Below are 115343 nucleotides of genomic sequence, written 5' to 3' on the forward strand. Positions count from 1 at the left end.
TACTTTCTTCCGCCGAGTAGCGCACAAGCTCTTGAAGCTGAGAGATCCGTTCTTGCCCTTCCTGATTGGCACCGGATGTAAGAATTCGCTTCACATTTGGGTATTGAGCGAGGGTTTTATACCCTTCTTTTTGAGAAGAGAGTTCTTCGAACGCTCGATGAAAGGTGATGTCGATATCCGGCTGCTGCTGAATGATCGTTTCAAGTAACTCTTCGTCAATGGTATGATCCTTCGTAATTCCTCCGATAACAATCCTCTTGCCTCCGAGTTCACTTAAGATGCGGATATCTTCAAGAATAACCTCTTTCTCCTCATCGCTGTAGCAGTGGCTATATCCGTTTGGACGAATCATTACCTGAACGGGAATCGTAACACTGTTTAATACCGATTTTATCGTTCCATAACTCGGCGTTAAACCTCCAGCTTCAATCCCTGTTACAAGTTCTACTCGACCTGCTCCAAAGGCTTCTGCCTCGATTGCTTCTTCTCTGTTTTGTACGATTACTTCGATCATTTCTCCATCTCCTATCTGATTCACTCGATGTTTTTGTATCGTTCTCACTGAAATTAAATGTTCCACTATCATCATAGCTTTTTCCATTTAAGGATGCACGGGGTTTTGGCGAATTCGCGCAAGTTCGCGAGTAGTGCGCTAGTGCCTGTCACCACCCGATTCATGTCATTACTTGTCGATTAAGCTTCATGTATAGTTTCGCTCCTATTAGACACTCTAACAACCAGGGGTGATTCAAATGAAACTTAACAAGAAGCAATACGCTAATCAACCTTTTGCTAGTAAGAAATCGTATACGAATGAAGCCGATCTGGCTCCTTCTCAAGATGACCAAGCTGGTCGTCCTGCAGAAACCAAATCAAAGCGGAAATCATAAAGAAACTCAGGCGTACGCCTGAGTTTCTTTATGTAGCTTCTATCCACACCTCTTGGAATGGTCGCCGCTCCCTTTGCTCAGTGCCGAAAAGGCGGAACATGATTTGACGCTTGATCCTTCCTAGAAATAACTAACTCATGCTTCGCATTAACTCCGGCGTAAAATAACGAAGATGCAGCAGGCTCCCCTCTTTTTTCAAGCTGATCCATTAACCACGCTTCCGTATGACCTAAGCGCTGCAAGATATCCTTCTGTACTCGCCCATCCAAAATAACAGGAATCTCAAAATCATTCATCTGCTTCTCGATCGCCATATCTTCACGAACAACACTCTCTTTACTTGGGTATAACTTCACACTAAGTCTTCCATTTGCCTCTACAATGGCAAGCTCAACATCTTCTGTATGGAAAACGTCCTTTTCTCGAAGCATCTGAAGGACATTATCAATCGAATATTGAATCTGCTTCATGTTATCTTTAAGGAATTTTCCATTGTACATCACAACGGTAGGCTCGAACGTAAGAAGTTTTCCTATCTTCTGATGCTTTATCTTTATCCTTGAAATCAACTTCTGTAGCAACCCGATCGCAATCATCGCGATCACCGTGTGAATATGTTCTATCTCTGGGTCAGCGATATCCGCACCTACCACAGCCCCAAACACTAGAACGACGAGAAAATCAAATACAGGAAGCTCTCCAATAGACCGCTTCCCCATATAGAGTCCGATGGCGAGCATGAACGGAAGAATCGTTACTATCCGGAAGATAACCTTCAAGGCATCCATCAATATATCCATAAGACCCACCTCTTTCTCACTAATAGGATCATTATAACCAGAAGGTAAAGAGCGCAATACGTCACTAGTGGATTAATAAGGTAAGACTAATGGAACAAGAGACAATATAGTGTTGTCTCTTGTTCCAAAGTAGACCATCGCGGTTTTCGCAGGTGCCTGTCACCAGTCAATCAGTCCAAAGAAATTTCCCAAAAAGCGATCTGGAACAATCCTGATTATTGGACTTAAAATATTCTTTGCTTAGCGGACTAGTACTAGCATGATGAATAATTAAAACAAACTACTCCTTTCATTAATAATGAACTCTTTATCCAATATGTTTATGAGCTTGATTCAAAAAAAAAGAGCTTCAAGGAGAAGCCCTTTAAAAAAATAAAGCAGGTAATTATCCTTCTATTTGACTTCTGACTTTTCTTCCTTCTCGACAGTGTCACACCCTTTAGGTTCTTCATTCGATTTCACTTCCTCGAATTCAACACTGCAACAGTCTTTTTTAGGTTTAGAGAATAGTTTTTTTAGTCCTCTCTTTTTTTCACCCACTTGATCACCTCCTTTATAGTACGGTTTGAACGATCAATCCTGTAGTAGTAGCTACAACTAATATGGAAAAGACGAACGCAATAACGAGCTTTGGTTTGAACAGTTTGTTCAATAGCACAACTTCTGGAATACTTGCACCAGCTCCACCTATTAAGAGGGCAATAACGGCACCAATTCCCATTCCTTTGCTTACGAGCGCATCTCCAATCGGAAGAATCGCCTCTGCTCGAATATACATGGGAACTCCTAATATAGAAGCAACCGGAATCGTCCAAAGCTGATCTCCACCTGCATACCTAGCGATAACATCCTGAGGAACAAAGTCATAGATGAAAGCCCCTATGAAGACGCCTATTACTAAAAACGGAAGAACTGGATAGAAAAACGCCCATGCATCTTGAAGAGCAATCTTCCACTTCGGCACAGCTTCCTGCTTCTGGTCGCTCTGGTGCTTACGGACCTTCACATTTTTAACAGAGTTATGAAGTCCAAGGGCTTCCCATACTACGCCAATTAAAATCGAAAAAAGACCTACGATCACAATATAATAAAGCGTTAGTTCCCACCCGAGTAACGTCCACAATAAAATAACGATAACAGGATTAAGTAATGGAGATGCAATGAGAAAAGACATCGACGGGCCAAACGGGGCTTTCGAAGATAGTAATCCCGCTAAAATAGGAATCGTAGAGCAGGAACAAAAAGGTGTTAATGCGCCTAATCCAGTGCCATAGAAATAACCACTCCACTTATTAGGGCGCTCAAGAACTCTCTTAATCTTATCTTCTGTCACTTTTTGTTGAAGCAAGCTAACTAGAAAACTAATAACAACAAACAAAGCTGTTAATTCAACAAACAAAGTTAAGAACGTTTTAAGAAAACCTAACAAATCAATCACCTGAATCTCCTTCTTTCAATGAATTATAAGTTCGTGTACATTAAATCAATTTTTTTTGATGTATACTTCAAAAATTTTACCCTTAGCATTAGCTTCTAGGGTAAAAAATACAGCATAGCTCATCAGACAAAATGGCCTTCACACCTGAATCATGCAATTGATAATAATTCCAAGTACCAATCTTCTCTCTGGTGATGAATCCAGCATCAAGTAAAATCTTAAGATGATAAGACAATTTGGATTGTGAAAGTCCTACAACCTCAGTTAAATCGCATACGCAAAGCTGTCCTTTTTGATTTAATTCATACATGATTTTTAATCGCAGTTGGTCGGCTAAAGCTTTGAATTTCTGTTCATAATCTTCAAAGCTTACTTCTTCTTGATGAGTCGATTCCGCGTTAAATGTTTCCATATCCTTCTCCTTATATCAATTTTTCTTGATGTATAATATTCTACTATTTCAACAAGGTATCGTCAATTAATATATCAATTTTTTTTGATTTACGATTCATCACTATCACATTCATTGTTTGAACACTTCCTATAATTCATCCGAAAATTATTCAAGTATACGTGAACACATTCCCCGCTACTCGAAACCCAACTCATTACCATGACAACCATCTCAAGAATCAATCTACTTGTCTAAAAGCTCAATTCATCAGTGAATTGTTGCGGGTGCCTGTCACCCGCACAATTATGGGGAAGGCAGTACTTTCAAAACAAATGAGAAAAGGACTTACCCGCTTCTACGGATAAGTCCTTTTCTCATTTTTATCCAATAATTTCCTTTACTCAAACAGCTCAGGCAACCGTTGCCTTTTCGTACATATCCATATTCTCGCTTAATGAGAAGTAGGCATCTTAGCAGCACTCTTCGAACTAACCCGCTCCAGCATATATTCAAGCAGAAACAGATAATCCTTCTCATTACCCGTCTTTTTAGCAAGTACGGATAAAGGCTCTAAAATGTGAAGACAATCATTTTCGTACAGGCTGTAGTTATCAAACCCTAAAATCGTCTGGCGGGCAAATTCCCATAGATCTTTGTGTGCTTCCTCATCCATTGTTTTACTTAGCTGTGCTATCATCGTTAAAAGCGCCGTTATAATTGTTGTGTTCTGGTTGGCATATTCACGAATGGAAGCAAATCCTTTGTGAAGGTAGTAACTAAAATCTTTTTGATTTAAGATAATCCGAAGCTTCTTTTCCTGATCAAAAAGGTAGGGTGAGAAATTCTTAGATTTGCCAATACTATTCAGCAAATCAGCAATCTGATGAATGGTATTCGTCACCGTAAGCGGATCATTGTGACCCAAAGCCTTAATAGCTAATTCGGCAAGCTTAATAAGACCATATTCCAGATCTTGAATCTCTGTTTGTTTGACCCCGATTTCAATGGATTTCAAGTAGCGGTCTGGATTCATCACTTGTCCATGTTCCCAATAAGTAAGCAGTGGTGTGCCTGCTATGACGAATTCTCCAATCCTAACATCGAACCTGAGGAGAACGTCGTCTCTATTCGCTAGTTTAATCAACCTAGAAAAGTCAGCGACTTGAAGATAACCAGATTGGTTGGTTTTGATAACTTTTCCATCAGGATCTGAAGGAATGTCTTCCTTCTCTACTTCCTTCTCAAGGTGATAAGGCTTTAATTCTTCTTCAAGAGAAGCCTGAACTAATTTTGACTTAGCATTCATATTGAAACTGATATTATGAACTTGCATCCACGTAGCAGTATGGTTGATAAAATAAATAAAAGTTATGGCGGCTGTAATAGCTGTCAGAATGGATAAAACAGGCGTCGCAACTACATACTCCTCTTCTCCGTGCGTCACGTATAAGAAGTTTAAGAGCACGTAAATAAAACTTCCGTTAAAAATACCAAGTACGTGCTGGGTCGCACGGTCACTAACGAAGTTGACAAGCATTTTGGAAGAGAACTGCCCACTAAACGTCGTCAGGGCAACAAGCAAGGAGTTAAGTGTAAAGGCACTTAAGGTCAGCACCCCTCCTACAAGTGCACTCAATAGAACCTGTAGCGTCTGACCACTAAAGCCAATTCCAACTGGCAGATACAAGCTAACATCCACAACATAGTCGAGATAATAGGTAAAAATAGATAAACCTACAGCTCCAACAATATACCAAAATGGCATAAACCAAATGGTTGAATTCAATTCACTTTTCCGCTGACGTCTCGACATCTTTAAATATTTCTTTATATAGTAAAAGAATCCCATTTAATCACCATTCTATTCTTCAGAGTTTTGAACACTTCTACTAACTACCCCGCAAATAAGTAAACTAACCTGGATTTTATTGTTTCCATCATGAAGAGTATAAAAACATTAAAGAAACTCCAGCAGTCCATACAAGCTGACCTTACTTTGAACGATACTCTTATCGATGAACGCTTTTCCTTATTTCCTAAAGAGGAGAACTATATGAAGTCAATTCAAAATCTCTCCCATAACGAAAAGAAGTGCTAATCGACCGAACGAGTAGCACTCCTTTTACTTCTCTCTAAATGACGCATCATAGAAAACAATCTTACAACTCCAAACTCATAAACACACTATTCGAATCTTCCCTATACCCTGCAAACGGCTGACACTCGTGAAATCCAAAGCTTGCATACAAGCGCCTGGCTGGCTGAAAGACATCCATTGAACCCGTTTCAAGACTCAACCGTTCGTATCCACGCGCTCTCGCTTCATCAATAATATGTTGAAGAAGTCTTTTCGCGACACCCTTTCTTAGATGAGCAGATGCTGTTTTCATGGACTTAATCTCGGCGTGGAGACTATTCAATCTTTGAAGCGCCACGCATCCGACTAAGTCACCCGCTTCCCACGCACTCCAAAACGTAATCTCAGGCTTCCGTAACCCCTCTAGATCCAGCGCATGCTTACTTTCCGGTGGAGAATACTTTTGCATACTTTGGATATGGTCATTCAATAATTCAGCCACTTCAGGTCCGTTTAAATCATCTACTTTAATCTCCACTGAATTCACTCCTTTACCGGTACATTGCTCGCTTTTCATGATAAACAAATCACTCAATCGTAATATCATATTCCATTTGTTTCGCTGTCTTTAATGCGACTTCCTTACCATGTAGCCGAGCGATCATATGGAACGACAAATTGATTCCTGCAGAAATGCCCCCTGATGTTAAAATCGAACCTTCATCAACGAATTTGACATGCCGTTGAACGGAGACCTCTGGAAATTCCTCATCTAATCGATCAAGATCCATCCAATGAGTTGTCGCTTTTCTTCCATCAAGCACACCTGCTTTCGCCAGCAGCAAAGCTCCTGTACAAACCGATGTCATCAACTCCACTTTTGACTTCTGATCTTGAATCCATGCAATTATCCGAGGATTGTTGATTTCAATCTGTTCAGCGCCATACCCACCAGGAATAATAACGATATCAAACGAAGGGTGGTCGTCGAAACCATAATCGGGTTGCACGTTTAATCCATTACGCGCCGTAACCATTTCCCCATTTTCTGAGATCGTTTTAACCACAAAAGGCTTTACGTTCGACTCTAATGTAGTTGTAATCGAAAAGACTTCAAAGGGACCCGCAAAATCCAAGACTTCTACTTCATTAAACAGTAAAATACCAACAAGACGCTGTCGCATTTGTTTGACCTCCATGATCAATCGATTTCCTTTTCGATAGATTAACTTTACTATATTATGAGGTGGCATTTCTGATAAAATAACCGGATACGGAAAAAATAGTTCCGATTTAGAGGAGTTGTTTCATTCTGAGTGAATACCTTTTATCAAAAAAATTCATACCTACTTACTTTATCGCTGCAATCTTCGTCATTCTCTTATACCGTACAATCGGAAATTCATGGTTCGAGGCGTTACTCGTCAGTTTTCCTTGTTTTCTTGTAGGCATTATTTCGCTTGCCCAAAATTTCGGTAAGAAAACAAAATAAGAATAAAAAGCTACGTTACACTACACCTTGTAGAATAACGTAGCTTCTCTTCTATTCAGGATCCATCCAAAACAGCTCATCAAGCGATTTATTTAACGCCCAACAAATGGACAAGCACAACTGCAGCGTCGGGTTATATTTTCCGAGCTCAATGAGCCCAATCGTCTGTCTCGACACGCCAACCTTTTTGGCAAGCTCTTGCTGGGAGAGATCGTGCTCCACTCTTGCCATTTTTAGTCTCACATTCTTCACAATTGATCACCGCACATCTTCATCATCCATCTCTTCTAGTTCCTGCTCATTTATCTTATCACTTTTATACTTCGCTACCGCATAGGGTACCACCATTATGACAAATAAAACAGGAATATAAATGATTAAGCAGAAAAATAAGATGCTTAAGAAAAAATAAACCGTTTCCTGAGTACCCTCTCCATACATCAGAGAGTTCCTGATCGCAAGGAACAGAGAAAAACCTACTCCCAAGAAAAGACTGATCAAGAAATTTCGTTTATTAAAACTCAACTTACTCGATCGATCGTGCATCTCTACTTCATCTGAAAAGATTCCAAGCATCGCTGATCGTATAAGATAATATCCAGAACTGACACTAAAAATAATAATCTCCGTCCATACATGCTGTATTCCGCCCTCAACCAGAAACTGTTTATACAAAACTGATAGAGCACAAATCACCACAATAAGAATATACATTTCCCGGTAAATCTTATTTTGAAGAGTCGTCAATCGTTCGTCTTTCTGCTTCCCCTTAAATCCAAGCCCCATTATTACACTTCCTCTCCTATTTAGTAATCGATCATTTATGCTTTATTCTTTTGATAAATACGATTCCATTTCATGAGATTGAATAATTTTATCCAACTAGTGACCCCCTTTAATTTTATAATTCTCTTCCTCATCCTTCTTTTACCATTATATATTATTAACGTCTTTTTGCAATATATATTGTTCATTTAGACGTTTTTATTTTTCTTTATGTAACAAAAAAACAGTAGTTGTACGTTTAAAAAAAGAATGCTTGAGCTAAGCATTTTTGAGAGAGAATGAATGAGGTCGTTCAAAAAATAGAGGCTAGGAATAAAAGATTCCTAATCCCCCGAATATCGTGAAATTTAAAATTCTTTTAGGTATCTCTCATTCGTTCATCTCCTGTTCACCTATACGTTGTAAAATACGTATGAAGTATTTCGTTCGTATAGAAAGGGTGAAAGTAATGATTTCCATTTTAATGATTGATGACGATCCCCACATTTTAAACCTTGTAGAAGTTACTTTACGAGATGTTGGATTTCATACATACAAATCAAAGAATGGTATAGAAGCTTTGGCTCTATTAGAAGAAGTGACAATGAGTGAGTGATGGGCAGATTGGGAACACACAGGAATCGACGGAACGATTGTGCTAATACCATCTGATAGTAAGCTTGCTCTCTGAATGGAAGATGAGCACTCCTTTTTCGTTTTTCTCAAATGAATAGTTAGTAAGAAGGTTCCTTCTGCATAGTTACCGCCTCTTGTGTGATATACACCACAGTTTAGTACAGGGAAATGGTTTACATTAAACGTGTACTTAAGAATAGTTAATCATTCAGGAGGTTATAACGATGGAAAAGATGTTTAATGGGGCTACCAAAACCGGGGAGATCGTGACACAATTTCCGAGAGCAAGCCAGATCCTAAAGGAATATCGCCTTGATTTTTGTTGTGGAGGTAACCGTCCTATACATGAAGCCATTGCTGAGAAGAATCTTAATGAAGAGGAAATCCTCTCCAGATTGAATACACTTTATGTAGAAATGAAAGATATGAAGGAACGTGAAGTGAACTGGGAGCTAGAACGGTATTCACGTTTAATCGACCATATTCTCGATACACACCACGCGTATCTTGATCATGTCCTTACTGAACTCAACGGCTTTGTAACAAAAGTCTACCGAGTTCACGGGAGTACACATCCAGAATTAAGTCAGGTTCATCGTTTGTTTCATCGCCTCAAACTTGAATTAGAAGAACACTTGATTCAGGAAGAAGAGAAAGTCTTTCCTAAGATCAAGGCGTACGAAGCAGAGCCTTCACAAGAGTCTTTAACGAAAGTTCTTGAAACCATTGCTGCCCTTGAAGAAGAACATGAAGAAGCCGGTCATTTATTAAAAGAACTTCGGTCTGTTACGAGGGACTACACTCTTCCAGAAGGTGCCTGCACAACTTACACTTTAATGTATCTTAAATTAGAAGAACTCGAATCCGATCTATTTCAGCATATCCATCTCGAGAATAATATCCTTTTCCCCCGACTCGAACGCGAACGAGCGAATGTTCATCAGTAATCGCCACCTCCTTTATCACAGACAAAAAAGCACAATATGTGCCTTTTTTCATTGCAAATGCTTGAGCCGGTTCAGATCATAAATAAATAAACCATGGCGATCGCTTTTTAATATCTGATCCTTTTTTAATTGATTCAGTAGCCGATTGATTGATTCCCGAGACGTGCCGACTATATTCGCTAGATCCTGGTTCGTAATCGGGAAATCAATCGCAATTCCCCCATCACGCTGGTTTCCATTTTCGTAAGCTAATCTGATCATGGTTTGAACGAAACGGTGCTGAACGTCTTGTGAAATGAGCGACTGTACTCGTTCTTGTAACTCAAGAATCTTCTTCCCCATCATCTCCATCACTTTAATCGCCAGGTGAGGTTTCACCATCATTAGTTGATTGAAATCTTCAATTCGAATCATGAGAAGGACCGCACCTTGTAGCACCATAGCATTCGCCGGATACGGAGATTGATCGAAAAAACCGACGTGTGGAAACATATCACCTGATTGCAGTAAAGAAAACACTTGTTCATTTCCGTCCTCATCGATTTTATGAGTCTTAACGACACCGGATTCAATGAAAAACACCGCCTCACGTTCATCACCTTCCATAAACACGAAACTTCGATTACTAAAGTGTTTTCTTCTTGTGATTTTTTCAATTTCTTCGATTTCTTCATCATCTAATCCAAGAAAAATAGAAGTTCTTTTCAATATGTTCTTCATGTTCCCCACTACAAAACCTCCCTTCATTCATCAAATTTCATTTCCATTACTATAAGGGATTCTCACCTTCTAATATGGAATGTCTAAAATCACTTTCGTTCCTTTTCCTGGAGCGCTATGTATATGTAACTCGCCACCTACTGACTTTGACCGCTCTTCCATACTAAACAACCCGACCCCACTCGCAAGCTGATCTTGGACAAATCCAATTCCATTATCTTCTACCATCACTCTAACTCCTTCGCTTAACTCACGAATTGTGACAGAAGCTTGCTTGACCCCTGCATATTTCCGCACGTTGGTTAACGCTTCTTGGATGATGCGGTAGATTGTAGTTTCGGACTGGTTTCCAAGACGATTTTCAAGAACACATTCAAAGAAAACATCAATCTTATAGTTTTCTGAGTATCTGTTTAGGAAGGAGCGAATCGCCGGGATCAAGCCAAGATCATCTAACACAGATGGACGTAGTTCCCAAGAAATCTCTCGAACTTCTTCTATTATAGCGGTGGCCTCATTACGCATTTGATCAATAAGAGGATGATCCAATTCTGCATCGATACGGCTGATGGTAATAAGATGACTATATAAATTCTGACCAATTCCGTCATGTAAGTTTCGAGAGAGTCTTTTGCGTTCCTCTTCCTGAACATCAATCATGCGTGTTGCCATTTGTTTTAATTCTTCTTCAACCTTTTTTCGTTTAGTAACCTCAGAACGAATCGCTAAGTATTGATAAGGCTTTCCTTCTTTATTTAGAAAGGGAACAATAGTAGTATCCACCCAATAGGAAGTCCCATCCTTCGCTTTATTTTTAATCTCGCCTTTCCAAACTTCCCCTGAAGCAATCGTTCGCCAGAGGTCTCGAAAGAATTCCTTCGAATGATAGCCAGAATTGATAATAGAATGATCTCTTCCGATCAGTTCTTCCTGCGAGTACTTTGAGATCTGACAGAATTGATCATTCACATACACAATTTTTCCTGAATGATCCGTGATCGCAACAATCGTCGATTCATCTAGTGCAAATTTAATATCAAGGAGTTCATTTACTACTTTTTGGGGCTCTAAACCAGCAATCGATCGATCATTCTTTTTATGGATGACAAGAAGGATATAAGATTCCCCTTTAAGTGTGAATGAACTTTTCCGCAAAAACACCGGAAAATACTTCCCTTCTTTCCCCACACCAAAGCGTTGGACCACGACCCCTTGATCCAACAGAGAATAATTAAGATTTGGTATAAGCTGTCGGACGGTTGTTACATCATCATCTCGAACAAGTCCAAACAGATCAATCGCTTCTTCGTTAAGAGAATAAATGTTGCCTTTCTCGTCAGTAACAATTGTGGCTTCTTCTGTTGTTTCAACTGAAGGCTGACTCTTATTTCTTTCAATCAAAAGCGATCCCTCCTATACGTAGCATAATGAGTGGATAAGCTTGACTGCACACCACGTGCTACTTCCATCACTCGGCTTTTCTCTTCTTCGGTAAAAACATGGACGTCACGATAACCAATTAACAAGGCACCTTTCGGAGAGTCATCACATAATAGTGGCACAGCATAAGCTGAAATTAGCTGTTCAGCTAGCATGATCGGATAATCGATTGATTTGCCTAGGATTCCATTTGGAAAAGAGGTTATTTCCATCTGACGACCGCTAGAAATAACTTTCCCTGCGATCCCTTTTCCATAGCGAACGGTGATATATTTGTACTTTTCATTCCGATGTCCTATGACGCATGGCCACGTAATATCGAGTCCAGCTCTGTTTTGTAGCGCTAATGCAACGACATCACAAGAAAGATCTCGCTTTAAGCGTTGGCCCTCAGGTGAGATCCACTTATCAAATGGTTCCATCAGCTTTCCTCCTTATTGAATGCCATACCCAAGCAACCCTTTCTTTAAGGCAAAGGATACGAGCTCTGGCCTTGTTTTAATCTTGAGTTTCCCCATGACATTGCCTTTATGCGTTTCAACCGTCTTCACACTAATGACGAGTTTTTCGGCGATCTCTTTATTAGAATATCCCTTCGCCACAAGCGTCAGCACTTCTTTCTCCCGATCGGATAACAGTTGATAAGTATCCATTTCATCCTGCTTTAAATTACCTATGTATTCCTCCATCAACCTCTTTGTTGCTGAAGGATGAAGGTATGCATTACCACTGCAGACTGATCGGATTGCTTGTACAAGTTCATCATGTGGCGCACTCTTCAAAACGCAACCAGATGCTCCAGCCTGGATCGCTCGAAATAAATACTCTTCATCATCGTGCATCGTAAGAATGAGGATAGCCGTATGGGGTAATTGCTTTTTCAGCTCAGATGTCGCTGATAACCCGTCCTTTCCGTGAGGCATACTTAAATCCATCAAAACCACATCAGGGTTCGTTTCCATTGCTTTCTCAATTCCTTCATTGCCTTCAGACGCTTCCCCTACAACTTCCATATCCTTAAGCGAGTTTAATAGCATTTTTAAACCCATTCTCACAACTGCATGATCATCTACTAAAAGAACTTTTATCACTAGAATTCCCCCTCTCTCTAAATAGGTAGACTGATCGAAACCGTCGTTCCGATTGCAGGCTCAGATGTGACCTGACACGCACCACCTACAAGAACCATCCTTTCCTTCATCGCAGCCATTCCGGTAAAATAGTTTCGCTTCATAACATCCGTAACATCGAAACCCTTTCCATAATCTTCTATTTGTATTTTCACTGATTTATCTTCCCATGTAAACCGAACCTTAGCATTTGTTGCATCCGCATACTTGGCGATATTGATTAGGGCTTCCTGACAAACACGGAAGACCGCCATGCTTTTCCGCTCAGAAATCACTTTCTCCTCACCAGTTGATTCAAAGTTAACTCGAATACCAAACGTTGATGTATAAAGCTTCGAATAACTTTTAAGAGCTGAGATGAGTCCTAACGTTGTGAGTGTATTCGGATAGAGCTCGACAGATAGTAATCTCACTTCTTGAATCGTACGCTCCATTAGCGTGGCCATTTCTTTCGCATAGCTTTTCATATGTGGATCTTCTATGCCTGTCTGAAGAAACCCCAAACCTGTATAGAGACTATACAGGTTCTGGCTGATCCCTTCATGAAGCTCGAGTGCAATGCGTTTAATTTCTTCTTCTTGTGATTGAATAATATAAGTACTCGCCTCGTTTCCATCTTTTAGCGCCATCTCGAACCCCCATTACTCATTCGTCAATTTCAGCTTATCTTCGGTAATATCGCTGAACACACCGGCATACTGAATGACCTCTCCCGAATCATCTTTAATCGCGTTAATCGTTAGCCATTCTAGGAAGTGATTCCCGTCTTTTCGTTTATTCCATATTTGTCCTTGCCAGGATCCTTTCTGTTTCAGAGTTTCCCACATCTGATGATAGAAAGCAGCGGATTGTTTTCCCGACTTCAACATATTCGGATTTTCTCCAATTGATTCTTTTGCACTGAATCCTGTTAGTTCCGTGAAAGCAGGATTGACCGCAATGATCTTCCCCTGTTTATCCGTAACCATCATCCCGAGCGGCGTCGTAACCATCACTTGATGAGACAAGATAAGTTTATCCTGATAATACATCCAGATGACAAGAACAAGACTGACGAGCGCTAACTGAGATAACGCCATAAATCCAATTGCATAATGTCCTGTTAACTGATAAAGCGATGCAAGAATAAGAGGCGGGAAGAAACCGCCAAGTCCACCCATTGCTGCAATGATACCATTGGCAATACCTGCTTGCTTCTGAAAATACATTGGCACAAGTTTGAACACAACACCATTTCCGATTCCGGCTGCCATCGCAATTGTAATGCATCCAACCGTGTACAACTGAATGGAAGGAGCGAATGATAGAATAAGTGCCGCAACTGTGAACAGACCAAATACGTACATGAGCAGAATGAGGGAATGGAACTTGTCAGCAAGAAAGCCCCCAACAGGACGTAGGAAAGTTGCCACTACAATAAAACCTGCCGTTCTTACCCCAGCGTCTACTTTTTCAAGTCCGAAATTAGCCACTAAGAAGTTGGGTAAATACACTGTAAAAGCTACAAAAGATCCAAACGTAATAAAATAGAATAAACAGAATAACCATAGCTTCTCATTCTTATAAATCCCTTTGATTTGTTTCACTAAAGGTACCTGAACCCTTGGTTCGTGTTTATCTCCTAAGAAAAAGTTAGCGATGATAAAGATGCCTAATAACACCATATATAACTTCACAGTAAATGACCAGCCGTAATTCGCCGCAACAACCGGAGCAGCGAACGCTGTAATAGCTGTACCAATGTTCCCCGCTCCGTATATCCCATTAACAAATCCGTGGCGTTCTTTTGCATAATATTTAGGGAGAGAGGTGACACCAACAGAAAAAATGGCTCCACCAATTCCGAGGAATAAGCCTCCAACTAGAAGATCAGCGAAGGAATCAGCTGCACTTAAAAAGTAAACGGGGAAAAGCAATAAAATGAAGCTAATCATAAATAATAGTCTTGCACCAAATTGATTCGCAAGGTAACCGATCGGTATACGCAATAATGATCCCAAAATGACAGGTACTGCTGTAACCCATGCAATTTGTTCTGGTGCGATAGCGATATCTTCAGTTATAAACGGGAGTAAAGATGAGATCAATACCCAGACCATGAAACCTGTGACAAGATTCATCGTCTGTAATGGAAGTTGCCATTTCTTATACATGTTCATTCTCCTCGTTTCTCATGACATAATATAGTCCAACCTGTTTATCATAAGCCCTCCATTCGCTTTCCGTTAGACGAACATCGCTCGTAAGTGGAACAGCAAAGAAGTAATGATCATCGAAGAAGATGCGAAGATGAGTGCGATCAGGACACCATTCTAGCTTTCTCACACGTTTATTCACCCAAGGGGCCATCTCTTCTCCTCGTTCCCCGTGAATACAAACGCGAACGGGTTGACCGATATATGATTCTAAACTTTGCATACTAACGTGTGCCACAGGAGCTGCACCCCCTATTGGCAGGATAGACAAAAAATTGATAGCCTTGTAAGGTTTCCCAGAATTTCGTATCCGCGCATCTTTCTAAATGCTGAATGACCTCATCTTCAGACATCCACTCGCTCATCCCTTTTACTTCAGCCACCACAATCTCTACTTCATTTTCGACTTTCTTATCTAGATACCAGTTAAGATACTGTTCCTTAAAAACTTGTTTCAGCATCTGATCCACTTCATCAGCTAGAGAACCGGTGACTTGCTGGATAAAACAGAAATCTAAGTAAGTTTCATTGTTCATGCCCATGAGTGCCTCCTTTATGCTTTTCTTTTCGATAAATGAGGAGCGCAATTGGAAATAATAGAATGTTCAACCCGCCGTATACTAGCGTAGTAGCGTAATGTTCATAGTAAAACTGGTGAACCATTAACTGCGTGAAAACAATGTTCAAGAGTAGGATAGTACAGAGTAATAGAACGCCAACATAACTACGCTTCATATCGCTTCACCTTGACGGCATATACTCCGCCGTTACTCACTTCTACTTGAATGCCAGGTAGAGGCCGTCTCGGTGGCCCTGCGGTTGGAGCCCCCGTTCCTGCATCGAACTTACCGTGATGACAAGGGCAAACCATTTCTTTTTCTTCCTTCACCCAATAGACCGGGCATCTCAAGTGAGTACAAGCATTCTGATAAGCAACATAGCGTTTATCGCTCAAGCGAATTAAGATCGCACTGTCATGCTCACTTGGAAAATTGAAATCCACCGAATCACCAATCGCGATGTCTTTAACGTTCACGATTTTCTGATGAGGGTACTCTTTTTCCCCTAGCCCTAATAACTCCTTAGCCGCAACCGCTCCCCACGGAAGCGAGGAGATGGCGAACACCCCAGCAGCACCTGCAAGTGTCTTCATAAACCCTCTTCGATCGAGCATCCGTTCATTGTTCCGATTAATATTATGTGTGTAATTATCTTCATCGAATGGCACACGATTGTTTCGATCTGACATACTACATCCTCTCCCTAAAAGAGTTTCTCTGTTCCTTGTAAAATACCAGGCAGGTTCACTTTCACATTCGTTGCACCTTCTAAATAAGGCATGCTTGTCACCCATTTACCGTTATCGAGATTGTGCTGCTCCTGTTTTTTCTCAATCTCACCTTCCGTTAACCACTGAAGTGTGTTGGAAGGACAGACGCTCGCACACATTGGAGGAATGCCATCTTTCGTTCGATCGATACAAAGATCACACTTATACATAAGATTTTGTTCTTCATCAAACTTCGGAATTCCATACGGACAGGCAATTGTACAATTCTGACATCCGATGCATTTCTCAACTAATGCCGAAAGAACAGCACCTGATTCATGAATTTGTATCGCTTGAGCCGGACAGCTTCTAGCACAAGCTGGATTTTCACAGTGTAAGCACATGAGAGGCATTGTTTGCCTATTCACATGCGGATTGACATCATACACATAGTTCCGATTTCGCTGCTCATGCCCACCGCATTGCGTGCAAGCAGCTAGGCAAGAGCGGCAACCAATACAGTTTTCTAATTCGATGTACAGTCGCTTCTTCATTTACAACACCTTCTTACTAGGTAATTTCTGCATTTGAGCAGCACATGCTTTGAATTCAGGCATTCTTGATATTGGATCAAGGGCTGCGATTGTCAGCAGGTTAATCGATTCATCATGACCAAAGTGATAAGGAACGAATACCGTGTCTGTTCGAATAGCTTCTGTCACTTTCACCTTATAAACGGCTTTTCCTCGTCTTGTATATAGAACAATCTTTTCATCATGTTCTAGATCGTACTCATGGGCCGTTTCTGGATGCACTTCTACATATGGCTCTGGACACATGTCATTAAGGAACTGAATGCGGCGCGTTTGATTTCCAGATAAGTAATGATAGACGACACGGCCCGTTGTTAAGCGAAGCGGATACTTTTCACAAGGCTCTTCTGCAGGCGGGCGATAAGGCAGCGCACAAATCTTCGCTTTTCCATCTGGATGATAGAATTTCTGGTCAAGGAACATGTGCGGGGTTCCTTTGTCCTGTTCATCCTTACATGGCCAGAACACCCCATCCTGTTGATCGATCTTATCCCAGGTCGCACCGTAGTAATCAGCGTTTCCACCCTTTGTAGCTAATCTGAACTCATCCGCCACATCTCGAGCCGTTTTCAAATGAGAGAAATACTTGCCTTTCCCAAGATGTTCAGCAAGTTCCACTTGCATTAACCAATCTGGCTTTGATTCACCAATTGGTTCCTGCGCCTGGTTAATTTTAATAATGCGCCCTTCAATGTTCGTAACCGTCCCTTCATCTTCTGACCAAGTCACGGACGGAAGAATCACATCAGCGAACTCGGCCGACTCTGACAAGTAGAAGTCACCGCAAACCATAAAATCAAGATTCTTCATCGCTTTTCGAACAAAATTTAAATTCGGTGCCGAAACAGCCGGATTCGAACAAAGAAGATATAGTCCTCGAATCGTTTTTTGCTCCATTAATTCAAACATTTCATAAGCTGATACTCCCGGCTTTGGCATTTCTTCAGGATTAATTCCCCACACTTTCGAAACGGCTTTAACATGTTCAGGATTCGTAATTTTACGATAGCCAGGTAATAGATCCGATTTCTGACCGTGCTCTCGTCCGCCCTGACCGTTTCCTTGTCCTGTGAACGTCGCAACACCGGCCTTTGGTCGACCAATTTTACCAGTTACAAGGGCCATGTTTGTGTAGGCAGAAACGTTATCGACCCCTTTATGCTGTTGCTCGATACCACGCGCAAACATAACAATGGCATTTGGTGCCTTTCCATAAATTTCTGCTGCTTTCATGATTTTTTCTGGCGAGACACCTGTCAAAATGCTTGTATATTCAGGCGTGAACTCTTTCACAACTTCCTTTGTTTCCTCAAATCCGTTCGTATGATCGTTCACAAACGCTTCATCTGCATAGCCGTTTTCAATAAGAAGGTGCAAGATGCCATTCGCCAGTGCAAGGTCGGTTCCTGGTTTTAGATCAAGGTGCACATCCGCTCTTCTAGCGAGAGGTGTTTCTCTAGGATCAACGACGATAATGTAACCCCCACGCTCCTGCACATTCCATACGCGGAACATCGAAGTGGGGTGACATTCAGCTGTATTACTTCCAGCAATGAATAAGCAATCTGTTTCATGAATATCTGTCCACGGTAATGTCGAGCCACGATCTACTCCGAATGAGCGTAAGAAACCACCAGCGGCACTCGACATACAGAACCGACCATTGTAATCAATGTAGCGGGTTCCAAGCGCAACCCTTGCAAACTTTCCAGTTAAATAGCACTTTTCATTTGTCATGGAGACACCACTGAAAACGGATAAACTGTCTTTGCCATATTCTGATTGCAGCTCACCGAATTTCTTAGCAATAAGCTGATACGCTTCCTCCCAGCTCGCTTCTCTGAATCCTTCCTTCGTTCCTTTTAATGAGGCATCATCGCGGATGAGCGGTCGAAGGATTCGGTCCGGATGATTCGTTTGTTGATAAGCGGTTACTCCTTTCGGACACATCTTCCCAACCGTAACCGGCCAATCATAACGAGGTTCGACACCGATAATTTTGTTACTACTCGTGTTCACCCTTAAGTTCATGCCACACTGCATACCGCAATAGCTACAGTGGGTTTTAACTAATTTTTCATTCGGGTGCGTGACATTTTCGATATCTCGAAAAAATTTATCCCTTTGCATTCTGATTAGCCTCCTTCGTTTTCACTTCATGCGTTGCAAATCCTGAAAATCGTGCGATGCGATATTTTCTTCGACATGGAAGGCATAATTCAGCAAGATTAAAGCCCTCCTCCATATCGAACGTAATGTCATTCGTATTCAGCACATCCATAACATCTTTTGATTGTTCAGTAGAAACAAAACTTTCCCCACATACCTTGCATGCTTTCTTCGACTGCTCAGCATAATGTTCACGATAATTGCGCGCAAACACACTAAGCGGACGAAATGGAATATGGGCGAGCTTCCCAAACGGTAAGTAAATGAGCGTAATGATAACAGAATACTGATGGATGAGTGACATAACGTAATGCCCCTGCCCATGTAAAAAGACGTTCATAAATGTTAAAAGAAGACCTGTTACACTAATAAACAGCAAGAGATAGAGTGGTAGAAAGTCATACATAAAATTCTGTTCCGCTCTAGCCTGCATATTTTTTAAGCGACGATAAAGCGCCATACATACACCGGCGATCACCATAATCGCTGTGAAGTTCAACGCATTGTAAAAGAAGAAAGCAAGAATCCCATCGGCATTAACTGTCATTATGTTGATGCCCATGCCTACAACAGTGTAATAACCGCCTTCCTCCATCGTGAAGTACATCCATCCAAACACGAGTGGAAATGTGACAAAGCAGGACAATATGACGCCCCAGCCAAGCAGAAGATGTTGTGTCCATCGGTAAATTCCCCTATTCCAGATAAACTGATATGTACCAAGATGTTCAACAGATGTTTTTGGCGTTGATTTGCGCCCGAGCAGCTTAATTCCCTTTTTAATAATGATTTTGGTTGGAGGCCTTTCCCCCCAAGCAATGAAACGATAGAAGAAACCACCAATGAATACGAACGTCCCCACCATGTAGCCATAAAGGTTTAAATCGACGTGTGTGAACATTCTCGTTGCAATAAACGATAGGATAACTAAGCCACTTATTGTAAAAAACATAGATTTCGCAAAATTTGAAGCAAATGCATGATGGAATGACCGTATGGATTTGGATGATTTTCGAAGTACAGATTCTGCCATATAAATTCCCCCTCGCAGGTTACTTGTTACTTTTATTATAGAAAGGTGAGCAAATTTAGGTAATCAGGGAACTTCCCTATCATCTGAGGGGAACTCCCCTATCTTTTATAAATGGCTCAGAATGGCCGATCCGGTTCAATGGATTCCATCTTATGAAGAAAAGGAGTGCGATCGATAGAATAGCACTCGTCCCAGACGCCATCCTAATGACCGCTCGTACCGATTTCTTCCACTCCTTACCTAGTAACATTACCCAACCACTTCACATAATTTGTTGAAGAAGGTGTTTCATGAAGTAATTACTCATGACAAAGCAGTTCCATTTAGCTCATTAGAAAAGAATAATGATGGAGGTGACATAAATGAATCAATTTCAAAATGATCTTCAACACTTAGATGTTGGAGAATACCATGCCCAAAATTTAGTGCCATGTGAGCAAGCCAACTATCATACACATGTTGATCCAAATGATTCTCGCTTAATCGGGTTTGTTTGCTATGGCTGCTTCCGATGCGCAGGTTGTGTAGGCTGCGCTGGATGCGCGGGTTGTGCTGGATGTGCGGGGTGTGCCGGATGCGGCGGCGGCTGCGCGCGTTGTGCTCGATGCGCTGGATGCGGCGGTTGTGCCGCAAGATGTGGAGGTGGCGGTCGTTGCGGTGGAGGCGGTGGTCGTTGTGGCGGACGCTGATCGGATCAATTCCTAACATAAAATGAAATTTGGATTGATTTTATTCACGCTTTTGATAAACGAATTACTTCATAAGCTAAAACCCCACAGAAAAGAGCTTAGAAGCACAATGCTTCCAAGCTCTTTTTCATTTCATTAAAGCTGCATGACCGTTGTACAGAACTAATGATATAGTGAACAACCTAAAAGTCTCTATACAATATAGATAAATCCTAGCCTCGGAAGTTCATAAATTTAAAAAGAGGCCGGTTTACCCAGCCTCTTTCTCCTTATTTCAATTTAATGTGCACTGGCTTACTTTCCTGTGTATGGATGGTTTTCTTACGGTTCTTCTGCAGTGCCGTTCTTTTTATTGAGCTTGTTACATCGTGTATCATATCGCCCACATCATGAGCGGACTCGATTAAGGGGTCAACGGCTTCCATTTTCCCTTTTACATCAACCGAAATTTCATTGGCTTTATGAATCAGTTCCTCTGCTTCATCTGAAATGCCGTTTACAGAATTCCGAACGCCCGACAGCGTCTCCTTCGTTTCTGCCAATGTTGTCATAACTTTTCGTAATGTCAAAACCAAATAGACGACAAGAACAACAAACGCGATGGCTACAAGGGTAACACTCCACTCAATTATTGAGACCACCTCCCTTCTTTTCTCTAAGTCTATGAAGGTGGGGATTAGGACATTCCTTTATAGGAAACAGATGAAATATATAAATGTAAGATTGTTCAAAATGACCTGATTCTAGAGGGTACCAGTCGCCATAGCTGGAGAGTTCTAAAGGATTAGCAATCTCTTAAATGCAGTGCCTACCGTTCAAACTGTAGAACACGATATTTCCTAATAAAAATGAGCGATCTAGACTAAAATGTAAGCAACTTTCCTCAAGAAGACGCATTTTTGAAAGTACGTTTTTCTAATTGAACTATTAACTTTACGTATTTTCTCCATCGCTATACTTGTTGTCCCGGAGAGAATCTTTAAACTTAACTCCCGAGAATAACAAGGCTATTTCTCATAAGGCCCCTTTAAGATCCATATAATTCCACCAACTCTTCAAACCTATCTATAACCTCATCATATTCACTTACCTCTCCAAACCCATACTTTGCATAAACAAAAGGTATCCCAGCATATCTTGATGCCTTTAAATCACCTTCTGTATCGCCTATATATATAGGATTAGTTAGGTTGTTCCTTTCGATAATCAAGTTAATATTTTCCCCTTTAGATAGCCCGGTTCTCCCTGGATTCTCAAAGTCCGAAAAATACTCGCCTAAGTTATGAAACTCATAAAACGATTCGATGTATCCATCCTGGCAGTTGCTAACGATATAGAGTTTGTATTTCTTTGAAAGTACACTAAGAACATCCTCTACCTTATGGAAAAGTCGGCCCCCTTGTTTCTTTAAGTAATGCTCCTCGGTATTTAAACACTCTTGCATCACCTGGTCACGTACTTCCTCTGCCAAATGTGGAAACAATTTTTCACTAATGTCGTGCACTTGTAGCCCCATAGTTCCTTCAAAATCAGTTCGAGTTAGTTCTCTGTTAATTTGACTATGCTTCTTGATGCAACCATTCCACGCATCAAGTACAGTATCAATCGGATCCCAAATCGTTCCATCTAAATCAAAAATAATACTATCCATATTTAGATCCACCTCTCGAAAAATAAAAATTTCTATATCACTGGAATGAACTCCTTACATATTCGATATGCCGTTAATGAAGATGCTAAATAATAAGCTGATTGCTGTAAAACCAGCCACGGGAATTGAAAAAACTTTGTTGTTTTTAAACTCATAGATCGCTATTATCAAACCTGCGACGCAAAGCACTACCCATACAGGCATAAATAGGGCATCTGCTATATTCACAGGTAATAATGCGTAACCATTCCATAAGAAAAAACCCCAGTGTAAAACCAACAAACCTACGATAACATAAGAGATTTTTCGAGGTGGTTTTCCTTTTTCATTTTTTCTAGCAGCTCTAATTGGAGTAACGATAAACGTCAAAATGGCAATCGTTCCTAAAACCATTGAAAACACTAGTGAAAACCCGATAATGATCAATTCCTTTTTGATGATTTATTTAACTAGTCTGCCATCCCCCTATTCCCACCCTTATTACTTACAGTTACGGCATTGCACTTGTCACTAAATAAATGCCTACAGTAATTAAACTCAAAAAGGCCATAAAGAAACTAGATAATAACAATAGCTGCTTCATTAATAGATGTTCTTTCATTCGTTTCTGAACGATAAACCCTGCCACCACAGCAACAAGCCAAATAACGACCCCAAGCACTGAAAATAGATATCCAGAATTTATCACCCACAGTATTAAGATAGCTAGATGAATGAGCAATAAGCTCCATGCGAATGTCTTCAAATTCCCCTCTCCTTGCGTTTAAAAAAGGCTAGTCTAAATTTTTCATTTAGTTACCGCTTCTTTAATACCAATTATTTCAAACCATAACCATTTACTCAATCTCTATTTTCATATAAAGAAACCCTTATTCAAATTGTTATTATCTTTAATAGCTTCTGAAGCCAACTCGATCCGAATTAAAACCTAAGAGAAAAGTCTTTTTAAATAAACCAATAAGCTATATCATGGAACTCGTGATTAATAAGAAACGAGTGATTTTATGAAAGCAAACATAAAGAGAAGAGAAATTCATCCGGCATCGGGCGCGATACTAATGGCACTTGGGATTTTCCTCTATGCAGACGTCGAGGCTTTCCCTCTCATTGCACGGAATTTTGGTGGGATGTTACTCATTGGCGTTTGGCTAATTAGTGTGAGCTTATTATCTTCATTAGTGCTACAGTTTTCTCGTAGAGAATGGAGGGAAACAGTCCTCCACCATCCCGTTCGTTTTTTTATGATGGGAACGTGGGTTGCGGGGATATTTGTTCTTTGTCAGGTAACGTTAAAGTATTTTCCTGAATCATTTTACGTCATTCAAATACTTGTCATTCTAAATACATTTCTAAGCTTCCTGTTCTTAGGCGGTAGCCTTATTCATTTTTATTCTCTCTTGAAAGAACAATCCACCGCTTCTATACATGGAATTATTTTGCTATCAACTGTGACAACTCAAGCTCTGGTCGTTACATGGGCGAAGATGTTTGCCTTACCTCTTGAGGTTCTAATGTTCGGTGTGGTTTTAGGTGGACTGTTCTATCTTTGTGGAATTTGGTGTCTAAGCTTACGTTATTTGCGAGGAAGAAACTGGTCGTTGAAGAACGATTGGAAGAATACAAACTGCATTCTTCATGGAGCATTATCGATCACTGGATTGGCACTGGTGTCCACTCAGGCTTTGTCGGCAACGGTCTCTTTCTTTTTGTGGATAGCGATTCTTCTTATCTTGCTTAGCGTTGAAACGATCGAAATCATAAGAGCAGTCAAGAGAGTCCAGGCATACGGTTGGAGAAAGGGGTTATTTACGTATGATGTGAGTCAGTGGTCGAGGAACTTTACGTTTGGAATGTTTTACGCTTTTTCAATTGCATTGCCCGAGCGACAAAATTCGATCGCTTTAATCGATCAGTTTCAACACCACTTTATATTCTTATGGAGTTGGGTTGTTATCCTTCTTCTTTGTCTAGAGGTCATCTTATGGATAGGCTCCCTTTCACTGAGAGAAAAGGAGCCTACTACCTTACAGGAGTAACCTTTATTCATATAAATTTGGATACACAACGGTGCCATCCTTTTCAATTATTGGCATGGCCCCCCACTTTCCAAGCTCATGCTTAACGAGCTTTATTGTTTTTTTAGAATCGTCGATGATGTGGAGAACTTCCCAATTGTTTGCCTGTAACCAATTACTGATGAGCAAACGGTGGCATCTGGCGGGATGACGTTCAGAACACATGTAGGCCACGTTCATTTTCTTCGCCTGCGTCTTTAGTTTCTTTACTCCTTCAATAAATTCGTTCGTCAACGTAAAATCAGCATAATTGTGAAATGAAGGGTTTTCCCAGCCTTCATTCAACTCAGCCCCAACAGAGCTAGACTGACGTCGTCTCCCACCGAGAAGAGGAAAGTGTGCGTATTCTATCTTTGCTTCCCGAAGCCATTCCTTCATATTTTCGCTCTTATATTGCGGGTGCTTCCGGCTTCCGGGGAAAGCTCGGATGTCCGCCACGTAGGTAATGTCAGCTTCTCGCAACATGTCCAGAAAATATTCCTTGGAATGATTGGAATGTCCAATCGTATAGATTTTCATGAACTGTCCTCCTTTCTCCACCTTCATGTTAAAAACTCTTTCTCTTCACCATTATTCAAATAGATAAATAGTGCCTGTCACCCATAGGGAGTCAGGCACTATTTATCTATTTATATCGAGAATAACTATCGTATCTACGTTCGGAGTAATAGCTTATTTTTCTTTTTGCACCATCTTTTTTAATTCTTCTTGTGCTTTTTGTACCGATGCTACATCTCTTTCTAACGTTTCCAATTTTGTAGTAATCGGTTTTAAAGCTTCTTCAAGCACCGTTTGCAAACGGAGGACTTTTTCATTTTCTTTCGTTTCCATAAATACCTCTCCCTTCAACGTATCTATGTGCCCCATTAGATCGGCTTATCTATCCCCTTTAATAGGGAGCTATTCTTCCTCAATTGTACTAACAGGACTGAACAACTCATAGTGACGTCTCTCTGCTGGTACTCCCCATTCTTTAAGCGATTCATTTATAGATTTCAAGAAGGGAAGGGGACCACAAAAGTAAAAGTCTTTTTGATGATCAGATAAGACTGATTGAAGCCAATCTAAATCAATCAACCCTTCTTTATCAAAGCGAAGCTCAGCGCGATCCTGTTCAGTAGGATCGGAATAACACACATAATAAGAAACGTTTGAATTTTCGTTCGCTAACTTCTCTACGTGCTCCCCTATTGCATGTACATTGCTATTTTGAGCAGCATGAATGAACGTGATTTCACGACTCGAACCGTTCTCAACAAGGCTATTCAGCATGCTCAACATCGGTGTAATTCCTACTCCTCCACTAATCAACACAATAGGTTGGTCGTCAGTTGTGTAGGTGAAATCCCCTGCTGGTGCTGCAATAGATAGTGTGTCACCTTCTGAAATATCATGATGAAGATAGTTTGATACTATTCCGGCTGGTGCATCGTCTACGGCATCCTCACGTTTAACGCTAATTCGGTAATAATCTTTATTAGGAGCATCTGACAAACTATAATGCCTCATATGAGAATATTGTTCACCCTCTATATTGGCTTCTAACGTGAGATACTGGCCAGGTTTATAAGACGCAATAGGACCACCGTCCTCTGGTTTTAAATAAAATGAAGTAATAACATCGCTTTCTTTCACCTTACGATCGACATAGAAAGAACGATTTCCGATCCATCCACCCTGTTTCTGATCTGTTTGTTCGTAGAGCTTAGCTTCTGTTTTAATGAAAATATCTGCAATAGCTGTGTAAGCTTCTCCCCAGGCATCGATAATCTCGTCTGTTGCCGTATCGCCCAGAACATCTTTAACTGCTTCAAGTAACGTTTCCCCTACAATTGGGTATTGTTCAGGCTGAACACCTAGAGCCCGGTGTTTTTCAGTCACTCTCTCTACCATTGACTCGATTTCTTCTAGATTATCAATATTGGCTCCAGCTAAATAAACGCCGTACGCAAGTGCTCCTTGTTGAGTACCTAATTTTTGATTCGTTTGGTTAAACATATTATATAGATCTGGAACGCGCGAGAATAACAATTCATAGAATCTTTCCCCGATCTCCTGGCTATGCTCCTGCAATACCGGAGCAGTTGATTTGACGACCTTAATTGTATTTTCGTTTAACATGTCATAACCCCTTTCTGATCTAATGTTGGCAATGTTTCTAGTCCTTATACACCTCTCTTGCTTTTTCAATCAATCGATCACTTAATGAATCGTGATAGTAGATTCCGGATAAAGGAACAGGTGTATGAACCGGTTTTTAAAGAAGTATTTTCAATACATCTTTATAGTAATAGACATCTATATTAAAATCAATGCGCATAGAAAGGTTTTAAGTAAATGGACACATTTCAGAAGAGGGAAAACTTATATTTCTATTGGGGTCTGTAGATAGCTCATCAAGCATCCTGTTCGCTAGTTTATAGACCAAAGAATGTTTCGAACTCTCCCTCTTCTCAACCTTTACCTTCATAAACAAAGCACTTCTCCATCTCGGAGAAATGCTTTGTTAGAGAGGAATGTCTCTAAGTTCTTTATTGTTCAAACTCAATATGAGTACTAAGATCAACATTTCCTTCGTTGTTCAAAAAGGTGGTTAAATCGGTTACCGCTCCTTCCTCCAATCGGTAAGTGAAACGATCTTCCAACAAAAGACTTTGAATGAATCCTTCTCCGGTTTCAGTCATCCATAAATGAAATGTTTGGTAAGTGTTTTCATCCGTAATAAGATCGTAAGTCAAGACTGGAGGTGTTTTAATCACTTTTTGATCATCAAGTTCCACTGCACGATTAGTCGCGTTCACGAACAACTTACTAATATTCTTATCTGAAAACGATGCTTCTTCTGGTTGTTTTTCATCACCAATCCAATAGCTTATTTTTACGCTTTCTACCTTTTCTAATTCGTTCGTTGAACAAGCATTTAGCGATAGTGAGAGTATGATTATCAACACTAATAGTGTTTTTCTCATGATTTGTCCCCCTGGTTTGGATCGAATCGGATCTGCCCTTTCCTATAAGGTAGCAACTGATCCTTCATAGACGGCATACAACACTCGAAAACCTTCATTAACTTAGTAAACTCCCAGATAGGCAAACACTACTTTGAAAAATTACTAAATGAATAGGTAGAACAAAAGTGAATAAGTTTCACGTCATCCCTTGCCGCTTACGGTTTCTAGATAAAACCCATACTCCTGATAAGAAGGCAGCTAATGACATAACGAATAGGACAAGGTCCGGTATCAAGCCAAAATAAGGTAAGTTAAATCAGCGATGGGTATGGTTGCGACCATAACCAAATCCAGTCTTTTCGTATTCAACTAGATCTTTCTGATCGCAATTTGCTTCTGCTATAAAACTAATAGAATGCGTTACATTAATCCAAAAAAATTGCTAGAAAACATTGACACCATTAATATGATAAAAAAGAGTAATTGACTAATCGTTAATAGATAATCCTTTCGATTTGTTGCGTATTTCCATTCCATCAATGCTGTAGATGATTCAGTAGTAACGACCATGAGACACATTAAGAACCACGGTTCCAAATACCATACCCATTCGGTAGACGGTCTAGTGACATTATAAACATAACCAATCATCAGCAAGCCGATCACGATGACTCTAATACTCCGATCCACTTTCTTATGCGTTTCATTGAGATGGTGGTTGGAAAAGAATTTCTTCTTTTCAACCTTTAGCAACCTTCTCATAATTGCATGAAAAGAAAAGATTAATAGCCCTAAGATTGTAATTAAGATCAATAACTTCAGCCAAAATCCCTGATCAATCCCATACAATAAAAACCCGTCCTTTCTGCCAAAAACCTTACTACCAATTATTTCAAACTAATACACATTTCTCAATCTTTTATTTAACATTAGAAAAAGCCTATTCATATACGAATAAGCTCCGAGATGACTGAAGACTCGATCTCAATTTTTAATTAACGCATTTAATAGGTTAAATATCTAATTCACCTCTTCCACTTCAAACTTTAATCGATCTAAATCCCAGACATCTTCTTCATAATTTTTGATCACTTTCACCTCTACTCTTTGCCCCTCATCATATTTTTCAGGATTGGAAACTCGTATAGTAGGTGAATCTGGTTTGTCTTCAAATTGATATGACTCTGTCGAGGATTCTGCATCGCTAACTGTTGTCCAAGCTTGGATATCAATTTCCATATCCCCACTTTCTTTGTTGATTTCTGTTATTTCCCCATTAATAAACGTCCCTTCTTCAACCTGAAAACAACCTATCAAAGTAAGAGTTAGAGCAGTCATAATGAAGAACATCTTGCATTTCAACACCTGGTCATTCCCCCCCCCCCTAAAGATACATCAATAACAGTTGCTGAACCTCCACATCACTTCAATGTTGTATAAGAGATATCTTTCCTCGTAAACAAGATAGTTTACCTCTTCTTACTTACAACCTACATTCTTCTATATGCTAGAATGCCAATAACGATCGATGTATAATGTTTAAACGAAAAATTTCCCTAGGTGAAAATTTCGCTAATAAGAGGTCTTTTTACTTTTATGAACCACCATCTCTATTAAGCCCAATAGTAATAACCCTAGAATAAATAAAACAACCCTGTCCCAGATTAATAGAAAAGCTAAAACAAATACTAAGAGTAAACTTCTTACCCACTGCCTGTGCAAAATTCTCATATAGAACCCCTATTTCCTATCAATATTTCCATCATTCTTTACGTGGATGATTAATATGTTTGTACTCCACTTGTACTTAAATAGTTATAGATACGCCCCGATTCAGTTTAGATGTGTACTGACGGCTTTAGGTCCCCTTTGGAAATAAGTAAGAAACCAATAGAAAAATAATTCCTACCGCAAATCCTGTCCAAGTTATCGCATTCATTGTGCTGTATTCTAAATCCTGTGCTATTCCCGATAGTATTAACGTTATTCTAATAACGAGAGTGAGCATAACAATCCCAAATGCAGTCCACTGAATGTTATTCCGTTTACTGCTCTGTTCGCTTTTCATAAGAAGCCTCCTTTTCATAGTCTTGACCATCTCTTTAACCCTGTCTTTTCATATCGAAAGCTTCACGGACTCTTTCACCTCATATTCGTATAATCTTACCCGTGGTTCTATTTCTGATCTCCCGTCCTAGTAATTTTCTTTCGCTTATAAACCACGTAAATCACATTAGCGGCGACCATTATTAAAGAACCGGTTAAATACCCAAATATAGGAGGTAGATAGGGCACATCAGGCAGAAAGACGAGTTGACTTCCAAAGCTCCCTCCGATGAAAACCGCCAAAGCCAGCACACTCCATCTCCATTCGGAATGGATGAGTTTCTTCTTTTTCTTCATTATTAAAGACTCCCTTCATTCTTCGGTTTCATTTTCGGTTATCGCATTATTGAAGGAGTTGTTTTGAATGCCATTGCCTATAGGAGACAGAATCCCCTCAAATAGTCCATGCGTATGGCCTCTCATTCTTCATAAGATAGGCATGAACATTCGTTTCAAATTGTCTATTATCTCTTAGCAAATTGTTGAAAATTGCTGTCCTTTTCAGAAACAACTTTTTCACTTTCCATCTCAACTTTAACATAAATATCCAACCCCTTATCCTACTTAAACTATCCTTACTTTGTATCAGTAAACTCATTTGAAATTCGTTAGCCGTGGTGTCGCGATTTTGTCCACACATATGAGACAAAGCAACGAACATAGACTCCTAGTATGAAGTCAGATCAGTGAATCAGGAGGTGTCTGATGATGAATGTTCATCCTTCTATGCGTTTAAAGCTAAAGAAGGGCACTTTCTTCATGCCGGAGCCGAGCGGGAGCGTTTATTTTAGGAACAATTCAGGTTCATTTCGTATGGAAGGGACCACGATTCATCAATGGATAGAAAAGCTGATTCCGATGTATAACGGGGAATATTCGCTAGCTAGCTTAACAGATGGATTACCAGAGCCCTATCGCAATCGGGTTTACGAGATTACCGATTCTCTCTTTACGAATGGATTTCTTCGTGACGTTAGTAAAGACCGCTCCCATCAGTTGAAACCACATGTGGTGGAGAAATTCGCTGCACAGATTGAATACATCGAAAGTTTCTGTGATTCAGGAGCTTACCGGTTTCAACAATACCGAGAGCAAAACGTTTTAGCTATCGGAGAAGGATCCATGTTAATTGGATTAGTGTCATCTTTACTTACATCCGGCTTGCCCCGGTTCCATACGTTACTAACAAACACGAACACCAGTCAACAAAGAATAAGGGAATTAGAGGCGGCTGCGAGACAAACAGACCCTGAAGTTTCTATTGAACTCACGTTAAAAATGGATAGTGACCCGATCTCCTGGGATACGCTCGTCGAGCCATTCGATGCGATTTTATATGTATCACAAGAAGGAAACGTCAAAGAACTACGAACCATCCTTCATGCCTGCCAAGAAAAAAGAAAACTGTTTATCCCAGCACTCTGTCCTGGAAAAATGGGTGTGGCCGGCCCACTTGTAAGCCCCGATGCTGGCTGCTGGGAGTCTGCATGGCGAAGCATGAACCGGAACGAACAAACGAGCTCACTCTCTTCCCCAGCAGGTGCAATGCTAGCGAATGTGATCGTATTTGAATTATTTAAAAAGAGCACGGGCATCCCTGTGCTGTCGCACAACCAAATGTATCTCCTTAACCTCGAGACACTTGAAGGCAAATGGCATCCGTATCAACCTCATCCGCTCGTATCAGCAAAGCTCGACGTTATAAGGGTAGAAAACGTATTAGAAAAGATAAGGACAAATGATGGAAAAAAAGCTCAAAACGAACTTCTCTACTATTTCAGTCAGTTAACCTCAAGCGAGTTAGGTATTTTCCATAAGTGGGAAGAAGGCGAGCTGAATCAATTACCTTTAGCTCAATGTGAAATTCAAACGGTTAACATACAACCAGATGACCTTTCTTCACGACATCCGAGTATCCTAATCGCCGCTTTAACACACGAAGAAGCGAGGCGAGAAGCTGGTTTGACCGGAATTGAGCAGTACGTACTTCCTTTAAAGGGGAAGATCATCTCATCACTCCCCTTTCAATTAGAGCGTTGTCCGTATACGCAAACCGAGCTTCATATTGGAGCTGGAGAAACGTTCATTGAAGGGGTTAGCCGGGCTCTGCAAAAAACACTTGAAGAGGAGTGGAATGAGAAAGCGGATCAGTGCACTACAAACATATCCAAACTTTCCTTCGATCAAGTTGAAGACAATCTCTGTAACTACTATTTGAAAGTTTTATCGACCATGAAGAAAGTGCCGGAGCTAGGCTTAGGAAAAGATGTGTACGGACTTCCTGTCGTATGGAGGAAAGCGGAAGATAACCGCTGGTACGGAACTGTCGGATTTACTCTCACGCTGGCTTTGCGCGTTTCGCTTCTTCAGGCAGTTAAAGAGGCACAAAACAAATCAACTTCATTAGCCCCCTCCTTTTCAACGATCCAGTTTGAAGAAAAAGCAGTCCAATCCATTGATATTCCTGCCTATGACACGAACGACCAGGCTAACATTCTTCGTTCCGTGGTGGACCTTTTCGAACAACAAAACAAGGAGCTTTCCATTGTAAAAATAAATCTCGAAACCTTTGAAAAAGATGGATATCTAGATGTCTACGGTGTGTTGTTAGGAAGGGGGAGAAGACGTGAGCGCTAATATTACACTAGTAGGAAATGGCATGTTACAACAACGCGTAGCAAAAGAACTGGCTCCCTTCCATCACCTCACTCTCCTTCCAGACTTAGAGAAGGCGATACTTAAGAATACGACATTGTTGCTCGTCATCCATGACTATTGGAATCCATCGATACATAAACTTGCGGAGGAAGTGGCGCGGGAGCACGGTATCGATTGGCTACGGGGCTTCTTATCATTTGGTGAAGGTGTCGTTGGTCCGCTCGTTCGCCCCGGTCGTGAAGGCTGTTCACAATGTGCGGATACAAGAAAGATGATGGCAGCGAACGACCGGGAAGATCTATGGAAAATTCAACAGGTTTTAAGCAAGGCCGATGGCAATATTCGTGATGAATGGCTCTCTCAAACGGGACTTCTTCAAATGGCTCAACTAATCAAAAATGAAGTGCACAATGTGGTACATCTTAAGTCTCCTCAATTAGAAAGGGCGGTTCATTTCACCAATTTAGGTTCCCTTGAGAGCTCTCGCCATCGTATCTTACCAGACGCCTATTGTTCCGTTTGCAGTCATTTGCCCGAAGACTCGGAAACGGATGCGGTGATTACGCTTAAACCAAGTTTGAAAATTAGTGAAGATCGCTATCGATGTCGTTCGATGGACGACTTAAGCAACGTACTTTCAAGAGATTATCTCGATCCACGAACAGGTCTATTAAATCGTCTTATGATCGATTTTGAAACACCGTATGCTGATGCGATCGTTAACCTTCCTCTGTTTAATGGAAATGAAGGCTCTGCAGGAAGAACAAATTCGTACGCGATGAGTGAAATGACAGCGATATTGGAAGGGTTGGAGCGGTCTTGTGGCATTGATGCAAAAGGGAAAAGAACCGTTGTTCACGATTCCTATCGCAATCTGGATCGAGCCTTGAACCCTCTTAAGCTCGGCGTTCATGATGATGAACAGTATGCAGAGCAAGGCTATCCATTCGCTCCATTTCATCCTGATCGAAAAATGAACTGGGTGTGGGGCTACTCTCTTATTGAAAAAAAGCCGATTCTCGTGCCAGAGCGGCTCGCTTATTACAGCATGGGCTGCGGCGACGGGTTTGTGTTTGAAACGTCTAATGGCTGTGCGATCGGAGGAAGTCTTGAAGAAGCGATTTTCTACGGCATGATGGAAGTGCTTGAACGCGACTCTTTTCTATTAACATGGTATGCAAAGCTCTCTCTTCCTCGGATTGATCCAGTCTCATCAAATGATGAAGAACTACATTTGATGATCGACCGCATGCGAGAAGTATTAGGATATGATCTTTATTTATACAATGCAACGATGGAACACGACATCCCCTGCATCTTAACGATCACGAAGAACCGCACTTCTCATACCGATCGCTTAAACCTGATGTGTGCGGCTGGCGCGCATCTCGATCCTGTGAGAGCTGTAAAAAGTGCAATCTTTGAAAGTGTTGGACTGATCCCACCATTAAATAAAGATTTCAAAAACAAGAAAGATGAATTTCTAGCCATGTATCATGACTCCTCTCTTGTTAAGAAAATGGAAGATCACGGCATGGTGTACGGACTTCCTGAAGCAGAAGAACGCCTTCACTTTTTACTAAATCAGAATCGACCTATGCAAACATTCCAAGAAGCTTTTCAACCGTCAAAACGTCATGCCGACCTCACGGATGATCTAAATACGATGTTACAAACCTTTCGCCGTTTAAACTTGGATGTGATCGTTGTCGATCAAACTACACCTGAAATTCATCGGAACGGACTTCACTGCGCAAAGGTCATCATTCCAGGGATGCTGCCGATGACATTTGGCCATCACTTAAGGCGCGTTACCGGCTTAAGCCGAGTATTGAAAGTTCCAAAAGAACTCGGATATGTTGATCGCGAACTAACAGTTGAGGAGCTCAACCCTTATCCGCACCCGTTCCCTTAACGTGGCGAGGAGGTTAGTGATGGATCTTGATTTGTTCTTACATCAACTGCATTTCCAAAATGACCTTGTGACGCCACCGAACTGGGAAGTGAATTGGGACGATGCTCCCCTTCCATTTAAGATTTATCGTCATTTGCCGGAGTACGCTCTTGCTCATGATGTTCCATTCGTTATTCAAGAATCATCGTTTCACCCAACGCCCGATCTGAAAACAATCGGTTCTTTTCTCTGGTATGTTTATGGGCTGTCTCAGATTAGTCAGACAGCTTTTCCATCTGATAAGGGTGGCGAATCAACGGAAACGATGCAATCATTCCGCCGCTTCCCCCCATCAGGAGGCGGCTTATATCCAAGTGAACTGTATCTATATCTTAAACTAGATGAACTACCGAACGGGATTTACCATTATGATGTTGCTCATCATCGTCTTCTTTTGTTACGTAAAGGTTATTTTGATTCTTACTTAAACAGCGCACTAGGAAGTAACTCTAACCTTTCGAGCTGTTTTGGGGCCGTCATCATCACGACGATGTTTTGGAAGAACTTTTTTAAATACAACAACTTTTCCTATCGTCTTCAAGGATTGGATGCGGGGGCACTTATTGGTCAGCTATTGGAGGTTAGTAAATGTTTTCGCTTTTACCCGAAGGTTCAATTTCGATTTCTAGATTCAGCGATCAATCACTTACTGGGGCTTGAAGAACTGGAGGAAAGTACCTACGCGGTCATTCCGCTATCAAAGCATAATATTGTGCATGAAGAGGCGCCTGGAGAATGTTCAGCAGCAGAATTGGTGAAAGAAATTCCTAAAATCAAAACAACGCATTACCAACGTTCTCAAAACGTCTTACCGTTTCCTGAAATCGCACAGGTTCATCACGCCACGCTTCTTGAATCTACCAGGTTGATACGGGGGCTTAAAAAAAGCGAAGAGAACTTCGAAAACAAGTCAAAGATTGCTTTGCCTAAAGCAAGAGAGATAACCAAAGATTTAGCTCACGTTTGTCAGAATCGCTATTCACCAGAAATGGATTTTAACGGACAAAGAATCGATCAGATTCAGCTCGCTTCCCTTCTGAAGGAAAGCACTGATTCCTACACGTACGCTAACGATTTAGATAAGGGAGAAAATCAATTGTCACGCGTCTCTCTTTACGGGTGCTTTTATCAAGTAGATGGCATTCCAAATGGGGCTTATCGGTATGACCCTACTTCTCATTCCCTTTTACCCATTAAAGAGGGTGACTTTCGTTTAGACCTCCAAGCTGGAATGTCCCTTCATAACGTTAATCTGCATCAAGTTCCAATCTGCCTGCATTTAGTCGGAGATCGCACGTATCACAAAGCAGAACTTGGCTACAGAGGCTATCGCATTCAACATATGGAAGCTGGGATGCTTCTTCAGCAACTATTATTAACGGCCAGCGCACTTGGCATGAACGGTCATCCCCTGCTTGGTTTTGATATCAATGGTTGTGATGACATTTATGAACTGGAAGCTGCACAGAAAACGACGATTATTCAAATTCCTGTGGGGTTTCATCGTGCTAAAAGTTGGTTAGTTGGGGGGATGCATGGTTGAGATGGAGGGGTCAGGTACGTGTCTGACCCCTTCTTTCCTCTACTGTTGATGCATCTCATAACGGAAGAGAGGGCTACTGATTGAATCAGTAGCCCTCTCTTTTACTTTTCAAAAATCCTTTCACAGTGATGAGCGCTTACTCCAAGATCTATAAAAATGACCCCATTCTAAACTAACCCAGAATCAGGTCTTCATGGACATCAGCGACCGAGACATGGAACCTGCTCCTTCGTGCTTGAAGCTTTTCTTCCCTAGCTTTGGAATATACAGTGATAAAAACAATGACCTACCGAAACTGAAAAGAATGAAGCTTAACCAAATCCCCGAGTTTCCTAGGATGGGAACAGTCAGCCAGATTGCTGGCAGGAACAGAAGCAAGGCCAGAAGGATCGAATCTCGTATTGGTGCTGCTTGAGTGGCGCCTGAGAATATCCCTTCCAGCTGCAGTCCCCAAAATCCGAGAATAGGAAAGAGGACCATCCAGATGAGTTGATCTTGGGCAGCTGCCCGCACTGCTTCTATCGTTGTAAAGAGAGAAACGGTTGCCTGACCCCATAACACCATAACGAGGGAGAGAAAAGCGGCAGATCCCAATCCCCATTGTGCTGATAAGTGAAAAGCGCGTGTGTACAGCAGTCGGTTTCCACTTCCAATCGACCTTCCGACTAGGATGCTGGACGCATTTGCGAAACCTCCGAACAAGTAAGCCATCATATAATGAATTTGCAAGAGGATCGCATTGCCAGCTAAGATAACTTCGCCCATACTTGCTCCTTTTGAAGTGAATAAGATCGTCATCGCCAAGAGGCAGATTGTACGCAAGAACAAGTCTCGGTTCACTTTGAACATTTTTTGAAGTGGTTCAAGTTCGGTCAACATCCTCAACCGAATTTCCTTAAGGCCTGGCTTGATTGATCGATAGATAACTACGGCGCCGAACAATACCGCTGTGACTTCAGAGATCAATGTTGCGTAAGCCACCCCTGTGACGCCCATTTCAAGTCCAAGCACAAAGATGAAATCCAAAAAAATATTCAGGACATTCATCACCACTTGTGTGGCGAGTGCAAGCCGGACTTTTCCCATTCCTATGAGCCAACCAATCATCACATAGCTTAATAGAATGAAAGGTGCTCCCCAGATTCTGATGGTAAAGTAGGAGGCGGCCATTCCTGAAAGGTCTTCACTTCCACCGATCAGCATTAAGGAGATATGCAAGATTGGCTCCTGCAAAAAGAGAAAAAGCAAACCGAACAGGATAGCGATGATCGTGGGTCTGAAAAAGGTTAATAGGATCTCCCTTTCATCCTTAAGCCCTTCTGCCTGCGACGTAAACCCGCTGGTGCTAACTCTCAAAAATCCAAGGAGCCAGTACATCGTATTAAAGATAACGGCCCCGATTGCGACTCCCCCAATGGAAATCGGATCAGGCATTCGGCCGACAACAGCCGTGTCCACCGCCCCAAGAAGCGGAGTCGAGATCCCTGATATGACGAGGGGGATTGCTAAACGCAGATACTCTTTATGGCTGCATGCTTTCTTGATTTCTAAAGATGTTGCTTCTGGATACATACTATTCTCCTTCTATAACTTCCTAGTAAAAAGGGGGATCTTTCGATTCTCGACGGAAGGCGCATCCTCACCCCGATTAAAAGGAATGAGTACATCTTCCACACAAACCGCATCATAGTGAAAAATACAACATCAATCCAGGGAAGCTGCGGCAATCAGTGCCTTTGTATAAGGATCTCTTTCTCGCTCATACATATCCTCTAATATGAACTGATCCACCATGCCCCCTTCTTTTAGGACGATGATTCTTTCGCATAGGAAGGTTACCGCTCTTATATCGTGCGAGATGAATAAGATCGTGATGTTCAATTGCTTTTGCAACGCTTTTAGGAGAGTAAGTATTTGCACTTGCATCGTTACATCCAGGCTGGCAGTTGGTTCATCGCAGATGAGGAGCGAAGGTTGGAGACTGATCGCCCTTGCGATACTCACCCTTTGCTTCTGACCTCCGCTTAGCTCATCGGGATATCGTTCAGCCAGGCTACTGTCCAAACCCACCAACCCCAAAAGTTCCCCTGCGATTTCTTTATCTGAAAGGCCATCTCCTTGTATAAAAGACGGCGTGAATTCTTTATAATTCTTCAGAGGTTCCAGTAGGCTTTTCCAGATTGGAAGTTTTGGATTTAAAGCACTGGCAGCGTCCTGGAAGATCATCTGGACATTCTTGCGGTACGCTCGTAAAGGAGCACGTTTCTTAGGTACGATCGGACTTCCTTGAAACGTAATCATCCCCTCCTTAAAGGTTTCCAGGCCGACTAAAATTCTGGCTAATGTACTTTTCCCACTTCCGCTCTCTCCAACGATCCCAAAAGACTCCCCTTGATCCACAGAAAAAGAAAGCTGGTTCAGTGCTTGCAGGTTTTTAGAATAATGTTTTGATAGATTTTCTACTCGCAAAGTATTCATAGGGAATTCGCCCTTTCGCTGGTCGATGGCTGTCGTTCACTAGGGAGTGACAATAAGCAAGAGCAGAGTTTTTTCGTGTACGGATGTTGATGGTGGCAACGGATTCGTTCTGACGATCCCTCTTCTACAATAACTCCCTCGTACATGACATGAATCCTGTCTGACCACTTATAGGCTTTTGCGAGATCATGGGTAATCATCAGAACGGCACAGTCCGTTTCTCTGCGTACTTTATCGATATAACTTAGTACTTTTTCTCCATTCATTAAATCCAATGCGGTCGTGATTTCATCACAAATGAGAAGGCTCGGCTTAATGGCTAGTGTCATCGAGATGGCTGCACGCTGCACTTGTCCCCCGCTCAATTGAAATGGATAGCTTTTAAACACCCGTTCACTGTCCAGGCCGGTTTCTTCCAAAACAAGGAGAGCTGCTTCTTTCGCTGCTTTTTTGGAAATGCGTTGATGAGTGCGGATCGTTTCGATCATTTGTTTTCCGATTTTGATATAGGGAGTAAAGCTTCCACGATAGTCTTGAAAGATCAGACTGATGTCTCTTCCAAGCAATTGGCGACGTTCTTTTTCCTTCATCTGCAACAAGTCCCGTCCCTTATATAAAATCTGTCCTGTCACTTTCATCTCCTCAGGTAAAAGACCTAATATAGCTTTAGCGGTCAAACTTTTTCCACTGCCGCTTTCGCCGATTAGTGCAGCAATTTGTCCTTGATCTACTTCCATATCGATGCCTTTGATTAAAGGATTTCCTCTGCTTTCAACGGTCAAGTTTTTAATAACGATTAGACTTTCACTCAATTTCTGCCCCTCCCTCTACGAATATCAAAATGATTCTTCAGCCCATCACCTAAGAGGTTGAAACAAAGAACTGTTAGCATGATCGCTAAACCTGGATAGACCATCAACAAAGGATTGACCTGGAAATAGGCTCTGCCGTCATTAAGCATGGCTCCCCATTCTGGAATCGGTGGCTGTGCGCCCAATCCGATATAGGAAAAGGAGGAAACGAGTAGAATCACCTTTCCAACATCAATGGCTGCCATGACAATGATATCTGGAATGACCTGAGGCAAGATGTGCATACGAATCGTTTTTAAGGCACTTGAGTTCGATGTTTGCGAAACAAGAACGTATTCCTTCTCTTTTTCCGTTAAGACAAGCCCACGAACAACGCGCGCATACACAATCCACCTAACAAGAACGATCGCAATGAGGAGGTTTGTAAGATTTGGTCCAAGAATGCCGGCAATGGCAATGGCCAAGATGAAATCAGGAAACGATAAGATACCATCTACTATTCTCATGAGAATGGCATCCACTTTCCCTCCAACATACCCAGAAAGAAGACCAACCGGCACGCCTATCACAATAGCCGCGACGATTGCTACAGTGCCTAATCCAATCGTTAATTTGGCACCATATACAATTCTGGCAAGAATATCCCTGCCAAGCTGATCTGTACCGAGCCAATGCGCAGATGAGGAACTTTGGAGCCTATTCCCCATATCGACAAGAAAAGGATCATGTGGCACAAGCCATCCACCAATCAGCATCACACCTACGATGAATAAGGCGAGCAGAAGGCCAAGGACGAGATTGATCTTCCGTACATTCAGCGGTGCTTGAATAGCGGCAGTTTTCATGACACCGACTCCTCCCCATTGTTAATTTGAGGGTTGATCATCATGTACATAAAATCCACCACCAGGTTTGATAGGACAACAAGAAAGCCAATGATCAGAATATACCCTTGAATAACAGGGTAATCCCGCTGCAAAACCGCGCTCACGATTAATTCACCCATCCCTGGCCAGGAGAAGAGAATCTCAATAACTGTCACACCTCCGAGGAGGCTGCCAATACTTAACCCAAACATGGTAACGAGTGGGATTAGGCTTCCCCTTAAAGCATGTGAAAAAATGATTCTTTTTTTTCGTAAACCCCGTGCTTTTGCAGCCTCGATATAAGGGCTTTGCAGTGTAGCGATTAAACGCTCACGTAAAAGCCTAATATACATGGGAGCCATCGCAACCCCAAGCGTGACAGAAGGCAGAATAAAGTGTGCGAGCGTCCCCTTTCCCATGACAGGTAGAAGATTCCATTGCAAGGAGAAAACATAAATCAACATTAATCCAAGCCAAAAGCTAGGGATAGAAGCTCCCGTCAAAGCGGTCCACCTGCTCAGATAATCTGGCCATCGCCCTTCATACACAGCTCCCAGCATCCCCATCGGCACAGCTATGATAAAGAGCACCACCAAACCGCCAATGGATAAAGAAAGAGTTGCGGGTAGCTTATCCAGGATCATGTCCAGAACGGGCCTTTTGGAAATTAACGATTCCCCAAGGTCTAGTTGAAGAACCCCCAAGACCCATTTTCCATATTGCTCAAGAATCGGCCGATCAAATTCGTATGCTTTCATTAAGTTTTCTTCATCGGTTTTCGTTGCGGCAATATCGTCCACATTCAACATCGTTCTGATCGGGTCTCCTGGGGTAATCTTCATTAATAAAAAGGTTATAAAAGAGAGAAACAGAACCATAATAACCAATTGAAGCATTCTGGATCCGATAATCAACAGTAATTTTTTCACATTGCTCACCTTCTAACTAATGGATGAGCTTTGCCAAGAAAAGTGAAAGCATCAAAAGACTCTTCCACTCTGCTTCTATTCAACATCCATTTCATTTGTAATCAAATAATATTCTTCTGATCCCGGCTTCCAATTTTTCACGCGTTGGTTTACCCCGACGATAATATGGGGATGAAGAATGAAAGATTGCGAAATCTCTTCTTGTATCTTTTCAACTGCTTTTTTCTGCAACTCGATTCGTTTCTCTTGATCTGCTTCCTTGTTAAGCTGCTTCGTGATGTTATTGACTTCAGGGATATTAATTTGACCAGGGTTCAAAGAACCATCAGGCAGATAAGCGACATTGAGAAAGTAACCACCGTCTCCACGAGGCGCTGTTAAGTTGGAATAGGTAACAATGTCCCACTCTTGTTGCTGCTCCCATAGGTAATTGTCAATATTTTCAACTGTCACGACGTTAACCTTAATACCAAGATTTGCTGCCTCGGACTGAAAGTATTGAGCCATCATTGGGAGTTCAGGTCTACCTTCATAAGTAGCTAAAGTCAATTCGAGGGGCTTTCCATCCTTCTCCAGGTTTCCATCCTCATTTTTCTCATAGCCTGCCTCGTTTAATAATTTCTCAGCTTTCGAAGGATCATAAGATGTAGGATCTTTCTCGCTCGCAAATTCGAAGTCTGGGTTAAATGGTCCGTTAGCTGCTGTAGCGTGGCCATTCATGATTTCCTCAACAGCGACCGGACGGTTTACTAACAGATCCAAGGCTTGTCGGACTTTCACATCCTGCAGTTCAGGTTTGGCTGAATTATAGAGAAAGAAATGTACTCTTAAACTAGCAACCGATTCAACACGCAGTTCATTATGACTCTCAATCGGTTCCAATGATTCTGGAGGCAAGTGGTACGAGATATCCGCTTCTCCGGATTGAAGCGCTAGCGCCCGTACATTGGCGTCGGAATTGAACTTGATACTGACGTGATCCACGTTGGCCTCTCCATCCCAATACTTTGGATACTTCTTCAATTTGATTTCTTCTTCTGAGGAAAAGCTCTCCACTTGAAAAGCCCCTGTAGCAATTGGCTTTTCACCGATATTATCCGCATCTGCTTTAATGATCGATGCATTCGTGTGAACGAGTTCCGATAAAAACGCAGGATACTCCTCTGTTGTTTTAAAAGTGATTTGCTGGCCATCCGCTTCCATCTTGTCGATCTTCAAAGCGGAAGCTAAGGCTTCATTCACTTCAATGGCACGTTCAAAGGAGGCTTTAACCGCTTCCCCATCCACTGGTGAACCGTCATGAAACGTTACTCCTTCTTTTAGAGTAAACACCCAGGTCGTTTCGTCCTTCTGCTCCCAGGATTCAGCAAGCCACGGCTTAATCGCAAGATCATCATCAAGTTTTACAAGCGTTTCAGCGATTCCAGCTCGCACTCCCATCCAATCTTGGTGAGGATCAATGGTTTTCGAGGCAAAGCTGAATAACATCGTTAATGATTTATCTTTTGAGGTTGATTGGTTTTTCTCTGTTCCTGCCTCATCTGTGCAGCCTGTGATTATGATTAATAACAGGCTCAGCAGGAGTCCCGCTATGGTTTTCTTATTTTTCATCATTGTTCTCTCCTCTAGTATTAAATTGTTAAAAAGTTTCTTATGTACCAGTCGACACAATTCATTGAACACCCCCACAAAACAAAATCATTACGATTTAAATTCCGAAAAAACTATAATCCATAACACGAGACGTCGTTCCATTAAATCGAAATAATTACTATTTACAATGGATGACTTATACTCATCGGATAACCTCACGTCAATAACTTTTTATCCCTTTAACTACTTTTTCCATACCGGTACGAAAGATATTTTCGACTTTTGGACTGGCTGTTTTTTTCGAGAGAGCAAGATGCATGAAGTAACGATAAGCATCCCTCCAGTTACAGTGAGTAGATCAGGTACCTCTGCCCAAAAAAGAAAACCCCACAGTATGTTAAACACGATCCCTATGTAACGAGCGATTTCAACAACAACAACACTTTCATGTGTAAAAGCCTTCGTTAAGAACACCTGGCCGAGCAGTGATACAACCCCAATTCCGACTAGAATAGACAATTCTGTAGGCGAAGGAAGCACAAAATTGTTCCACATTAGTGGAATGGTAATAAGGGTACCAGTGGCCAAAAAATAAAATACGATTTCAAATGAATGATGCGCTTTGCTTAGAAAACGAATGCTCACAGCAGCAGCTCCTGCAAAAAGAGCACTTGCCACACCAACAAGAGCAAAAAGCGAGTACGCCGAGTACGCTCCTGGCTTCGTTAACAATACAATTCCAACAAGAACGAGAGGCAGTATCAGTATAACTCGCTTAGAAACTCGTTCTTTTAAGAACAGATAGGAAAAGAACACAGCAAAGAAAGGAGAGAGATGTGCGAGAATGCTTGCATCCGCGAGTGGAATTTTTGAAATCGTATAGAAGTATGCTAGTAAATACAGTGCTCCAAAGATGCCGCGCAACATTAGAAATGGAATCCCTTTCCTCGAGAAACGAACCTTGCTTCTCTTCATGAAGAAATAGATGAGTAACGTTCCTATGAAACTTCTAAAAAAGACGATCTCTGAAGTTGGCACGGTGTCACTTACACTTTTGACGAGCACATTCATCATACTGAAAATCAATGAAGATAGAATGGCAAGAATAACTCCATTTCTCATACCTTCACCCTTTGCTCACTTCTCATTCCTGTTATCCGCTCACCTTTCAAATACTGCCATTCGTGAGCTTTCCGTTCGAATAATTGAATCAATCGGACTATTTCCGGCATACTGATACCTTTCTCTACTCCCATGCGGTGCATTTGCTTTAAATTCTTATAGTCTTCGAACGGGATCCTAGGCACGCGCCATTCTCCGGATTCTGTTCTCGAAATTTGCTTATACGGTACCTTAGAGAAGTCGAAGTATGCACCGTTTTTATTAGGTTTTGAAAAGGGGTCGATCAAGATGGAAGCGTAACGAATGTACAGTAAGTACTCCTGCTTAACAGATTCAACTTCACAGAACCTATCTAAATCAGACCGTGACAGCGACTCATCATGCACAGGGTAGTTATCGTCGTTAAGAAATTGAAGTAAATTAATTGGATTTCCACCTAGCTCCACGACGAGAGCTGAAATCTCCTTCCACAGCTTCACCATCATTCTGATTGTTTCTTGCGTGATTGGCCCTTCCGGATAAAGCTTGTATAGGGATTTCAAGGATTTTTTCTCAGAAAAGATTTCGTTTAATGAGAAGGGATTAATAAAGAACGGAGGATGGACGTACGTCGTGATGTTCCGACATTCCACATCAATCGCGTTTTCCTTCACGACTGTCTCAATACCAGCTTCCGCTAATAACTTCTCTATAAGGCGAAGATCACGCCCCGTTTTTTTGTTTGTAGCAAGGTAAATCCGCTTCTTCACCGCCTTCGTGAACGAAACGAGGTTACCGTCAGGGACGAATTTAGTAGCAGCGAAATAAGTAGAAAGACTAATCAACTCAATACTCCTACCTGAGTCGTGAACCAAATTACTAACGTGTTCGTTCGATCCAACTACGGGTGACAATAAAATAATCGTCTTAAGTTGTGTTAATTTTTCTATCCGAAGAGCCTGAAGAACGTCATGATAACTGTAGCTTGGAACGCATAAGATCATCACGTCAAATCGATCCTCAACGGTTGCAAACCCATCATAAAAACGCGTAATCTTGACCTTACCAGAAAGAGAAGGTCGATTTGGTGCAATGGCTGTAATCACATTTTCAGATTTCTCGAGCTGGTTCTTTACTTCCCGCGAATAAGAACTATTATGATTTACTAGTGACATTTCTCCCTCCCAGCTCTTCGAAACAGCAACGGCTGTTTGAATTGCTGCAGGACCTGCACCGACAATCAATGTATGTTGTATACTCATGTCATCACCTTGCTCTTTTTCTCAAGTACGAGTGTTTCGTAAATGCTGTCACTTTTCTCATGAGGGACAGTATGCTGTAGCCAGTTACCTGTGATGATCTCATCGATTGGATAATTAAAAATCGATTTCAAACCGTTTCCAAATCTGACGATCACCTTTGTCCCTTCCCACACCTTCTCCTTAAGAACGTCGATCACTTCAAGTTTATCTTTCACAAGAGAAGCAATAAAGACATGAGTGATAGTCTCAAATTCATGTTGTGCGGTAATATCACCATGAAGAAACGCAATCTGTTTTTCGAGCCCCGATGCACGTGCCACTTCCCTGGACAACTCAATGGCTTCATGATCTATGTCCAAGCAAATCACATTAGCACCAGTTTCTTTCGCAATCGTTAAGGCTGTTGTTGGAAATGCTCCAGATCCAATAAACAGCACGTTTGATTCACTATGTATGCCGAAGTTGTGGTATTCATCCCTAACAGACTGCGCCAAAGACGACACGTATTGTCCAACTGGGAGTCCAACCTGCTGAGCTCGAATGGACTGGTATTTCTCCACGTCACATAGAGCGTTGACCGATGTTTCACGCAGCTGCTGTGAAAGCTCCTGAACCTCCTCTAATTCGCTCCACTGGTTCCATTTCACAATGTTCTCTTTCCGATTGATGAACGCACATAAATCATCCAATTTGCTTTTCAAAAGATCGTAGCATCCATCGAATTCCTGTGCATATCGAGCGAGTTCCGCAATCTCCACTTCGATTACTTTCAACGAACAAAGGAGTTCATATTTTTCTTTCAAGAAAGTCACCTCACTTTTTACTTTATAAATCGAAACGATTTCGATTTATAAAGTAAAGTATAGGCAAAACCTTTCGATGTGTAAATCAGTTTTTACATCATTGCATATAATTGAGCCATTAGTCCTCTTACGGTGTCAAACAATGAATGAACCGCACATACAGAGAGAAGCTTTATTTAACAACAACAGAGAGTTTTTCCAGGAAACCACAAACCTGATAACATGGACTATATACCTAAGGGATCATTGACTAAAGAAAAAAGCATTCAGGAAGGACCTTCTCAACCACAATTTCAATATATAACAAAAGGGAGAGCTAAAAAATCCATCATTAGCTCTCCCTTCTATTTTCCAATACATCATTTCATAACCCTCTCGAGAGGATGATCAAATTTCAACCATCCCTTTCCCCAACACTTAATGCACCAACGGGCTCGGTGTTCCTAGGGACATAGGGGCAGGGCACCATAGCCGTCGCATGTTGCTTGTCCATGGTGCATGGTTGCATGGTGCCTGTCACTTGTCGAATTTTAAGAGCGCTCAAGCACCGATACGAGCAAACGGTGAATGACTTCATGGTCACGCATATCGTGTAAGCGATATTCTTTCCCAGGAAGCGTGTACCACTCCTCTGCTCCTACATACGTGATGCGAAGCGTGAGATCGCCTTTCTCATCACAGGAAGTCACCAGTTCAAGCTCCCCGCTAATCACACCTACTTCTTCGGTCATAACACCGTGAGTTGCAGTGAAAATGGACGACTTTTGTTTCATTTGAGCGCACCTCCTCAGCTTGTCGAAACGATCAAACTATCAACTAACCCGAATTAATAACTACACGTATTCAGCATGCTTTGAAGAGCCGATTTCTCTGAAGACTGAAGGCTTAAATCATAGTCATATTTCGTATTGATCCACCACTTTGCATACCCGCAGTGAGCACTGTAACGCGTTGGCTTCCAAGTAGACGGATCCTGGTCACCCTTGGAGCGGTTGCTGCTTGCCGTTACTGCAATAAGATGCGGACCATCAAGGTCATTCGCGTAATCCTCTCGCTTTTGTGTGCTCCAACTACTTGCTCCTGAACGCCACGCCTCTGCCAACGGCACCATATGGTCGATATCAAGATCAGACGGGTCATACACTTGCACGCCATCAAAGTAGCTGTACCATTTACCAGACGTTACAGGACAGTCACCGCTGTAATAATCAGCATCCCTCTGCAGCACCAATTGACGCGTGTCACAGCCATTCCCCTGTCCAATCCAGTGTGAGAATTTATCACGTGAGTATCCGGACATAGAATCTTCAGACTGTACAGTCAAGGAATCCAATTGAGATTGAGCGGCAGACTTTGACGGTGTTCCAGGAGGAATCGCAAGAGCGGACGGAAGTCCAAATTGATATCCACTAAACAACAGAACCAAAGTAAAAACAACTAAAATTGATTTCTTAAACATAGTAATGCCTCCTACTTTTTTGATTATTTATGTCCTAACACCTTCGTTCAGGCGTAAGAGATATTAATAGTCTTTTAAGTCAAAAAGAGAACTGAGACATAACAAAGCGTAGTAACCTCTTTTATCAAGCAGTATGTTTCTTTTAAGTATCAGCGCGACTTAAATCTAGCATAATTTTCAAACAATGTTCTACCGTTCAAAGACATATAATCAAAGTTGGTTCATATGAGCTAGTGAGCGTTCTCTTATTTTTAAGTAGATGTTCCCAACAATTTTTACAAGCTTCATAAAAAGCGTGACCTTTGGATGATATGAAAAAATCAGTGCGAATCACCCACGATAAAATGACCTAAACTATTAGGACCAAATTAGACCTTTTTTCAATCTCGAATCGTCACCATGTTTCTTTATAAAAAAACTCTACGGAACGTTTGTTGTTACTGAGCTTATTAGCTTATAAGATAGAAGCGTAGTAGGAGGAGAATACGATGAACAATAGTAAAGTGGGAGAACTAATTTATAGTTTGAGGAAGGAAAAACGCCTTACTCAGAAGCAATTAGCCGATCTAATGAACATTTCTGATCGAACCGTTTCAAAGTGGGAGCGAGGTTATGGCTATCCAGATATTTCGCTATTACCACAGTTATCTGAACTGTTAGGAGTTAACATTGAAAGTATCTTAGATGGTGATTTAGCGTCAAATGATTTTGTAGGAGGAAATATGAAAAAATCAAATTACTTTGTATGTGAATTATGTCAAAATATCGCTTTAGCAACTGGAGATATTTCCATATCTTGCTGCGGAAGAAAATTAGATCGATTAGAAGCAAAGAAAGCAACAACTGAAAACCAACTTACCATCATGGATATTGACAATGAATGGTATATTTCTAGCGAACATCCGATGTCTAAAGATCACTATATCTCCTTTATTGCTTTTGCAACTGGAGATCAAGTTCGAATTATGAAGCAATATCCGGAATGGAATTTACAAGCACGTCTTCCTAAAAGCAAGCATGGCAAATTATTGTGGTATGATACGAAATTCGGATTGTATTATCAGCTGATATGAGCTTTTTGTGAACCGGAACTAAAGAGGGGGGGCAGGCACGTACCTGACCCCCGATACATTAAACCACTAAAGACTATTTTCACTACTTGTCCTCACTCCTTTCAAACCATTGCATATTCTATTAATGAGAGTGATCCATTACCTCTTAACTTGAAAATCACAGGAGTGATAACTATGTCTGGATACAATAACAGCTTCGCCCTAATTGTTGTCTTGTTCGTTCTATTGATCATCGTCGGCGTTGCTTTTGTAAACTGATAATACCAATGAAGGAGAATCGCCGGGACGGTTCTGGTGATTCCACCTCATAAATAAAAGAAGCATTCATTATTGGAAAAATGAATGCTTCTTTTAACGTTTTTCGAAATATTGCATTATGAGAACCGTCTCCGCGATGCTTACAGCCTGCGTATAATTGCTTATAATTATGAGATTGTTTCTGTAAAAACTAAGGAGATTAAAGTTTGTGGTTCTTAGAGACAATGAACCTGTGTCATAGTGTGGTAAGTATGAAGATGGAAAATATAAAATTTCCTCAACTAGTAAAGACTATAAGATTATTTTAATTACTATATCTTCTATTTTGAATTAAAACTACTTGATAAAAATAATCAAACGCTTCCTCTTCACTATCTTTTTCTTTAATGACATAGTGGCCTCCCCGCTCTCCTGTTTTAAAAATCTTCCACACCCCTTGATCATATACACAACCTAATACTAGTGGTTCATCTGTAATGCTATCTAGTACCATTATATACTCTGCACCGATAGTTAATTTGTCATCCTTATATCTTTTTAAGAACTCTTGTTTTGTCATAATTAGTCCTCCTTTTAATATTTAGGTATAACTCCTATATCCTCCAAAACCTCACCACTTAGCGGTGTTACTATTTGTTCAGCTCCACCATCCATTAATTTCTCACCTGTAGAGCTAGTTCTCCACGGAGCAGCTGTACCTTTCAATCCATAAGTAGTGTCGACATTCCTAACAGCATTTTTCAAGTTTCCTTGATGATAGTTATAATCTCCCTTTAACGTGTCTAAACCAACCTCTGAGAATGGTTCTTTTCCATTTGCTATGGCAATTCGATTTAGACTTTCTAGATTTCCACTTTTAATTGCATCAATAGCATCAAAATAGGATTCATTATCAAAGTTTCCTACATGCCTTGCTTCAGGATTTTCTAAATAAGGTATGGCACGTTGATTGGGAATTGCGGGGACGGTTCTGTTGATTACATCTCATAAATAAAGAAGCATTAATTATTGAATAATTAATGCTTCTTTATTTCGAAGTATTGCAACATAGGAACCAACTCGGTAATGTTGCAGGGACAAGGAATCTGTCATATGTTCCTCAATAACTCTAAAAGAGATTATTTTTGTGTACTAATATATTCTCTAATTAGTTTCACATCACTTTCTCTCTTTGCATCAGGGGAAATTCCTAACTTTTTATACTTCCATATAATTAATCTCTCATAATGATTATAATTATTTTCTTCCTCTAATAAAGTATAATCAAATTCAACATCGAACTTACCAGTAGAATATAACTCAAATGTTAAATTAGTCCAAGGTTCCTGCTTATTTCTTTTGAATTCTTCCCATAATTCTCTAAAGATACTGCCAAGTAGATTTAATTGATGATCAATCTCATCTTCATCAATCCCTTCCATATCTTCAATATCTAAACTGTATATCAGTTCCTGCTTATTTTTTGGATAGTAAAAAAATACTGTCGAATCACTATATTCATCAACTTCTGAATATACCATCACTTTTTCCCATGGCTCTGGAATAGTATTATTTAACTGCACAGCTACTTTTTGATAAATTTCTTGCAAGTTCTCTGTATTCATTTACTTTCCTCCATATACATTTTTTAATCTAGCATTAAATTTTTCTCCATCAATTCTATATTTTATGTTAAAGCTAACAGGCCTTATAGAATCTCCTTCATATACGGGTTTAATATCAACTATAACTTCCCGCTTATCTCTTAATGCTTTTGCCCAAGCAGATTCCAATTTTTTATAAGCACCTACATTAACATTACCATTCATTGAAACTATATTATCGATAAATGGAGATCCATTAAATTGCGTACCGATTAAATGTCCACCATGATCTCCTTGAGTACTAGGAGCTTTAATTCGGTCTATCCCCCCAGCAGCTAACTGATGTTTTGTATCACGTACACCCATTTCCAACTTTAGTTCTCCTGAAGCTTTCTTAATTCTCCCCAAATCGTCTGTTTGATATTGATATCCATTCGTTTCATATTTAACATTAGGTTTTAATTTAAATTCATTTAAAAAATGACTACCTAATGCATACCCACTATTAACTCTTTTACTATTCTTACCCTTCCCACCATAAACCCGATCAATCTCAGTCTTAATCCGCGAAACCGGATCATTCAACACATTATAAGGAGCGCCACCTCTAGAATCTCCCCCTGCACCTGCTCCAGCTAACGCCGGTTGAGCACCCTTCCCTTCAACCTTAACATTCTTCGCGGCATCCGCAACGTCGTCAATCGTTTTTGCGGTTGTTCCAATTTTGCCGAGACCTTTGTCTCCTATTGCTCCAATTCCTAATGATGTTAGACCGTAAGTAATGAATGCCGTTCGACTTTCGGCATCGCCGTTCACAAAGTCTCGATCCCAGGCTTCTTTAAATCCTTGCCACATGTATTTCGGTACATCTAACACCTTCTGGACATTGCCTTTTGGATCACCAAAGATGTTCTTATAGAAGTTTATCGTTTCTAAGCTTTTAAATAGTAATTCAGGGAGATCTTCTTCATCGCGATATACAGCAAAGTTCGGTCCAAATGCTTTTTCAGCTAATGCGTTAAGCTCCTTAAACCCATCAATCGCATCCTCTACTGCATTCCCGCTTCCAACCTGTACACCCTTCACGACATCACCCAAAAAGCTCCGTGCCGTATTCCGCGCTTCATCAACCTTCTGCCGAGTCTCTCCCCACCAGCGATCCACATAGCTTGAGTACTTGACCACACTATGCGACACATCTCGGCGGACATCGTCTAGATAAGCCGTCGTTTTCGATAAAGGATCAAGCACGACACTTTCATACGTCTGTTTCATCCTACTCTGAATCACCTGTGGGTTTAGGGCATATTGCAGGTCTGGAAACATCTCTCCAAATGCACCACTGTATGAAGCCATCAGTGGATTTTTCCCAAAGAGACGTTCACTCCAGCTTAATGCTTCTCCAGTAACGGGATCATAATCCTGGGACAACCTGTTTAAGCCACTAAATTTTAATGCCATAAGACCGAACTCCGCAGAAAGCGACCGATCTTCTTCTGTCAGTTTTCTCTCGGTTAATTTCACTGCCGCCTGTAGGTCATGGAGCTTGTCCCGGTATTTGCGCATTTCATATTGCAACTCCGCTTGAAGGGCATCAATTTTACCGGTGTTCGCGCCCGTGATGTTCATTAGAAGAGATTGATAGTTCCATTTAAAATCGCTAATCGCTTCATCTGCTTTTCGCTCGGCATCCTGGATGCCGCTTGCAAGCTGATCTAATTGTTCTGGTTTTATCGTTATTCTCGTCACTTCAAGCCCTCCGCTTTCTGAAGAAGTCGGTCGATTTCTTCGTTAATCGCAGAGGTCAGTTCCTCATGAACCACATACACACTTTGAGAGGCTTGTTCGAGTTCTCCGATAAGCATATCTTCGCATCGAGTTTAAGTTAAAAATCCATAACAAAAGGAGCGCTATATAATTGAATAGCACTCCCTTTTCTAAAAACATTTCAACTTATTAATTCAACTTACTCCTTAAATATTCTGCGATTTCTATTTGTCCTCTTTCCACAGCAAAGGCATGGGCATCCATATTTTCCATGTTGTCACCAGAGTATTTTATAGAAATATCGAAATTATTGTTAACCAATAACTTCACAACATCTAAATGACCTCCATATATCGCAGCAAATAAAGGGTTTCTATCCGGCTCGCTAATATCAAACTCTATATTTTTGTTAATAAGATATTCAGCAATCTTTAAATTCCCTTTTGCCGCAGCTCTTTCGAGGGCATTTGTAGAGAAAGTCCCTCCCTGTATATTAATATCCATGCCAACATCTATAAGATATCGAATTATTTCTAAATTTCCATGTGCAGCAGCTATATGCAACCATGAGCCAAAAGGAGTTATCCATGTTAACATTTCTGGTTCTTTCTCAAGCAAATCTTTTACCGAATTTAATTGGTCACGCTTAACAGCAGTCCTTATTTCTTTCGCAGTTTGTGTCTTATCCATATTAATTCCTCCTCCTTTTACTTTCTAGTTGCAGCTTGTTTTCCTAAGTCCTCTAAAATTTCAATAATATCATCTATATCTGCACCAGCCTCATCTACTGCTCTCAATTGGTTTACCACATGTTCTAATGCATCAATATTGTGTTGTCCACTAATCCTATTTGGTGCCCAAGCTAAGTTTTCTTTACCGATTATCGGATCTATTCCATACTTCCTTAATATTAGTTGTCCTTCTTGGACGAGTTTTTGCTGAGAGTCACCCAAACCTTTTTTAAATAATATATGGTGAGCATGTGGATTTACCATATTTACAGGTGGATCACCTATTAGTCCTCTAAGGTACTTACCAAAATCTATTTTTAATAAAGCTTCATCATACTTAGAAGCAATACCTAATCTTGTCATTTCTTCTCTAATCTCCGAAAGTTCCTCTACACTAAAAACATTATTTTGAATACTATTTTTAAGCTTATTCAGTTTAGTAGCATCGACCTTACCAGATACGACTATTTCGTCAAGATAATCATTTACTGTAAGTGCTTTATTTTTACTACCCTTCCCACCATAAACCCGATCAATCTCAGTCTTAATCCGCGAAACCGGATCATTCAACACATTATAAGGTGGGCCACCTTTAGAAGCCGCCCCAGCACTCACTCCTGCTAATGCCGGCTGAGAACCATTTCCTTCAATCTTAACACGTTTGGCTGCATCACTGACTTTATCAATCGTCTTCGCGGCTGTTCCAACTTTACTGAGACCTTTATCTCCTAACAATCCTATACCGATAGTGGTCAGCCCATAGGTGAAAAATTCTGTTCGACTGGACGCATCTCCGTTTACGACATCTCGATCCCAGGCTTTTTTAACACCCTGCCACATGTATTTCGGCACATCGACTACTTTTTGAAAACTGCCTTTTGGATCTTCATAAACGCTTTTAGATAAGCTTATCAGTTTAGGCACATCTTTCGTTACGCTATACACAGGATTTAAACGACGGATTGTTTCAAGGAACCCTTCATGAAAAATCCCTTCAAATGTATCCTTTACTGCATTCCCACTTCCATCCAGCACACCTTCTACAACATCACCCATAAAATCCCACGTTGTATTACTTACTTCATCAACCTTCTGTTGCGTCTCTCCCCACCAGCGATCCACATAGTTTGAGTACCTGACCACACTATGCGACACATCCTGGCGGACATCGTCTAGATAAGTCGTCGTTTTTGATAAAGGATCGAGCACGACACTTTCATACGTTTGCTTCATCCTACTCTGAATCACCTTTGGGTTTAAGGCATATTGCAGGTCTGGAAACATCTCTCCAAATGCACCACCGTATGAAGCATTCAGTGGATTTTTTCCAAAAAGACGTTCACTCCAGCTTAATGCTTCTCCCGTGATAGGATCATAATTCTGAAACAACTTGTTTAAACCACTAAATTTTAATGCCATAAGACCAAACTTTGCCGAAAGCGAGTGATCTTCTTCCGTCATTTTTCTCTCAGTTAATTTCACTGCCGCCTGCAAGTCATGGAGCTTGTCCCGGTATTTGCGCATTTCATACTGTAACTCCGCTTGAAGGGCATCAATTTTACCGGTGTTCGCGCCCGTGATGTTCATTAGAAGAGATTGATAGTTCCATTTAAAATCGCTAATCGCTTCATCTGCTTTTCGCTCGGCATCCTGGATGCCGCTTGCTAGCTGGTCTAATTGTTCTGGTTTAATTGCTATTCTCGTCACTTCAAGCCCTCCGCTTTCTGAAGAAGTCGGTCTATTTCTTCGTTAATCGCAGAGGTCAGTTCCTCATGAACCGCATACACACTTTGAGAGGCTTGTTCGAGTTCTCCAATAAGCGATTCATAAGCTTCACGTGCCTCTCCAACCCAATTCGACGAGTAAGCCGAATGATGGTGATCAAAGACTCGTTTACTATCATCGATATCAAATCTAGCTTCCCTTACCTTTCCTAGATACGCTTCCAACGCCTCGGCTTCTGCCCGATACTTCGTACGCTCTAAATAACGTTTAAATTCTTCTAGTTCGTTTAGCACCGCAACCTCCTTTTCGACCAAACCTCGTTTCACCACAAATGAAGTCTATGTGTACGTCTAGTTAGGTATAGCCGCTGTATTGTCGAGCAGGAAATGATCGCTCTCATATCTTCCATTAATTTCTAAACCTAGAATACCCTCTCTTCCCCCTCCTTTTCTATGTCTTTCGACGCATTCAACGAAAATAGTCCTTTTCTCATGAGAGAAAAGGACTATTTCTGCGAATCTCGTATGCTTTTCACAACTGTATCTATTCATTCCGTTCTCCACTCACATGATTCATACCGCTCCGAATTCCATAATCTAATCAAGGACTCCCAGAGTGATGCAAATTAGAAAGCATGTGATGAAAGCACCTTTGTTTACCTCACCTCGGTAACGTAAAAAACTCCTTACTCTCACTATAGTTCCCCGCAAGCCTGCCAAGGGGTGAAAGCTTTTCGAGATCGACTTTATAGTCACCTAAATACGTATCATCTTGAATATGATAGTGCGTCATTTCCCCAAGAACAAGGGCATTAGATCCAAGCGGAATAATTTGATGGAGCTTGCATTCCATATGAATCGCCGCTTCTTTCACCCGCTTCGGTTGCACCGTCTTACTATCGATCGGTGTTAACCCAGCATGCTCAAATTCATCGACTTCCGCAGGTACGTTCTCTGCACTTTTTTGCATTTCGTTTCCAAGAGAGCTCGACACCACATTGATGACAAACTCTTTTTGAGTCCGGATATTTGCGAGCGTATCCTTCTCCGTACCCTGACGCTCCCCCGTCCCTGGTCCGATAGAGATCGCGAGAATGGTAGGCCGGATGGAAGCAACAGTAAAGAAACTGAATGGTGCTAAGTTATGAACGCCGTCTTCAGACACTGTTGATACCCAGGCAATCGGCCTTGGAACAACGGAGCCGGTTAGTAGTTTGTAGATGTCTTTTGTTTTTAGGTCGGAAGGGGTTAAATCCATTGGTTTCACTCCTCTATGTATTTTTGCAGTTAGCTTACACTTCAAGACTATCAATAACAAATGGAGCTAATTTAAAAATAACTTGAGTCCTTCTCCTTTTTAGCTTCTGTTGCTTTAAACTTTACTCGATTTTTCCAAGGAAATGTAATAGTATAAATTGCAAAAGTTACAGAAAATAGACTAACCAAATTAAATGTTGTTAAATAGGTTTGATTTTCAACCCAACTACCGATAAAAGGTAAAGGTTCAAAATTTAGAACATGAAGATTTTTTAAAAACAAACCGAGAGCAAATGCAGATAATACAATATAAACACTTATTTCAATTAATACAATAGTAAAGTATTTCTTTTGAGTATCCAAGTCTATATACCTAGACAATTCTCGCATAGATGGAGAATAGTCGCTTTTATTAGAGCCTTCGAATGGAAAAACTCGCTTTAACTCCAAAACATATAAACAATTAAAAAAATAGTAAATTAAAGCAACTACTAAAAACAAATATATATATAGTGTTAAAACAAGCATAATATTTACTAGTAGTTGCAATTTAAATACTAAAAAAAATGATGATATTAATATTAAAAAGTAAACAGTAAATGTAGCTACAATATATTGTGAGTATAAATAGGGTTTATCTTTTTCATAAAGTTTTTTTTCTCTTTTTTGTATAATCCAATTGATGAATAATCCAATAAATGACACGCCAAAGAAGATATAAGTATTACCAAATAATAAAAAAAAAGGAAGAATTGCAACAAATATAATTCCAAACAAATCTGCACGCTTTAATTTCCCAACTTCCGAATAATCGTTAATAACTTTCAAACGTTTCCCCATTTTCCATCACCTATTCTATTATTTCGCATTCCTCTTAAAATGCTCATGCAATCGATATTCCCATATCTCTTTCATCCATTTATAAAGAACCTCATTCTCTTCCTGTTCCACTACTAAATCAAACGAAAAAGCCCCATCTTCAAATACAACCAAGCCTGAAATCATCGGGACGGTTCTATCGATCCCATCTCTAAAATAAAAGGAGCATCAATTATACTAATAATTAATGCTCCTCTACCTTTTTTCGAAATATCGCATCATAAGAACCGTCCCGGCGAAGCGATTAGACTCTTATTCACCAACCATACCGTCGTTATCATTATCACGCATATAAGGATATAACCAATGATCACTCATGATCGGCATACTATAACCTGCTGCCTCTGCTTCTTTAATCGTCACTTGTCCATTACCATTTGTATCAATACTAGAAATATCACCCTCTGTGTCTGAAGGCGTTGAATCGTCAGGCTCGCTCTCAGTTAATCCGAGTGATGCGTTGACTTCATCAGGGTTCACATTATCAAATGTATCAACGATCTCATTTCCGTTCAAAGTATACGTGTACTGATAACTTGAAGGTATCTGCTTTTCCGTATCCGAATAGGTGATAATGGCTTCGAAATCCGTAGCTTCACCTGCGCTACGGATCGCGTCTTCCATATAAGCTTGATCACCATGTCGGTTAAGTGTACTCTCTTGTGGGGTAATGTTATAAGCATTCGATACCCCTCCGAGAGAATCAGCAATAATATGTCCTTCGTCTAACACGTCACTTTCGACGCCCGGAACCTTTGCCTCATCAGAATAGTACCTGCCAGACGATAATACAGGTTCGTTACCATCATCTTGTAGAATGATTTCGTCAGCAACGACACGTACGAGTTGTCCGTATTCATTCGTAAATGCCCAATATTCACGGTCACCGTACCCAATATCAACGACGACGTTAGGTTCTCGATGTCCAGACAAATCTCCACCATCAACTTCAATAAGTTCGTATCCTGAGAACTGTTCATCTTCTGTTGGGTCTGGTGTTTCCTCTTCTACTGGCTCATCAACAACCGTAGTGTTCGATTCTTCTTTTTCACTATTTTCATTTGTTTCAACTGTACTTACTTCTTGTGTATTTGTTTCTGCATCTTTATTGGATGCCTTTTCTAAATTGGTACAACCAACTATAAAAATGATCGTTAAAAATAAGATGAAATAGTTCATTTTCGTTTTCATATTAGAACGCTCCTATAATAGGGAAATTTCGTAATGTTAAAAAAATCAAAAGAAAGAGTAAAAATGGAACCATAATTTCTTCTAACACTTTTATTATCCATTACTTTAATAGTTTAATTTTACCACATTAAATAACTTCAAAAGCATTCAGAAAAAATACACTATTCATTTCAAAAATAATTTTACCGCTTATTCTTAAAAGCATCCAAGTCTAATCCCCAAACATCCACGATTTCGAATCATCAAAATGAATTAGCAAAATCCTCTTCCATCAACATTGGCTCACATCACACTCTCAATATAATCCCCATTTCCTCTCACAATTTGAAGCCCCTGCTTCTCTAATTCCAGCCACAAATATCGATCCAGCGCATAAGGGGATTTCTGTTGTAGCGAAAGCAATGCAACCTCCGTAAGCAACAGTTCATAAGAGCGGTTTTCCTTTTTAACAGTGACCTCGTAGTCGATCATCTTCATCACGATCACTTCATACGCTTCATTCCACTCCTTCAGTTGACGTTCCATGACTTCTGCCACGTGTAATAAAAAACTTTCACCATCATAACTTTTCGCCATGACGCTTCGTGCAAATCGATTTACGTTCACAAACTCATCCCCCTTATCCTTATAAACAAGGTATTCAACAAATGAACAAAAAAGGCCCTTCATCGCAAATGAATGCAACAAAGAGCCTCCGCTATCCGTGCGTTATCATTCAAAGCCATGCTTTGCAGGTTGGAGCACCTTACCGCCTGGCAGGTTGCTGTGAAGTCAAAGAGCCCGTACTCTCGTTCACTCGTGATAACCTTATTTAGTTGGTATTAGTTTACTTAATAATGTAATAAGTGTCAAAAAAGACGTTCGAAGATATCTAAAAAAAATCCATACACGCAAGTAGATAAGTTGTCACGATATATTAGATTTAAAATCTATTAATTATTTCCAGCAATCGCTCGTGAATCTTCCTCCACTCCATATTCAAATCGACCGTACAAACCTGAACTCGGTGACCCTGAATTTGATAATTCAAATCCAAGGTATGATTCACCTCTGGATATAAAAGCATACCCATAGTTGGAAGCGAACTTTGCTGATTATTTAAATAAGCATAAAGCTGATAAAGATTACCGCTATGAACTTTTTGAGAACCATAATTAGAAGTCAGCGTATGCTGATAGTATTTCGTATCAATTATGATTTTTATCTCATTATTTTTCAATGTAATATCCGTTTGCATTCGTGGAAGATACTTATCATTATTTCCTTCAGCCTGCCAATAGATTGTTTCACGACTAACTTGATAAAAGGGTAATTCATTTCGATAAAAGTTCCTAACGAAATTCTCAAATAGCATCGACATTTCCCTTGGATCACGATAGAAATCTGCAAATTGACTTGTTTGACCCTCTTCATTTAATAGGCTTGAATCCATAAGAAATTGACAAATATTAAGAACAAATCGATAATGCCGATTGCTTCGATGTAGCTTAATATTCTTAAAAAGATCACGATTCAGCTTAATAGGCGTCACTTCATGAAAATAACTCGTTAATTTGCTAACTTTTTTGCGTAAATCATCGTCCAACTCTTTCAACTTCACTAATTGCAGAAGTGTTGCTTTAATCAATTGATTATGAAGAATATCATGGCTCATTTCTTCATAAAGAATATGCATCTTACCGCGCTTGAACGAAGTTGTTGCGATTGATTCGCTGAATAGTACTTTTCCTCTTAAAGTCGATGCTTCCTCTTCAAGCTCTACATATTCTCTATAAAAACCTCTTTTAATAAGGGAGCGTAACTTACCAATCAGTATTCTAGTAAGAAGGTTAGGTAAATCTTTATCATCTTCTCCAGCAACATTTGTCTCCCCTATTTCACTCAAATGGTCCCAAGAATAGCAGAGCATGTAGTACAAGTTCTTTATTGGGATTTTACTTGATTCGGCCAAGGAGCTCATTCACTTTCTCCTCCTCATCGAACCAATATTCTCTAAGAAGTGGAGCTACTTCCAAACGTATGATACGGTCATACCACTTCTGTTCATCTTCCACTTTTTCACCTGTTGGACAGAAGTAACTATGGCCGATCTCATAGCCTTTCCCGAGGTTTGCTTCGTCTCTTACAATTTCCTCGTTCACATCATTCATAGCTGTTACAATTTTATCCACAAACCCCTGGCTAACCCCCTTTTTTCTCAAGTGATTCTGAAAAGCACCTGTTTCGAACCCCGTCTCTACGTCTACAAATGAAAAGCGTCTTCTTAATGCATAATCCACAAGTGCCAATGAGCGATCAGCTGTATTCATCGTTCCAATAAGATAAATGTTCTTAGGAATATAAAAAGATTCTTCTCCATCACTATACGCAAGCTTTACAGAGAACTTCTTTCCGCGTTTATCTGACTCAATTAACATCATGAGTTCCCCAAAAATCTTAGACAAATTGCCTCGATTGATCTCATCTATCACCATATAGAAGTTTTCTTCAGGAGACTCAATCGCTTTCTGACAAAAAGAATAGAAGATACCATCCTTTAACGTAAAGCGACCTTCTCGATCTGGCTTATAACCACGAATGAATTCTTCATATGAATATGATTGATGGAACTGAAGCATTTCTATTTTACTCTCATCCTTTTTTCCCATATGAAGATAAGCGAGACGCTTTGCCACAAAGGTCTTTCCAACGCCTGGAGGACCTTGAAGTATAATATTTTGTTTATAATCCAGCGTTTCAAGTATATCTTGTACTTTATCTCCATCCATGAAAACTTCCGACAATATATTTTCTGACGTGTAAGCAGCTGCTTCCTTTACCAAAGAACCAGTATCTTTTGCTTCTGGATAGGTCACTCGATTATCCCCTATCACTGTAAGAACTTTTTCAGCACCTTCAAGAGGAAAATCAGTGAGCGTTTTTGTCGGAAATTTTACGTCTTTTAGCTCCCACTCTCCAGTAGAAAGCCATTCCACCTTTCGAATCGAAGCATGCTTCTCTCGACTCTCATCATACTGATAATCGGATAAAATTTTGCCATAGCCGACTAGTTTTGAATTGCCTTTCTTAACGAACACATAGTCCCCAATCTCCATTTCATAAGCGAACTGATAGTTTGCAAGTGCATCGTTGTTAGGATTATGACCGAGACCTTTTACCTCACGAAGCTTTTCTGCAATTTCTCGTTTGCTGCTATATTTCTTTAAATCACCAAGTTCACTCCAACCAATTGAAATTTGCTCATTTCTTAGGAAGTCTTCCCACATAAAACTCTGTTCTCCTGCACCAAGAACCCAGTATTGTGGACCTTCTTCCACATCATTTTCTTCATTACTAGCAAACTGTTCATAGAGGTAGCTGAAAAATTGATCAATTTCATAATAAATAGGTAGATCTGTTTGTTTCCCAACGATCTCCAAGTATTTCTCTTTCACTCGATTATCCTGCAGACTTTTCTGGAACTTCATAAACTTTCCTGCAAAAGTATCCCCACGCGTATATTCTGGTTGTATTTCTAAAATATTTTCAACTGCTACTTTATCCCGTTGATTATAGAAACAGTATTCTTCTGGGAAAAGACTACCAACAAGCTCACTTAGTACACTTTCTCCAAACCCGAAAAGATTGTATGAATCATTAGATAAAAACTGATTCATTCGATATTCAATTGAATCCTGTCCATAGATCAGATAATAAAAGCTAGCTCTGTACTTATCAATCGATGCATTCATATAGCCAAGAGCACGCTTACGAGCTAATGCCATTCGAAAGGCATTCACATGATCCCCAAGTTCCTGAATATCTTTCCATTCTAGAGCATCAATATGGTCCTGCTTTTTAAATGTTTCATAAAAATTATAGCTTTCCCATAAATAGTCATGATCCTGAAACCACTGTTTTGCTTCATTTTTAAACACGTGCAAAAACCGATCAATTTTAGGTAACTCCATGTATGTAGTTAATCGTTCTGGTTCTTTCCATAATTCCAGCAAGCTTTCAAATTCATTATCCTTTAATCGATAGTTTGTATGCTGACGCATGCGAAAGATCTGCATGTTCATAGTTTGAGGTAAATCTCTTAATTGCACACGCGGTAACATCCCTTCTTCTTTATGAAGACGGAATTCTTCTATTTTCACTTCAACCTTAACGTCATCTTCATATTCAAATGGAGTAGATACAATTTCACCGAAAGCAATAATTCCTCCAGATTCCCGCTCTTCACCATCCGAGCGCCAAATGAACACTTTATCAGCAGGCTTTATTTCATCAACAAAATTCTTTTGACGAATACTCCACTCAACGATTTTGTTTGTCCTTATATATGTATCGACATCAAAATGCTTTGGGTTTCCTTGAAAGATCCAATTTGGCATGCTTTTCATCTCCCTATAAGTTTTCAATCCACTTCCATAGTTTCACAAATGCTATTAAGCTATTGGATACTATATACTAAAAAGACGAGATATCATCTCGCCTTCCTCTCAAAATGCTCATGCAATCGATACTCACAAATCTCTTTCATCCAATTATAAAGCAACTCGTTCTCTTCCTTATTATCCAATTCCAAATCAAACGAAAAAGTCCCACCATCAAATACAACCAATCCCTTAGAACTGCCACTCCACTTCGTCATAGGCATTCTCGCAATTAAACTTGCGACTTTGCTCTCATCATATTCCCACATCGCTCGAGACCCTTTATCAGAGAAATCAATTTTCTTTCGATACTCTTTTTCAGTCAAATACTGATGAAAATAGGGAGCGACTTCTTCTGGAGTGACAGATGCTAACCAATTCTCCATTCCCCTACTTAACATGTAATGAAGAACGATCATCTTGTAGCTTTTTGCCATTCCGGTTCGTTCAACTTCCTTAACCCAGTTTTCATAATCTCTATATACTTTTTCCTCAAAAGGAGCTAACTCACCTGCCCACTGCAGAAATCCTGGATAAGAGCCGAATTCCTGTCGATACTCTCGACTATTTTCTCTGCCATACAAATGAAGTTCTAAATAACTTGGACGTCTTCCAAGCTCTAACTTCAAATCTTGATACCCATCAAATAGCTTCTCTTTTCTTGGCTGCCTCTTCTTTTTCAGTTCCTTAAGTAGATCAACCACTTTAAGATCAAGATTCAATTCACAATTTGCGGGCACAACTGGTTCAACTGTTTTCTTCTTACCTGATTGCTCTGGTGAAGTATCAAATAACGAAAGCTTAATATCCGCATTTCGATAGTTTCCGATCAAATCGATGATATTGCAGTATTCTTTTCCATTATGTAGTCTAAGACCTCTCCCAACCTGTTGCGTGAAGATCGTTAATGATTCAGTTGGTCTTGCGAATAAAAGTGTATCAACCGGAGGAATATCTACCCCCTCATTAAATAGGTCGACAGTAAAGATAATATCGACATCACCATTTGTTAATGCATCAATCGCATCTTTTCTCGAGTAGTTCTGTGACTTTGAATTCAAGCTTATCGCTTTGTAGCCTTTGTCATTAAAATACTCAGCCAGAAAATTCGCTTGTACAATAGATGAGCAAAACCCAAGTGAACGTGACTGCTTGTGTTCTACCCATGCACGAAGGATTTTGTCCGCTACTTCATCTTTTAACTGTGCTGCTAGTAGCTCTTCTTGATCGTACTTAATCCCAAGCCAAGTAACCTTTGAATAATCCGTTTCGTCATAAACACCAAAATACCGAAAGGGCGTTAACCAATCGTTCTGAATAGCCTCAATAAAATGCATTTGATACGCCACATTACCGCCGCATATCCCATAAACATCTTTACTATCCATTCGATCAGGTGTAGCAGTAATCCCCAGTAAGAACTCTGGTGTGAAATAATCGATAATTCCTTGATACGAGTTGGCAGCAGCATGGTGAAACTCATCTACCACAATTAAGTCAAATTCATCTGGGCTAAATTGCTTTAGATTCTTTTCCTGACCAATTGTAAAAACAGAAGCAAACAGCATGTCAGCCTTATCTTTCACACGTCCATTGTAAATTCCAGTAGAGCGATCAGGAAGGACATGCTGAAATGAGTTCTTAGCCTGATACAAAATCTCCTCTCGGTGCGCAACAAAAAGGACTCGTTTAAAAGAACGTGCAAAAAATCCAGCCAGATAGGTTTTCCCGATTCCAGTCGGCAGAACAACCATCGCCCTGGTGTAACCTTCTTCCAAGGTTGCTTCGAGAGCTTCCAAAGCTTCAAGTTGAGCTGGTCTTGGCTCAAGAACACTTTCAGATTCAATTCCGTACGGCAATCTACTTTCGTGAATCGTATTAGTTTGATCTGGAGTACCAACCGTCATTTCCACTTCTTCTAACTTGCTCCACTTTTGCAGGAGATCTGGGTACTTTTCATGATACTTCTCATAACGCTCTTTATATAACTGAATGGATTCTATATTCATTGGAATAGTATTGTCGTGATAAAACGTATGTAAAAATAAATCTTCCGCTTCCTGGTATGTTGATGGCGAGCTACTTTCAGGTAAGAACATGTTCCATTCCACACCACTCGTTAGAGCCGACCGTGATAGATTAGAAGAACCAACTAGGAAAGAACCCGTCTCTGACTCATTTCCGAATAAGTAAGCTTTTGGATGAAAGGACCGCCCATTGCTTTGATATAAGCGAAGCTCAATGCCTTCCAGTTCCAACAGTCTTTCAAGGGCCACCGGTTGCGTGACGAATAAATAATCGCCTGCACAGAGCTTTACCGTCTTTCCTCTCCCTAAAGCCGATTCCAAATGCTGATAAAGAAGCTCTACCCCTGACTTCATCACAAATGAAGTCAGGATATAAATCGAATCAGCTGACTCGATTTCAGGTACAAGATGATCAATTAGTCTTTCAGTAACAAGTTGAATCTTACTCATCTTCTACATCAATCAGATAGATCTTTTCTTCAAACCCGCCACGCTTCTCTTTTTTCTCTTTTCGCACCTGTTCAAGTTCTTCATAGGAAGAATGATGTACCGTCGTAAGTGCATGGATCAATTCAAGAATATCTGCTAGTTCCTCAATGGAATGACTATCTCCATCTGCTTCAAAGTACTCCTGAAGCTCTTCTTTTAATTTTGATTGTAATTCTTCCTTATATTCGAAGTCACTTAACGTGGTGGTATTAAAGTCTTTTCCAGTCGCTTTGATGATCTCTGGGATACGGTCTCTAATTAACTTGTTGTAAGTTGGCATGGTCATCCACCTTTCGCAATTTGATATAATTCAATGATAATATAGATAGAGTAATCATGTTAAAGGAGTTGCTAACAAATCATGAAAAAAGTAAAAGTCGTCGGTGCTGTTATCCGAAATGAACAAGATGAATTCCTTTGTGCCCTTCGATCCCCAACCATGTCTCTACCAAACTTATGGGAGTTTCCAGGGGGGAAGATTGAGGAAGGGGAAACACCTGAACAAACGTTAATACGCGAAATTGAGGAAGAACTAGACTGCGAAATTTCGGTTCAAGAAAAAGTAGAAGAAGTTGTTCATGAATACCCTAACGTCATTGTTAATCTACTTACATATGAATCAACTATTATTAACGGTGAACCCAAAGCAAAAGAACACGCTAAGTTGGAGTGGGTTTCAAAGCTTGATTTACGTTCTCTTGAATGGGCTCCCGCTGATATTCCAACAATCGATAAGCTGTTATCGAATTAAATCAATAAATAAATCCTCTGGCACGGGATGATGAAGCCTCCACTTAATACTCATCGGCTTGTCCCCATGACTTGAAACATAGTCGATCTCCCCTAAGTAGGTAAAAGGCAACGTTATCTCGTGCATTTTATTAAACTTCCTTACAAACAAGTGAATGTGAATGCCTTTTTCCTTATGGTTAATATATGCTTGTCCAACAGATGAACTGTGCGACGTTTGGTTCTGGCTTTGCCAATGGAAGTGACGCTGATCGATAAAATAATCCTTATAATGAAGGTGGTCCGATACCGCTTCATCCTTATTTAAGTTAATGAAAAAGAGATAGTGGTTCCCTACTCGACTTACACCCTCACGCCAAGTTCCTTCCTGGACACCTGCTTGAAACAAAAAAATCAAATCATTTCGCGAATAGTTTTGATAACGAATCACACGCTCACCTTCTCCCAGAAAACGATCTGGTTTAAACGTACGACGAAACTCGACAACCCCATATTCTATCCGTTCCATGAATTTTTCACGAACAATCTTAATTGATAAGGCTTCAGATAAGCGTTTATCCACCCTAAAGCCATCATTTTCAATAATCCCAATCCCATGTTTATGCTTTTTATATCCTTGAGTTAGCTTCACCATTGCATCGTATATTAAGCTACGATGTTTTTCTTCATCCGGTAGAATACCGAAACGACGCTGGATAATACGAAAAACATCTGACTGATGAACAACAGGAACCTCATTTGCAGCCTCCAAAATGGCTAACTCATACGGCCACTTTATTGGATACATATTCTCCATTCGCTCAAACAGCTCATTTACCTGTTCATTTTCTAAAATAACTTCATCTACTTTAGAAAGATCCTTCATTTTTTTCTTCGTTTTCACCCAAGACCCTAATCTCTTTACAAAAAAATGCAAGTTCGGGGCATTCTCAGAATAAAGAAAGTCAATTACCTCTGGGGATCTTCCAAGTTCTCGCTTAAACTGCGCATAAAGACTTGTTAGCATCGCAAGCAAATCCATTCGAATACTATCGATCTTTTCTAAAATACGCTTTTGAGAAACTTGGTCAAGGTCAACATATGACGCGCCAGGTAGATCAGCAAACTCATGCTGAACAGCAATTCGAAGTGAATCCTTATCAAACGCACGTGAATTGGTCTCACCAGCAAGCGCCAAAGGAACGATAAACGACTTTTGATAGTTTCCAATAAAGTCGAGTATAGTGACAAACTCTTTCCCTTCGACCTTTCGCAAACCTCTTCCAAGCTGCTGAATAAACACCGTAGAGGATTCAGTTGGTCTTAGAAATAAGATCAGGTTGAGTCGAGGAATATCTATTCCTTCGTTAAAAATATTCACTGAGAAAATCATTTGCAGCGGATCTTCGGTATCTTCAAGCTGCTGAACAACCTGTCTTCTATATTCAGGAGAATCATTTCCTGTGAGCACCTTCGTTACATAGCCTAAACGGTTAAACGATTCGCTCATAAACATCGCATGCTCAATCGTTGCACAAAAGCCTAACCCAATAAGCTGCTCCCCATCAAACCCATAACGCTTGATCATCTCATGGACATAATCGACACGCTCATTTGTCTTTAGCGCTTTTACAAGTTGACGTTTATCTAATAATCCATTTCGCAACCCTATTTCATTGTAGTCCACCGTATCATCCGCTAACCCAAAGTAATGAAAAGGTGCCAGTAATTCCGCTTCAAGAGCATCGCGTAATCGTATTTCATACACTACATTATAATTACAAAGTGCAAGCACATCCCGACCATCCATTCGTTCAGGTGTTGCTGTTAACCCTAGCAAAAAGGTTGGTTCAAAATAGTGAAGGATCTTCAAATAGGTTGGTGCTTCAGCATGATGAAATTCATCAACAATAATGTAATCAAATTCATTCGGATGAAAATGATGTAGCACCTGTTCAGAATGAAGTGACTGAACCGTACTAAATAAAAACGGTTTATGTATGTCTTTTTCTTTTCCAGTTAACTTCCCACATAAATGAGTATTGTTAAACACCTTTTCAAACGTATCCTTCCCGTTGTCGAGTAACTCTTCCCGATGTGCGAGAAAAAGCATACGCTTAGGTTTCAATTCAAATACATCAAATGCAGACAAATAAGTTTTTCCCGTTCCTGTTGCTGCAATCACAACGCCTTTACGATTGCCATTCTCTCGTGTTTGCTTTAGAGCTTGTAACGCCTTCTTCTGCATTTCATTTGGTTCAATGTCAGGATGAGGTGAGTAAGAGACGTTACTTTCTGCCACTTGTGAAATTTGGAACGACGGCCGAATGACAGGCTTCGTTTCCTTTTCATCTAAATGTTGCTCATACCGTTCAAGCAATTCTTCTGTTAATATGTGTGATCTCTCATCATCCCATGCCTTCTGAAACTTTTCCATTGCCTGTTTATAGATTGGTAAATAACTAGAGTCCGGAACCTTCACATTCCATTCATGCCCATTAACCAAGGCAGCATGTGATAAATTGGATGAACCAATGATTGCCGTATGTAATCCAGAAGCACGTTCAAACAGGTAAGCTTTCGTGTGAAATGACTCTCTTCCAGAATCAAATACGCGCACTTCTACGTTTGAAAATTCAAGCAGCTTTCGTAGTGCCTTTGCTTCTGTAACGTTCATATAAAGTGATGTTAGAATTCTCACCTTAATACCACGTTGTTGCAACTCCGTTAACGGTCGAATTAGCAGTTGCAACCCAGACATTCGAATGAAGCTCACCATAAAGGACACCGAATCAGCTGTTAGCATCTCAAACTTCAATGATTTAAATAAGTTCTTCATCTTCTGCTTTTCGTTTGAGATCAGTTCTATTGAAGATAAGTGTTGGTTTTCTAGCTCAGGGATCTCTTGGTTGTCATATCGATAAAGAATGTTTGATAATGGTAGAGTAAAATCACCACTCTCATACCCAACAAGTTGCAATACTTGGTGAGTAAAGGTAATTGCCTCATCTAAGTTTCCCTCTTCTAGTAACCTCTCGAATTTTTGTCCGATTGCGAGTGCACTTTTATGAATTAGGGATTCTGAGTATTCGATTGATAGTAATGGTGAATGTTTTTGGTTTATTGGATATTTCTTGTTGGCAAGTTTGATTTCTTCAAATAACCCTAAATTAATTGTCAAAAGGACCATTCCTTAGCTTTTATTTCCTAAGTTGCATACTTTGGAATATTAATATTATTCGCTCGCTTCAATATCTAAAAAACCCATTACTTTTTTTTTCAATATTTATTTAAAATTATTTTCATATAGGTAATATGTGCGGGACAAAAGTGCAAATTCCTTATCATTAATAAAACTGCAATGTGCAATCTTATTTCTAATTGGATTAAGTTGCATTAAGTCTCTAATATAACTTTCTCCAAATGACTCTTTTAGTATTGGTACCATTTTCAATAAACTTACTAATTCATGAAAATGCATATTTTCTAATGACTTATTTGATAATTTATTCTTATATTGTGAACTAAGGATGATTGATGAATTAGCTCCATATAAATTTTCTAATAAAGTTTTCGCTTGTTCCCTCGTTTTATACTCAATTTCAAATAAGTACCCATAACTAGATTTCATTCTTTCCAAGTCTCCAATGTTCAAATTTATCAACCTTTCATATTGACAATAAGCATTACCATCCACATAATTCATTTAAATTAGATTATTAGTTAATTGGGAGGAAACAAGCATGAATATTCGAGAATTCCAAATATAAAAAAGGAGCTTGGAGGCAAAGTCTTGCGCCAATTAAAGCTCCTTTTGTATGTTTAGTATGTGAAGTCATTACCTAGTGAAACTGAAACGTTATAAGATTTCACGACTTACATTCTATTGTAATTCTTTAGTATTGATAAAGGTTTCTTTAAGTTATTCACACGCTACTCCATCACCATCTCTATCTAAATGAGAACCATAACCAGGATCGCCTGTATATAAAGGCGCAACACCAGCATTTCTAGCAGCAGTACAGTTTTTATAGTAAGCATTATTGCTGCTACTAGAGGAGGTGTTAGATTCAGAGCTTGATGAACTTGAATTACTGGCCACTTCGATATTTTGTAAGTCTTCAATTTTTGCTTGTAGAGATGTTTTATCTTCCTTGAGTTGATTAATTGTGTTTGATTGATCAATGATTTCTGTATTGAGGTTTTCTATTTTCTTATTTAATTCTTCTTTTTCTTCATTGATTTTTTTGTCATTATTTTCTAATTTATTCAATTCGTTTGTTTTACTTTCTAACTCACTTTCTATTTCTTTTTTCTTGCTATTTAATTCTTCAATTTGGCTATTGGTTTCTTTATTGTTAACAGTTAATTCCTCGACTTTACTGTTTAATTTACTATTTTCTTCTTTTAATAAACCGATCTGTTTAGTTAATTCTTCATTATTATCTTGTTCTATTTGAAGTTGACCAGCAGCTGTATCATCTGAAAATCCTATCCCTACTATCATTAAAACAAGTCCTCCAATTAATAATGAATAAAACATTTTTTTTGAAAGTGTTCTTTCTTTGTTTTTTACCTTACTAATTAGATGGAACACAAGATAAATTATGGAAACTATCAATGCTAAAAAACCTAAAAGAAACAAAGCCATCAATCTTATTACCCCCCATACCTAAAATAGTTGTAAGATTATTTTACTATAAATACCTTAATTTAACTATAATATAAGTTTATTTGCCTATCGGTTAACACAACTTTCACCGGTCGGAACTTGAACCCAAAAGGATGTGTGCACATGCCAGGCACAAAAAGCCTCTACATTAATCTGTAGAGACTATAAAGATGTTAATAATACGTAATTTAATTATAATTGATAAGATGATTACAAGATATTTATTACTAGTTACTCAATTACTTAGTTTTAGTCTATGTTAAAAATTTATGGTGATATTACTAACAAAAAGACGTTCTTTTTGTCGAATTTAGCTTATCTAACTAAATGCTTCCGAAAAAGTATTTCAACAGGAAAATAGGTATTTTTCAAAATTATTAAACATTATTAAAACAGAGGACTTATTATGATAATCTACTATCAGAGCTTTTGATATTCTCGTAAAACTAAGATTATACACGAAGTTAAAAGTGGAATTATTGAACACATAAGTCAAACTACAGTTATACCGGATGAAGGTATTTTAATCTTACTAGTCTCCTCCCCCTTCAATTCCACTTATATACAATCAGTTTTTCCTTGAATAACTGATATAATAGGGTAAGTAATAAGTTCAAAGAAGGACTGTGAGCAACAATGAATTCTATACAATTTGGAAATAAGATTATTTACTATACATTAAAAGAAAGCAATAACCGAAAAACCCTTTCAATATCAGTCAATCAGTCTGGGATTAACGTTGTTTCTCCTCCTAATGTTTCAATAGATAAGATAGAAGATATCCTCTTTAAAAAAGGACCTTGGATTATAAAACAACTATCAGACTTTCAAGAAATGCAGGAAACCTCAAAACTAAAATCGTTTGTTTCTGGAGAAAAATTACCTTATTTAGGTCGACACTACCGTTTGAAAATTATGAAGACCAATCAATCGACTCCTACCCTTCATTTTCATAAAGGACGTTTCTATGGAGAAGTACACCATTCATGCAGTGAAGAAGAGTATCGCACTCTTTTAAGACCCCTTTATATTGAATGGGTGAAAAGAAAAGCCGATACGTTTACAAAGGATCGATTAAAACCTTTTACGCTGAAGCTCAAAAAAGAACCAACGAGTGTAATGATCAAGGACCAAGAACAACGTTGGGGCTCTTGCACATCTGAAGGCAGGCTATTACTAAATTGGCGGATCTTCTTAGCTCCTGCTTCCATCGTTGATTATGTCATCGCTCATGAGTTGGCCCATTTAGTACACTTAAACCATTCGAAAGAGTATTGGGACACTGTTCGTATGTTACTCCCGGACTATGAGGACCGGAAAGAATGGCTTCGCTTGAAGGGCTCAACGCTTGATGTATAACGATATGTAGAAAAGAATTATAAAAAGGACGAACTTCATTTAGAGAAATTCGTCCTTTTTTTATCCCGTTAACGCAAAAAGATTTTATATGAAGCCAACAGGCTTCAGGAGGTTTTATTTGTACTGTACCTCAGCAAGCGCGGTAAAATATCCGACAAGCATGGAGGCATCATTGATGCCGATTTTTTTCTTTAACAGGAGAATTTTCAAGTCCGCATTGAGCTTTCGTTTAAAGTCTATTTTGGAGGTCCAATCCGGAATATCCGATACTCGTTCTTCAATGAATTGCTGAACGTCCACGGCTAACCCTTTTAATTCTTTTTCCTCTCGATCTTCAAACGTTTCACTGAACTTATTAAAATACGGTTCCTGTTCAGGCGTAAGACCACTCTTGGTACGGCCTTCAGCTTTTTTCAAAAGCTCTTCACGAACCTCGTACAGCTTTTGAATCAGTTCATGAATATCTTCTTTACGATCCTTGAACCGTTGAAGAAGTTCTTCTACCTTTTTCTTTAAAGAAGTATAGTAGACTTCGTCCTCGTCCATTTTCACGGAGATTTCTCGCTTGATTGCATGCTCGATTTGTGCTGCCTTCGATTCTGGCAGTTCATTACTCTCTACTTCTTCTTTAAACCGCGCATCCAGGATCGGCACGGGATCACGAGCATCTATTTTCTCGGCAAGCAGATACTTATGAACCAGTTGGCGAACTTTTTCTCCACAATCGGAAATATTCATCCCATCGGCGTCCACAGAGAAGCGTGACTTGGCCAACAGCCGTATAGCCCCTAGCTGCTGTAAGTCCCTTACGAATTTTTCTGCCTTCGGACTCGGCATCACTTTATCCATACTTCCCGCAAATCGTTTGTATGCCGCATCAAATTCCGCCCGAGTATCTTCTGCTTTTAAACGAAGAACCCGTTCTTCCTCCTGCTTGTCTGATAATCCATCAAAAAAACGCATCGCCGAGCGATGGCGCTGTTCTAAACGAGGAAGCTCCTCGTCGATCGATTGAAGAGCACCTTTAACATCATTGGAACTGAAAATTTCCAGGGCTTGATCCAAAAATCGGGAAACTCCGAAATAATCAACAATCAGGCCGTAAGATTTATGCTCATCGTATCGACGATTTGTCCTGGCGATTGCCTGAAGAAGACTGTGTTCACGTAACGGCTTATCCAGATACATGACTTGTTCAACCGGTGCATCAAACCCTGTCAATAGCTTGTCACACACAATCAACATCGCCAATCGATCTTCCTCAAAGGGTTTCTTGAATCGTTCGATAAGCTCTTTCTCTTGTTCTTTCGTAATATGATGACTTCTTAACGGTTCCTTGTCATTGTGGCCAGACGAAAAGATGACGGCCGTTTCAAACTGACCTGCCGCATATTCATCAATCAATTCCTTATACTTCACCGCAGCTTCACGAGAAACGGCAACCACCTGCCCCTTATATCCATTCACAAGAATATGAGATTCATAGTGTCGAACAATATCGAGGGCAATCTGATCCATGCGGTCAGGAGCCGTCAGAATAAGGGATTCATTCACGTGCTTTTGTTTGATTTTCTCCCGGTCCTCTTCTTTGTACTCAAAGAACACCCGGTCAAATAATTCATCCAGCGAGTCCCCTTTGACCTGAAGGCTCGGCAAGCGAGATTCATAGTGAATGGGCACCGTGGCACCGTCCTCCACCGCCTGTTCAATAGTGTATTTATCAATATATGAACCGAATTTTCCCGTAGTTGATCGTTTCTTCTTATCAATCGGAGTCCCCGTAAACCCAATGAACGTTGCACTGGGGAGAGCCTTTCGCATGTTAAGAGCGAGCCCCTTGTACTGCGAACGATGGGATTCATCCGTCATGACGATAATGTTTTCTTCTTTTGAAACAATCGGGAAGATCTTATGACCTTCATCATCTTCAGCTCCCTGAAACTTCTGAATCAACGTCATGACCGTTGTTCCTGGGCCTTTTACGAGCTGCGTTTTCAAGTCTTCCACGGACCTTGCTTGTGTAGGATTAGGGAACCCGCAATTCTGAAACGTCTTCATAATCTGGCCGTCCAGATCCTGACGATCCGTAACAATGACCAACATCGGATTATTCAAGGATGCAATCCGGCGTAATTTCATCGCCATGTACACCATCGTCAAAGATTTCCCAGATCCTTGGGTGTGCCAAACTACCCCGCCGCGAAGAGAAGGTTTGTCCTGGGTCATGATACGTTCAATCCCTTTCTGAACGGCACGATACTGTTGATAACGAGCGAGCTTTTTGACCTTTCCATCGAACACGATGAAGTTCCTCATCAAATCCAATACCGTTTTCTTTCGTAACATCCCGGCCGCCAAGATGTCCTGAGGCCGATCACTCCCCACTTCATCCAAGGTCAGAGGATACGGATCCTTCCATAATCCGTAGTGTTGGGGACGCGCCAAGATCGTTCCTGCACGTGCGCGATCACGGCTCGTCACAATCAGCATTTGGTTATACCAAAGCAACTTCTCATGGGTTTCCTGATAACGATCAAACTGACGAACGGCTTCCGGTAGCTGTTTATCCCATTTCAACTTCGGGCTCTTGCATTCAATCACGACAAGAGGCAAACCGTTTATGTACAACACAACATCAGGACGAATCGTTCCACTAGCATTCTCATACGAGACTTGATTGACGACTAGAAATTCGTTGCGTTCCACGTCTTCAAAATCAAATAACTGAACGGTTTGATGCTTCTTTCCACTTCCAAGGTCCTGAAGCACCGATAGCCCTTGGCCAAACAGCCAATCAAACAGTTGATAATTGGCACTCCATAGATCTTCCGCCTGGACTAGGGTCAATTGTTTGATCACTTTTTCCACATTTCCGTCCTCGATCCAAGGATTAAAACGCTTAATCGCTTGGAATAAACGCTTCTCCAACACCACCGAAGATCGCGTCGTACGCTCTTGATCCAATTCGGACCCAGCTATGTATGTATAACCAAACCCTTCAAGCTGCTCAATGAACGGTTTCTCAACCTCCGTCCACTCATACCCTTCCATTCTCTCCCCTCCTACTTTGAGAAGCTTCAGGCGTTCGCTCAGTGGCGACAAGCATAAGACGAAGCGCTATGAAGGTAAATCTTTAACCTTTATGGGGCTTTGACTTATGACCTAGAGCCACTACTAATGCCTGAAGCTAGACATCAAACCCTCGATTTCTTTATGCAGACACTCGAACCTTACCGGTTAACAACTGTTGCATTAAGCCCTTTTTCAGTTCTTGAAGTCTTTCTTTTTCAATCCTATAACTTTTAATCTGGTCATCAACGGATGAAAGAATATCTACAATTCTTTGTTGTTCGTCCTTTGAAGGAATAGGGATTTTAGTTTCTCTTACTTGTTTTAAGCTTATTTGAGGATAAGCAAGCCCAGTTTTTATCTGCTCGTAATAACGTATGATTTTTTCTTGATTAAACCAAAAGTACACGAATAATGGATTTATTCCACTATTAATCACTGTAATTTTAGCTATATGCTGATTAATATTTGCCTCTTCAATTTCCTTAGGGACAACCGCAACCCTACCTATGTTCCCAGTGATTGTAATAAGCAAATCGCCCGCAATAATTTTTGAACGTGCCATATGGGCATGGGCTTCATTGTCTATGAATTTAAAATCACCATATACAAATTCACCCTCTTTAACTACGTCACTTTTGAAAAACTTAACACCTGATTCCTGCCATTTAAATCCGTAAGTGGTTGGTGTACTGCCTTTAGTTATAAAATCAGTAACATTACTTAGAGTTTCAATCTCCCACTCCTCAGGTATCTCACCCAATTCCGTCTTCTTAAACTCTGTATGACCAATCCCCTTCGTCAGCAGCTTCTGCATCAACCCTTTTTTAAGCTCTTTTGTTTTCTCCAACAGTTGATCAGTTGTTTCAATCGTTTCATCAACACTACAAAGGGTTTCGGCTATTTTTTGTTGTTGCAGTAGTGTTGGAAAAGGAATCTTAATAACTTTAAAATCCGAATAGCTAATTTGCTTACCGTCTCTAATTCCTACAACTGATTTTTTCAATCGCTCTATAAACCAAAATGACTTAAAAAAGTATCTAAAAAAATCATTATTAATTTTTTTCTTTGCAGACAACACCGTATATGCCGGACTTGAAATTCCTTTTAGGTTTGAGTACTCGATCCCCCCCTGAAAGGACCTTAAACTAATTACGAATTGCCCTTTATCAATTAATTTATAAGATTTTAATGATTTTTTGTCGTACTTAATATTGATACCTACAGAATCTCTATATACTACACCATTCTCTTGCGTTACAGAGAGTACGGGTAATTCCGGATAGCCTTTATTAGATATATTTTCAAATAAATCACCTGTAGTTAATACCTCCCACTCCACAGGTATCTCACCCAACTCCGTCATCTTATACCCGTCTCGTACGTCCTTCACATCTGTCACCATCACTTCTCACCAATCCCTAACTCATGAAGAAACTCACTCAACTTCGCTTTTTTCTCGGCCTGTTCCTCTTCCAACTGACGAAGATCAGAAAGGACCTCATTCAAGTCAATCAGTTCTTCCTCTTCCGTCTTATCGACATAACGCGTGATATTCAAGTTGTAGTCATTTGTTTTAATCTCTTCCAGCGAAACCACTTTCGCATACTTCTCAATATCTTCATAGGTATCAAAGGACTTCACGATTTTCTCAACATCCGAATCACGAAGGATGTTTTGATTCTTTCCTTCCTGAAAGTCCTCTTCTCCTGCAATAAAGAGCACGTTGCCTTTTCGTTCCTCTGCTTTATTCCGATTAAAGATCAGAACACACGCTGGGATGCCGGTACCATAAAACAGACCGGATGGCAGACCAACCACTGCCTCCAATAAATCAGACTCCAAAAGCCCCTGACGGATCTTGCCTTCGGCTCCACCCCGGAACAGTACGCCATGCGGCATGACAACCCCACAGACACCGTCTGCTTTTAACGATGACACCATATGTTGGATAAACGCATAGTCCCCGGCATTTTTAGGTGGGATGCCATATTGAAAACGTCCATAGACATCGCCCTCTGCTTCCTCACGTCCCCATTCTTTGAGGGAAAACGGTGGATTGGCAATGACACGATCGAATAGCATTAATTCGCCATCTTCTACGAGCTTCGGCTCACGGATGGTATCGCCTTTGACCACTTTGTGGTCCGGTAATCCATGAAGCAACAAGTTCATCTTTGCAATCGCCCAAGTTCCGAGATTTTTCTCTTGACCAAATAAAGACAAGGCTTGTGGGTTTCCTCCACGGGCACGCACAAAATCCACAGATTGAATCAACATCCCCCCAGAGCCACAAGTTGGATCATAGACACGCATACCTTCTTCTGGTTTGATCAATTTGACGATCAATTCCACCACTTTGGAAGGCGTATAGAACTCCCCGCCCTTTTTTCCAGCGTCGTCAGCAAACATCTTGATCAGGTACTCATAAGAGCGTCCCAGCATGTCCGGTTCGTAAAGGTTGCTGTTGGCTAAGTTCAATTGAGAAAAGTGTTGCAATAACCGTTGTAATATACCGTCTGTCAGAACATCTTTTCGATTAAAATCAATCGGTGTTAAGACGTCTTCGAGTGTCTGGTTTTCATTTTCTAACGCTTCAAATGCTACATTGATAGTCGTTCCGATGTCTTCGGAGTTTCTACGGATGGCTTCCCAACGTGCAGCAGGTGGAACATAGAATTGGTATTGCTGTGGATCGTCTGCTATCAGTTCCCCAATTTCTTCTCCATGCTCTTTAATGAGGTTTTGTCTTCGCTCTTCAAAGGCGTCACTCAGGCGTTTGATAAAGAGTAAACCAAATATGTAATTCTTATAGTCACTGGAATCGATTGATCCCCGTAGGATATCGGCCGATTTCCAAAGGTGCGATTCTAATTCTTGTCGTGTTAACTTCGTTGTCATGTGTATTCCTCCATTACTTTATCTTTAACTATTTTACCATTTAAGTGGAAGGGTTTGTGTGAATAAATGAAAAGGCTCCTTATGGGAATTATTTATAAATTTTAGTGCTCATTCACCTTCCCTTTGAAATAATATAAAATGATTCATGCCCCCACACTTCAAAGTGTGGGGGCATGCAGTTTGTACATTCTAATAGGAAAAATAAGTGAGACCTTTTTCTGTATGGATAACTTGATACTGAGATCTGTTGATATTCTCGTAAAATTGATATTATGCACGAAGTTGATTAATAGAAATAGAAAAAAATATTTAAATCTATTTTTTTTAAACACCAATTTCTGTTGAAATTGATGACAAGAATAAGTAAATCTTACATTACAAGAACTTTTTAATATTATGTTGTATAAGCGGACGCTTCCACCATTTAAATCATATTAAAGGAGATTCTTACGTAAAAGAAAAAAGCTGGCATAAAACCAGCTGCGTGAATGATAGTAGAATCGAGCCACTTAAAATATAAAGATCATATCTCATTATTGATAACCATATTATTCTTTATAACATATTTCTCAGACTTCTAAACGTAACTTATTATAAAGATGTTCGATATCTTCTTTAAACAATGTTTGATTATTCGATAATCCCCAATCGTATATTTTTTTAAAAAGTTCAGTGTCTATCCAAAACCTTGCTTCATAAGACATAATCAATGAATCCTCAATCGAATGAATATCATACAAAGACATGTTAGGACTTCTCAAAACTTTCTTTAATAAAAAGAATAAAATATTTGATAAATCATGACCATTCACTAAATGTAACAGATCATATTTATCATCGACGAGTTCCTTGACTTTTTCTTCAACTATTTTTGCATCAATAACTTTATCACTTCTATTTATAGAGTAATTATGAACGGTAGTGATTAATTGTTCATTCCCCTTAAAATCCAAAGTTCTATTATCAATAAAATCTTTGTATTTTAAAGGCTTCCCTTGTGGCTGTCTTGGTTTGAATGCTAAACCAAGCTTATAAATGTGATTGGCTAACTTCAAAAACCCAATTTGTTTAGCAAGATCTAGAATGATACCCCTTAGTTTTCTACCATCGAGAAATTTCTCAATTTTTTCGTTTGTAGTGTAAATATTTAAAGTTGTTTCCAATGCTGGTGACCCAAACATCATTACTTCAATATCATGAAAATCTGTTAAAAAAACATTTTCAGTGTTTACTTCATCACTTAATATTTTTGAGAAATCCGAATCAATTATTCCAATCTTTTCATTGAAATTACGAGCATTTAATAATTCAATTACTTCTCGAACTTTTTCTTTTCCCCCAACTTGTTTGATTTGAACGGTGTTTTCGATGTTAAAAAACTTAGAATAAAACTTGTAATCTTTCGTGCCTTCAACTACCAAATTAGTTCCTTTAAAAGTGGAGTCTTGCATAATTGCATTAGCAGTTCTATCAGCCGTCATATGCTCAAACATTTATTCCACCCCTTTTAATTCCACCCGCAAGTCCCAATTATTCGAAATAATATCTGGCGAGTGTGTAGCAATCAGGATGTCTAATTGGTTTAATTTATGGATTTCCTTTAAATCTGAAATGAATTTATTTTGCCAAGAAATATGCAAGGAAATTTCTGGTTCATCAATTAAAATCAATGAATTTGTAGAAGTATTAAAGATTAACTTATAAAATAGTATTAATTCGTTTTTTTCTCCTGAAGAAAGCTGGTCCAAAGGAATTGTTTCAAAAATACCATCTTTATCTTTTATAACAGTAGATTTAAACTGAAAACCATCATCTTTATTTACATGTAATTTCTTATGTTTAAAACGTGCATTAATAATTTTTAGAAATAATTTGATTTTTTTTGCTAGCTCATCAAATATTTCCAATTTTTCAAAACTATCTTTAACATATAGCATGAGAACATCTTTTACCACATTTTCAGGGTTATCTATCAACGATAAAGCTGAATTTTTTTCAGTTTCGACTAATCCCACTTCATCGAACAAACTTCGTTTATCTTCTAATTCTTTAAGCTTTTCGTTCAATTCATTTTCAGAAATATTTTGACTTCCAGTTTTTAACTGTTCAATTAATCTGTTTGGATATGTTCTATCTAACTTAGAGGATAATTCTGTGGATTCCGTTAACTTTTGCTTAATAAAATCTGTTAATTCTCCTGAATATTTCTTAACAGTTTCAATGTGTGTTCTATCAGGATATGCAAAATCATAAACCCTTTGAGTTTCAATTAATGAAACATTTAAGCTTTCTAACCTACTAATAAACCAACTAGGTGGATCTGATTCTTTAATAACATTAACAGTTGAATACTCAGCACCAAATTTTTCAATAACTTCTATAGAATTATAAATTTCCCTGTTAGACCTGTTTTCCCATCTATCAGCACCTAATCTTCTTAGTGAACCATGCATTCTTGCTAAATGTAAGGCTTCACGTCGAGCTCTTTCTGGACTGAATTCTTCAATATCTAAGGCGAATATTCCGTCAACGTTATTATTTTCCTTTACTAATAATGCGATTTCTTCTTCATCTTTGTGCTCCTTATAAACTTCCCAATAAAAGTCATCATCGAATTCAAACCTTAAGCATTCAAATTCAATATTTTTCAACCTGTAAATATCTCCCTTGAAAAAGGATTCAAGCATTTCTAATATTTTCGTTTTCCCTAATCCATTTTCTCCAATTATAATTGTAATTCCTCGTTCATTATTAAGTCTTATTTCGTGATCGAATATACCGAATAATTTAGTTACGGATATTTTTTTTAATTTCATATTAATCCCTTCCGAATATTCATTTGGAATTTAGACAATAAGTTGCTTTTACGTGAAATAATGTTGATAAAACTAAATTTATTAGTTTGGTTATATATGTAAAATTATAACACTAATAGCGCAGAAATTACTATTCGATATTTAAATGAAATTATCTATTTTTCTAAAATAAATTAGTATTTGGAGTTATCTTTAGAGATTCTTATTATTTAAATATCTATAAAAAGTCGCTCTACTCATCCCAGTGGCTTCTAATATCTCCTGGATACTATACTCCTTGCTATCATACATCCGAAAGGCCATATCCAACTTGGATTGGTCTTTTTTTGGTCGTCCTCCCTTTCGTCCTCGAGCTCTTGCAGCATCCAATCCAGATTTCGTTCGTTCTGAGATGATGTCACGTTCAAACTGAGCCAGCCCACTGAAGATCGTAAATACGAGTTTCCTCATCGCCGTCGTAGTATCGATGTTCTCATTGATTGAAACAAAGTTGATACCTTTCTCCTGAAAGTCATTGATCAAATCGACCAGGTGTTTCGTACTTCTCCCAATCCGGTCGAGCTTGTAGACGACAACTGTGTCCCCTTCTCGTAAATACTTCAACATTTCCGTAAACGCTGGACGGTCCTTTTTCGTTCCAGTAATTTTCTCTGAGTAGATGTTCTTCTCTTCTACTCCATATTTTTTTAATGCATCAAATTGCATATGTAAGTTTTGATCCTTCGTACTGACTCGAGCGTATCCAAATAACATATTGGTCTCCCCTTTTTGATCGGTGGTACTTCTATATTATCAAAAAGGTTAGTGTTAGTATATATTAGAACTTTGATTATGAGATGGTTTTTGATACTAGTTTTAGAGTAGTTTTGATTCGTTGGAAGTGAGTTTCTCGATTGTTATCAAAAACGAAGTTTATTTATAATATGCTTAATATTTTGATTACATTATAAATTTTATCTGGGACCAATTTCAATAATTCAAAACTGATCCCTTATCCCTTAATAAAACTAAAAAGGCACTTCTTCTTTCAAACTAACGAAATAACTAATAAGTTCCATCTGAATGTCTTCATCACTAGAACTGAAAAAGTATTCTTGATTTTGATCATTTTTAGCTACGTGATCATATAGTACATTTTGTAATAAATATGAAAGTCCTGTTTGTGCATATAGTTCCATTAGATTTGTCATTTCTTTATATGATCCCATAATTCCATTATCAGCATAATAAACCCCTTTTACTGCGTTCCAATCATTTTCTGTAAGAGTGACAGCTCTGCATAGCTCCTGTTTTTTAATAACTGGACTTTTAGCATTTAGACGTTTTCCTACAAAGGCACAGTACACAAAGAACTTACTATTTTGTTGGAAGAGTGATTTTCCAATATGATGGTATAGAGGGAAAAATTCATCTGAGACATATATTCTGAGTTGTCCAATCTCATCCATCTTATCTAGCCTCCATTCTTGACATATTAACTTCATTGATTGTTGTTACTCCAGCTTCTAAATTGTCCAGCTGATAATACTTTCCTATAGCGTCAGACTCATCGAAAAGAGCTTTTTCATTGCTACCAAACTCTCTATCAGTTACAAGGAGAATCCATTGGGAACAAATATTCGGGAGGTACTCAATGAGTTTCCGCTGGTGTATTTCAGATAGTCTACCAAAAGGTGTATCCATTAAAAGCGGCATTTCAAGTACAGAATCACCACCGGAAACCTGGGCTAGAGCTGTTATAAAGCTTAATGAGAGGACTTGTCTCTGACCTTGCGAAATATTCGCCAAAAAAGGTTGATCATAAGCATTGTATACTTCAATAGAATAATCTTTATGGATTTTTACATTCTTAATCATTGACTGTCCTGAACTATCAAGAAGGTATTGAAGGTTTTGCTGAGTAGTTCTCTCAAGTTCTTCAATCATTTCAATTTCAAATAGCCCAATTAAATTAGAAACGGATAATATAGAACGTTCCAATATTTCATTTTTCTTTAATAATTGTTCACGAATTCCACTTTGCCTTTGTAACTCTTTCAACCTATGTTTCATCACCTTCAAATTACTTTCAAGTTCTCCTTTTTGTGATTGAAAGTTTTTCGCATCAATTTCAATATTTGCAATTTCTTTTATCAGTTTCATTCGCTCATTATTGAGAGAATTCAAATGGCCTTCTTTTGAAGATGAGAGGTGCTTATTTAGCTCCTCCAACCTAATTTGGCTCTGATTTTGTTCATATTGAAGTTCTTTAATTTCAGCAACTGCATAATTAATTGCTTCAGTACGTCCACTCAAAAATGAAATTAGTGAACTAATACCCGAAAGAAGACCATGAGAAGAACGTGTAGATTCATATTTTTCAACTGAATTAGCAAGTATCTTTAACTCTTGATACTGACTACTTTTTTCATTTAGACTACTCCCACATATACATCGCATATCTTCGAGCAATTTATTTATAAGTTCAGAAGATATTCCAGATAAATCCTCTGAATCAAGTTCGCTTTTCAGTTTCGCTACCACAAGATGATAAGTATCTTCCCCCATTAACAACGGAAGATATTCATTGAATAGTTTCGTCTGTTCAATTTTTTCCTTAATTTTGCTCTGTCTTTTTTTTAGATTTTCTTCTAACAGATCGCGTTCCTGAAATAGTGTTTTCATCGACTCATATTCATTTAATTGCCTATCTATTTCCGACAACCTATTTTCCATTTCAAGAACTAGATGATTACTCTTCTCCTCATTTTGCTCTATCATTTCCAGCTCAATTTCTTTCTTTCCATACTCTAATAAAGTCTTTTTATATTCGCCTTTCGAATATTGAGCTAACTCCTTTTTTGATTTAGCCATTATATGTTTCAATACATCTCTAGATTTTAAGACTTCATCAATTTTTAACAAATTTTTAATTCCAGTTGATATTTCTTCTTTTTGTTGTCGAGCAACTCTTGTAAGTCTTTCAATTCTTTCTCCATCAAAGAAAAAATAATGTTTTACTCTCTCATCAACAATACGTTGCAATTGAAAAACGATGTCTTGTTGTTTGATCCATTCTTCTCCTGACTTTTTATTAATCAGCTTTTGATCTTTGGGTTGCTCTTTGATTTTATTATCAGTTTTTCCTGCGAAAAATGATCTTGTCATAGTAAATGGTTGTCCATCATGAACAAAATTAACTGTAACTATGCTTTCTACACCACTCGGTTGTTCTTTAAGAGCTTTTAAATTGGTCAATATTAACTCCGCCTCTTCTGAATCCTGAGCGAGTTTAACATCTCCGAACAAGGCAAACATAATTGCTCGATAAAGACTTGTTTTACCTCTACCGTTATCTCCAAGGATTACGGTCACTATCTGGCCTTCATCTGAATGTGCGAATTCAATTTTTTGAGTTCCATAGTACTGGCGAAAATGGGTCATTTCTAGAGATTGTATAATCAACCCTCTTCACCTTCTTGGTTTTTTAACTTACGATCTAACTTTCTCTCTATTTTTCTAGCGTGCGTTTCTATAGACAAATAATTGCCTTCTACTTGACGTATCGTATCAATGATTAGTTCATTTACAAGAGGGTCTTCTTCCTCAAGTAAAGAAGAAACACGAGCAATTAAGTTATTGTTCATAGTGCTGTTCACTCCAGTCTTTCAACATTATTTCATCACCGTCTATCTCAAAAGGTGCTAAATTTCTTTCCAAAGCTTCCTCCACTTCAAATAATAGTTTTCCATCACTTGAATATTTAATCTGATCAAGATACTTCTGAAAAACCTTTAATTTAGCTGAACCGCCAAATTTTTCTTTGAGAAGATATCCTATAAAATCAGTGTAAGTTAAAATAAACGAATTTTTTGGTGTGAGAATTGCGTCATAAGACCCAATCATATTCCATTGATTTGATTTTTTTAGCATATCTCCAAATAACTCTTCGTTCCAATCAATATCTCCCTCCATCCTTGGAAGGTACTGAGGAGCATATATTTCTTCTAGCAGTATATATTCTCGTTCTTTTATAGCAGATACATTTTGATAGAGTTGTCTTGCCGTGGTTAGCACCTTGTTTTCCATATCTTTTGTGTAGCCAATCGTGCTCGAATGTATATATTCCCCGTATTTTCCTCTTGTATAGTAAAGTATTTCTTTTGAATTCAGAAGTGTAAGGTCTAGGAAGCTATCATCTTCACCAAATATATCCAACATCCATTGGATAATCTCTTCTCTAGAAACAATTTCTTTTTTCTCTTCTATAAAATTCTCTATCAACCTTTGGGCAGATAAATGATCTTTTTTTGCATCAATTGAAAGAATATATGGATATCTAGGAAACCGTAGGAAATTATGTCCTAGATCTTTTAAAATGGCATAAAGTACGTTCTTTGTCTCTATACCTTTACTTTTGAGGAGCATTTCGTTTTCCTCGAAAAAAGAAGAAATTAATATAATAGGTGAAGCGTCTATTTTATTGACTATTTGATCGGTGATAAAATCTAAATCATTCGATGTGATAGATGAATAATTTGATAATAGAGTGTACTCAGCATGTCTAAACTGCACAAACTTTGGGTTTGTTGAAAGATTATGCTCTAATGTGAACTTTTTCCACCCTCGACCTTCAACAAAATGATTATAAAGTTTTTGGTAAGTTGTTCGTCCGCCATCGTTACTTATGAACTGCTCTATATATTCTGCGTTCATTTGTTTTTCTACCCCTGCAGGATAAATAGTTGGAAACGCTTGTAATGATAGTTGATCGTTACGTAATTGTCTCATTAACGAATATAATCCATATTCACTTATGATATTCTGTTCTAATGCCTGTTTCTTTAGCCTTTGATACAATTTCAATACATGTATAGGCCCATCTTCTTCAACCATCTGAAGAGCGACTTGCTGAGCATGTTTAATAAAACTTTCATTTTTCTTTACATAAGACTCGTGAATATACTTTCCACGATCCCATAATATGATTTTTTCTGAAAGGTCAAACCTAGTTGCAATTGAATAAAACGAGCGCTCCCCCTGAAACTGTCCTGGCATATAATCATTAGCTTTTGCAATAAGTTCTTCCTCTTGTTTATAAACCTCTACACCAGCAGGATATTGAAGCATAACCATCTCAACTACATCTTTTTTCTTTGTAGATTTTAATAGAGCCCGGTCGTGAGATAACCAATTAACTTCATTATTAGCAATGCGTTCTACATAGCTAATTGATAAATGTTTTTCTTCTGATACATTTTTGCAAAAGTTTAGTAGATCTTTTTTATTAATAACCTTCGAACTAAAATTAATCTCTAGATATTTCCTTATAGTAGCTTCTATACTTTCGAGTTGATCTTTATTTAACCGAGTAATATAAACTATATCCTTGTTCTTGATACATTCATAGCCTAGTCTCTCAATCCCTTTAGACATTATGTAATGTATAAAAGAGTCAAGATCCAAGTGACGAAATTCTAACAGTTGAATATTGTCAGGCTGGGTTTTAAAATAAACTTCAAGTATATCTTTTAATCGAATTGCAATCTTTTCGTCACCTTTAGCTAAGATCTGACGAATTCTTTCTCTAGTAACGCCTATTTGCTGACCAAGTTCTTCTAGCGTTAAATGTCGTTCCTCAAGACTTGCATTGAATTTTCTCTTCATTAACTCAACGTATCTAGATTGAATCTTTTCTTCTTTGGCTACCTTTTCATTTTTTATTATTAAGTCCAGCCAATCCTCCGCTGATTTAAATAAGTACAATAGATATTCTTCAGGGGATAACCTTTCCAACTCAATACGCTTTTTTTCTCGAAGTATTACATCAGGAAGTTTATCAGAAAGCCTCTTAACCTTTCCTTTTCCAAAGCCCTGTAGTTTTATTAGTTCTGTTAAGTCATTCGGTAGATCTAATAAGCAACAAATCCCATGTTCCTTTAACTTTTCTACTGCTTTCTCTGCCCCGGGATAATCATCCCCTTTAAGTTCTATGTGTTCTAACTCTTTAGAAACATGAATTACATTTGTGCTGTACCTTAAAATTTTATCACTTTGATTTTCACAACTATTTTTATCATTCATATCTTCAGCATGTAAGGTTTGAGGAATTTGATCTAAGAACTTAATAATTCTCTTTTCTCCAACACCTTTGAGTTTGGTAGAAAGGCCATCCAGAGGAAAATCAATATCTCTTAATCTTGAAATACCAAGCAATTTCAGTTCACTAACAAAATGTGAACAACCTTCAATTCCCAACATTTCAATTTCCTCATTAGCAACTTCCCATGAAACAGATATTTCATTTTCGAAGAATCTGATAATATGTTTCTCTGTATTAATTTCTTTTGATTTAGTTTCTATCGATTCAACATTTTTAGAGTGAAAAACCTTCTTCAACCATCCAATGTCTTCTGATTTAGTTAACCAAACAATGGATGAAACCAGCATATTGTTTAGTTCATTAAGGTATTTAATTTCTTTTTCTTTAAATTTTTCTACTATAGCGAAAGGCATGATATCTGTAAGTTCGATATTTTCCGAACCTTCAATCGTTACTTTTTCTTCAATAGATGTAGTTCTCACAGGCTGAAACGCTTCCATCTTCTCGTCAAAACGAAAACCGAGCCAGAATAAGTCATATATAACAGAGAAAAAATCTTCTTTGGACTCTTTATATAATAGTCTTAAAGCCTGCTCTGTTATATCTGGAAAATAGTAACAGCTATTTAAGGCTCTTAAAGAAGGGAGTTTACATTCCTCCAGTTTAATGTTTTGGAGATGAATTGGTACTTTCATTTGTCCAACTTGCTCCCAAAAAGTCTTAGGAACCCTCTTTACAATGACACTTATAGATGTTTGGCTCTTCTCTTCTTTATAATATTTATCACTTATTATTTTATCTTTTGCCACTTCATCATTTTCCTCAATATAATTTTTGTTTAAAAGAAACCAACCTGGCTCATAGTTCGTGGCTTTCCCTCCTTTATGAACAAAACGAAAATATATTTTGTAATCCTTTAAAGGGAAAACTTTCTCATTTAAGGACCAGTCACCGATCAACCATAGTGCCCCATTCTTATGACGATTATCAATATATTTTATTTCCTGGTCTTCCAAATACTCTAATAGTGAGAAAGAAGATTTATTTCTATCTTCCTTCTCATCTTGGGGCTCATTACTTGACTGAGAGATACTTTCTTTTTCTTTTTTTATATTGGCAAGTTCACGTTGAATCTCCTGTCGAATTTCATCAATCTCTTTCATTCTTTCATTTATTAGAGGTTTTACCATTTTTTCTAATTCTTTTTCAGATATGACCGTTTTATCTTCCTTATCTTGAATAGGCAACATATAAATTGGCGCATCAAATTCATAATTCACATAAACCTGCATGTACCAAACACTAATATCAAATAAATAACGGTGCGCCTTAAATCCATCTTCTGGTTGAGCAGACTTAATATCATGAGCAGCTTTGTTTCCTTTCTTTCGAAGCCACTCAAGTTTTACATATATCTCTTCTTCAATTGCATTCTGTTTATACAACTTGTAAATTCTTTCGGCATGCTTTAAAGGATATATATCTTCAATTCCTTCTTCTTTACTAATTATTTTCACTAAGTTCTCCGAATACAATCTAGCTTGAACAAGAACCGTTTGAGGATGTGAGAATAAAGATTTTTCAATCTCCTTGGTCAAAGTGCCTAAGTTTTCTGATATTTCACTTATAAAATCAAACAAGTATTGAACACTCAATTGCTTCCCCCATATCCATGTTTGTATAAAGTATGCTCCAACACATTAAATTCTGTATAGCAACTATTCTATCAAAAAAAATTGACAATTGTAAAAAAAAGGGTTTAATCCCCTTCTTAAAATAAATAGTGATGATGGCATTCTTAATAAAAATTTCAAAACTTATACAAATAAGGAGATGGCTCTCTACATTTATTCATTACCTGCAATCGTTTCGATTTGCCTTCTTCAAACTTTTAATTTTTTCACCACCATCTCCTGAACTTCCCTCATATCAAACGGAATGATCACATTCCCCGCCAACTCCCGCTTATTCTCCAACAGCTCATGCATCAGCTCTTCAACCGTTCCATTAGGAAAATTCTGCCCATCTTTTGTAATCACCTGATAAACAGACACGTCCTTCTCCTGACCAATACGATATGCCCGGTCCGTGGCCTGGTTCTCAACAGCTGGATTCCACCATCTAGTGTAGTGGATAACATGATTGGCGCTTGTGATTGTTAGTCCGACACCTGCAGCCTTCGGAGAGAGCAGCATGATCCCAAACCCTGGACGACTATTAAATTCTTTTACGACTCCTTGCCTGTTGGCCGTGTTTCCATCAATAATTGGAACAGACACTCCATACTTTTCCATAAAGAGACGTTTAAAGATGGAGTGAAGCTTACGAAACTCGGTGAAGATGAGAACTTTTTCATCTTTTTCTTTGATGCGATCAATAACGCTCATCACTTCCTTTACTTTTGGGACCTCGCTTGCTGGTAACGCTTCATACTCCGGAATAATGACTCCAGGGTGACCGTACAATTGCCTTAGTCTCATGAGCATATTCAATATTGCTATTTGTCCAGTCTCTTTCGTTTGAAGCATTGATTCTGAGATGGACTTCTGAATCTTTGAGGCTTCAACATAGATAGGATCCTTGATTTCTTTCTTTGGTAAGCGATCGCTGAAGATTCCTTCTTTTGTTCTTCTGAGATAGTACGGTTGGATCGCCTTGAGTAGTCCGTCGTAATCTGCTGCTTCGATGTATTGTTGCTTGAAATCCTTTAAGGAATTTAATTCGCCTGGTTGAACGAAGTCCATAATCGCCCACAGTTCTTCCAAACTATTTTCAACAGGTGTGCCCGTCATGGCGAGTCGGAATTCTGACTTCATTGCTCTGAGTGCACGTGATCGCTGGCTACTGTGAGACTTTACGTTCTGCGCCTCATCGCAAATGATCGATTGAAAGTTAATCTTACCAAATAGCAGTTGATCGATTTTAAGTGTGTCATAGGTTGTGAAGATAAGATCATAGCTACTAATATGGGCCGATGATTTGCTTCTTCCTGAGCCTTTATGGATATAAAGACTGCTTAGTAGATCAGGGGCAAACTTTCGTATTTCCTCAATCCAGTTTTCCATTAGGGCAACAGGTAACACGAGTAGAGTTGGAGAATGCTTTCCCTGATTTTTCTGATGTAGTAGAAAAGTGATTACCTGCATCGTTTTTCCTAATCCCATATCATCAGCTAATAAACCACCTCTGCTTCTCTCTTCAAGATGACAAAGCCATTGAAAACCTTCAACTTGATGATCAAATAAGTCAGCTTTCAATGTTTGAGGTATCGGATATTCTTGAACCTGTTCGGTGTCATTCGCTTCTAACCGATATTCAAGATCAGCTTCATTGTCTTTAATATCTAAAGTGAAATTCTTCTTGAGAGATTGATCTTCCTCAACAACTTCCTCAAGTAAATTTTTGCGCATTTGCGGATCAAGATAAATCCACTTGTTTTCGTGTTGAATGTACTGCTCGTTAGGATGCTGCTCCATTAGCGTTCTTAGAAAATCTTCATCATATGCCACTTGCTGATCTGCTTCAGGATCAAACCATTGAATCCCGCTGTCCCCCTGAGAATATGGGCGAACTTTTTCAATTGGAATAATTCCTCTTACTCGTTCAGAAAAGGCTTCAAGATCAAATTCATAATCGTGTTCAGGTAACACGGCAAGCGGGTTTTCAAAAAAAAGTGGTACCTCTTCCCCAGTAATGTGTCGCTTTTTTGAAAGTTGAATGATGTCACGGCTGATTTTTTCCGTTCGCACGAAACGATCTCGTTTGTTACTCGTTTTGTACGTTGTTACTGGAGAAGGCGAGCCAAGCACGGTCGTTTCGGCCGGAGTGCTTCCAACGGGTTGTAACTCGATGTGATTCGGCGAATGGACTTTCATTTCAAGGTCATAAGAATCGACTACATGATAAGACTCGTTCTCTAAAAAATCCTCCTGATCGATGTGTGCTTCATTCGCAAGCTTCTGACAGACGCCTATCTTCTGGTAGCCTGTTTCATACTCTGCTTCGATAGCTTTTTGAAGCTCGTAAACTTTCCCAGGCAAAAGAAATAGCTGCTGATTAATCACGGCTATTGCTCCATTACGTCTTCCAATTCGATCAATCGTTTGAGCGTTTTCATTTTTTAACACAAGCTTAAGATTCGCTTGTTCCGGAAGAGAATCTAACTTTAATTCTCCATGAACGTTCATTTCTTGAACAGGTAACTGGAGCTGTTCTAGTAACTCCACTCCAGTTTCTTCTTCTAATAGTTGATAGTAGTCTTCATAACTTAATCTAGAGTCAGTTAATAATCCTGCATCGTGAAGCTCTTCCCAGGACACATATGCTTGAAATCCCGGTAGTTTGTAGTAGTTTTCAATTTCTTCTTTTGAGAGAGGTAGTGATAGTTCTTGTGAATCTTTACCTGATACTAGTTCAATGCCTATATCAATTCCATCATTATGAGGTATGCGTTTCACCTGCATCGAGTGCTGCTTTTTCTTTCGAAAGAACATCCTTGTCCACCTCCCACTTCAACCTATATTTTAGCCAATAATCAAATTTATACTGCCAATCCCCACTATGAATCAACCACCCACCTTCAACTGTGAGGGATTTCTCCATAAGCTCATGTCTTTTCAGTTCTTTAGGTTGATGCCCTCTTGGATACGTTTTTTCCTTATCCGCTAAATACTTATCAACCTTTTTCTGAAAGTAGTTATTGAATGTACGATTGTTATAAACATAAACGGCCCCTGTTCCCAACACTTCCATAACGACTACGTCAGAGAAATACATTATTAATGTTCTTTTCTCATCAGTTACCACTACATCCTCTAACTTGAAAAGAAACTTCTCCCAGTACCGATATCGTTCATGACTTTTATCAACCTGTTCAAAGAAGTCTTTTACCTCAAGTCGAATAATCCATTGAGAGAACCGCTTCTTTTCTTCTTCACCCACGTATTTCCACAGCATTGGTTTTCTACGATAAATCTTTAACTTTTCATAAATTAGCTTACCAAGATCCTCAACCCTATTGAGATTACATTTCTTAATTAAGCTATCAGCCATTTCTTGCTGTTCTAAATTAGTTGCATCAGAAAAATACTTTTTATATAGCACCCTCTCTTTAATGAAGAAATCCTCATCCGCTATCTTAAGCACATCAAGCAAAACATACTTAAATAGCGGCATATTCTCAGTTAAATAGTAAGTACTTAACTCCTCGATAAATCCATTATCACTCTTGTATCCTTCTTCAGCTAAATAAGATACCGGCTCATCTGCTTGAAGAAACCTTTCCCACTTGTCGGACTGCTCTGGTTCCATCCTTCTTTCAATCCGCTCCGAATACGCCACTTGAGAACTTCGAACCAGTTCCCATAGAGCATCAACGTCACACGTTTGATAAAGCACATCCACCAACGTACGAAACATCCGTCTCTCTTCAGGTATGCTTGATTTGATAGCATGGAGCAAGAAGCTTTTTTGTTTTGCTTCTAGGTTCTGATCGTACAGGTATGGAACAAGATTCCTTTGTCGTTTACTTAACGATTTCATCCACGTTGATGACTTTTGAAAATAGGGAAGGCTTAGAAATTCTTGCTTCAAACCTTCCAACTTACTCTGATATTTTGCCCCTGACAAATCATCATTCATCTTGATCCGAAATTCTCGGTTATCCCTCGCCCAGTTGTTGAGGAGATGAAATTCATAGACATATTTCATTATTTATCAACCAGCTTTTCGATTTCTTTGATCGCCTCGTCATCCTTCAGTCGGAATAAGAACTCAACCCTTCTTGATCGATCAGGATCATACTTCCCTTTACTGTCGTTCAAAGGCTGACTAAAGCTTCGCCCATTTCCAGTTACAATAGACTGTGCAAGTTCTCTCTGTTTAAAATCTCCCATTTCATCGCTGTATACATACTCGAGTACTGAGAGCGCTCTGCTCTGAGATAGCTGCATGTTATACATATAGTCGCCTTTTTTATCCGTGTGACCTTCGATAATAATCGATGAGATATCGTCTTTAAATTGATCTTGTAGTAGTATCCCAAAATACTTCGGTACAAAATCTCTTAAGAATTTCTCGCCTTTTGGTGATAGATCAGCAGAGTTTGATTCATATAAAATGCTACCCGGAAAGCGAATCGCTCCAGTTTGCTGATCAATTTCTATTTCTAAATTTGATTCTTCGAAGGCATCTGTCAGTGCTTCGATAATTTCGGTCTTCACACTCACAACTTCTTCGATTTGTTTTTCCTTTGCCTCTAACAATTCACGGTAATCCAGAATCACTAGAGTTAAGAGAAGGGCAAAGATCATGAGCATCGCACTCATCAAATCCGCATATGACATCCAGTAGTTGACTTCTTCTCGCTTGCGGTACTTCATTAGCTAGTCACTTTACGATTCGTTTGATTGATTTGTTCACTAAGATCTTCAAGTCCTTCTACTAACTCCTGTTGTAGGTCACTGTACTGATTAATCATATTGCTAACCGTATTGACTGCTTTCGTCATCGTTTCATCAAGATGGTGGAATGTTTTACTCAAGCCATTATCGACATTTTCACTAAAACCTTTTACAGATGTATCAAGGATATCGCGCGTATCTTTGAAACTACTTTCCGTTACACTCCAATGAGTTTGCAAGGAGCTAATTTGATCTTCCATCTTTTCCATGTACATTCTTGTATCTGCTAGTGCTGAAGTAATTGTCGTATTCGTATCTTTCCGTAAATCAATCATTTCAGGTAGAAGTTGCGATTGTATTTGTTGTGTTTCACTCAGTTTCCCACGAAGGTCATCGAGATTTGTCATAACACTTCTAAGTTCAGGAGCAAGTGGAACAAGCGTAGAGACGATTTCTCTTACATTTTGGAGAAGAGATTCCGATTCACTGATCGTTTTAATTTGGGTTGAAAGTGATTCATTGAATTTCTCGGTCATATCCCGATAAGTTGTTGACATTTTGGACGTGAAGGAGATTACTTCATTAAGCAATTCATTGTGACGTCCTTCTATATTTTCGTTGAACGATTCAAAGCCAGCTGAAATGGTTTCATATTTTTCCGCAAGGTGCTGATTACTTCTCATCACATCCTGTTGAATTGGAAGCTGTTGTTCTGATAACTTTTGAACACTACTAATCGTATCTCCTAATTCATTCATAAATGAAGAAGTGTCTTTATAGCTACTACGCATTGATTCCAGTTCTTCAGTCATGCTATGAAATTGACTCAGCATCCGCTCTGTTTGTTGTGAGGTACTTGCTTGCCTTTCCTCTGATTCAGCTATGTTATGTACCACTTTATTGATGGTCCCCATCATTTCCTGCTGCATCTGTTGTGTCTCACTTATGAGCGTACTGAACTGATTGATCGACTGCTCTGTTCCACCTGTAATTTGGTCTACTAGATGGTTAGTCATATCATTACTGTTTTGTTGTGTGTATTGGAACTGTGTTTCTAATAGTTTTGTTTGATTTTCTATACCAGACTGAAAACCACTAAATTGCTCTGAAAGATTATTAAATGCGTCTGTCACCTGTCCATTTGAAGACTGCATTTGATTCATTACAGGATGCATTACTTTTTCTAGCGCATCTGTTAAAAGTGTTTTCAGATGGTCCGCCTGGTTACGTGAAATCTTCTCTAACCGATTAAGGAAAAGTTCTTCATCATCTGTATTGAGAAGGAAGTCAAGTTTTTCGGCATGCCAGTCAATATGGCTTTCAAGACGACTACTAATTCCTTTATCATAAAACGTCCATAGGAGTGATAAGAGTACACCAAATACTGAGGTATAAAAAGCCACTTTCATCCCTGATAACAAGCCATCTATTCCTGTACGCAGTGCATCAGTATCTCCAACATTTAAATCAGCCAACCCAACAGATAAACCGATAAATGTTCCAAGGACTCCAAGACTAACGCTTGTTCCAGCTCCACTTTCTAAAATGGAACGGTAACCGAGATGATGCATGAGAACATCAAAACTAAAGAACGGTTCTACCCGGATTCTTTCATCCTCGCCTTTTTGTGAGGAACGCCTAAAATAACGATCCCATTGTTGTTTATACTTCGATTTAGGTAAAATCATAAATGCGTCCTGTAGTTCCTGATCAACGTTTGATGCTTTCTCTCGATCTATAGTGGATGGATTAATGCCTTCGAGCTTTGGTTTTAAACGTCGCATAATCCCTATTTCTTTCGCTATCTTTATGGCAGTAAAAGCAATCATCCCTAGGAAAAGGATAAACTGGAATGCGAGATAGTATCCCGTGAATCCTTCCACACCTAAATTTTGAATAAATTTAAAAAATCTCTCAAAAACCTGATACAAATTAACCACCCTTTAAAATATAATCTTGCTAAAATAATAATATAGTAACAAATATCTTACAAAACATGTAATAAGTCTATTAATAGAATAACAGCGTTTTCCTGAATTGGATATTATTATTTATGACAAAAGTCATACTCTGACAAAAGGAAAACTCCCTAAAGTAGTAAGGGAGTTTTCCTATATTAATAAACCAATAACTTCCATAGGGTTTATGTTTATATTTAATTGTACTTTCAATTGAGCTAATTCATTTTGAAGTAATGAATTTTGAATCATTAATATTGATCATTCACCTTCATACCGCTTAACTAACTCAGTGATTTCAGTACTCACTGTGGCGACAACTTTCTCTTTGGTGACCACTTCTCTAGCCCTAGGATGTCCTTCCCTAACTAATAACGACACTCCTTATTTAATACAATAGTCATAATATATTTCTTCTCTTATTTTCTTAATCGGTACAGAAAGATCTAATGTTTAGTACTAAAATAAAAATAAACTACTCTTATTATGAGATCTAGGAGACAGTTAAAAACAAAAAACAGGACATCGAACCTCCCTCGACATCCTGCAAAAGTTTAATCCCCTCATCATTCTTCATCCTTATTCACTTTCTTCCTACGCAAATAAATCCACATGGCACTATACGTTATCAGCGCCAATATCAAAAAGACGGGTACAGATAGAACATCACGGATCATCATAATGGCTGCTCCACTCCTTAATTATTTTAGACTGTCCAATGGGACGGGGAAAAATAAATAGAAAAGGATGGCGATGGGGATGGAGATGATGAGTGCTTTTACCGGACTTCGATAATGGAGATAAATCATCACGAACAGGATGATATTTAAGGGAATGTTTAACCAACCGTTCCAGCCGTTATCATAGACGTACAAGCCTTTATAGGCGAAGATCGTCTCAAGCACCGTGTAGAATCCTGCCCATATGGCGATGTAACTGAATTGATTGATCCTTTTCTTTGGAAAGCGCTGCAGGTAGATGATGAGACCAACGGGACAGATAAAGAAAGTGAAGGCCATGTTAATAATCGAATGATTGATCCATTCTGCCGTAACTCCTCTGAACGCCCATAGTGTGTGATTGTAATAGAGGAAGTTATATGTAAGATTGACCACTATGAAAAAGAGAATGGTAGCATACTGCTTTCTCCACTGTGTCCAGTCGATAAATTTATAAGCAAAAAAGATCCAAACGACCATCACGAATAATAAATACATAAAGCCACCTCAATCGGATTAAGTCGTTTCATTATTGACGCCGCTTGGATCATTTATACGTTAGTCGTAGGGAATTCGCGGGTGCCTGTCACCCGCTATTAATAATGCCTATACCTCTTCAGCACCATAACACCTGCAATAAACAATAAGAGCGATAAGATCGTCGTGCTACCGATGACGACCCAGGCTGACTCGGTCCACTGCTGCTCGACTAAAACCTTCATCGCTTCTCCTCGTATGTTTCCTGGACTCCATTCCATAAATTTCGGAAGTAGTGACGTTAGCAGGCTGAGCAGCGAAAGAAAGAGAATACTAACGCCGGCTATTCCTCCATTATGCTGGAGAATTGTTCCGACAAAAATGGTAACAGAGACGACAAAGAGAACCCAAAAGGAGTAAATGACGAGGCTACTCATCATGAGCTTCCAGTCTACTGAAGTAAATAATAAATTCGTATAATACCATGTGAGGCAGTAGCTTAATAGAAGTGAGAAAAGCAATAGGGCAAGCTGGGCCACAGTCTTACTGCCTAAGTATTGCCACTCGTTAACGGGTCTCACCATAACAAGCGTAATGGAACCGTTTTGCCGCTCCTGAGCGATCACATTCATGGTTGCGAGAACGAACAGAAGGGTACCGATCGTGCCATATTGAGACAGGGCGCCGCTCAATACTTCTTCACCCGTAGGTGTCGGGATCGTGATACTAGCTCCTTCTGGTAGGTTGCCGGCCATATCAAGAATTTGTGGCATATAGTAACTAGTTAGAGGTTGCGAGATGCCGATGATCATCAGTACGACAGGAAGCCAAATCCATTTGCCATTCCGTATTAGCTCGAGAATTTCTTTGTGTAATAGCGTTAGAAATCGATTCATTGTCTCACAACCTTCATATAAGCATCTTCTAATGAATCATGCATCATTTCAAAATGAGTGACTGCTTTATTCCGGTTAATGAGCTCCTGTAACAGCTCATTTGGAAGAACATGCGCATGAAGTCTTATTTTCACAGTTTTAGGATCAATGTATTCATAAGCTTCGATGATCTCAAGCTGTTCGATGATTCCGTTCATCAGCTCTTCGGTTTGTAATTTAATTGGCAATAAATCAAATTCTTTACGCAAAGAAGGTAATGATCCTTTCCATTTTAAGCAGCCATCTTGCAGAATAAGAACTTCATCGCAAATTTGCTGGGCATCGTGCAAGATATGAGTCGAAAATAAAATCGTCATGTTCTGTTTCAGTACTTCTATCAGTTGTAAAAAGTCTCGTCTTCCTTTTGGATCGAGCGCAGATACCGGTTCGTCTAGAATGAGAAGCTTCGGTTTGTGAAGCAACGCCTGCGCTAATCCGAGGCGCTGTTTCATTCCACCTGAGAAGCCACCGATTTTTGTAGTCGTTGCCTCTTCTAAGCTGACGAACGCTAGCACCTCCACTACGCGATCATGAAGCTCTGCCTTTGGTATCGACGATAGCTTACCGGCGAAAGAAAGAAATTCTTTGGCTGTCATCCAATTAAAAAAGGATGGATGCTGAGGTAAGAAGCCAATCAATGGCCGATAGTCTTTGTTCGGATATCCGTTAAATTGGATGGATCCCGAGTCAGGTGTGAGCATTCGAGCTAACATTTGCAGCGTCGTTGTTTTACCCGCTCCATTAGGACCTAATAGGGCCATGCAACTTCCCTCTTGAATGGTGAAGGAGAGATTCGAGACAGCTTTTTTACCTTTAAACTGTTTCGATAGATTGTCGATTTTAACAAGCATGATTTTCACCGCCTAACTGTTTTTACGTCCGATCACAAAGTAAAGGATTGCCCCAAAGAGATTCACAAAGAGAATAAGAAGGATCCACATCCATTTTGGTCCGTTTGTTTCTTTCTGTTTGATACAACTAACAAGCGCTGAAATGGTTAAGATCGTCTGCAAGATCAACAATGGCGCCACTAACGCCCAGTTTATATCGTTCAAGATGTCCATTTTTTCACCTCTTCCCCTTTAACCTTCGTTTATATGGCCATACGACGAACAGCAAGTAAAATAAGGTCGGCATCGGTAATTGAATCAATCCCCAGATCCCCCATAGCCACGGGTAACTCCCTTTTTTCTTTGCATCTACAAAGAGAAGCATGCTTTGCGTGAGTAACAAGAGAATAAGAATCGGAACAAAGACGTAGAGCTCAAGATTTGTCATAATCAAACATTCCTTTCTTATTCACTTTCTTATAAGTGAAATAGACAGCAAAAGGAGCAATCAGAGTTGCAGCGATCTGGAAGTATAGAAAGAAAAGTGGAGCTTCAAAAAGACTTACGATAACCACGGTTAAAATCACGACCGCTGTAAACAAGAAGAGCGTACTTTCGATGTAAAACGCTTTTTTCTTTTTTTGTTGAAACAGGACTAGTTGTTTCTCCATATCAAGCTGAGAAAGTGATTCTTTTCCAAGATCATCGATATGCTGCCAATCCTGCTTGAGGTGTTGCACAATCTTTTCTTCTTCCTTGTCATTCACGGCGTATCCAACTCCTTTCGTAACTTCCGTAAACCTGTATGCACCCTGGATTTCACTGTTCCTGAGCGTATCCCGAGCATTTTCCCAATTTCATCATACGAGTATCCATAATAATGCCGTAACAAGATCGGAACTCTGAGCGTGGAGTCTAACGCATTAAAATCTGTGAAAAGATCGCTCCAATTCATCCCTTTTGTACTCGAGTCCCAGGCTAGCTTTCGCGATAAGGTACGCTTTTCTTCAGCTACCCATTTCTTTTCTCGTTTTTCTTTCCGAAGCATGTCAATGTACAGCCTAGAAGCGATCGAAATCATCCACGTCGAGAACTTCCCTTCTCCTTTATACGAAGTAAGTTTGACATAACACTTCATCATCGTCTCCTGAGCAAGATCCACGCTGATTTCTTCATTTAAGGTTAGCTTTAAAAGATATTTGTAGAGGAAAGCATAATAGCACTGAAAAAGCTGAGTGAACGCATCATCGTTTCCAGCTTGTGCCTGCTGAATTAATTGAATCTCCTCCTCGCGTTCCATACAACCCTCTCCTTTACCTGCACCTATATGACGCTGACCTCTTAGAAATCGTTCATTTGAAATAAATTTATTTAGCTTGATCAATACCCTTTCCACAAATGATACATAAAAGCTAACCTCCGTCTTTCAGAAATTAGCTTTTCCTCTCTTTGCTTATTCAACACTTCAAAACCAAGTTGAGCGTGTTAAATCACAATAAGCTATCAGCTTTCCATTCAATTGCACCTATAGAAGTTTGTCTCTTTACAACCTATCTTTTCACTGTGTGTACCCTACACCTCTTACTCTACTAACCTACAAAATTCAAAAATAATAGGACCTCCCGATTCCGAGACGTCCTTCACCTTACCTTTATACTGTCATGCAACATTTCATACATCATCTTCATCTTAATTAACTTTAACTCATTTTCTTCAAACCGCTGCACAAGCGCCTTATTCGCCTGACCATCAAAGTTATGTTCAATCTGATTGAGAATCGCTTTATGTCGCTCACTAAGCGATCCGACCGCGTAGCAATGTTCTAAATGAGCGTTTAATAGATTTGCTTCCGCTTCTAGATCACTTTTGATCTGCGTTCTTAAGGCATCTTTTTGCCGCTGCCTTTCCCAGTAATCGTTCCACCAGTCAAAATCAAAGTCCACTTCTTCACCTTCCTCTCATTATGATTCGTACCTTAGCCACTGCGCAAGATATTGATCGGCTCGCATGAAGTCTTGACTCATTCGTTCCATGTTATAAGCGATATCCACTGTATCCTGATGAGTATCACCAAGTGAAGCCATTAAACTATCGAACATCTGAATATCAAATAACATCGGTACCCCGTCAACTGGCGCTTTCGTAAACTCATGAAAGTAACTCTCCACGTCTGATGTATTTAACTTATCAAATTGCCCGCTTCCTACCGAACTGATGTATTTGCTTTTCATGTCGCGCATCGTGTTCATGTACACATCAAGGAATTCGAGCAGCGCCTGTTTCGTTGCTTCAATCTGCTCCTCGCTGTGTTTCATTTCTTGCACATACATTTCCATTAAGGCTTCTTGGATTTGGATATGGAAGTCAGAGACACCACTGTTTTTCAAGGCAAGTGGGGATAGGGTGAGTTTGCTTTGTAATTTTTCGTCAAATAGTACCTGTGGGACAAAGTAACCCTCGGTGCTAAATAGATTCTCGTCAAGATAGTTGTTAATTCCATGTGTTTCCAACCATGGCATGCCTGCCTGGTCGGGATTTCCCATATAATAAACTGATCCAACGGACTTATTATAATACGTTCCAACAATATCATTAGGGTATGTATAGCTGATCACATTATCTTTATATTCTCCATTAACAGTATTTTGCTGTTGCTCGGGCGTTAGAAGTGAATATATGTCTGCTGCTGCAAACGTTATGGCATTGGAATCGTGGTTTACAGCAAAATACTGAGCTAATCCGCCACCAAGTGAATGACCAACAAATGTTATGTTTTTTGCTCCATACTTCTTAACATAGTGGTCCACTTTTTCCTCAGCTTCAGTGAACTGATTTTTATGAAGATATGAAATAGTGCCGGCTTTTGAATCTAGTTCAGCTCGACCACTTGCTAGACTCGCATCCTGAGAAGGGGTTCCTAAATAGGCTGTTGTCCCATACCTCTTTTGGTATAATTGGAATTGCCTAAAACGATGCCTTCTAGGTCTTCTTTGATATCTTTATTTGATTCAGCAAGTTCAGCGTTACTGATCGTATTTTTCTCATATAAGAGATTTCCATTTTCTATACTTGCTTCACCGGTCGCTAACATCGCGTCTTGGGAAGGGGAACCGACATACTTTGTTTCGACTTTAGTAGTGACTGATTTTGGCATTTCTGTACCGCGAAAACTGATGACAATTTCATCAGTATTAGAATTTCTTAGTACATATCCCAATAAGCCAGTTTCTTTATTTTCGATAGTATCGATTTTTTTCCAAATTTCAAATTTATTATCAACTAGTTTTACTCGAATTTCAGTCTTAACTTCATCGTATGTTCTTACAGAAATGTTACTTGCAGTTTTGTCATTAATCATCATATCTCTCCTTTTTTAATACGGAGGCTGAGGGGGACTTTATATCAATAAATTGTTATTTTTACCAATTATATTTATTATACTATTAGGAGGTTGCAGTGTGAACTCACAAAGTGAAAACTATGATGATGAGACTAAGAGAAAAGCAAAAGAATCTGTAGAAAGTTTCTTGGTTAACAACTATGAGAATATTAACTCTGTAGAATTCACCAATGTATATCAAAGTGAAATGGGCAGTCTAAATGTAGACGGTACAATTAACAATGGAGAATCTGACTTTTCAGCTGGAATAGAAAATGATTTTTCGATAGGTAGTATCGGATTAGGGGAAGGGTTTCCTGAGATTAAAGAAGAGTGCAGAGAAGAAACTTGTGATTATTAATTACTGTTTTATTTTACAAATTAACTATAAAATTATATAACAAACCACTTGGGTTCTGGGTGGTTTTTTTATCAAACTTACTTATGATAGATTTTCGATGTAAATGTTATATTTATCAATAGACCTTTTTCTATATTGCTTAAAGATTGAACCAACATATATGAAGTACCTAAAATTCTTTACTTCCTCATTATCTCAATTTTTCCCCTCTAAATATCTAATGAGGTGATTTTTTGTATTCTCGACTCATCTTAATACTTTCCATTATTATACTATTAGGAGGCTGCAGTGTGAACTCTAACAGCGAAAACTACAGCGAAGAAACAATCGAAAAGGCGAAAGCCAGCGTAGAAAGTTACATTATAAATAATTATCAAAATGTCGAAAGCGTAGAGTTTAAAGATTCTCCTTCTGCACCGATGGGTAGACTTGTTCTTGAAGGCACCGTTAATAAAAAAGCTACATTTAATATCGGAGTGAATGATGATTTTACAGTTGGAAGCATTGGCATGGGTGAAGGATTTCCAGAGCCTAAAGAAGAATGTAAAGACCACTCCTGTGACTATGAAGTAAGTAAGTAATGAAGATAATGTACTCTCAGCCTGTTGCCACAGATTTTTCTGTGTAAGCAGGCTTTCTTTTTGAAGTATGTGGCTACTCTCTTCCCTTCTATACTGTTTAGGCTGGTCAAGAAAATGCATAAAGCGAGGTGCTCCCCATATGAAATTCATCCGCATTTACGCCATTGTATCGCTAATTATGCTCATTTTATTAGTTGGTTGTAGTGTGAATTCTAGTACGAAAGATTACAGCGACGAAACAATAAGAGAAGCACAAGCAAACGTGACGAGCTACATAGAAAACAATTACGCTAACATCGAAACCCTTACAGTCACCGATCCCTATGAAGCAGAAATGGGGATTATGACCGTGGATGGTAAAGTAAACGGTGAAGCTTTTTCCGTAAGCCTGGACACTGATCTTATGGTAGCTGGGATAGCGATTCAAAGTGAACAGTTTCCTGAAAAGAAGGAAGAATGTTTGGAGAGAATATGTGACGATTAATTGCTTCTCACACTCAATGCGCTTACTCCATATTCGAGCTAAAGGTTAGGAGATGATCCTATTTCTATATTAAAAACGTTTCCTCTTGTCGTTCTTCTACTCTTAGCTGCTTGTAGCTTCCATACGCAGAGTGAGAATTATGACGACGAAACAAAGGAAAAAGCAAAGGCTTCTGTTGAGAAATTCATCACGAATAATTATGAAGAAATTGAATCCGTTGAGGTCACTAAAGTTTATCAAAGCGAAATGGGTGGACTAAATGTAGATGGAACGGTCAATGGTGGTGAAGCTAGGTTCTCAGCTGGAATCGACAATGATTTTACTGTTGGAAGTTTAGGATTAGGGGAAGGGTTTCCAGAGATGAAAGAAGCTTGTAAAGGACAGATTTGTGGATCGTAAAGAGGCCCCCTAAAAACCATACAAACCTCTTCATGAGATTTGTATGGTTTTTATTCGTTTAGCTTAGGAAGAATCTTATCAGGCTATGAAGATCAATTCGTTTTTTCTTTTGTGGGATACAGTTTATTCAAGACGGTCACAACTGTCATGGTTGTTAAACCTAGTGCAAGACCCTTTATAATGACATGATCAGGCAAAAACACATACTCAATACTCATTAATACCATTACAATCAACCATGTAATAAGGAACCTTTTACCAAAAGACATGTATACCCCCTTCAAATCTCCTACTCTCACACCATCCAAATATTGTAACTTACTATTTTAACTACCACTTACCCTCATATACGAAACATGCTTTTCAATCGTAATGAAACTAGCAAATCAACGATCTCTTCATCCTCTACCTTTATTTGGTATAATTAGATTCAGCGTTTTTCGTCTCTATCGATCTATTAACTAGGTGTATCAAAACGAGGTGATTGCTTTTTATAAACGATTATTTTTCTTCCTTACCCTCTCCGTTCTATTAGGGGCTTGCGGGTTTTTCTCACAGGAAAACGACTATGATGAGGAAACCATCGACAAGGCTAAGAAATCGGTTGAACGTTTTATACTACATAACTATGAAGATATCAAATCGGTTGAGATAACCAGGTCCTATGAAAGTGAAATGGGTGGTTTAACGATTGAGGGAACGGTTAATGACGGGGCGGCTGAATTTACAGCTGGGGTTCGAAGTGATTTTTCAATTGGGCATTTAGCTCCAAGAGAGGATTTCCCTAATATGAAAGAAGCGTGTAAAGAACAGATTTGCGAGTGACCAAACCTTTTAGCGAATTCAATATGTGAGGATATGATTTCATTGAAAAGCGTCTACATCTGTCTTATCTCATTATTAGTCCTCTTATCAGGCTGTAGTGTAAACTCTACTGATGATGAAATATTAGAAAAGGCAAAAGAGAAAGCGGAAAGTTATTTGAAAAATAATTATCAAAATGTAAGTGAAGTCACGTTTGTTGATGATCCCAACAATCCAATGGATGGCATAACCGTTGAAGGAACGGTAAATGGAGAAGCGGAATTTACAATTGCGATGGATGAACGGTTTGAAATTGCTGGAGTTAGTCGAGGAAAGAATTTTCCGGAGAAGAAAGATGCTTGTAAAGAGCAGATATGTGCATATTAATTTAGGCGTCTCCCCTCTGATACAGAGTGTCATCCTCTTTATTGGCCAAACTCGCGATATATTGGCCAAATCCTCATTTTATTAGCTAACTAGAATGATTCTAACAGTGGTGGGGCAACTTCTAACCGCCGTTCACGAGAGGTGATCATCATGCAATGGAAAGCACAAATTTTTATCATGCTCGCCCTTTTCCTTAGCGGGTGTAGTCTATTCTCTACTGGTAGTAATGAGTATTCGGAAGAATTCATTTTACAAGCCGAGAAGGAAGCGGAACATTTTGTAAGAGCGAATTATGAAAACGTTGATGAGGTCACTTTTAGTGACGATCATAGTAGCCCTATGGGTGGGCTTGTGATTCGAGGAAAAGTAAATGGTGAGGCTGTGTTCTCAATGGATATGGACAACTCGTTAAAGGTGATCGCGATCAGCGAAGGAACGGGTTTCCCTGTAGAGAAACCAGCGTGTAAGGAGAAAGTTTGTGATGACTAAGTTGTCATTATATTCTTTAACAGGGAGGTGTTTTTTTGAAACGTACTATTGGCATCTTCCTTTTAATCTTTTTATTAGGATGTAACGCCATATCTTCATCAGAAACGCTTGATAAACAAACGATTGAAAAAGCAAGAGAGAGCGTAGAAAGCTATTTGCGCCATAATTATGAAGACGTAGAAATAATGACGTTCAGCGATGATACGAGTGATCCGATGGAAGGTTTAATGATAAACGGAACGGTCAATGGCGCTGAATTTTCAGCGAGCGTCGATTCGGAAACGTTCAAGGTGAAAAGCGTTGGTGAGACGGAAGGATTTCCTGACGTAAAAGAAGAATGTCGGGATACCGTTTGTGATTATGAATAAGCGTTTCCTAACATTTCTAGTAAGGAGCATGGTGAATGAAAAGAATTGTCTTATTCCTATCGTTTACGATCCTAATCGGTTGTGGTGTGGAGCAAGATCCAGAACAAATCGACAAAGCGGAAGCGAGCGTGGAGCGCTATCTGAAGGCTAACTTTCAAAACGTTGAAAGCGTAGAATTTAACAACTCCCCTTCTGCTCCAATGGGGGGCCTCGTTCTAGAAGGAACGGTCAATGGAAAGGCCACATTTAATATTGGGGTAAATGAAGATTACACGGTCGGAGGGATCGGGAAGGGCAAGGGATTTCCCGAGCGGAAAGAAGCGTGCCTGGAGCACTCGTGTGACTATGGACAGCTGGAAGAATAGGTTAATATCTAGTCTCAAATGATAGATTGTATCTTTCTAAGGAAGTGATTTTATGAAATGGCCCCTTTCTCTTTTGGCATTAACATTTCTTTTACTTACGGGATGTAGTCTGATGCAAAGAGAGGAATATGACGAGGAAACGATCAAAGAAGCGAAAGCTAGCGTTTCAAGCTATATTGAAAACAATTATAAGAGCATTGAACATATCACGCTGAAGGATCCCTACCAGGGAGAGATGGGAAGTTTCAAGCTTGAAGGGAAAGCAAATGGAGAGGCTTTTTCAGTGATGTTAAATAATGATTTGACGATTTCAGTTATGTCGATCCAGAGTGAGAATTTTCCCGAGAAGAAAGAAGCGTGTCTGGAGAACATTTGTGACTATTAACGTGACGAAAAAAGCGCGTCTTCCCTTTCCTGATCGCGAGGTGATTTTTTGTTAAAACGACTTTTTATGGTGCTTCTTATTTTAATTGTTCTCGGTGGGTGTAGTTGGGGATCTTCCCAAGAAACGTATGATGAAGAAACCATCGCTAAAGCGGAGGCTTCCACACAAAATTACATCGAGAGCAACTTTAAAGAGATCCAATCCGTTACAATCACAAACGTCTACCAAAATGAAATGGGCGGCATGGCGATTGATGGTACGGTGAATCAGGGGGAGGATTTCACCATCAACCTCGAAGACGATCTTACAGTCGCCGGGTTAGCCATTCGAAGCGATGATTTTCCCCCTCGGAAAAAGGGTTGTGAAGAAAGAGTTTGTGATTACTAAGAATGGCTATGAGGTGACTCTATGAAAAACCAAATCATTTTGCTTGGCACACTCCTTCTCCTTGTAGCAGGCTGTAGTGACGATTATGATGATGGAACAAAAACAAAAGCTAGAAAATCTGTTGAAAGCTTCCTTATGAACAATTACGAGGATATCAAGTCAGTTGAATTCACTAATGTTTATCAAAGTGAAATGGGTGGATTGAACGTGGATGGTACGATTAATGGTGGAGAAGCTGAATTTTCCGCTGGGATCGAAAACGATTTTTCAGTGGGAAGTATCGGGTTAGGTGAGGGGTTTCCCGAAATTAAGAAGGCGTGCCTGGTTGAAACGTGCGATTACTGAGCAAGAATACCCTCGTGATAGGAGAGAACCGCTCTTTATTGGCTAACTAGAATCATTCTAATTCCACAATTACCACTCCCCCTTCCACAACCTCCTTCAATACAATAAAACCGGCATCTGTCTCCACTTTCGAAGACAAACACCGGCCCTTATTCTTACATCTCTATCATCCGACTAACCTTCACCAAACGCCCGATATTCTCAAGCGTTTTCTCCATATTCACAGCACCATTTTCCAACGCCTCTTCTAACGTCATCACACCATTCATCACGCTGAAGACAGCATCAATGCCATGATCAAAAACAGTTTCATAGCCATCACCCAAACTGCCAGCGATCGCGATGACCGGAAGAGCAGCGTTCAAAGCTTTCCCTCGCTTTGCAACACCGACCGGGGCTTTTCCGTGAACCGTTTGCGAATCGATCCGGCCTTCACCTGTTAGGAGAAGGTCCGCTCCACTGATACAGTCTTCAAACTGAATCACATCGAGAACAAGATTAATCCCGCTCCGGAGCTCTCCTTTTAGAAATGCCACAATCCCCGCGCCGAGACCTCCTGCAGCTCCGGCGCCGCTTATGTGCGTCACTGCTTTTCCAAGGTCCTTTTCGATGACTTTAGCATAATGCGCAAGGCTGCGATCAAGTTCGTCAGCCATTGCTGGGTTTGCGCCTTTTTGCGGACCAAATATGGCTGATGCTCCTGATGATCCTGTTAAAGGATTCGTCACATCGCACGCCGCTTCGATTTGAACGGTCTTTAATCGCGGATCCAAATTAGAGACATCAATCGATGCGAGCTCACTGAGCGCTTGTCCGCCTGGAGAGAGCTCTTCGTTATTTTGATCAACTAGTTTCGCGCCTAGTGCCTGCACCATCCCTGCTCCCCCGTCGTTTGTTGCCGATCCTCCGAGACCGAGAACGATACGCTCCACACCTTGGTCTAGCGCATTTTTTATGAGCTGACCGGTTCCGTACGTTGAGGTGATCAGTGGGTTACGTTCATCACGTGGCACCAGATGCAGTCCAGAAGCGGCGGCCATTTCGATTATCGCGGTCTTTCCTTCTCCAGTTAAACCGTAGAAAGCATCAACATTAGTGCCAAGCGGACCTTTTACCTTAATGGGAATGATTGAGCCATTTGTCGCATCCACTACTGATTGAACGGTCCCTTCCCCGCCGTCTCCGATTGGAAGGTGTATATAGGTCGCTTGCGGAAATGCTTTCTGTAAACCCGCTTCCACCGCCTGACAAACGTCTAGTGCTGATAAACTTTCTTTAAATGAATCGGGTGCGATGACGATTTTCAAAGACTTCACCTACTTTAATTGTTTGATCCACATAAATTGATATGGAGCTAACGTAACATCCCCCTCCACCAATTCTTCACTGATGAGATCGTACCCACCGTATGGAAGGTCGAGGTCGACTTCTTCGTTACATGAATTTACGATAAAAAGAATCGATTCGTTTGTTTCGTTATTTCTACGAATTAACGAAAAGACCTGTTCATTGATTGGCAAGATTTCCTGATCTGCGAAAGGAGAAAAAGCGGACTCCTTCTGACGCGTACGGATTAACTTTTTCAGACCATGAAACACGTTCTTTCGTCTTGGAGAAGATTCTAACTGCTGAACGAGCTCATCATACTGGAACTTCTCACGATTAATTCGGCGATTGATGCCTGAAGTTTCTAGACCTTCTTGATCATTCTCTGAACCTAGTAGAGAATGATAATAAATCGCTGGTACGCCCATGAACGAGAACAAAATTGAGTGAGCGGCAAGCATTTTTTGAACCTTTGTATCTTCCTCAGTTTCTTCAGGATTGACGAGTGCGTCCATGTAGTTGATGTTGAGTTCATATGGCGATTGGGTGCCATCCGGGTTGCTTTTGTACGAAACCCGTCCACCATTCTCTATCACCTTATCAGCAAGGACATTTCGTTCTGCTTCCGTTAAAATACCCTCGGTTGGGCGCATGCCGATCCCATCGTGACTGGCAAGGAAGTTGAAATAAGTCGCTTTGTCTGAGACTTTATCGATTGTTTTTGCCCAATCCGTCAGCGTCTTTGTGTTATAGGTCGATAACGTATGCAAGACGAGCGGAGGTAAGGAAAATTGATACACCATATGTGCCTCGTTCTCTCCATCACCAAAATAGCTAATGTTCTCCTGGTGAGGCACATTTGTTTCTGTAATCAGCAGCGTATTTAACTTCAGCTCTTCTAAAATTGCTCGCCATAGTTGAATGATTGCGTGCGTTTGTGGCAAGTGGATACACGTTGTGCCAGATTCCTTCCACATAAAGCCGATCGCATCAAGCCTAATGCTTGTGCCGCCACGGTAGGCGTATTCTAAGAGAATATTCGACATCTCAAGTAAAGCCGGGAAATGCTTGAAGTTTACATCGACCTGATCTTCACTGAACGTTGTCCAGGCCGTTTTTCCTCCTTCGTATTCATGAAAAAGGGGCAAAGTTCGCGGACGAACAACTTGAGACGTATCGAACGTATCGTCCTTCGGAATGAAATAATGCTTATACTCCGGATCTTCTTTTAAATACTTCTGGAACCATTCACTCGACTTCGACATATGATTTGTCACAAAATCAAACATGAGGCGGTAATTGTGCGAAAGTCTTTCGACATCCGACCAGTCCCCAAGCTCTGGATGAATTTCACGGTAATCGACAACAGAAAACCCGTCATCAGACGTGTAAGGAAACATCGGGAGGAGATGCACGTCTGTGATTTCTTCTTTTGCATTTTCCTGAATAAACTTGTTTAACGTTTTTAAAGTAGGCTGCCCTTCCTCTCGAATCGCATCGCCATACATGATGAGGTAGACGTTTTTCTCGGAAAGTGGGGCCGACTCTTTCCAAGCTTTTTGTTTCCATGCTTGGACAATTTTCATTAGCTCTTCTTTGTATGATGGTGTGTAGTCTTCACCGTAAATCGTCGTTAACAGATTCTCGACCTTGTTTAAAAAGCTCATTGAACATCCACCTTTGTCGTCAGTTTCAAGGTCACGTATCCTTTTGATGGGACTGTGACATCTTCGTTCATTTCGATGCCATTTTTCTCATCCAATGTCGTTTGTGTTATCGATTGAACGTGCTCACCAAGTAATTGGACCTTCTGTTCTTGAGTTCTTGGATTAAAGAGCCTGATTATGATTGTCCGATCATCATGTGCTTGTTTCATGGAACTGAAGAAAACATTCTCGTTCGATGATTGCATCAAACTGAACGATGTTGGTAGTGACATAACAGGGTATGGAATTTCGAAACGATCCAATCTTTCTTCAAACGTGTTTAGCGTTTGTTTTTGATAGCTTACCGCATGATCATTGTAGCGATCGATTGTTTTAAATAGTGCGCGCTCATCATAACTTTCCGAAAAGTGAACCGCGTAATCAAACGTCATCTCACCCTGCATCTGCGCGTCAGGTGTGTAGACGACTTTGTTGTTAATCCCTGATGCTCTCCCCGGGCGCCATTCTAGGTCATCTCGACCAAGTAGCCCGACACTTCTAAATAATGTTAACGCAAGTTCGCCTGTCTCTTTAATTAGCTGATATTCTTTGATTCCCTTCGTTACAACCGCAGCGGTTAGCTTGCTATCTGTTGCGCCCGCGATATTTTCAAGCGGATAAATCGGCACTGGTGCTTCCGCGAACTTTTGCTCTTTCCAGCTCGCCATGTAAGGATTAACAGTCGGGCGCTGGATGAAGCTAAAGCCCTGATCACCGAATGAATGCTCTGGTTGATCTAGCGACGTTTGGAGCAATACTCTAACACGATGATCTTTTACGTCATTGTTTACATTGTGTGTCACCCGAAGGAAATTTTCTCCCGTACGCAACTCGAACGTGGAAAGAATGACGAGCTCTTTCGTCCGCATGCCGGATTCGCGCTCTTTCAGGTTTGCAGGTACATGAAGCTCGTGCTCGACGTTCATCATTTGCACACCCTTTTTAGCACTCACATTGACGGATTGAACACGACTGTAGATCGGCTCGTCCCCTTTTAATGGAGAGAAATCGTACGAGTCCCCTGCATCCGCTACGTTCTCGAACGTCAAGAAGTCAGGAATGATTTGTCCGCTTGATTTCATTGCGAGCTTCAAGGACTCATCCTCTACGAAAATAGCCAGATGATCATTTTCGATCTTCGTTTTGTCCACCTGACCTGGCTTTTCACTACTCGCTTCAACGTCTTCAACAACTTCATACGTTTGATACCCCATTGCAGGCAACTCAAGGTTCTGTAGCAGTACTTCATTTCGGTAATACCCCGGCGCTTCTACTTGCTTTTCGCCTTCAGCTGTTACGACGATCGTCTTTCCACCGCTCATATAGTCCTGATTCAGGTTGTCCATCTCAACGGTATTCCCTTCCAAATCTTTGACGGAAAACGCCTTTTCTCTTGTAAACAAGATCGCCGTTTGTGACCCTTCGAATGGAGTAGGAAGTAGCTGGAACAGAACCAAAATGCTATCGTTATTCAGGTTACCGCTAATCGCTTCCGTGATTTGCTTTTTCAATAAATTCAAGCACCCATTCGCCATGCGAATCACTTTCGTCAATCGATTGACGATTTCCTGATTCGTATCATCCGAATTACAGCCGCCGATGCTATCGTGGGCATGCACATCGAAGAGCATCTTCCACATTTCATCAAGCCACACGTTTGGATAACGTAATCCGAGTGTGCTGGCAATACTTCCAAGCGGCTCTAGCTCATGAATCAACTTCTTTTCTGCGATATCATTTAGCTTCTTAATGTCATACCGCTGTGAACGGATCGTGTTGTGAATACGTGATTTTTGCGTTGCGATGAGCTCGCCTTCAATCTCATTCGTGAAGCGATCCGCTTCATGGAACGTTTCGTTCATGAACGTTTCATAATCTGAAAGGATGTACTCATGTTTCTCATCCTTTTCGTTCAACGCCTTTACGGTTTCAGGGAATTGTTCCCGAATAAGAACCTGATCGCCTCCCGCTGGGAGTAACAAGTTATCCGTGCTTTTGTTCATAGCAGAAATTTTATCTAAAATGGGAAGCAGTCGTTCTTCCATATAATCCTGTTCATCTGACAAGAATTTTCCTGGTCCATACCCAAAGTAAGTGTTATTGGCTTTCACACTTTTTCCATCAGGAGATTTCCATGTGAAATTCAGATCACCTTTTAGCTGATCGGTATAAATACCGCGCTGCAGAATGCTGTAATCGATGCCGAACTCGTTAAAAATTGATGGTAAGTACGTGTTTTGCCCGAAGATATCTGGGAGATAACCAATGTTCATGCTGTGCCCCATCTTTTCGGCAATGCGCGTACCATATAGTAAGTTCCGGATGAGCGACTCTTTATTAACTAAAAGCGAATCTGCCTGAGTATACCAGGGACCAACAAATATCCGCTTGTTCTGGATTAAGCTCGCAAGACGCTCTTTCTCTTCAGGACGGATTTTTAAATATTCATCAAGAATAGACGATTGCGCATCGAACACATAGCCTGTATAGTTGGGATCCTTTTCCATGACGTCCATGAGACGGTCCATATTTTCAACTAGCAACAAGTTCGAATCTTCTATTGTGAAATACCATTCACGGTCCCAATGTGAGTGTGGGACGACGTATACTTTTTTCTGCTTCATTCGGTTTCCCTCCAAGGATGCCTCGTTAATAGAAAGAGGGGTCACCCCTTTGCAAGATGTGCCCCTGTATTTATTTTAAGCGTGACTTTCTTTTTTCTTCAAAATCGTAAAGCGAACAAATATGTTCACGAATGCGATAAAGGCTGCACCAACGATAAGTCCTAGCAAGTAAGCCCACAGATTTTCAACGAGCGGCCATCCCCAGAAAGCGGGTAGCGGCAGCCATTGCACTGCGCCTAATAAAACGGCTGTACTAGCGCCAAGAATCGCGCCGATAATGTTGATCGGTATCGTGATAAGCGGATTCCGAAGCATAAATGGAATTGCCCCTTCACTAATGGCAATAAAACCTAGTAATAAAGCGGTGTTCCCAGCGACACGAAGATCTGCTTCAAAAACGCGACGTCCCACAACATATTTATCAATAACCGTTGCTAAACCAAGTCCGATTGGTGGGATAACAATCGCTAGTACACGTGCCGTTAATGGATAAACTTCATCCGCTGCGAGACCAATCGCGATCGCACCGGCTGCTTTATTAATTGGGCCACCAAGGTCAAACGCTGTCGCTGCAGCAATAATCGATGCCAGAACAACATCGCCCGTGCCTTGAGCTGATTCGATCCAAGTACGCAAGACGACGTTCAACCCACCAAACACAGGGTCAACAATGTAGAAGTTTAAAAAGAAGATGGATAATACACTGATTGCAGGGATCAGAAACATCGGTTTCATCGCCTGGAAGTTTTTACTAAGTTGAATCTTCTGATTTAAGAATCGTGAAATATACCCTGCAGCTAGACCGAGAATTAATGCACCTAAGAAGCCAGAAGGTATGCCGTCTGCAATACCCCAAAAAGTGTAATGAAGTCCACCAGCAAAGGCTCCTCCAATAAACCCGGATACTAATCCAACACGGTCAGCTAATGAATACGCAACAAAAGCAGCAAAGATCGGATACATGAATTTAAAGATTAATCCGCCAAATAGATCGAGATGGTGCAGGATGACGAAGAGTTCATTTGAATGAGTCGCGTATTTCGGATCGCCTAACTCATTCACAAGACCAAATGGCATGGCTCCAAGCTTCGCAATCCCCATCATTAACCCTGCTGCAACAATGACTGGAATCATGTAAGAGATCCCTGTCATAACCGCTTGAACAGTGTCTTTTAGAAATCCACCGCCACTCTGAGAAGAAGGGACTGCTGCGTCGTCTGATTCGTTTTTCTCAACAACGCCGTCTGGATTCGTTAACGCTTTTTGAATCATTTCTTTTCCGCGTCTAAGCGGTTCAGCTACACGTGTTTGCACATACGGTTTCCCAGCAAATCGTTCTTTTTGTTTAGGAGCTATATCCGTTGCTAAAATCACGGCGTCTGCTTTTTCAATAACAGACGCTGTTAGGGCATCCTCGATCCCGTTTGCGCCTTGCTTTTCAACTAGGACGTTCACACCAAGTTCACGCCCGGCCTTTTCAAGTGCTTCTGCTGCCATGTACGTATGAGCAATTCCTGTGGCACAAGCAGTGACCGCCACAACGGTTTTTGTATATGCCTGATCACCTTTTGTTTCTTCCTTTTCTTCCAGATCGAGACCGTCTAGAAATTCCTTCTTTGATTCCGAAGCCATCAGACGTTCAAGGTATCCCTCACGCATTAAATTCGTACTTAGCGTAGACAATACTTTTAGATGCGTGGTTCCCGCTTCGCTCTCTGGAATCGCAATCAAGAAGATCAGTTGCACTTTGTTCGTAGGATCAATGCTTGCCCAATCGTCGAGAGGGGTTGTTAACCTCGCCACGGCAAAGACGGCTTTTTTAACAACAGTTGATTTGCCGTGTGGAATCGCAAGGCCTCTCTCCATTCCTGTTGGTGATACATCCTCTCTTTGTAAAACCGCTTCCAAAAATGGCTGCTCTGATTCTAAATAGCCTTCTTTAAATAATGTTGATGTGAGTTGTTTAATGACTTGCTCTTTGTGATCTGCTTCCACATCGAACATAATTAAATTTGAATCTGTCATATTCTTTAGTTCCATATCCCATTCACTCCTAACTTTCTTGTGTTGAAAACACTTACAAGTTGTTATAGTTATGTTGTACCATAGAATGATTGGTTGTTTATGTACATAGTCTGTACAATTGTACAGACTCATGAAAGCTCATGCTATACTTGACCTAGCATACACGTAAAAGAGGAGTTTATTATGGGACAGATCATTGATCAATTTGGGAATCACCTCGCACAACTAACACCTACTGAGAAGCAGGTACTTTATTACATTGACCAGCATTTAACCGAAGCGAAAAACCTCTCCCTCACTAAAATAGCAAAAGTGAATAATGTGAGTACAACGACGATCGTCCGCATGTCTCACAAGCTAGGGTTAGAGGGATTTTCAGAACTGAAGTACCGTTTGAAGAGTAGTGATGAGAAAGAAAGGATGCTAAACGATCATCCGGTAGAAAACTATAAAGAGAGTTTTATCCAGGCCTTCGAAACCATTCAACTAGATGAACTCGATCGACTAAGCGAGAAAGTTGCAAGAGCTTCCAGGGTTATAGTTGTTGGTGTAGGTTTATCAAAAATGATGGCCGAATACTTCAGTAAATTACTTATGCAAACGAACAAACAAACGCATTATACATATGAATCACATATGATCGACTTGCTACCGAATATGGTCAAACCCGATGACCTTGTCTTTTTTATCTCAACAAGCGGCGAAACAAAAACGCTCATTCACGCTGCTGAAAAGCTTTCCTTTATGGTCGTTGATACAGCAGCGATCACAAATTCATCTGATTCCACGCTCGGGCGAATGGTAATAACTAACCTCAGCATGACGGTTGGAAAAGTGAAGTTCGGAGGTTATGACATCACCGCACGATCGACGTTAATGCTCTTAATTGATTTGCTGTTTGAGAGCTATTTAAAGAAAAATGTTGGTTCATGACTGTGGGCTGGACAGTTTATTGTCCAATACCAGCTATATTGGCCAAAACCCCATTTTATTAGCCAACTAGAATCATTCTAACCACCGCCCCCCAACCTAACTACCCTCCCACCCACAAGTTCTCATCCCCCCGCCCTCCATCACCACTACAAAAAAGCCGCACCTCGCGCGAGCGCTAAGTACGGCTTTTCCCTATTCTCGATCAAACAACGACACACCAGCGATTCCTGGGTGGGTCATCTCGTACGGATCTAAGATTAAGTTTAGTTCTTCTTCTGTGAGCACATCGTACTTCAAGCAAAGCTCTCGGATTGAGGCGCCGCTTAGGATTGCTTCTCTGGCGATTCTTGCGGCTACTTCATAGCCGATGTGCGGGTTTACTGCGGTTAGGACGCCGACGCTTTTTTCGACGTACTCATTTAGTCGGTCTTCGTTTGCTTCGATGCCTTTTAGGCAGTTGTCTGTGAACGTGCGGAACGTGTTCTTCATGATGCTGAGTGATTGAAGCAAATTGAAGACGAGCACGGGTTCCATGACGTTTAATTCGAGCTGACCTGCTTCTGAAGCGAGGCAGATCGTGTTGTCGTTTCCGATTACCTGGAAAGCGACCTGGTTAATAACTTCGGGTAAGACGGGATTCACTTTACCAGGCATAATCGAAGATCCGGGCTGCCTTGCTGGCAAGCTGATTTCGCCTAATCCCGCTCGTGGTCCGGACGCCATTAGCCTTA

At 39.8% G+C, this 115343-nt stretch carries 118 protein-coding genes, 1 pseudogene and 1 riboswitch (2 of these 120 cut by a window edge); of the genes and pseudogenes, 25 read left to right on the forward strand and 94 right to left on the reverse strand.

Going from position 1 to position 115343, the window contains the following annotated elements; all coding sequences use genetic code 11:
- Positions 1 to 514, reverse strand: partial view of a copper homeostasis protein CutC gene (locus Q4550_RS00915; RefSeq protein WP_303529545.1) — the 5' portion only. It extends 179 nt beyond the left edge of the window; only the first 514 of its 693 coding nucleotides appear in the window; the start codon lies at positions 512 to 514; the stop codon falls past the left edge of the window.
- 238 nt (positions 515 to 752) lie between these two features.
- On the opposite strand from Q4550_RS00915, the gene Q4550_RS00920 reads away from it, so the two are divergent.
- Positions 753 to 890 carry a hypothetical protein gene (locus tag Q4550_RS00920; RefSeq protein WP_303529547.1) on the forward strand — a complete coding sequence of 46 codons (138 nt, stop codon included), beginning with the start codon at positions 753 to 755 and terminating at the stop codon, positions 888 to 890.
- A 77-nt stretch (positions 891 to 967) separates the two neighbouring features.
- On the opposite strand, the gene Q4550_RS00925 is transcribed toward Q4550_RS00920, so the two are convergent.
- The 9 genes from Q4550_RS00925 to Q4550_RS00965 form a co-directional block, all read right to left on the reverse strand.
- The gene (locus Q4550_RS00925; protein WP_303529549.1) at positions 968 to 1690 is read right to left on the reverse strand and encodes a DUF421 domain-containing protein; all 723 of its coding nucleotides are present in this window, start codon (positions 1688 to 1690) and stop codon (positions 968 to 970) included.
- A 393-nt stretch (positions 1691 to 2083) separates the two neighbouring features.
- On the reverse strand, positions 2084 to 2230 hold the full coding sequence (locus Q4550_RS00930; protein WP_303529550.1) for a hypothetical protein: 147 nt from the start codon (positions 2228 to 2230) through the stop codon (positions 2084 to 2086).
- Between the two features lie 13 nt (positions 2231 to 2243).
- On the reverse strand, positions 2244 to 3128 hold the full coding sequence (locus Q4550_RS00935; protein ID WP_303529551.1) for a permease: 885 nt from the start codon (positions 3126 to 3128) through the stop codon (positions 2244 to 2246).
- Positions 3129 to 3216: 88 nt separating this feature from the next.
- Positions 3217 to 3540 carry an ArsR/SmtB family transcription factor gene (locus Q4550_RS00940; RefSeq protein WP_303529552.1) on the reverse strand — a complete coding sequence of 108 codons (324 nt, stop codon included), beginning with the start codon at positions 3538 to 3540 and terminating at the stop codon, positions 3217 to 3219.
- 433 nt (positions 3541 to 3973) lie between these two features.
- A complete protein-coding gene (locus Q4550_RS00945; RefSeq protein WP_303529554.1) occupies positions 3974 to 5335 on the reverse strand; it encodes a DUF2254 domain-containing protein in 1362 nt (453 codons plus the stop codon).
- Positions 5336 to 5681: 346 nt separating this feature from the next.
- Positions 5682 to 6137, reverse strand: coding sequence for a GNAT family N-acetyltransferase (locus tag Q4550_RS00950; RefSeq protein WP_303529556.1), 456 nt, complete (start codon positions 6135 to 6137; stop codon positions 5682 to 5684).
- Positions 6138 to 6186: 49 nt separating this feature from the next.
- On the reverse strand, positions 6187 to 6783 hold the full coding sequence (locus tag Q4550_RS00955; protein WP_194220829.1) for a DJ-1/PfpI family protein: 597 nt from the start codon (positions 6781 to 6783) through the stop codon (positions 6187 to 6189).
- Positions 6784 to 7142: 359 nt separating this feature from the next.
- Positions 7143 to 7343, reverse strand: coding sequence for a helix-turn-helix transcriptional regulator (locus tag Q4550_RS00960; protein ID WP_194220828.1), 201 nt, complete (start codon positions 7341 to 7343; stop codon positions 7143 to 7145).
- A 6-nt stretch (positions 7344 to 7349) separates the two neighbouring features.
- Complete coding sequence (locus tag Q4550_RS00965; RefSeq protein WP_303529562.1) at positions 7350 to 7877, reverse strand: DUF6773 family protein; 528 nt, start codon at positions 7875 to 7877, stop codon at positions 7350 to 7352.
- Between the two features lie 448 nt (positions 7878 to 8325).
- On the opposite strand from Q4550_RS00965, the gene Q4550_RS00970 reads away from it, so the two are divergent.
- Both Q4550_RS00970 and ric read left to right on the forward strand, forming a co-directional pair.
- Positions 8326 to 8472: a hypothetical protein gene (locus Q4550_RS00970; protein WP_194220826.1), complete on the forward strand. Its 147-nt coding sequence runs from the start codon at positions 8326 to 8328 to the stop codon at positions 8470 to 8472.
- 244 nt (positions 8473 to 8716) lie between these two features.
- Positions 8717 to 9439: an iron-sulfur cluster repair di-iron protein gene (gene ric / locus Q4550_RS00975; RefSeq protein WP_194220825.1), complete on the forward strand. Its 723-nt coding sequence runs from the start codon at positions 8717 to 8719 to the stop codon at positions 9437 to 9439.
- 48 nt (positions 9440 to 9487) lie between these two features.
- Here the strand turns inward: ric and Q4550_RS00980 are convergent, their stop codons facing one another.
- The 13 genes from Q4550_RS00980 to Q4550_RS01040 form a co-directional block, all read right to left on the reverse strand.
- Positions 9488 to 10159, reverse strand: coding sequence for a Crp/Fnr family transcriptional regulator (locus tag Q4550_RS00980; RefSeq protein WP_303530462.1), 672 nt, complete (start codon positions 10157 to 10159; stop codon positions 9488 to 9490).
- A gap of 69 nt (positions 10160 to 10228) precedes the next feature.
- On the reverse strand, positions 10229 to 11560 hold the full coding sequence (locus Q4550_RS00985; RefSeq protein ID WP_303529566.1) for a PAS domain-containing sensor histidine kinase: 1332 nt from the start codon (positions 11558 to 11560) through the stop codon (positions 10229 to 10231).
- Entirely contained in the window at positions 11557 to 12021 is a 465-nt protein-coding gene (locus Q4550_RS00990; RefSeq protein ID WP_303529567.1) for a GAF domain-containing protein, read from the reverse strand. Before Q4550_RS00990 ends, Q4550_RS00985 begins: the two co-directional genes overlap by 4 nt.
- A 12-nt stretch (positions 12022 to 12033) precedes the next feature.
- Positions 12034 to 12690 (reverse strand): response regulator, encoded by a 657-nt coding sequence (locus Q4550_RS00995; protein ID WP_303529568.1) that lies wholly within the window; start codon positions 12688 to 12690, stop codon positions 12034 to 12036.
- Positions 12691 to 12707: 17 nt separating this feature from the next.
- Positions 12708 to 13358, reverse strand: coding sequence for a sensor histidine kinase (locus tag Q4550_RS01000; RefSeq protein ID WP_194220820.1), 651 nt, complete (start codon positions 13356 to 13358; stop codon positions 12708 to 12710).
- A 12-nt stretch (positions 13359 to 13370) separates the two neighbouring features.
- Positions 13371 to 14882: a nitrate/nitrite transporter gene (locus Q4550_RS01005; protein ID WP_194220819.1), complete on the reverse strand. Its 1512-nt coding sequence runs from the start codon at positions 14880 to 14882 to the stop codon at positions 13371 to 13373.
- Positions 14875 to 15162, reverse strand: a complete 288-nt coding sequence (locus Q4550_RS01010) for a hypothetical protein (RefSeq protein ID WP_242057351.1) — start codon at positions 15160 to 15162, stop codon at positions 14875 to 14877. Before Q4550_RS01010 ends, Q4550_RS01005 begins: the two co-directional genes overlap by 8 nt.
- A complete protein-coding gene (locus Q4550_RS01015) occupies positions 15149 to 15466 on the reverse strand; it encodes a hypothetical protein (RefSeq protein ID WP_306558307.1) in 318 nt (105 codons plus the stop codon). Before Q4550_RS01015 ends, Q4550_RS01010 begins: the two co-directional genes overlap by 14 nt.
- Complete coding sequence (locus Q4550_RS01020) at positions 15450 to 15659, reverse strand: hypothetical protein (RefSeq protein ID WP_194220817.1); 210 nt, start codon at positions 15657 to 15659, stop codon at positions 15450 to 15452. The genes Q4550_RS01015 and Q4550_RS01020 overlap by 17 nt, the downstream gene beginning before the upstream one ends.
- A complete protein-coding gene (locus Q4550_RS01025) occupies positions 15649 to 16173 on the reverse strand; it encodes a QcrA and Rieske domain-containing protein (RefSeq protein WP_194220816.1) in 525 nt (174 codons plus the stop codon). The genes Q4550_RS01020 and Q4550_RS01025 overlap by 11 nt, the downstream gene beginning before the upstream one ends.
- Before the next feature lie 14 nt (positions 16174 to 16187).
- Complete coding sequence (locus tag Q4550_RS01030; RefSeq protein WP_194220815.1) at positions 16188 to 16748, reverse strand: 4Fe-4S dicluster domain-containing protein; 561 nt, start codon at positions 16746 to 16748, stop codon at positions 16188 to 16190.
- Entirely contained in the window at positions 16749 to 18917 is a 2169-nt protein-coding gene (locus tag Q4550_RS01035; protein WP_303529577.1) for a molybdopterin oxidoreductase family protein, read from the reverse strand. It lies immediately after the preceding gene.
- Positions 18904 to 19989 (reverse strand): hypothetical protein, encoded by a 1086-nt coding sequence (locus Q4550_RS01040; RefSeq protein WP_303529581.1) that lies wholly within the window; start codon positions 19987 to 19989, stop codon positions 18904 to 18906. Before Q4550_RS01040 ends, Q4550_RS01035 begins: the two co-directional genes overlap by 14 nt.
- Before the next feature lie 362 nt (positions 19990 to 20351).
- Between Q4550_RS01040 and Q4550_RS01045 the strand changes: the two genes are divergently transcribed.
- Positions 20352 to 20678: a heterocycloanthracin/sonorensin family bacteriocin gene (locus tag Q4550_RS01045; RefSeq protein WP_194220812.1), complete on the forward strand. Its 327-nt coding sequence runs from the start codon at positions 20352 to 20354 to the stop codon at positions 20676 to 20678.
- Positions 20679 to 20947: 269 nt separating this feature from the next.
- On the opposite strand, the gene Q4550_RS01050 is transcribed toward Q4550_RS01045, so the two are convergent.
- From Q4550_RS01050 to Q4550_RS01065, 4 genes are all read right to left on the reverse strand, one after another.
- Entirely contained in the window at positions 20948 to 21319 is a 372-nt protein-coding gene (locus Q4550_RS01050) for a DUF948 domain-containing protein (protein ID WP_303529584.1), read from the reverse strand.
- Between the two features lie 386 nt (positions 21320 to 21705).
- Positions 21706 to 22329, reverse strand: coding sequence for an HAD family hydrolase (locus Q4550_RS01055; RefSeq protein ID WP_194220810.1), 624 nt, complete (start codon positions 22327 to 22329; stop codon positions 21706 to 21708).
- 54 nt (positions 22330 to 22383) lie between these two features.
- Entirely contained in the window at positions 22384 to 22731 is a 348-nt protein-coding gene (locus tag Q4550_RS01060) for a hypothetical protein (RefSeq protein WP_194220809.1), read from the reverse strand.
- An 88-nt stretch (positions 22732 to 22819) separates the two neighbouring features.
- A complete protein-coding gene (locus tag Q4550_RS01065; RefSeq protein ID WP_194220808.1) occupies positions 22820 to 23074 on the reverse strand; it encodes a hypothetical protein in 255 nt (84 codons plus the stop codon).
- A gap of 259 nt (positions 23075 to 23333) precedes the next feature.
- Between Q4550_RS01065 and Q4550_RS01070 the strand changes: the two genes are divergently transcribed.
- Entirely contained in the window at positions 23334 to 24365 is a 1032-nt protein-coding gene (locus tag Q4550_RS01070) for a hypothetical protein (protein ID WP_194220807.1), read from the forward strand.
- A gap of 3 nt (positions 24366 to 24368) precedes the next feature.
- Here the strand turns inward: Q4550_RS01070 and Q4550_RS01075 are convergent, their stop codons facing one another.
- The 8 genes from Q4550_RS01075 to Q4550_RS01110 form a co-directional block, all read right to left on the reverse strand.
- Positions 24369 to 24923 (reverse strand): DUF488 domain-containing protein, encoded by a 555-nt coding sequence (locus Q4550_RS01075; protein WP_194220806.1) that lies wholly within the window; start codon positions 24921 to 24923, stop codon positions 24369 to 24371.
- A 153-nt stretch (positions 24924 to 25076) separates the two neighbouring features.
- Entirely contained in the window at positions 25077 to 25235 is a 159-nt protein-coding gene (locus tag Q4550_RS01080; protein ID WP_194220805.1) for a hypothetical protein, read from the reverse strand.
- Positions 25236 to 25304: 69 nt separating this feature from the next.
- A complete protein-coding gene (gene hmpA, locus Q4550_RS01085) occupies positions 25305 to 26525 on the reverse strand; it encodes an NO-inducible flavohemoprotein (protein ID WP_194220804.1) in 1221 nt (406 codons plus the stop codon).
- A 410-nt stretch (positions 26526 to 26935) separates the two neighbouring features.
- Positions 26936 to 27373, reverse strand: coding sequence for a hypothetical protein (locus Q4550_RS01090; RefSeq protein ID WP_194220803.1), 438 nt, complete (start codon positions 27371 to 27373; stop codon positions 26936 to 26938).
- A gap of 402 nt (positions 27374 to 27775) precedes the next feature.
- Positions 27776 to 28204, reverse strand: a complete 429-nt coding sequence (locus Q4550_RS01095; protein WP_194220802.1) for a DUF4181 domain-containing protein — start codon at positions 28202 to 28204, stop codon at positions 27776 to 27778.
- A 171-nt stretch (positions 28205 to 28375) separates the two neighbouring features.
- A complete protein-coding gene (locus tag Q4550_RS01100; protein WP_194220801.1) occupies positions 28376 to 28720 on the reverse strand; it encodes a hypothetical protein in 345 nt (114 codons plus the stop codon).
- A gap of 493 nt (positions 28721 to 29213) precedes the next feature.
- The gene (locus tag Q4550_RS01105; protein ID WP_194220800.1) at positions 29214 to 29423 is read right to left on the reverse strand and encodes a hypothetical protein; all 210 of its coding nucleotides are present in this window, start codon (positions 29421 to 29423) and stop codon (positions 29214 to 29216) included.
- A gap of 107 nt (positions 29424 to 29530) precedes the next feature.
- Complete coding sequence (locus Q4550_RS01110; protein ID WP_194220799.1) at positions 29531 to 29758, reverse strand: hypothetical protein; 228 nt, start codon at positions 29756 to 29758, stop codon at positions 29531 to 29533.
- Positions 29759 to 30166: 408 nt separating this feature from the next.
- Between Q4550_RS01110 and Q4550_RS01115 the strand changes: the two genes are divergently transcribed.
- Genes Q4550_RS01115 through Q4550_RS01125 form a run of 3 tightly spaced genes read left to right on the forward strand, consistent with a single transcriptional unit; the run spans position 30167 to position 35616 of the window.
- Positions 30167 to 32098 (forward strand): putative thiazole-containing bacteriocin maturation protein, encoded by a 1932-nt coding sequence (locus Q4550_RS01115; protein ID WP_303529597.1) that lies wholly within the window; start codon positions 30167 to 30169, stop codon positions 32096 to 32098.
- On the forward strand, positions 32088 to 34034 hold the full coding sequence (locus Q4550_RS01120; RefSeq protein WP_303529600.1) for a TOMM precursor leader peptide-binding protein: 1947 nt from the start codon (positions 32088 to 32090) through the stop codon (positions 34032 to 34034). The genes Q4550_RS01115 and Q4550_RS01120 overlap by 11 nt, the downstream gene beginning before the upstream one ends.
- Before the next feature lie 19 nt (positions 34035 to 34053).
- Entirely contained in the window at positions 34054 to 35616 is a 1563-nt protein-coding gene (locus Q4550_RS01125; RefSeq protein WP_303529603.1) for a SagB/ThcOx family dehydrogenase, read from the forward strand.
- Positions 35617 to 35799: 183 nt separating this feature from the next.
- Here the strand turns inward: Q4550_RS01125 and Q4550_RS01130 are convergent, their stop codons facing one another.
- The 11 genes from Q4550_RS01130 to Q4550_RS01180 form a co-directional block, all read right to left on the reverse strand.
- The gene (locus tag Q4550_RS01130) at positions 35800 to 37188 is read right to left on the reverse strand and encodes an MATE family efflux transporter (protein ID WP_303529605.1); all 1389 of its coding nucleotides are present in this window, start codon (positions 37186 to 37188) and stop codon (positions 35800 to 35802) included.
- A gap of 132 nt (positions 37189 to 37320) precedes the next feature.
- Entirely contained in the window at positions 37321 to 38094 is a 774-nt protein-coding gene (locus Q4550_RS01135) for an ABC transporter ATP-binding protein (protein ID WP_303529608.1), read from the reverse strand.
- Entirely contained in the window at positions 38091 to 38906 is an 816-nt protein-coding gene (locus tag Q4550_RS01140) for an ABC transporter ATP-binding protein (RefSeq protein ID WP_303529610.1), read from the reverse strand. The genes Q4550_RS01135 and Q4550_RS01140 overlap by 4 nt, the downstream gene beginning before the upstream one ends.
- The gene (nikC, locus tag Q4550_RS01145; protein ID WP_303529613.1) at positions 38903 to 39751 is read right to left on the reverse strand and encodes a nickel transporter permease; all 849 of its coding nucleotides are present in this window, start codon (positions 39749 to 39751) and stop codon (positions 38903 to 38905) included. The genes Q4550_RS01140 and nikC overlap by 4 nt, the downstream gene beginning before the upstream one ends.
- On the reverse strand, positions 39748 to 40701 hold the full coding sequence (gene nikB / locus Q4550_RS01150) for a nickel ABC transporter permease (protein ID WP_303529616.1): 954 nt from the start codon (positions 40699 to 40701) through the stop codon (positions 39748 to 39750). Before nikB ends, nikC begins: the two co-directional genes overlap by 4 nt.
- A 75-nt stretch (positions 40702 to 40776) precedes the next feature.
- Positions 40777 to 42312 (reverse strand): nickel ABC transporter substrate-binding protein, encoded by a 1536-nt coding sequence (gene nikA, locus Q4550_RS01155; protein WP_303529619.1) that lies wholly within the window; start codon positions 42310 to 42312, stop codon positions 40777 to 40779.
- Between the two features lie 225 nt (positions 42313 to 42537).
- Positions 42538 to 43416: a DMT family transporter gene (locus tag Q4550_RS01160; RefSeq protein WP_194220790.1), complete on the reverse strand. Its 879-nt coding sequence runs from the start codon at positions 43414 to 43416 to the stop codon at positions 42538 to 42540.
- Positions 43413 to 44657: an opine metallophore biosynthesis dehydrogenase gene (locus tag Q4550_RS01165; protein WP_303529623.1), complete on the reverse strand. Its 1245-nt coding sequence runs from the start codon at positions 44655 to 44657 to the stop codon at positions 43413 to 43415. The genes Q4550_RS01160 and Q4550_RS01165 overlap by 4 nt, the downstream gene beginning before the upstream one ends.
- Positions 44654 to 45460 carry a nicotianamine synthase family protein gene (locus Q4550_RS01170; protein WP_303529626.1) on the reverse strand — a complete coding sequence of 269 codons (807 nt, stop codon included), beginning with the start codon at positions 45458 to 45460 and terminating at the stop codon, positions 44654 to 44656. The genes Q4550_RS01165 and Q4550_RS01170 overlap by 4 nt, the downstream gene beginning before the upstream one ends.
- A 530-nt stretch (positions 45461 to 45990) precedes the next feature.
- Positions 45991 to 46233 carry a hypothetical protein gene (locus tag Q4550_RS01175; protein ID WP_303529629.1) on the reverse strand — a complete coding sequence of 81 codons (243 nt, stop codon included), beginning with the start codon at positions 46231 to 46233 and terminating at the stop codon, positions 45991 to 45993.
- Positions 46234 to 46286: 53 nt separating this feature from the next.
- Entirely contained in the window at positions 46287 to 46919 is a 633-nt protein-coding gene (locus tag Q4550_RS01180; RefSeq protein WP_283152621.1) for an HNH endonuclease family protein, read from the reverse strand.
- A gap of 488 nt (positions 46920 to 47407) precedes the next feature.
- On the opposite strand from Q4550_RS01180, the gene Q4550_RS01185 reads away from it, so the two are divergent.
- Both Q4550_RS01185 and Q4550_RS01190 read left to right on the forward strand, forming a co-directional pair.
- Positions 47408 to 47992, forward strand: a complete 585-nt coding sequence (locus tag Q4550_RS01185; protein ID WP_303529635.1) for a helix-turn-helix domain-containing protein — start codon at positions 47408 to 47410, stop codon at positions 47990 to 47992.
- 174 nt (positions 47993 to 48166) lie between these two features.
- Positions 48167 to 48250, forward strand: coding sequence for a YjcZ family sporulation protein (locus Q4550_RS01190; RefSeq protein WP_194222236.1), 84 nt, complete (start codon positions 48167 to 48169; stop codon positions 48248 to 48250).
- A 304-nt stretch (positions 48251 to 48554) separates the two neighbouring features.
- On the opposite strand, the gene Q4550_RS01195 is transcribed toward Q4550_RS01190, so the two are convergent.
- The 15 genes from Q4550_RS01195 to Q4550_RS01265 form a co-directional block, all read right to left on the reverse strand.
- On the reverse strand, positions 48555 to 48809 hold the full coding sequence (locus tag Q4550_RS01195; RefSeq protein WP_303529637.1) for a hypothetical protein: 255 nt from the start codon (positions 48807 to 48809) through the stop codon (positions 48555 to 48557).
- A 14-nt stretch (positions 48810 to 48823) separates the two neighbouring features.
- Positions 48824 to 48994, reverse strand: a complete 171-nt coding sequence (locus tag Q4550_RS01200) for a hypothetical protein (protein ID WP_303529638.1) — start codon at positions 48992 to 48994, stop codon at positions 48824 to 48826.
- A 374-nt stretch (positions 48995 to 49368) separates the two neighbouring features.
- Positions 49369 to 49854, reverse strand: coding sequence for an immunity protein YezG family protein (locus Q4550_RS01205; RefSeq protein ID WP_194220781.1), 486 nt, complete (start codon positions 49852 to 49854; stop codon positions 49369 to 49371).
- Positions 49855 to 51582, reverse strand: a complete 1728-nt coding sequence (locus Q4550_RS01210; protein ID WP_303529640.1) for a DNA/RNA non-specific endonuclease — start codon at positions 51580 to 51582, stop codon at positions 49855 to 49857.
- A gap of 207 nt (positions 51583 to 51789) precedes the next feature.
- Positions 51790 to 52290 (reverse strand): ankyrin repeat domain-containing protein, encoded by a 501-nt coding sequence (locus Q4550_RS01215; RefSeq protein WP_194220780.1) that lies wholly within the window; start codon positions 52288 to 52290, stop codon positions 51790 to 51792.
- 17 nt (positions 52291 to 52307) lie between these two features.
- Positions 52308 to 54038 (reverse strand): AHH domain-containing protein, encoded by a 1731-nt coding sequence (locus tag Q4550_RS01220; protein ID WP_303529644.1) that lies wholly within the window; start codon positions 54036 to 54038, stop codon positions 52308 to 52310.
- A complete protein-coding gene (locus Q4550_RS01225; protein ID WP_303529646.1) occupies positions 54035 to 54349 on the reverse strand; it encodes a hypothetical protein in 315 nt (104 codons plus the stop codon). The genes Q4550_RS01220 and Q4550_RS01225 overlap by 4 nt, the downstream gene beginning before the upstream one ends.
- 367 nt (positions 54350 to 54716) lie before the next feature.
- Entirely contained in the window at positions 54717 to 55313 is a 597-nt protein-coding gene (locus Q4550_RS01230; protein ID WP_303529647.1) for a flavin reductase family protein, read from the reverse strand.
- A 71-nt stretch (positions 55314 to 55384) separates the two neighbouring features.
- Positions 55385 to 56152 carry a hypothetical protein gene (locus Q4550_RS01235; RefSeq protein WP_303529648.1) on the reverse strand — a complete coding sequence of 256 codons (768 nt, stop codon included), beginning with the start codon at positions 56150 to 56152 and terminating at the stop codon, positions 55385 to 55387.
- A 291-nt stretch (positions 56153 to 56443) separates the two neighbouring features.
- Entirely contained in the window at positions 56444 to 57382 is a 939-nt protein-coding gene (locus Q4550_RS01240; protein ID WP_303529650.1) for a DNA/RNA non-specific endonuclease, read from the reverse strand.
- A gap of 282 nt (positions 57383 to 57664) precedes the next feature.
- Entirely contained in the window at positions 57665 to 57988 is a 324-nt protein-coding gene (locus Q4550_RS01245) for a hypothetical protein (protein ID WP_303529652.1), read from the reverse strand.
- A 99-nt stretch (positions 57989 to 58087) separates the two neighbouring features.
- A riboswitch (SAM riboswitch) is annotated at positions 58088 to 58190 on the reverse strand.
- A 114-nt stretch (positions 58191 to 58304) separates the two neighbouring features.
- Positions 58305 to 59342: a 5-methylcytosine-specific restriction endonuclease system specificity protein McrC gene (gene mcrC, locus Q4550_RS01250; RefSeq protein WP_303529653.1), complete on the reverse strand. Its 1038-nt coding sequence runs from the start codon at positions 59340 to 59342 to the stop codon at positions 58305 to 58307.
- Positions 59317 to 61758 carry an AAA family ATPase gene (locus tag Q4550_RS01255; protein ID WP_303529660.1) on the reverse strand — a complete coding sequence of 814 codons (2442 nt, stop codon included), beginning with the start codon at positions 61756 to 61758 and terminating at the stop codon, positions 59317 to 59319. The genes mcrC and Q4550_RS01255 overlap by 26 nt, the downstream gene beginning before the upstream one ends.
- A 92-nt stretch (positions 61759 to 61850) precedes the next feature.
- Positions 61851 to 64277, reverse strand: coding sequence for a DEAD/DEAH box helicase family protein (locus tag Q4550_RS01260; protein ID WP_303529663.1), 2427 nt, complete (start codon positions 64275 to 64277; stop codon positions 61851 to 61853).
- Complete coding sequence (locus Q4550_RS01265) at positions 64270 to 64596, reverse strand: nucleoside triphosphate pyrophosphohydrolase (RefSeq protein WP_303529665.1); 327 nt, start codon at positions 64594 to 64596, stop codon at positions 64270 to 64272. The genes Q4550_RS01260 and Q4550_RS01265 overlap by 8 nt, the downstream gene beginning before the upstream one ends.
- A 78-nt stretch (positions 64597 to 64674) precedes the next feature.
- Between Q4550_RS01265 and mutT the strand changes: the two genes are divergently transcribed.
- A complete protein-coding gene (mutT, locus tag Q4550_RS01270; RefSeq protein WP_303530464.1) occupies positions 64675 to 65067 on the forward strand; it encodes an 8-oxo-dGTP diphosphatase MutT in 393 nt (130 codons plus the stop codon).
- Here the strand turns inward: mutT and Q4550_RS01275 are convergent.
- The 3 genes from Q4550_RS01275 to Q4550_RS01285 form a co-directional block, all read right to left on the reverse strand.
- On the reverse strand, positions 65056 to 68226 hold the full coding sequence (locus Q4550_RS01275; protein ID WP_483298548.1) for a DUF3427 domain-containing protein: 3171 nt from the start codon (positions 68224 to 68226) through the stop codon (positions 65056 to 65058). The genes mutT and Q4550_RS01275 overlap by 12 nt on opposite strands.
- A 105-nt stretch (positions 68227 to 68331) precedes the next feature.
- A complete protein-coding gene (locus Q4550_RS01280; RefSeq protein WP_303529668.1) occupies positions 68332 to 68676 on the reverse strand; it encodes a hypothetical protein in 345 nt (114 codons plus the stop codon).
- 291 nt (positions 68677 to 68967) lie between these two features.
- Complete coding sequence (locus Q4550_RS01285) at positions 68968 to 69696, reverse strand: excalibur calcium-binding domain-containing protein (RefSeq protein WP_303530467.1); 729 nt, start codon at positions 69694 to 69696, stop codon at positions 68968 to 68970.
- A 657-nt stretch (positions 69697 to 70353) separates the two neighbouring features.
- Here Q4550_RS01285 and Q4550_RS01290 point away from each other — a divergent pair.
- Positions 70354 to 71076 carry a M48 family metallopeptidase gene (locus Q4550_RS01290; protein ID WP_303529670.1) on the forward strand — a complete coding sequence of 241 codons (723 nt, stop codon included), beginning with the start codon at positions 70354 to 70356 and terminating at the stop codon, positions 71074 to 71076.
- Positions 71077 to 71190: 114 nt separating this feature from the next.
- On the opposite strand, the gene Q4550_RS01295 is transcribed toward Q4550_RS01290, so the two are convergent.
- The 24 genes and pseudogenes from Q4550_RS01295 to Q4550_RS01410 all read right to left on the reverse strand — a co-directional run bounded on the left by Q4550_RS01295 (position 71191) and on the right by Q4550_RS01410 (position 100622).
- Positions 71191 to 74127, reverse strand: a complete 2937-nt coding sequence (locus tag Q4550_RS01295; RefSeq protein ID WP_303529671.1) for a type I restriction endonuclease subunit R — start codon at positions 74125 to 74127, stop codon at positions 71191 to 71193.
- Between the two features lie 160 nt (positions 74128 to 74287).
- Entirely contained in the window at positions 74288 to 75550 is a 1263-nt protein-coding gene (locus tag Q4550_RS01300) for a restriction endonuclease subunit S (protein ID WP_303529672.1), read from the reverse strand.
- On the reverse strand, positions 75550 to 77046 hold the full coding sequence (locus Q4550_RS01305; RefSeq protein ID WP_303529673.1) for a type I restriction-modification system subunit M: 1497 nt from the start codon (positions 77044 to 77046) through the stop codon (positions 75550 to 75552). Before Q4550_RS01305 ends, Q4550_RS01300 begins: the two co-directional genes overlap by 1 nt.
- Before the next feature lie 569 nt (positions 77047 to 77615).
- Positions 77616 to 78539 carry a DUF4435 domain-containing protein gene (locus tag Q4550_RS01310; protein ID WP_303529675.1) on the reverse strand — a complete coding sequence of 308 codons (924 nt, stop codon included), beginning with the start codon at positions 78537 to 78539 and terminating at the stop codon, positions 77616 to 77618.
- Positions 78540 to 79862, reverse strand: coding sequence for an AAA family ATPase (locus tag Q4550_RS01315; RefSeq protein ID WP_303529678.1), 1323 nt, complete (start codon positions 79860 to 79862; stop codon positions 78540 to 78542). It abuts the gene before it with no gap.
- Positions 79863 to 80054: 192 nt separating this feature from the next.
- Positions 80055 to 80615 (reverse strand): recombinase family protein, encoded by a 561-nt coding sequence (locus tag Q4550_RS01320; protein ID WP_303529681.1) that lies wholly within the window; start codon positions 80613 to 80615, stop codon positions 80055 to 80057.
- A 254-nt stretch (positions 80616 to 80869) separates the two neighbouring features.
- Positions 80870 to 81310 (reverse strand): hypothetical protein, encoded by a 441-nt coding sequence (locus tag Q4550_RS01325; RefSeq protein ID WP_303529683.1) that lies wholly within the window; start codon positions 81308 to 81310, stop codon positions 80870 to 80872.
- 1 nt (position 81311) lies between these two features.
- On the reverse strand, positions 81312 to 83306 hold the full coding sequence (locus Q4550_RS01330; protein WP_303529685.1) for an AAA family ATPase: 1995 nt from the start codon (positions 83304 to 83306) through the stop codon (positions 81312 to 81314).
- Positions 83303 to 83488, reverse strand: coding sequence for a hypothetical protein (locus Q4550_RS01335; RefSeq protein WP_303529688.1), 186 nt, complete (start codon positions 83486 to 83488; stop codon positions 83303 to 83305). Before Q4550_RS01335 ends, Q4550_RS01330 begins: the two co-directional genes overlap by 4 nt.
- Positions 83478 to 87599 (reverse strand): sigma factor-like helix-turn-helix DNA-binding protein, encoded by a 4122-nt coding sequence (locus Q4550_RS01340; RefSeq protein ID WP_303529690.1) that lies wholly within the window; start codon positions 87597 to 87599, stop codon positions 83478 to 83480. Before Q4550_RS01340 ends, Q4550_RS01335 begins: the two co-directional genes overlap by 11 nt.
- Before the next feature lie 228 nt (positions 87600 to 87827).
- Positions 87828 to 90437, reverse strand: a complete 2610-nt coding sequence (locus Q4550_RS01345) for a DEAD/DEAH box helicase (RefSeq protein ID WP_303529692.1) — start codon at positions 90435 to 90437, stop codon at positions 87828 to 87830.
- Positions 90382 to 91653, reverse strand: coding sequence for a hypothetical protein (locus Q4550_RS01350; protein ID WP_303529694.1), 1272 nt, complete (start codon positions 91651 to 91653; stop codon positions 90382 to 90384). Before Q4550_RS01350 ends, Q4550_RS01345 begins: the two co-directional genes overlap by 56 nt.
- A complete protein-coding gene (locus tag Q4550_RS01355) occupies positions 91653 to 92324 on the reverse strand; it encodes an OmpA/MotB family protein (RefSeq protein ID WP_194220757.1) in 672 nt (223 codons plus the stop codon). The genes Q4550_RS01350 and Q4550_RS01355 overlap by 1 nt, the downstream gene beginning before the upstream one ends.
- The gene (locus Q4550_RS01360; protein ID WP_303529697.1) at positions 92324 to 94276 is read right to left on the reverse strand and encodes a MotA/TolQ/ExbB proton channel family protein; all 1953 of its coding nucleotides are present in this window, start codon (positions 94274 to 94276) and stop codon (positions 92324 to 92326) included. Before Q4550_RS01360 ends, Q4550_RS01355 begins: the two co-directional genes overlap by 1 nt.
- Positions 94277 to 95004: 728 nt before the next feature.
- Entirely contained in the window at positions 95005 to 95520 is a 516-nt protein-coding gene (locus Q4550_RS01365) for a CBO0543 family protein (protein WP_303529699.1), read from the reverse strand.
- A 98-nt stretch (positions 95521 to 95618) separates the two neighbouring features.
- Positions 95619 to 96395, reverse strand: a complete 777-nt coding sequence (locus Q4550_RS01370; protein ID WP_303529702.1) for an ABC transporter permease subunit — start codon at positions 96393 to 96395, stop codon at positions 95619 to 95621.
- Positions 96392 to 97285 (reverse strand): ABC transporter ATP-binding protein, encoded by an 894-nt coding sequence (locus Q4550_RS01375; RefSeq protein ID WP_303529704.1) that lies wholly within the window; start codon positions 97283 to 97285, stop codon positions 96392 to 96394. Before Q4550_RS01375 ends, Q4550_RS01370 begins: the two co-directional genes overlap by 4 nt.
- Positions 97286 to 97297: 12 nt before the next feature.
- The gene (locus Q4550_RS01380) at positions 97298 to 97498 is read right to left on the reverse strand and encodes a PLD nuclease N-terminal domain-containing protein (protein ID WP_303529705.1); all 201 of its coding nucleotides are present in this window, start codon (positions 97496 to 97498) and stop codon (positions 97298 to 97300) included.
- Positions 97499 to 97502: 4 nt separating this feature from the next.
- Positions 97503 to 97712: a transcriptional regulator gene (locus Q4550_RS01385; RefSeq protein ID WP_159781743.1), complete on the reverse strand. Its 210-nt coding sequence runs from the start codon at positions 97710 to 97712 to the stop codon at positions 97503 to 97505.
- Complete coding sequence (locus Q4550_RS01390) at positions 97699 to 98031, reverse strand: YxlC family protein (RefSeq protein WP_303529710.1); 333 nt, start codon at positions 98029 to 98031, stop codon at positions 97699 to 97701. Before Q4550_RS01390 ends, Q4550_RS01385 begins: the two co-directional genes overlap by 14 nt.
- Positions 98028 to 98564, reverse strand: a complete 537-nt coding sequence (gene sigY, locus Q4550_RS01395) for an RNA polymerase sigma factor SigY (protein ID WP_303529713.1) — start codon at positions 98562 to 98564, stop codon at positions 98028 to 98030. The genes Q4550_RS01390 and sigY overlap by 4 nt, the downstream gene beginning before the upstream one ends.
- Positions 98565 to 98904: 340 nt before the next feature.
- Positions 98905 to 99207: a hypothetical protein gene (locus Q4550_RS01400; RefSeq protein ID WP_166000794.1), complete on the reverse strand. Its 303-nt coding sequence runs from the start codon at positions 99205 to 99207 to the stop codon at positions 98905 to 98907.
- Positions 99208 to 99225: 18 nt separating this feature from the next.
- Positions 99226 to 100122: pseudogene (locus Q4550_RS01405) on the reverse strand (YqiA/YcfP family alpha/beta fold hydrolase); the annotation flags it as partial.
- Between the two features lie 59 nt (positions 100123 to 100181).
- Positions 100182 to 100622 carry a hypothetical protein gene (locus Q4550_RS01410; protein ID WP_303529720.1) on the reverse strand — a complete coding sequence of 147 codons (441 nt, stop codon included), beginning with the start codon at positions 100620 to 100622 and terminating at the stop codon, positions 100182 to 100184.
- 100 nt (positions 100623 to 100722) lie between these two features.
- Between Q4550_RS01410 and Q4550_RS01415 the strand changes: the two genes are divergently transcribed.
- The 4 genes from Q4550_RS01415 (at position 100723) to Q4550_RS01430 (ending at position 102468) form a co-directional block, all read left to right on the forward strand.
- On the forward strand, positions 100723 to 101004 hold the full coding sequence (locus tag Q4550_RS01415; protein WP_194220746.1) for a DUF1433 domain-containing protein: 282 nt from the start codon (positions 100723 to 100725) through the stop codon (positions 101002 to 101004).
- Positions 101005 to 101294: 290 nt separating this feature from the next.
- Positions 101295 to 101585, forward strand: coding sequence for a hypothetical protein (locus tag Q4550_RS01420; protein WP_303529726.1), 291 nt, complete (start codon positions 101295 to 101297; stop codon positions 101583 to 101585).
- Between the two features lie 139 nt (positions 101586 to 101724).
- Entirely contained in the window at positions 101725 to 102069 is a 345-nt protein-coding gene (locus Q4550_RS01425; RefSeq protein ID WP_303529729.1) for a hypothetical protein, read from the forward strand.
- 246 nt (positions 102070 to 102315) lie between these two features.
- Complete coding sequence (locus Q4550_RS01430; protein WP_303529731.1) at positions 102316 to 102468, forward strand: hypothetical protein; 153 nt, start codon at positions 102316 to 102318, stop codon at positions 102466 to 102468.
- 92 nt (positions 102469 to 102560) lie between these two features.
- On the opposite strand, the gene Q4550_RS01435 is transcribed toward Q4550_RS01430, so the two are convergent.
- Positions 102561 to 102737, reverse strand: a complete 177-nt coding sequence (locus tag Q4550_RS01435; protein ID WP_303529734.1) for a hypothetical protein — start codon at positions 102735 to 102737, stop codon at positions 102561 to 102563.
- A 211-nt stretch (positions 102738 to 102948) separates the two neighbouring features.
- Between Q4550_RS01435 and Q4550_RS01440 the strand changes: the two genes are divergently transcribed.
- The 8 genes from Q4550_RS01440 (at position 102949) to Q4550_RS01475 (ending at position 105998) form a co-directional block, all read left to right on the forward strand.
- A complete protein-coding gene (locus Q4550_RS01440; RefSeq protein ID WP_303529738.1) occupies positions 102949 to 103293 on the forward strand; it encodes a DUF1433 domain-containing protein in 345 nt (114 codons plus the stop codon).
- 42 nt (positions 103294 to 103335) lie between these two features.
- Positions 103336 to 103659 carry a DUF1433 domain-containing protein gene (locus tag Q4550_RS01445; RefSeq protein WP_303529741.1) on the forward strand — a complete coding sequence of 108 codons (324 nt, stop codon included), beginning with the start codon at positions 103336 to 103338 and terminating at the stop codon, positions 103657 to 103659.
- Between the two features lie 150 nt (positions 103660 to 103809).
- Positions 103810 to 104148, forward strand: coding sequence for a DUF1433 domain-containing protein (locus Q4550_RS01450; protein ID WP_194220739.1), 339 nt, complete (start codon positions 103810 to 103812; stop codon positions 104146 to 104148).
- 35 nt (positions 104149 to 104183) lie between these two features.
- A complete protein-coding gene (locus Q4550_RS01455) occupies positions 104184 to 104516 on the forward strand; it encodes a DUF1433 domain-containing protein (RefSeq protein WP_194220738.1) in 333 nt (110 codons plus the stop codon).
- Positions 104517 to 104551: 35 nt separating this feature from the next.
- Positions 104552 to 104881 carry a DUF1433 domain-containing protein gene (locus tag Q4550_RS01460; RefSeq protein ID WP_194220737.1) on the forward strand — a complete coding sequence of 110 codons (330 nt, stop codon included), beginning with the start codon at positions 104552 to 104554 and terminating at the stop codon, positions 104879 to 104881.
- A gap of 112 nt (positions 104882 to 104993) precedes the next feature.
- Positions 104994 to 105266 (forward strand): hypothetical protein, encoded by a 273-nt coding sequence (locus Q4550_RS01465; RefSeq protein ID WP_194220736.1) that lies wholly within the window; start codon positions 104994 to 104996, stop codon positions 105264 to 105266.
- 48 nt (positions 105267 to 105314) lie between these two features.
- Entirely contained in the window at positions 105315 to 105653 is a 339-nt protein-coding gene (locus Q4550_RS01470; protein WP_303529742.1) for a hypothetical protein, read from the forward strand.
- A 21-nt stretch (positions 105654 to 105674) separates the two neighbouring features.
- Positions 105675 to 105998, forward strand: a complete 324-nt coding sequence (locus Q4550_RS01475) for a DUF1433 domain-containing protein (protein ID WP_194220733.1) — start codon at positions 105675 to 105677, stop codon at positions 105996 to 105998.
- Positions 105999 to 106153: 155 nt separating this feature from the next.
- On the opposite strand, the gene Q4550_RS01480 is transcribed toward Q4550_RS01475, so the two are convergent.
- From Q4550_RS01480 to Q4550_RS01495, 4 genes are all read right to left on the reverse strand, one after another.
- Positions 106154 to 107305 (reverse strand): glycerate kinase, encoded by a 1152-nt coding sequence (locus Q4550_RS01480; RefSeq protein ID WP_194220732.1) that lies wholly within the window; start codon positions 107303 to 107305, stop codon positions 106154 to 106156.
- A gap of 9 nt (positions 107306 to 107314) precedes the next feature.
- Complete coding sequence (locus Q4550_RS01485) at positions 107315 to 108991, reverse strand: alpha-amylase family glycosyl hydrolase (RefSeq protein WP_194220731.1); 1677 nt, start codon at positions 108989 to 108991, stop codon at positions 107315 to 107317.
- Positions 108988 to 111654 carry a glycoside hydrolase family 38 N-terminal domain-containing protein gene (locus Q4550_RS01490; RefSeq protein ID WP_194220730.1) on the reverse strand — a complete coding sequence of 889 codons (2667 nt, stop codon included), beginning with the start codon at positions 111652 to 111654 and terminating at the stop codon, positions 108988 to 108990. The genes Q4550_RS01485 and Q4550_RS01490 overlap by 4 nt, the downstream gene beginning before the upstream one ends.
- Positions 111655 to 111729: 75 nt before the next feature.
- The gene (locus tag Q4550_RS01495; protein WP_194220729.1) at positions 111730 to 113694 is read right to left on the reverse strand and encodes a fructose-specific PTS transporter subunit EIIC; all 1965 of its coding nucleotides are present in this window, start codon (positions 113692 to 113694) and stop codon (positions 111730 to 111732) included.
- A gap of 168 nt (positions 113695 to 113862) precedes the next feature.
- Here Q4550_RS01495 and Q4550_RS01500 point away from each other — a divergent pair, with 168 nt between their 5' ends.
- Positions 113863 to 114612: a MurR/RpiR family transcriptional regulator gene (locus Q4550_RS01500; RefSeq protein ID WP_194220728.1), complete on the forward strand. Its 750-nt coding sequence runs from the start codon at positions 113863 to 113865 to the stop codon at positions 114610 to 114612.
- 192 nt (positions 114613 to 114804) lie between these two features.
- Here Q4550_RS01500 and aspA read toward each other — a convergent pair whose 3' ends face one another.
- Positions 114805 to 115343, reverse strand: partial view of an aspartate ammonia-lyase gene (aspA, locus tag Q4550_RS01505; protein ID WP_194220727.1) — the 3' portion only. 892 nt of this gene lie beyond the right edge of the window; only the last 539 of its 1431 coding nucleotides appear in the window; the start codon falls outside the window, past its right edge — the gene reads right to left on this strand; it ends in the stop codon at positions 114805 to 114807.

The organism is Anaerobacillus sp. 1_MG-2023 (assembly GCF_030547345.1).
GTDB lineage: Bacteria > Bacillota > Bacilli > Bacillales > Guptibacillaceae > Guptibacillus > Guptibacillus hwajinpoensis_B.

Coding starts and splice junctions, on each gene's coding strand:
- Q4550_RS01180 (WP_283152621.1), bottom strand. CDS start 46,919: ATGTTTAAGAAATCAATTTTAGTTGTTTTTACTTTGGTTCTGTTGTTT.
- Q4550_RS01185 (WP_303529635.1), top strand. CDS start 47,408: ATGAACAATAGTAAAGTGGGAGAACTAATTTATAGTTTGAGGAAGGAA.
- Q4550_RS01005 (WP_194220819.1), bottom strand. CDS start 14,882: ATGTATAAGAAATGGCAACTTCCATTACAGACGATGAATCTTGTCACA.
- Q4550_RS01105 (WP_194220800.1), bottom strand. CDS start 29,423: ATGAAAAGCGAACAGAGCAGTAAACGGAATAACATTCAGTGGACTGCA.
- Q4550_RS01035 (WP_303529577.1), bottom strand. CDS start 18,917: ATGCAAAGGGATAAATTTTTTCGAGATATCGAAAATGTCACGCACCCG.
- Q4550_RS01325 (WP_303529683.1), bottom strand. CDS start 81,310: ATGGATGAGATTGGACAACTCAGAATATATGTCTCAGATGAATTTTTC.
- Q4550_RS01345 (WP_303529692.1), bottom strand. CDS start 90,437: ATGTTCTTTCGAAAGAAAAAGCAGCACTCGATGCAGGTGAAACGCATA.
- Q4550_RS00940 (WP_303529552.1), bottom strand. CDS start 3,540: ATGGAAACATTTAACGCGGAATCGACTCATCAAGAAGAAGTAAGCTTT.
- Q4550_RS01175 (WP_303529629.1), bottom strand. CDS start 46,233: ATGAAACAAAAGTCGTCCATTTTCACTGCAACTCACGGTGTTATGACC.
- Q4550_RS01370 (WP_303529702.1), bottom strand. CDS start 96,395: ATGAATCGATTTCTAACGCTATTACACAAAGAAATTCTCGAGCTAATA.
- Q4550_RS01475 (WP_194220733.1), top strand. CDS start 105,675: ATGAAAAACCAAATCATTTTGCTTGGCACACTCCTTCTCCTTGTAGCA.
- Q4550_RS01490 (WP_194220730.1), bottom strand. CDS start 111,654: ATGAAGCAGAAAAAAGTATACGTCGTCCCACACTCACATTGGGACCGT.
- Q4550_RS01495 (WP_194220729.1), bottom strand. CDS start 113,694: ATGGAACTAAAGAATATGACAGATTCAAATTTAATTATGTTCGATGTG.
- Q4550_RS01230 (WP_303529647.1), bottom strand. CDS start 55,313: ATGGATTTAACCCCTTCCGACCTAAAAACAAAAGACATCTACAAACTA.
- Q4550_RS01410 (WP_303529720.1), bottom strand. CDS start 100,622: ATGATTAATGACAAAACTGCAAGTAACATTTCTGTAAGAACATACGAT.
- Q4550_RS01110 (WP_194220799.1), bottom strand. CDS start 29,758: ATGAAGAAAAAGAAGAAACTCATCCATTCCGAATGGAGATGGAGTGTG.
- Q4550_RS01380 (WP_303529705.1), bottom strand. CDS start 97,498: ATGGACATCTTGAACGATATAAACTGGGCGTTAGTGGCGCCATTGTTG.
- Q4550_RS01350 (WP_303529694.1), bottom strand. CDS start 91,653: ATGAAATATGTCTATGAATTTCATCTCCTCAACAACTGGGCGAGGGAT.
- Q4550_RS01045 (WP_194220812.1), top strand. CDS start 20,352: ATGAATCAATTTCAAAATGATCTTCAACACTTAGATGTTGGAGAATAC.
- Q4550_RS01315 (WP_303529678.1), bottom strand. CDS start 79,862: ATGAAATTAAAAAAAATATCCGTAACTAAATTATTCGGTATATTCGAT.
- Q4550_RS01130 (WP_303529605.1), bottom strand. CDS start 37,188: ATGTATCCAGAAGCAACATCTTTAGAAATCAAGAAAGCATGCAGCCAT.
- mcrC (WP_303529653.1), bottom strand. CDS start 59,342: ATGAGCTCCTTGGCCGAATCAAGTAAAATCCCAATAAAGAACTTGTAC.
- Q4550_RS00965 (WP_303529562.1), bottom strand. CDS start 7,877: ATGGGGCTTGGATTTAAGGGGAAGCAGAAAGACGAACGATTGACGACT.
- Q4550_RS01015 (WP_306558307.1), bottom strand. CDS start 15,466: ATGGGCATGAACAATGAAACTTACTTAGATTTCTGTTTTATCCAGCAA.
- Q4550_RS00920 (WP_303529547.1), top strand. CDS start 753: ATGAAACTTAACAAGAAGCAATACGCTAATCAACCTTTTGCTAGTAAG.
- Q4550_RS00980 (WP_303530462.1), bottom strand. CDS start 10,159: ATGAAGAACATATTGAAAAGAACTTCTATTTTTCTTGGATTAGATGAT.
- Q4550_RS01075 (WP_194220806.1), bottom strand. CDS start 24,923: ATGAAAATCTATACGATTGGACATTCCAATCATTCCAAGGAATATTTT.
- Q4550_RS01235 (WP_303529648.1), bottom strand. CDS start 56,152: ATGGGGAAACGTTTGAAAGTTATTAACGATTATTCGGAAGTTGGGAAA.
- Q4550_RS01365 (WP_303529699.1), bottom strand. CDS start 95,520: ATGTATTTATTATTCGTGATGGTCGTTTGGATCTTTTTTGCTTATAAA.
- Q4550_RS01335 (WP_303529688.1), bottom strand. CDS start 83,488: ATGAACAATAACTTAATTGCTCGTGTTTCTTCTTTACTTGAGGAAGAA.
- Q4550_RS01135 (WP_303529608.1), bottom strand. CDS start 38,094: ATGAATACTTTGCGAGTAGAAAATCTATCAAAACATTATTCTAAAAAC.
- Q4550_RS01500 (WP_194220728.1), top strand. CDS start 113,863: ATGGGACAGATCATTGATCAATTTGGGAATCACCTCGCACAACTAACA.
- Q4550_RS01385 (WP_159781743.1), bottom strand. CDS start 97,712: ATGACAAATCTTGAGCTCTACGTCTTTGTTCCGATTCTTATTCTCTTG.
- Q4550_RS01090 (WP_194220803.1), bottom strand. CDS start 27,373: ATGAGAAAAACACTATTAGTGTTGATAATCATACTCTCACTATCGCTA.
- Q4550_RS00925 (WP_303529549.1), bottom strand. CDS start 1,690: ATGGATATATTGATGGATGCCTTGAAGGTTATCTTCCGGATAGTAACG.
- Q4550_RS01115 (WP_303529597.1), top strand. CDS start 30,167: ATGATGAATGTTCATCCTTCTATGCGTTTAAAGCTAAAGAAGGGCACT.
- Q4550_RS01020 (WP_194220817.1), bottom strand. CDS start 15,659: ATGAAGCGTAGTTATGTTGGCGTTCTATTACTCTGTACTATCCTACTC.
- nikA (WP_303529619.1), bottom strand. CDS start 42,312: ATGAAAAATAAGAAAACCATAGCGGGACTCCTGCTGAGCCTGTTATTA.
- nikC (WP_303529613.1), bottom strand. CDS start 39,751: ATGAAAACTGCCGCTATTCAAGCACCGCTGAATGTACGGAAGATCAAT.
- Q4550_RS01285 (WP_303530467.1), bottom strand. CDS start 69,696: ATGGCTTTGTTTCTTTTAGGTTTTTTAGCATTGATAGTTTCCATAATT.
- Q4550_RS00945 (WP_303529554.1), bottom strand. CDS start 5,335: ATGTCGAGACGTCAGCGGAAAAGTGAATTGAATTCAACCATTTGGTTT.
- Q4550_RS00970 (WP_194220826.1), top strand. CDS start 8,326: ATGATTTCCATTTTAATGATTGATGACGATCCCCACATTTTAAACCTT.
- Q4550_RS01025 (WP_194220816.1), bottom strand. CDS start 16,173: ATGTCAGATCGAAACAATCGTGTGCCATTCGATGAAGATAATTACACA.
- Q4550_RS01450 (WP_194220739.1), top strand. CDS start 103,810: ATGCAATGGAAAGCACAAATTTTTATCATGCTCGCCCTTTTCCTTAGC.
- Q4550_RS01465 (WP_194220736.1), top strand. CDS start 104,994: ATGCAAAGAGAGGAATATGACGAGGAAACGATCAAAGAAGCGAAAGCT.
- Q4550_RS01165 (WP_303529623.1), bottom strand. CDS start 44,657: ATGAGTATACAACATACATTGATTGTCGGTGCAGGTCCTGCAGCAATT.
- Q4550_RS00990 (WP_303529567.1), bottom strand. CDS start 12,021: ATGGAACCATTTGATAAGTGGATCTCACCTGAGGGCCAACGCTTAAAG.
- Q4550_RS01290 (WP_303529670.1), top strand. CDS start 70,354: ATGAATTCTATACAATTTGGAAATAAGATTATTTACTATACATTAAAA.
- Q4550_RS01375 (WP_303529704.1), bottom strand. CDS start 97,285: ATGCTTGTTAAAATCGACAATCTATCGAAACAGTTTAAAGGTAAAAAA.
- Q4550_RS01435 (WP_303529734.1), bottom strand. CDS start 102,737: ATGTCTTTTGGTAAAAGGTTCCTTATTACATGGTTGATTGTAATGGTA.
- sigY (WP_303529713.1), bottom strand. CDS start 98,564: ATGGAACGCGAGGAGGAGATTCAATTAATTCAGCAGGCACAAGCTGGA.
- Q4550_RS01000 (WP_194220820.1), bottom strand. CDS start 13,358: ATGGCGCTAAAAGATGGAAACGAGGCGAGTACTTATATTATTCAATCA.
- Q4550_RS01070 (WP_194220807.1), top strand. CDS start 23,334: ATGAAAGCAAACATAAAGAGAAGAGAAATTCATCCGGCATCGGGCGCG.
- Q4550_RS01125 (WP_303529603.1), top strand. CDS start 34,054: ATGGATCTTGATTTGTTCTTACATCAACTGCATTTCCAAAATGACCTT.
- Q4550_RS01190 (WP_194222236.1), top strand. CDS start 48,167: ATGTCTGGATACAATAACAGCTTCGCCCTAATTGTTGTCTTGTTCGTT.
- Q4550_RS01080 (WP_194220805.1), bottom strand. CDS start 25,235: ATGGAAACGAAAGAAAATGAAAAAGTCCTCCGTTTGCAAACGGTGCTT.
- Q4550_RS01295 (WP_303529671.1), bottom strand. CDS start 74,127: ATGGAAGGGTATGAGTGGACGGAGGTTGAGAAACCGTTCATTGAGCAG.
- Q4550_RS01305 (WP_303529673.1), bottom strand. CDS start 77,046: ATGACAACGAAGTTAACACGACAAGAATTAGAATCGCACCTTTGGAAA.
- Q4550_RS01320 (WP_303529681.1), bottom strand. CDS start 80,615: ATGTTATTTGGATACGCTCGAGTCAGTACGAAGGATCAAAACTTACAT.
- Q4550_RS01485 (WP_194220731.1), bottom strand. CDS start 108,991: ATGAGCTTTTTAAACAAGGTCGAGAATCTGTTAACGACGATTTACGGT.
- Q4550_RS01240 (WP_303529650.1), bottom strand. CDS start 57,382: ATGAAAACGAAAATGAACTATTTCATCTTATTTTTAACGATCATTTTT.
- Q4550_RS01300 (WP_303529672.1), bottom strand. CDS start 75,550: ATGGTGACAGATGTGAAGGACGTACGAGACGGGTATAAGATGACGGAG.
- Q4550_RS00955 (WP_194220829.1), bottom strand. CDS start 6,783: ATGCGACAGCGTCTTGTTGGTATTTTACTGTTTAATGAAGTAGAAGTC.
- Q4550_RS01040 (WP_303529581.1), bottom strand. CDS start 19,989: ATGGCAGAATCTGTACTTCGAAAATCATCCAAATCCATACGGTCATTC.
- Q4550_RS01030 (WP_194220815.1), bottom strand. CDS start 16,748: ATGAAGAAGCGACTGTACATCGAATTAGAAAACTGTATTGGTTGCCGC.
- Q4550_RS01215 (WP_194220780.1), bottom strand. CDS start 52,290: ATGGATAAGACACAAACTGCGAAAGAAATAAGGACTGCTGTTAAGCGT.
- hmpA (WP_194220804.1), bottom strand. CDS start 26,525: ATGTTAAACGAAAATACAATTAAGGTCGTCAAATCAACTGCTCCGGTA.
- Q4550_RS01310 (WP_303529675.1), bottom strand. CDS start 78,539: ATGTTTGAGCATATGACGGCTGATAGAACTGCTAATGCAATTATGCAA.
- Q4550_RS01255 (WP_303529660.1), bottom strand. CDS start 61,758: ATGCCAAATTGGATCTTTCAAGGAAACCCAAAGCATTTTGATGTCGAT.
- Q4550_RS01460 (WP_194220737.1), top strand. CDS start 104,552: ATGAAAAGAATTGTCTTATTCCTATCGTTTACGATCCTAATCGGTTGT.
- Q4550_RS01055 (WP_194220810.1), bottom strand. CDS start 22,329: ATGGATAGTATTATTTTTGATTTAGATGGAACGATTTGGGATCCGATT.
- Q4550_RS01265 (WP_303529665.1), bottom strand. CDS start 64,596: ATGCCAACTTACAACAAGTTAATTAGAGACCGTATCCCAGAGATCATC.
- Q4550_RS01205 (WP_194220781.1), bottom strand. CDS start 49,854: ATGAATACAGAGAACTTGCAAGAAATTTATCAAAAAGTAGCTGTGCAG.
- Q4550_RS01430 (WP_303529731.1), top strand. CDS start 102,316: ATGGGTGGACTAAATGTAGATGGAACGGTCAATGGTGGTGAAGCTAGG.
- Q4550_RS01195 (WP_303529637.1), bottom strand. CDS start 48,809: ATGACAAAACAAGAGTTCTTAAAAAGATATAAGGATGACAAATTAACT.
- Q4550_RS01280 (WP_303529668.1), bottom strand. CDS start 68,676: ATGAAATCTAGTTATGGGTACTTATTTGAAATTGAGTATAAAACGAGG.
- Q4550_RS01260 (WP_303529663.1), bottom strand. CDS start 64,277: ATGAGTAAGATTCAACTTGTTACTGAAAGACTAATTGATCATCTTGTA.
- Q4550_RS01160 (WP_194220790.1), bottom strand. CDS start 43,416: ATGAGAAATGGAGTTATTCTTGCCATTCTATCTTCATTGATTTTCAGT.
- ric (WP_194220825.1), top strand. CDS start 8,717: ATGGAAAAGATGTTTAATGGGGCTACCAAAACCGGGGAGATCGTGACA.
- Q4550_RS01425 (WP_303529729.1), top strand. CDS start 101,725: ATGAAATTCATCCGCATTTACGCCATTGTATCGCTAATTATGCTCATT.
- Q4550_RS01355 (WP_194220757.1), bottom strand. CDS start 92,324: ATGAAGTACCGCAAGCGAGAAGAAGTCAACTACTGGATGTCATATGCG.